Source organism: Amycolatopsis sp. WAC 04182 (assembly GCF_003947465.1).
In the GTDB taxonomy this organism is placed as follows: Bacteria; Actinomycetota; Actinomycetes; order Mycobacteriales; family Pseudonocardiaceae; genus Amycolatopsis.
The window spans coordinates 506444-620067 of the sequence record NZ_QHJJ01000005.1; the positions used below are offsets into that span (position 1 = coordinate 506444).

At 69.1% G+C, this 113624-nt stretch carries 109 protein-coding genes (2 of these 109 running past the window's edge); 70 read left to right on the forward strand and 39 right to left on the reverse strand.

The annotated features are described in order from the left end of the window. Positions 1 to 789, reverse strand: the 5' portion of a protein-coding gene (locus tag DMH01_RS28480) for an aminoglycoside phosphotransferase family protein (RefSeq protein WP_125680256.1). It extends 123 nt beyond the left edge of the window; 789 of the gene's 912 nt are visible here — the first part of the coding sequence; it begins with the start codon at positions 787 to 789; its stop codon lies off the left edge, out of view. Between the two features lie 88 nt (positions 790 to 877). On the opposite strand from DMH01_RS28480, the gene DMH01_RS28485 reads away from it, so the two are divergent. Next, on the forward strand, positions 878 to 1711 hold the full coding sequence (locus DMH01_RS28485) for a slipin family protein (protein WP_125680257.1): 834 nt from the start codon (positions 878 to 880) through the stop codon (positions 1709 to 1711). Positions 1712 to 1899: 188 nt separating this feature from the next. On the opposite strand, the gene DMH01_RS28490 is transcribed toward DMH01_RS28485, so the two are convergent. After that, entirely contained in the window at positions 1900 to 2547 is a 648-nt protein-coding gene (locus DMH01_RS28490; RefSeq protein WP_125680258.1) for a DUF4190 domain-containing protein, read from the reverse strand. 49 nt (positions 2548 to 2596) lie between these two features. Then, the gene (locus tag DMH01_RS28495) at positions 2597 to 2971 is read right to left on the reverse strand and encodes a DUF4190 domain-containing protein (RefSeq protein ID WP_125680259.1); all 375 of its coding nucleotides are present in this window, start codon (positions 2969 to 2971) and stop codon (positions 2597 to 2599) included. Positions 2972 to 3175: 204 nt separating this feature from the next. Here DMH01_RS28495 and DMH01_RS28500 point away from each other — a divergent pair, with 204 nt between their 5' ends. The 7 genes from DMH01_RS28500 to DMH01_RS28530 all read left to right on the forward strand — a co-directional run bounded on the left by DMH01_RS28500 (position 3176) and on the right by DMH01_RS28530 (position 10552). Next, on the forward strand, positions 3176 to 4372 hold the full coding sequence (locus DMH01_RS28500; protein WP_034313327.1) for an acyl-CoA dehydrogenase family protein: 1197 nt from the start codon (positions 3176 to 3178) through the stop codon (positions 4370 to 4372). A 146-nt stretch (positions 4373 to 4518) separates the two neighbouring features. Continuing rightward, entirely contained in the window at positions 4519 to 5034 is a 516-nt protein-coding gene (locus tag DMH01_RS28505) for a general stress protein (protein WP_125680260.1), read from the forward strand. A gap of 224 nt (positions 5035 to 5258) precedes the next feature. After that, on the forward strand, positions 5259 to 6581 hold the full coding sequence (locus DMH01_RS28510; RefSeq protein ID WP_125680261.1) for an ABC transporter substrate-binding protein: 1323 nt from the start codon (positions 5259 to 5261) through the stop codon (positions 6579 to 6581). Continuing rightward, positions 6578 to 7528, forward strand: coding sequence for a carbohydrate ABC transporter permease (locus DMH01_RS28515; RefSeq protein ID WP_125680262.1), 951 nt, complete (start codon positions 6578 to 6580; stop codon positions 7526 to 7528). The genes DMH01_RS28510 and DMH01_RS28515 overlap by 4 nt, the downstream gene beginning before the upstream one ends. Continuing rightward, positions 7528 to 8370 carry a carbohydrate ABC transporter permease gene (locus DMH01_RS28520; RefSeq protein ID WP_034313318.1) on the forward strand — a complete coding sequence of 281 codons (843 nt, stop codon included), beginning with the start codon at positions 7528 to 7530 and terminating at the stop codon, positions 8368 to 8370. Before DMH01_RS28515 ends, DMH01_RS28520 begins: the two co-directional genes overlap by 1 nt. A 3-nt stretch (positions 8371 to 8373) precedes the next feature. Continuing rightward, the gene (locus DMH01_RS28525) at positions 8374 to 9552 is read left to right on the forward strand and encodes an ABC transporter ATP-binding protein (RefSeq protein WP_125680263.1); all 1179 of its coding nucleotides are present in this window, start codon (positions 8374 to 8376) and stop codon (positions 9550 to 9552) included. A 238-nt stretch (positions 9553 to 9790) separates the two neighbouring features. Continuing rightward, positions 9791 to 10552: an NPP1 family protein gene (locus DMH01_RS28530; protein WP_125680264.1), complete on the forward strand. Its 762-nt coding sequence runs from the start codon at positions 9791 to 9793 to the stop codon at positions 10550 to 10552. Positions 10553 to 10556: 4 nt separating this feature from the next. On the opposite strand, the gene DMH01_RS28535 is transcribed toward DMH01_RS28530, so the two are convergent. Continuing rightward, positions 10557 to 10757 (reverse strand): PspC domain-containing protein, encoded by a 201-nt coding sequence (locus tag DMH01_RS28535; RefSeq protein ID WP_034313416.1) that lies wholly within the window; start codon positions 10755 to 10757, stop codon positions 10557 to 10559. Positions 10758 to 10956: 199 nt separating this feature from the next. Between DMH01_RS28535 and DMH01_RS28540 the strand changes: the two genes are divergently transcribed. Next, complete coding sequence (locus tag DMH01_RS28540; protein ID WP_125680266.1) at positions 10957 to 11880, forward strand: hypothetical protein; 924 nt, start codon at positions 10957 to 10959, stop codon at positions 11878 to 11880. Positions 11881 to 12128: 248 nt separating this feature from the next. Here the strand turns inward: DMH01_RS28540 and DMH01_RS28545 are convergent, their stop codons facing one another. After that, positions 12129 to 12806 (reverse strand): TetR/AcrR family transcriptional regulator, encoded by a 678-nt coding sequence (locus DMH01_RS28545; RefSeq protein ID WP_125680267.1) that lies wholly within the window; start codon positions 12804 to 12806, stop codon positions 12129 to 12131. A 122-nt stretch (positions 12807 to 12928) separates the two neighbouring features. Here DMH01_RS28545 and DMH01_RS28550 point away from each other — a divergent pair, with 122 nt between their 5' ends. Then, positions 12929 to 14446, forward strand: a complete 1518-nt coding sequence (locus DMH01_RS28550) for an MFS transporter (protein ID WP_125680268.1) — start codon at positions 12929 to 12931, stop codon at positions 14444 to 14446. Positions 14447 to 14518: 72 nt separating this feature from the next. Here the strand turns inward: DMH01_RS28550 and DMH01_RS28555 are convergent, their stop codons facing one another. The 3 genes from DMH01_RS28555 to corA all read right to left on the reverse strand — a co-directional run bounded on the left by DMH01_RS28555 (position 14519) and on the right by corA (position 17268). Further along, the gene (locus DMH01_RS28555) at positions 14519 to 15358 is read right to left on the reverse strand and encodes a ParB N-terminal domain-containing protein (protein ID WP_125680269.1); all 840 of its coding nucleotides are present in this window, start codon (positions 15356 to 15358) and stop codon (positions 14519 to 14521) included. After that, entirely contained in the window at positions 15355 to 16002 is a 648-nt protein-coding gene (locus DMH01_RS28560) for a metallophosphoesterase (RefSeq protein WP_125680270.1), read from the reverse strand. The genes DMH01_RS28555 and DMH01_RS28560 overlap by 4 nt, the downstream gene beginning before the upstream one ends. Before the next feature lie 177 nt (positions 16003 to 16179). Then, positions 16180 to 17268 (reverse strand): magnesium/cobalt transporter CorA, encoded by a 1089-nt coding sequence (gene corA / locus DMH01_RS28565; RefSeq protein ID WP_125680271.1) that lies wholly within the window; start codon positions 17266 to 17268, stop codon positions 16180 to 16182. Positions 17269 to 17517: 249 nt separating this feature from the next. Between corA and DMH01_RS28570 the strand changes: the two genes are divergently transcribed. Together DMH01_RS28570 and DMH01_RS28575 are read left to right on the forward strand one after the other, a co-directional pair. Beyond that, the gene (locus DMH01_RS28570) at positions 17518 to 18096 is read left to right on the forward strand and encodes a MaoC family dehydratase (protein WP_016331476.1); all 579 of its coding nucleotides are present in this window, start codon (positions 17518 to 17520) and stop codon (positions 18094 to 18096) included. A 33-nt stretch (positions 18097 to 18129) separates the two neighbouring features. Further along, the gene (locus DMH01_RS28575) at positions 18130 to 19233 is read left to right on the forward strand and encodes a DUF2332 domain-containing protein (protein ID WP_199745660.1); all 1104 of its coding nucleotides are present in this window, start codon (positions 18130 to 18132) and stop codon (positions 19231 to 19233) included. Positions 19234 to 19356: 123 nt separating this feature from the next. Here DMH01_RS28575 and DMH01_RS28580 read toward each other — a convergent pair whose 3' ends face one another. Then, the gene (locus tag DMH01_RS28580) at positions 19357 to 19785 is read right to left on the reverse strand and encodes an NUDIX hydrolase (protein WP_125680272.1); all 429 of its coding nucleotides are present in this window, start codon (positions 19783 to 19785) and stop codon (positions 19357 to 19359) included. A gap of 186 nt (positions 19786 to 19971) precedes the next feature. Here DMH01_RS28580 and DMH01_RS28585 point away from each other — a divergent pair, with 186 nt between their 5' ends. From DMH01_RS28585 to DMH01_RS28615, 7 genes are all read left to right on the forward strand, one after another. Continuing rightward, positions 19972 to 20133: a hypothetical protein gene (locus tag DMH01_RS28585; RefSeq protein ID WP_005167589.1), complete on the forward strand. Its 162-nt coding sequence runs from the start codon at positions 19972 to 19974 to the stop codon at positions 20131 to 20133. A 24-nt stretch (positions 20134 to 20157) separates the two neighbouring features. Then, positions 20158 to 20718: a PH domain-containing protein gene (locus DMH01_RS28590; RefSeq protein WP_034313292.1), complete on the forward strand. Its 561-nt coding sequence runs from the start codon at positions 20158 to 20160 to the stop codon at positions 20716 to 20718. Between the two features lie 51 nt (positions 20719 to 20769). After that, positions 20770 to 21633: a PHP domain-containing protein gene (locus tag DMH01_RS28595; protein ID WP_125680273.1), complete on the forward strand. Its 864-nt coding sequence runs from the start codon at positions 20770 to 20772 to the stop codon at positions 21631 to 21633. Further along, positions 21630 to 22259, forward strand: a complete 630-nt coding sequence (locus DMH01_RS28600) for a MarC family protein (RefSeq protein WP_016331481.1) — start codon at positions 21630 to 21632, stop codon at positions 22257 to 22259. The genes DMH01_RS28595 and DMH01_RS28600 overlap by 4 nt, the downstream gene beginning before the upstream one ends. A gap of 446 nt (positions 22260 to 22705) precedes the next feature. Next, a complete protein-coding gene (locus DMH01_RS28605) occupies positions 22706 to 23566 on the forward strand; it encodes a PD-(D/E)XK nuclease family protein (RefSeq protein WP_125680274.1) in 861 nt (286 codons plus the stop codon). Positions 23567 to 23600: 34 nt separating this feature from the next. After that, positions 23601 to 23939 carry a hypothetical protein gene (locus tag DMH01_RS28610; protein WP_125680275.1) on the forward strand — a complete coding sequence of 113 codons (339 nt, stop codon included), beginning with the start codon at positions 23601 to 23603 and terminating at the stop codon, positions 23937 to 23939. Positions 23940 to 24054: 115 nt separating this feature from the next. After that, positions 24055 to 24762 carry a hypothetical protein gene (locus DMH01_RS28615; RefSeq protein WP_125680276.1) on the forward strand — a complete coding sequence of 236 codons (708 nt, stop codon included), beginning with the start codon at positions 24055 to 24057 and terminating at the stop codon, positions 24760 to 24762. A gap of 40 nt (positions 24763 to 24802) precedes the next feature. Here the strand turns inward: DMH01_RS28615 and DMH01_RS28620 are convergent, their stop codons facing one another. Both DMH01_RS28620 and DMH01_RS28625 read right to left on the reverse strand, forming a co-directional pair. After that, complete coding sequence (locus DMH01_RS28620; RefSeq protein WP_125680277.1) at positions 24803 to 26197, reverse strand: hypothetical protein; 1395 nt, start codon at positions 26195 to 26197, stop codon at positions 24803 to 24805. A gap of 35 nt (positions 26198 to 26232) precedes the next feature. Beyond that, positions 26233 to 27819, reverse strand: a complete 1587-nt coding sequence (locus DMH01_RS28625) for a DEAD/DEAH box helicase (RefSeq protein WP_125680440.1) — start codon at positions 27817 to 27819, stop codon at positions 26233 to 26235. Between the two features lie 463 nt (positions 27820 to 28282). Here DMH01_RS28625 and DMH01_RS28630 point away from each other — a divergent pair, with 463 nt between their 5' ends. The 3 genes from DMH01_RS28630 to DMH01_RS28640 all read left to right on the forward strand — a co-directional run bounded on the left by DMH01_RS28630 (position 28283) and on the right by DMH01_RS28640 (position 30622). Continuing rightward, on the forward strand, positions 28283 to 28936 hold the full coding sequence (locus DMH01_RS28630) for a ferritin-like fold-containing protein (protein ID WP_034313407.1): 654 nt from the start codon (positions 28283 to 28285) through the stop codon (positions 28934 to 28936). 60 nt (positions 28937 to 28996) lie between these two features. Continuing rightward, positions 28997 to 29227, forward strand: a complete 231-nt coding sequence (locus tag DMH01_RS28635; RefSeq protein WP_005167610.1) for a DUF3107 domain-containing protein — start codon at positions 28997 to 28999, stop codon at positions 29225 to 29227. A gap of 114 nt (positions 29228 to 29341) precedes the next feature. After that, a complete protein-coding gene (locus DMH01_RS28640) occupies positions 29342 to 30622 on the forward strand; it encodes a heparan-alpha-glucosaminide N-acetyltransferase domain-containing protein (protein ID WP_125680278.1) in 1281 nt (426 codons plus the stop codon). Between the two features lie 112 nt (positions 30623 to 30734). Here DMH01_RS28640 and DMH01_RS28645 read toward each other — a convergent pair whose 3' ends face one another. Both DMH01_RS28645 and DMH01_RS28650 read right to left on the reverse strand, forming a co-directional pair. Next, the gene (locus DMH01_RS28645; RefSeq protein ID WP_125680279.1) at positions 30735 to 31061 is read right to left on the reverse strand and encodes a DUF4873 domain-containing protein; all 327 of its coding nucleotides are present in this window, start codon (positions 31059 to 31061) and stop codon (positions 30735 to 30737) included. Further along, positions 31058 to 31825 (reverse strand): TetR/AcrR family transcriptional regulator, encoded by a 768-nt coding sequence (locus DMH01_RS28650; protein ID WP_125680280.1) that lies wholly within the window; start codon positions 31823 to 31825, stop codon positions 31058 to 31060. Before DMH01_RS28650 ends, DMH01_RS28645 begins: the two co-directional genes overlap by 4 nt. Positions 31826 to 31875: 50 nt before the next feature. Here DMH01_RS28650 and DMH01_RS28655 point away from each other — a divergent pair, with 50 nt between their 5' ends. Next, positions 31876 to 32784: a diiron oxygenase gene (locus DMH01_RS28655; protein ID WP_199745661.1), complete on the forward strand. Its 909-nt coding sequence runs from the start codon at positions 31876 to 31878 to the stop codon at positions 32782 to 32784. After that, positions 32781 to 33704 (forward strand): alpha/beta fold hydrolase, encoded by a 924-nt coding sequence (locus DMH01_RS28660; protein WP_125680282.1) that lies wholly within the window; start codon positions 32781 to 32783, stop codon positions 33702 to 33704. The genes DMH01_RS28655 and DMH01_RS28660 overlap by 4 nt, the downstream gene beginning before the upstream one ends. Before the next feature lie 208 nt (positions 33705 to 33912). On the opposite strand, the gene DMH01_RS28665 is transcribed toward DMH01_RS28660, so the two are convergent. Then, the gene (locus DMH01_RS28665) at positions 33913 to 34449 is read right to left on the reverse strand and encodes a carboxymuconolactone decarboxylase family protein (RefSeq protein WP_125680283.1); all 537 of its coding nucleotides are present in this window, start codon (positions 34447 to 34449) and stop codon (positions 33913 to 33915) included. 157 nt (positions 34450 to 34606) lie between these two features. On the opposite strand from DMH01_RS28665, the gene DMH01_RS28670 reads away from it, so the two are divergent. Next, positions 34607 to 35647 (forward strand): amidohydrolase family protein, encoded by a 1041-nt coding sequence (locus DMH01_RS28670; protein ID WP_125680284.1) that lies wholly within the window; start codon positions 34607 to 34609, stop codon positions 35645 to 35647. 35 nt (positions 35648 to 35682) lie between these two features. Continuing rightward, complete coding sequence (locus tag DMH01_RS28675) at positions 35683 to 37104, forward strand: amidohydrolase family protein (protein WP_125680285.1); 1422 nt, start codon at positions 35683 to 35685, stop codon at positions 37102 to 37104. A gap of 71 nt (positions 37105 to 37175) precedes the next feature. Here the strand turns inward: DMH01_RS28675 and DMH01_RS28680 are convergent, their stop codons facing one another. After that, on the reverse strand, positions 37176 to 37799 hold the full coding sequence (locus tag DMH01_RS28680; protein ID WP_125680286.1) for a TetR/AcrR family transcriptional regulator: 624 nt from the start codon (positions 37797 to 37799) through the stop codon (positions 37176 to 37178). A gap of 281 nt (positions 37800 to 38080) precedes the next feature. On the opposite strand from DMH01_RS28680, the gene DMH01_RS28685 reads away from it, so the two are divergent. From DMH01_RS28685 to moeZ, 3 genes are all read left to right on the forward strand, one after another. Then, a complete protein-coding gene (locus DMH01_RS28685) occupies positions 38081 to 38938 on the forward strand; it encodes an alpha/beta fold hydrolase (RefSeq protein WP_199745662.1) in 858 nt (285 codons plus the stop codon). A gap of 81 nt (positions 38939 to 39019) precedes the next feature. After that, entirely contained in the window at positions 39020 to 40195 is a 1176-nt protein-coding gene (locus DMH01_RS28690; protein WP_125680287.1) for a DUF3152 domain-containing protein, read from the forward strand. Between the two features lie 119 nt (positions 40196 to 40314). Further along, a complete protein-coding gene (moeZ, locus tag DMH01_RS28695) occupies positions 40315 to 41493 on the forward strand; it encodes an adenylyltransferase/sulfurtransferase MoeZ (RefSeq protein ID WP_034313402.1) in 1179 nt (392 codons plus the stop codon). Between the two features lie 544 nt (positions 41494 to 42037). Here moeZ and DMH01_RS28700 read toward each other — a convergent pair. Beyond that, positions 42038 to 43006, reverse strand: a complete 969-nt coding sequence (locus DMH01_RS28700) for a hypothetical protein (RefSeq protein WP_125680288.1) — start codon at positions 43004 to 43006, stop codon at positions 42038 to 42040. 105 nt (positions 43007 to 43111) lie between these two features. Here DMH01_RS28700 and DMH01_RS28705 point away from each other — a divergent pair, with 105 nt between their 5' ends. Further along, positions 43112 to 43909 carry a TIGR02569 family protein gene (locus DMH01_RS28705; protein ID WP_125680289.1) on the forward strand — a complete coding sequence of 266 codons (798 nt, stop codon included), beginning with the start codon at positions 43112 to 43114 and terminating at the stop codon, positions 43907 to 43909. Here the strand turns inward: DMH01_RS28705 and DMH01_RS28710 are convergent, their stop codons facing one another. From DMH01_RS28710 to DMH01_RS28720, 3 genes are read right to left on the reverse strand one after another with little or no spacing between them, the layout of a single operon-like run. Beyond that, complete coding sequence (locus tag DMH01_RS28710; protein ID WP_125680290.1) at positions 43910 to 46153, reverse strand: ABC transporter permease; 2244 nt, start codon at positions 46151 to 46153, stop codon at positions 43910 to 43912. Continuing rightward, positions 46150 to 46830 carry an ABC transporter ATP-binding protein gene (locus DMH01_RS28715; RefSeq protein WP_125680291.1) on the reverse strand — a complete coding sequence of 227 codons (681 nt, stop codon included), beginning with the start codon at positions 46828 to 46830 and terminating at the stop codon, positions 46150 to 46152. Before DMH01_RS28715 ends, DMH01_RS28710 begins: the two co-directional genes overlap by 4 nt. Positions 46831 to 46845: 15 nt before the next feature. Then, entirely contained in the window at positions 46846 to 47370 is a 525-nt protein-coding gene (locus tag DMH01_RS28720) for a PadR family transcriptional regulator (protein WP_125680292.1), read from the reverse strand. Between the two features lie 180 nt (positions 47371 to 47550). Here DMH01_RS28720 and DMH01_RS28725 point away from each other — a divergent pair, with 180 nt between their 5' ends. Genes DMH01_RS28725 through DMH01_RS28750 form a run of 6 tightly spaced genes read left to right on the forward strand, consistent with a single transcriptional unit; the run spans position 47551 to position 56383 of the window. Next, the gene (locus tag DMH01_RS28725; RefSeq protein ID WP_233621695.1) at positions 47551 to 49620 is read left to right on the forward strand and encodes a molybdopterin oxidoreductase family protein; all 2070 of its coding nucleotides are present in this window, start codon (positions 47551 to 47553) and stop codon (positions 49618 to 49620) included. Continuing rightward, complete coding sequence (locus tag DMH01_RS28730) at positions 49617 to 51044, forward strand: FAD-dependent oxidoreductase (RefSeq protein ID WP_125680293.1); 1428 nt, start codon at positions 49617 to 49619, stop codon at positions 51042 to 51044. Before DMH01_RS28725 ends, DMH01_RS28730 begins: the two co-directional genes overlap by 4 nt. Before the next feature lie 29 nt (positions 51045 to 51073). After that, the gene (locus tag DMH01_RS28735; RefSeq protein WP_125680294.1) at positions 51074 to 52432 is read left to right on the forward strand and encodes a NarK/NasA family nitrate transporter; all 1359 of its coding nucleotides are present in this window, start codon (positions 51074 to 51076) and stop codon (positions 52430 to 52432) included. Then, positions 52432 to 54936 carry a nitrite reductase large subunit NirB gene (gene nirB / locus DMH01_RS28740; RefSeq protein ID WP_125680295.1) on the forward strand — a complete coding sequence of 835 codons (2505 nt, stop codon included), beginning with the start codon at positions 52432 to 52434 and terminating at the stop codon, positions 54934 to 54936. Before DMH01_RS28735 ends, nirB begins: the two co-directional genes overlap by 1 nt. Further along, positions 54933 to 55280, forward strand: a complete 348-nt coding sequence (nirD, locus tag DMH01_RS28745) for a nitrite reductase small subunit NirD (RefSeq protein WP_125680296.1) — start codon at positions 54933 to 54935, stop codon at positions 55278 to 55280. Before nirB ends, nirD begins: the two co-directional genes overlap by 4 nt. Then, positions 55277 to 56383, forward strand: a complete 1107-nt coding sequence (locus tag DMH01_RS28750) for a uroporphyrinogen-III synthase (protein ID WP_125680297.1) — start codon at positions 55277 to 55279, stop codon at positions 56381 to 56383. The genes nirD and DMH01_RS28750 overlap by 4 nt, the downstream gene beginning before the upstream one ends. 82 nt (positions 56384 to 56465) lie before the next feature. On the opposite strand, the gene DMH01_RS28755 is transcribed toward DMH01_RS28750, so the two are convergent. Next, positions 56466 to 57584, reverse strand: coding sequence for a DNA glycosylase AlkZ-like family protein (locus DMH01_RS28755; protein WP_125680298.1), 1119 nt, complete (start codon positions 57582 to 57584; stop codon positions 56466 to 56468). A gap of 9 nt (positions 57585 to 57593) precedes the next feature. Beyond that, on the reverse strand, positions 57594 to 57989 hold the full coding sequence (locus DMH01_RS28760) for a DUF3224 domain-containing protein (protein ID WP_125680299.1): 396 nt from the start codon (positions 57987 to 57989) through the stop codon (positions 57594 to 57596). A 60-nt stretch (positions 57990 to 58049) separates the two neighbouring features. Between DMH01_RS28760 and DMH01_RS28765 the strand changes: the two genes are divergently transcribed. From DMH01_RS28765 to DMH01_RS28775, 3 genes are read left to right on the forward strand one after another with little or no spacing between them, the layout of a single operon-like run. After that, on the forward strand, positions 58050 to 59018 hold the full coding sequence (locus tag DMH01_RS28765; RefSeq protein ID WP_125680300.1) for a YafY family protein: 969 nt from the start codon (positions 58050 to 58052) through the stop codon (positions 59016 to 59018). Next, positions 59011 to 59820 carry a uroporphyrinogen-III synthase gene (locus DMH01_RS28770; RefSeq protein WP_125680301.1) on the forward strand — a complete coding sequence of 270 codons (810 nt, stop codon included), beginning with the start codon at positions 59011 to 59013 and terminating at the stop codon, positions 59818 to 59820. The genes DMH01_RS28765 and DMH01_RS28770 overlap by 8 nt, the downstream gene beginning before the upstream one ends. A 54-nt stretch (positions 59821 to 59874) precedes the next feature. Next, entirely contained in the window at positions 59875 to 61164 is a 1290-nt protein-coding gene (locus DMH01_RS28775) for a sensor histidine kinase (RefSeq protein ID WP_125680302.1), read from the forward strand. 336 nt (positions 61165 to 61500) lie between these two features. Here DMH01_RS28775 and DMH01_RS28780 read toward each other — a convergent pair whose 3' ends face one another. Next, the gene (locus tag DMH01_RS28780; protein WP_125680303.1) at positions 61501 to 62331 is read right to left on the reverse strand and encodes a siderophore-interacting protein; all 831 of its coding nucleotides are present in this window, start codon (positions 62329 to 62331) and stop codon (positions 61501 to 61503) included. 14 nt (positions 62332 to 62345) lie between these two features. Next, entirely contained in the window at positions 62346 to 62669 is a 324-nt protein-coding gene (locus tag DMH01_RS28785) for an MGMT family protein (RefSeq protein ID WP_125680304.1), read from the reverse strand. Positions 62670 to 62723: 54 nt separating this feature from the next. On the opposite strand from DMH01_RS28785, the gene DMH01_RS28790 reads away from it, so the two are divergent. Then, positions 62724 to 65939, forward strand: coding sequence for an ATP-dependent DNA helicase (locus tag DMH01_RS28790; protein ID WP_199745663.1), 3216 nt, complete (start codon positions 62724 to 62726; stop codon positions 65937 to 65939). Next, a complete protein-coding gene (locus DMH01_RS28795; protein ID WP_125680305.1) occupies positions 65936 to 69193 on the forward strand; it encodes an ATP-dependent DNA helicase in 3258 nt (1085 codons plus the stop codon). Before DMH01_RS28790 ends, DMH01_RS28795 begins: the two co-directional genes overlap by 4 nt. Here the strand turns inward: DMH01_RS28795 and DMH01_RS28800 are convergent. Continuing rightward, positions 69190 to 69576, reverse strand: coding sequence for a hypothetical protein (locus DMH01_RS28800; protein WP_125680306.1), 387 nt, complete (start codon positions 69574 to 69576; stop codon positions 69190 to 69192). The two genes, DMH01_RS28795 and DMH01_RS28800, sit on opposite strands and share 4 nt — an antisense overlap. Positions 69577 to 69664: 88 nt before the next feature. On the opposite strand from DMH01_RS28800, the gene DMH01_RS28805 reads away from it, so the two are divergent. Both DMH01_RS28805 and DMH01_RS28810 read left to right on the forward strand, forming a co-directional pair. After that, on the forward strand, positions 69665 to 70741 hold the full coding sequence (locus DMH01_RS28805; RefSeq protein WP_125680307.1) for a TrkA family potassium uptake protein: 1077 nt from the start codon (positions 69665 to 69667) through the stop codon (positions 70739 to 70741). A gap of 126 nt (positions 70742 to 70867) precedes the next feature. Beyond that, the gene (locus tag DMH01_RS28810) at positions 70868 to 71275 is read left to right on the forward strand and encodes a hypothetical protein (protein WP_125680444.1); all 408 of its coding nucleotides are present in this window, start codon (positions 70868 to 70870) and stop codon (positions 71273 to 71275) included. Positions 71276 to 71425: 150 nt separating this feature from the next. On the opposite strand, the gene DMH01_RS28815 is transcribed toward DMH01_RS28810, so the two are convergent. Next, a complete protein-coding gene (locus tag DMH01_RS28815) occupies positions 71426 to 72511 on the reverse strand; it encodes a neutral zinc metallopeptidase (protein ID WP_370323559.1) in 1086 nt (361 codons plus the stop codon). 217 nt (positions 72512 to 72728) lie between these two features. Between DMH01_RS28815 and DMH01_RS28820 the strand changes: the two genes are divergently transcribed. The 6 genes from DMH01_RS28820 (at position 72729) to DMH01_RS28845 (ending at position 78898) form a co-directional block, all read left to right on the forward strand. Further along, positions 72729 to 73883 (forward strand): hypothetical protein, encoded by a 1155-nt coding sequence (locus DMH01_RS28820; protein WP_125680308.1) that lies wholly within the window; start codon positions 72729 to 72731, stop codon positions 73881 to 73883. Then, a complete protein-coding gene (locus DMH01_RS28825; RefSeq protein ID WP_125680309.1) occupies positions 73877 to 74518 on the forward strand; it encodes a DUF4129 domain-containing protein in 642 nt (213 codons plus the stop codon). The genes DMH01_RS28820 and DMH01_RS28825 overlap by 7 nt, the downstream gene beginning before the upstream one ends. Further along, a complete protein-coding gene (locus tag DMH01_RS28830) occupies positions 74515 to 75639 on the forward strand; it encodes a DUF4350 domain-containing protein (protein ID WP_125680310.1) in 1125 nt (374 codons plus the stop codon). Before DMH01_RS28825 ends, DMH01_RS28830 begins: the two co-directional genes overlap by 4 nt. 17 nt (positions 75640 to 75656) lie before the next feature. After that, positions 75657 to 76616 carry a MoxR family ATPase gene (locus DMH01_RS28835; RefSeq protein ID WP_125680446.1) on the forward strand — a complete coding sequence of 320 codons (960 nt, stop codon included), beginning with the start codon at positions 75657 to 75659 and terminating at the stop codon, positions 76614 to 76616. After that, on the forward strand, positions 76616 to 77902 hold the full coding sequence (locus DMH01_RS28840) for a DUF58 domain-containing protein (protein ID WP_125680311.1): 1287 nt from the start codon (positions 76616 to 76618) through the stop codon (positions 77900 to 77902). The genes DMH01_RS28835 and DMH01_RS28840 overlap by 1 nt, the downstream gene beginning before the upstream one ends. Positions 77903 to 78115: 213 nt before the next feature. Continuing rightward, the gene (locus DMH01_RS28845; protein WP_125680312.1) at positions 78116 to 78898 is read left to right on the forward strand and encodes an RICIN domain-containing protein; all 783 of its coding nucleotides are present in this window, start codon (positions 78116 to 78118) and stop codon (positions 78896 to 78898) included. Between the two features lie 75 nt (positions 78899 to 78973). Here the strand turns inward: DMH01_RS28845 and DMH01_RS28850 are convergent, their stop codons facing one another. Together DMH01_RS28850 and DMH01_RS28855 are read right to left on the reverse strand one after the other, a co-directional pair. Continuing rightward, positions 78974 to 80047: a hypothetical protein gene (locus DMH01_RS28850; protein ID WP_125680313.1), complete on the reverse strand. Its 1074-nt coding sequence runs from the start codon at positions 80045 to 80047 to the stop codon at positions 78974 to 78976. A gap of 17 nt (positions 80048 to 80064) precedes the next feature. Next, positions 80065 to 81072, reverse strand: a complete 1008-nt coding sequence (locus DMH01_RS28855) for a stage II sporulation protein M (protein ID WP_125680314.1) — start codon at positions 81070 to 81072, stop codon at positions 80065 to 80067. 61 nt (positions 81073 to 81133) lie between these two features. Here DMH01_RS28855 and DMH01_RS28860 point away from each other — a divergent pair, with 61 nt between their 5' ends. Beyond that, positions 81134 to 82018: an RDD family protein gene (locus tag DMH01_RS28860; protein WP_125680315.1), complete on the forward strand. Its 885-nt coding sequence runs from the start codon at positions 81134 to 81136 to the stop codon at positions 82016 to 82018. Between the two features lie 29 nt (positions 82019 to 82047). Here the strand turns inward: DMH01_RS28860 and DMH01_RS28865 are convergent, their stop codons facing one another. Next, the gene (locus tag DMH01_RS28865) at positions 82048 to 83310 is read right to left on the reverse strand and encodes a neutral zinc metallopeptidase (RefSeq protein ID WP_125680447.1); all 1263 of its coding nucleotides are present in this window, start codon (positions 83308 to 83310) and stop codon (positions 82048 to 82050) included. 228 nt (positions 83311 to 83538) lie between these two features. Between DMH01_RS28865 and DMH01_RS28870 the strand changes: the two genes are divergently transcribed. The 6 genes from DMH01_RS28870 (at position 83539) to DMH01_RS28895 (ending at position 91019) form a co-directional block, all read left to right on the forward strand. Beyond that, positions 83539 to 85308 (forward strand): DUF2207 domain-containing protein, encoded by a 1770-nt coding sequence (locus tag DMH01_RS28870; RefSeq protein ID WP_199745676.1) that lies wholly within the window; start codon positions 83539 to 83541, stop codon positions 85306 to 85308. Position 85309: 1 nt separating this feature from the next. Continuing rightward, positions 85310 to 86905, forward strand: a complete 1596-nt coding sequence (locus tag DMH01_RS28875) for a DUF2207 domain-containing protein (RefSeq protein ID WP_125680316.1) — start codon at positions 85310 to 85312, stop codon at positions 86903 to 86905. Between the two features lie 21 nt (positions 86906 to 86926). Beyond that, positions 86927 to 88231, forward strand: coding sequence for a pitrilysin family protein (locus tag DMH01_RS28880; RefSeq protein WP_125680317.1), 1305 nt, complete (start codon positions 86927 to 86929; stop codon positions 88229 to 88231). Beyond that, the gene (locus tag DMH01_RS28885) at positions 88228 to 89604 is read left to right on the forward strand and encodes a pitrilysin family protein (protein ID WP_125680318.1); all 1377 of its coding nucleotides are present in this window, start codon (positions 88228 to 88230) and stop codon (positions 89602 to 89604) included. The genes DMH01_RS28880 and DMH01_RS28885 overlap by 4 nt, the downstream gene beginning before the upstream one ends. Next, entirely contained in the window at positions 89604 to 90623 is a 1020-nt protein-coding gene (gene nudC / locus DMH01_RS28890; protein ID WP_125680319.1) for an NAD(+) diphosphatase, read from the forward strand. Before DMH01_RS28885 ends, nudC begins: the two co-directional genes overlap by 1 nt. A 150-nt stretch (positions 90624 to 90773) precedes the next feature. After that, positions 90774 to 91019 carry a hypothetical protein gene (locus DMH01_RS28895; protein WP_125680320.1) on the forward strand — a complete coding sequence of 82 codons (246 nt, stop codon included), beginning with the start codon at positions 90774 to 90776 and terminating at the stop codon, positions 91017 to 91019. A gap of 182 nt (positions 91020 to 91201) precedes the next feature. Here the strand turns inward: DMH01_RS28895 and DMH01_RS28900 are convergent, their stop codons facing one another. Both DMH01_RS28900 and DMH01_RS28905 read right to left on the reverse strand, forming a co-directional pair. Beyond that, positions 91202 to 91564 carry a hypothetical protein gene (locus tag DMH01_RS28900; protein ID WP_125680321.1) on the reverse strand — a complete coding sequence of 121 codons (363 nt, stop codon included), beginning with the start codon at positions 91562 to 91564 and terminating at the stop codon, positions 91202 to 91204. Then, entirely contained in the window at positions 91561 to 91944 is a 384-nt protein-coding gene (locus DMH01_RS28905) for a TetR/AcrR family transcriptional regulator (protein ID WP_125680322.1), read from the reverse strand. The genes DMH01_RS28900 and DMH01_RS28905 overlap by 4 nt, the downstream gene beginning before the upstream one ends. A 283-nt stretch (positions 91945 to 92227) precedes the next feature. On the opposite strand from DMH01_RS28905, the gene DMH01_RS28910 reads away from it, so the two are divergent. Genes DMH01_RS28910 through DMH01_RS28935 form a run of 6 tightly spaced genes read left to right on the forward strand, consistent with a single transcriptional unit; the run spans position 92228 to position 99006 of the window. Next, positions 92228 to 93478 carry an ROK family transcriptional regulator gene (locus DMH01_RS28910; protein ID WP_125680449.1) on the forward strand — a complete coding sequence of 417 codons (1251 nt, stop codon included), beginning with the start codon at positions 92228 to 92230 and terminating at the stop codon, positions 93476 to 93478. 10 nt (positions 93479 to 93488) lie between these two features. Further along, positions 93489 to 94871, forward strand: coding sequence for an extracellular solute-binding protein (locus tag DMH01_RS28915; protein ID WP_125680323.1), 1383 nt, complete (start codon positions 93489 to 93491; stop codon positions 94869 to 94871). A 4-nt stretch (positions 94872 to 94875) separates the two neighbouring features. After that, on the forward strand, positions 94876 to 95865 hold the full coding sequence (locus DMH01_RS28920) for a carbohydrate ABC transporter permease (protein WP_199745664.1): 990 nt from the start codon (positions 94876 to 94878) through the stop codon (positions 95863 to 95865). Continuing rightward, positions 95862 to 96755, forward strand: coding sequence for a carbohydrate ABC transporter permease (locus DMH01_RS28925; protein WP_125680324.1), 894 nt, complete (start codon positions 95862 to 95864; stop codon positions 96753 to 96755). The genes DMH01_RS28920 and DMH01_RS28925 overlap by 4 nt, the downstream gene beginning before the upstream one ends. Beyond that, positions 96752 to 98017 carry a 6-phospho-beta-glucosidase gene (locus DMH01_RS28930; RefSeq protein WP_125680325.1) on the forward strand — a complete coding sequence of 422 codons (1266 nt, stop codon included), beginning with the start codon at positions 96752 to 96754 and terminating at the stop codon, positions 98015 to 98017. Before DMH01_RS28925 ends, DMH01_RS28930 begins: the two co-directional genes overlap by 4 nt. Beyond that, positions 98002 to 99006: an N-acetylglucosamine kinase gene (locus DMH01_RS28935; protein WP_199745665.1), complete on the forward strand. Its 1005-nt coding sequence runs from the start codon at positions 98002 to 98004 to the stop codon at positions 99004 to 99006. Before DMH01_RS28930 ends, DMH01_RS28935 begins: the two co-directional genes overlap by 16 nt. A 4-nt stretch (positions 99007 to 99010) precedes the next feature. Here the strand turns inward: DMH01_RS28935 and DMH01_RS28940 are convergent, their stop codons facing one another. Next, positions 99011 to 100456, reverse strand: a complete 1446-nt coding sequence (locus DMH01_RS28940) for an MFS transporter (protein WP_233621698.1) — start codon at positions 100454 to 100456, stop codon at positions 99011 to 99013. A gap of 159 nt (positions 100457 to 100615) precedes the next feature. Here DMH01_RS28940 and DMH01_RS28945 point away from each other — a divergent pair, with 159 nt between their 5' ends. Beyond that, positions 100616 to 100948, forward strand: coding sequence for a helix-turn-helix transcriptional regulator (locus tag DMH01_RS28945; RefSeq protein ID WP_125680327.1), 333 nt, complete (start codon positions 100616 to 100618; stop codon positions 100946 to 100948). A gap of 76 nt (positions 100949 to 101024) precedes the next feature. Here DMH01_RS28945 and DMH01_RS28950 read toward each other — a convergent pair whose 3' ends face one another. The 4 genes from DMH01_RS28950 to DMH01_RS28965 form a co-directional block, all read right to left on the reverse strand. Beyond that, complete coding sequence (locus DMH01_RS28950) at positions 101025 to 101540, reverse strand: SRPBCC family protein (protein WP_125680328.1); 516 nt, start codon at positions 101538 to 101540, stop codon at positions 101025 to 101027. Beyond that, a complete protein-coding gene (locus tag DMH01_RS28955) occupies positions 101537 to 101878 on the reverse strand; it encodes a helix-turn-helix transcriptional regulator (RefSeq protein WP_125680329.1) in 342 nt (113 codons plus the stop codon). The genes DMH01_RS28950 and DMH01_RS28955 overlap by 4 nt, the downstream gene beginning before the upstream one ends. A 114-nt stretch (positions 101879 to 101992) precedes the next feature. Next, positions 101993 to 103360, reverse strand: a complete 1368-nt coding sequence (locus DMH01_RS28960) for a gluconate:H+ symporter (protein ID WP_125680330.1) — start codon at positions 103358 to 103360, stop codon at positions 101993 to 101995. Further along, entirely contained in the window at positions 103360 to 103851 is a 492-nt protein-coding gene (locus DMH01_RS28965; RefSeq protein WP_125680331.1) for a gluconokinase, read from the reverse strand. The genes DMH01_RS28960 and DMH01_RS28965 overlap by 1 nt, the downstream gene beginning before the upstream one ends. A gap of 103 nt (positions 103852 to 103954) precedes the next feature. Here DMH01_RS28965 and DMH01_RS28970 point away from each other — a divergent pair, with 103 nt between their 5' ends. Continuing rightward, positions 103955 to 104650 carry a FadR/GntR family transcriptional regulator gene (locus DMH01_RS28970; RefSeq protein WP_125680332.1) on the forward strand — a complete coding sequence of 232 codons (696 nt, stop codon included), beginning with the start codon at positions 103955 to 103957 and terminating at the stop codon, positions 104648 to 104650. A gap of 38 nt (positions 104651 to 104688) precedes the next feature. Further along, entirely contained in the window at positions 104689 to 105645 is a 957-nt protein-coding gene (locus DMH01_RS28975) for a CobD/CbiB family cobalamin biosynthesis protein (RefSeq protein ID WP_199745666.1), read from the forward strand. 329 nt (positions 105646 to 105974) lie between these two features. Here DMH01_RS28975 and DMH01_RS28980 read toward each other — a convergent pair whose 3' ends face one another. The 3 genes from DMH01_RS28980 to DMH01_RS28990 are packed head-to-tail and all read right to left on the reverse strand — an operon-like array spanning position 105975 to position 107956. Beyond that, complete coding sequence (locus DMH01_RS28980) at positions 105975 to 106595, reverse strand: FMN-binding negative transcriptional regulator (RefSeq protein WP_125680333.1); 621 nt, start codon at positions 106593 to 106595, stop codon at positions 105975 to 105977. A gap of 54 nt (positions 106596 to 106649) precedes the next feature. Beyond that, a complete protein-coding gene (locus DMH01_RS28985) occupies positions 106650 to 107471 on the reverse strand; it encodes an SURF1 family protein (RefSeq protein WP_125680334.1) in 822 nt (273 codons plus the stop codon). 23 nt (positions 107472 to 107494) lie between these two features. Further along, on the reverse strand, positions 107495 to 107956 hold the full coding sequence (locus DMH01_RS28990; RefSeq protein ID WP_125680335.1) for a low molecular weight protein-tyrosine-phosphatase: 462 nt from the start codon (positions 107954 to 107956) through the stop codon (positions 107495 to 107497). A gap of 130 nt (positions 107957 to 108086) precedes the next feature. Between DMH01_RS28990 and DMH01_RS28995 the strand changes: the two genes are divergently transcribed. Continuing rightward, complete coding sequence (locus tag DMH01_RS28995) at positions 108087 to 108407, forward strand: hypothetical protein (protein ID WP_125680336.1); 321 nt, start codon at positions 108087 to 108089, stop codon at positions 108405 to 108407. A 175-nt stretch (positions 108408 to 108582) separates the two neighbouring features. Here DMH01_RS28995 and DMH01_RS29000 read toward each other — a convergent pair whose 3' ends face one another. Next, a complete protein-coding gene (locus DMH01_RS29000) occupies positions 108583 to 109137 on the reverse strand; it encodes a chorismate mutase (protein ID WP_125680337.1) in 555 nt (184 codons plus the stop codon). Between the two features lie 31 nt (positions 109138 to 109168). On the opposite strand from DMH01_RS29000, the gene DMH01_RS29005 reads away from it, so the two are divergent. The 4 genes from DMH01_RS29005 to DMH01_RS29020 form a co-directional block, all read left to right on the forward strand. Further along, positions 109169 to 109990, forward strand: coding sequence for a Nif3-like dinuclear metal center hexameric protein (locus DMH01_RS29005; protein ID WP_125680338.1), 822 nt, complete (start codon positions 109169 to 109171; stop codon positions 109988 to 109990). A gap of 16 nt (positions 109991 to 110006) precedes the next feature. Further along, positions 110007 to 110744 (forward strand): zinc ribbon domain-containing protein, encoded by a 738-nt coding sequence (locus DMH01_RS29010; RefSeq protein ID WP_034313141.1) that lies wholly within the window; start codon positions 110007 to 110009, stop codon positions 110742 to 110744. Continuing rightward, positions 110741 to 111862, forward strand: coding sequence for a bifunctional RNase H/acid phosphatase (locus DMH01_RS29015; RefSeq protein ID WP_199745667.1), 1122 nt, complete (start codon positions 110741 to 110743; stop codon positions 111860 to 111862). Before DMH01_RS29010 ends, DMH01_RS29015 begins: the two co-directional genes overlap by 4 nt. 112 nt (positions 111863 to 111974) lie before the next feature. Next, positions 111975 to 113624 carry the 5' portion of a hypothetical protein gene (locus DMH01_RS29020; protein WP_125680339.1) on the forward strand. It continues 87 nt past the right edge of the window, so the window shows 1650 of its 1737 coding nt (coding positions 1-1650); it begins with the start codon at positions 111975 to 111977; its stop codon lies beyond the right edge, outside the window.

Here is a 113624-nt window from a genome sequence, read left to right on the forward strand (position 1 = left end):
GACCAGCGTCCATGCCCGCGCGCGTTCGGCGTCCAGCCCGGCGGCCGCGGTGAACCACGCGATCTTTTCGTCCATTGTGGACTCGTTCGCCCGGTTCCAGAGAATCGAGATAGCGCCGAACTCGAGGTCACCCGAAAGCGGCTTCGGGTCGATCACCAGCCACGGTTCGCGCTCCCCGGCGAGGACGTTTTCGAAGTGCAGGTCCTCGTTCACCATCAGCTCACCGGCCTCCGGCCCGAGGTTCACGCAGATTTCCACGGCGGCGTCGATGTACTTGCGCTCGAACGGTTCGCCGAGCTCGCTCCAGGTCTCCGGGAGTTCGGCGACCAGCTCCGCGGCTTCCTCGCGAAGGGATCGCCGCAGCGTTTCGGGAGCGGGGACGGCCAGCCGCCGCGCCAGCGCGCCGACGGTCTCGACGGCCTCTCGGATCGGCTCCGTTTCCAGCGACCGGCCGGCGTCGAGCCGCTCCAGGAGCAGCACGCCGTCTTCGGGCACGTTGTCGTACATCAGAACCGCGCCCTGACCGGCCCAAGTGGACAGTGCGAGCGGTTCGTCGTCGGATTCCTCGTGCGGCCAGCCGAGTTTGAGGATCGCGGGGGAGCCGTCCGCGCGGCGCACGGGCTGCGCGACGCCGACGAAGCCGTGCATGGCCTCGCCGTCGTAGTCGAGCTGCCATTTGGCGGTGTACTTCTCGGCGAGGAACGGGAGGGAATCGAGCCACTCGGCTGCTCCGGGGCCGAGATCGGCGGCACGGTCGAGGAACTTGGGCGGGATCTTGAAACCGGTCACGGACCCACCTTGGCAGGCCTGTCCACCGTGTTTCCCTCGTGACCCGCCGGGCGTACCGTGAACAGCGAGAACAACCCCGGGAGCAGCCATGGTGGTGGAGATTCTCAGTGCGGTCGTCGTCGCGGGCGGTGCGTGGCTCGCGGCCAGCCTTCGCGTGGTGAAACAGTACGAACGCGGCCTCGTGTTCCGGTTCGGGCGGGTGCGCCCGGCGATCCGGCAGCCGGGGCTCGCGCTGCTGGTGCCGTTCGCGGACAGACTGCAGAAGGTCAACATGCAGATCGTCACGATGCCGATCCCCGCGCAGGACGGCATCACCCGCGACAACGTCACCGTGCGGGTGGACGCGGTCGTGTACTTCAAGGTGATCGACCCGGTGCTGGCCGCGGTCAACGTGCAGGACTACCGCTCGGCCGTCGGCCAGGTCGCGCAGACCTCGCTGCGGTCGATCATCGGCAAGAGCGACCTGGACGACCTGCTGTCGAACCGCGAACGGCTGAACGAGGGCCTGGAGCTGATGATCGACAGCCCGGCCTTGGACTGGGGCATCCACATCGACCGCGTCGAGATCAAGGACGTCGCGCTGCCGGAGTCGATGAAACGCTCGATGTCGCGCCAGGCCGAAGCCGAACGCGAACGGCGGGCGCGGGTCATTTCAGCCGACGGGGAGTTGCAGGCGTCGTACAAGCTTTCGCAGGCGGCCGCGACCATGGCCGACACTCCGGCGGCGTTGCAGTTGCGGCTGCTGGAGACCGTCGTGCAGGTCTCGGCGGAGAAGAACTCGACGCTGGTCTTGCCGTTCCCGGTGGAACTGCTGCGTTTCCTCGACGCGAACACGCCGAAGCGGGAAGCACCTTCGTCGGAGGCCAACGGTCAGGTGGCGCCGGCGCCCAGAGAACCGGGGGACGTGGGGCAGGTCTCGTGAGTGGTCGGTACCGGTTGTCCTCCGGCTCTGCCTGAGTACATGAAGGCCCCCTTCCTTGCGCCAGGCGCAAGGAAGGGGGCCTTCATGTACCTCGGCATGGTGATGAAGGTCGAGCTACCTCGGCTGAGCCGAGGAAACCTTCACGGACTCGGCTGGGGGGATCAACCGCAGCCGAGTCAGTAAAGGCTCTAATCGAGCTCGCCGTTCACGCCGAGCATGATCATCGTGCCGCCGAAACCGACGTACAGCGCGATCACGACGTAGGCGATGATCACCGCCGCGAGCGCCATGCCACGTCCACCCGCCTCACCGCGGTTCGCCTTCGCCAGCCCGATGTGTCCCAGGATCAGCCCGACGATCACCGTCACACAGGAGCAGATCCCGATGAGCGAGCACACCAGCCCGGCGATCGCCATCCCGTTGTCCTGCGATCGCGGGGGAGCTACCGCCGCGTACGGGTTGTACGGCTGCGGCGCCGGATACGCGGCGGGCAACGGCACGGGCGTGTACACCGGCGGGGCCAGCGGCTCCGGAGTCGCGTAGGGCGGCGGAACGGGCTCGGCGGTCAGCGGATCGATGGCCTGCCCGTACGTCTCGACCGGAACCGGGACGGAAGCCGGATCGGGGTCCGGAGCAGAAGCCGAAGGCGCCTCGAACGGAGCGGGCGGCTCGAACGGCGGAGGCGGGGTGAAGGGTGCCGGCGGTTGGAACTGCTGCGGTTCCACCGGGTTCGCCACGGTCTCGGACGCCGAAGACACCACAGTCGGGTCGGAGAAGGTGTTCGAGTCGGTGTAGGACGACGTCGACGGTGTGTCCTGCGAGTCGGAACTGCTCATCCGGTTGGCCCCCTGGTTCGTGCGGGACACCACCGTATCCGGGGACGGGTCACGAGACGTTCGCGGCTCCGATCGCGAGCACGACGAAAATGAACCACAGGATGACCGGGATCAGCCAGAGCGCGGTGACCACGTAGCCGATGATCATGCCCGCCTGCGCCATGCCCTGGCCGCCCGCTTCGCCGCGTTTGGCCTTCGAGAGCGCGATGTGCCCGAAGATGATCCCCAGGATCGCCGGGAAGCACATGAGCAGCCCGATCAGCGAGCACACCAGCGACGCCACCGCCATGCCCTGGTCCGGCGGCCGCACGTAGGTCTGCTGGACGTAGTACTGCTGAGGCGGCGGCTGATACGGCTGGAGACCGTAGGGCTGCTGGAACTGCCCGGACGGCTGCTGCCCGTACGGGTCATGCGGATTCGTCATGCTGGTCCCCTCGTAGACGAGGACCGTATCGCTACCGGAAAGCGCCGTGTTTCGCGGCGATGTTCAGTGCGACGGGGAACGCGATGGCCCTTGCCACGGATGGCGTACGCGTGACTGCGCTCATAGCGGGGTCCCCGGTCAGGCGTCATACTCACCGGTAACCCAGCGCCGGGAGCCCGGCGCGCGCGAATTTAGGGAGCAGCGATGGCTCGCCTCGCCCAGACCGCCGGTTTGACCGACGTGCAGTCCGAAATCCTGGCCACGGTCCGCCAGTTCGTGGACAAGGAGGTCATCCCGCGCGCGCAGGAGCTCGAGCATTCCGACACCTATCCCACCGACATCGTCGAGGGGATGAAGGAGATGGGCCTGTTCGGGCTCACCATCCCGGAGGAGTACGGCGGCCTCGGCGAATCGCTGCTGACCTACGCGCTCGTGGTCGAGGAGATCGCACGCGGCTGGATGAGCGTCTCCGGCGTCATCAACACGCACTTCATCGTCGCGCACATGATCAAGCAGCACGGGACGCCGGAGCAGAAGCAGCACTTCCTGCCGCGGATGGCGACCGGTGAGGTCCGCGGCTCGTTCTCGATGTCCGAGCCCGACCTCGGCTCCGACGTCGCCGCGATCAAGACCCGCGCCCGCAAGACCGACGACGGTTACGTCATCGACGGTTCGAAGATGTGGCTGACCAACGGCGGCAGCTCCAACCTGATCGCGCTGCTCGTCAAGACCGACGAAGGCGCCGAGAAGGCCCACCAGAACCTGACCACGTTCCTGGTCGAGAAGCCCGAGGGCTTCGGCGAGGTCGCTCCCGGCCTCACCATCCCCGGCAAGATCGACAAGATGGGTTACAAGGGCGTCGACACCACCGAAGCCGTGTTCGACGGCTACAAGATCGGTGCCGACAAGGTTCTCGGCGAAGCGCCGGGCAAGGGCTTCGCGTACATGATGGACGGTGTCGAGGTCGGCCGCGTCAACGTCGCCGCCCGCGCCTGCGGTATCGCGATCCGCGCGTTCGAACTCGCCGTCGAGTACGCCCAGCAGCGCAAGACCTTCGGCAAGGCCATCGCCGAGCACCAGGCGGTCGCGTTCAAACTCGCCGAGATGGCCACCAAGGTCGAGGCCGCGCACCTGATGATGGTCAACGCCGCCCGCCTCAAGGACTCCGGCGAGCGCAACGACGTCGAAGCGGGCATGGCCAAGCTGATCGCCAGCGAGTACTGCGCCGAGGTCACCCAGGACTCCTTCCGCATCCACGGCGGCTACGGCTACTCCAAGGAGTACGAGATCGAACGCCTCATGCGCGAGGCACCGTTCCTGCTCATCGGCGAAGGCACCAGCGAGATCCAGAAGACCATCATCAGCCGCGGCCTGCTCCGCGAGTACAAGTCCCGCTCCTGACGGGCGCTGAAGGACGCTTTCACCGCATCGGATGCGGTGAAAGCTCCCCTCACCACGTCCTACGCGAGGAAGGCGTCCTTCAGCTCACGTTCGCGCCTTTCGCCCGTCCTTGAGAAGATGGACCAGGACGGGCGAGAGGTGATTACGTGAGTGCTCCCTTTGGCGGAAGCGGCCGGGCCGCGGGCGGGCTGCCCAGGCTGCCGACACCGCCTTCCGGCTGGCCGATCGGTTCCTACGCGACGTACGGCGAAGCCCAGCAAGCCGTCGGTTTCCTCGCGGAGAAGGAGTTCGGGGTCTCCGACGTGACCATCGTCGGCGTCGACCTGATGCTCGTCGAGCGCGTCGTCGGCAGGCTGAGCTGGGGCCGGGTGCTGGGCACGGGCGCGGTGTCCGGCGCGTGGTTCGGCCTGATCATCGGGTTGCTGCTGGGCATGTTCAACAACCAGGGTTTCGCCTGGCAGCCCATGATCGGCGGGCTCGTGCTCGGCATTCTGGCGTGGACGGTCTTCGCGGCGATCAGCTACAGCATGTCCCGCCGCGACTTCTCCTCCGCGAGCCAGCTGGTCGCCGGCCGCTACGACGTGCTCTGCCAGCCCCGTTCGGCCGAGCGCGGTCGCGAACTCCTCGCCCAGCTCGCGTTGGGCGGCCGGCCCGCCCGGTGACATTCGGCGGTACTCGTTCACCTGTTCGTCGTGCGGTCCGCTGAATCGTTACCGATACTGCTTGCGGGCGGTGATCGCCCGGAATAGGTTGCACAACACCAGTCGGGCGGTCGCGTACTCCAGCGTGTCCGCCCGAGCACTAGCACGTCGGGGTGCTGGCGCGCGGCGTCTTCAACGCGTCCTAGTGCCGCCGTTCCCCAGGCGTGCGCGGGTGAGGAGGCCTCATGGGGAAGAGGATGAGCGCGAGCCGGAGGGGCCGCTCACCAGGCCGCACCGGCTCGCTACTCGGCGCGGTAGCGCTGACGGCCGGCTTGCTGGCGGGTTGCGGTTCGGATGCCGGACTGAAGATCAACGTCTACTACGCGCCCGAAGACAATTTCCAGTCCGTTGTGGACGATTGCACCAAGGCCTCGGGCGGGCGCTACGAGGTCGTCTACAACAAACTCCCGCGACCGGCCGACGGCCAGCGGGAACAGATGGTCCGGCGCCTGGCCGCCGGGGACGATTCACTCGACGTACTGGGGCTGGACGTCACCTGGGTCTCGGAATTCGCCGAGGCGGGCTGGGTCGACGAATGGACGGGTGAAGCCAAGGCCGAGGCGACCGCGGGTGTCCTGCCGGGGCCGCTCGAAACCGCCACGTGGAACGGAAAGCTCTACGCGGCGACCAAGAACACCAACGTCCAGTTGCTCTGGTACGACGACCGGCTGACCCCGACGCCGCCGAAGACCTGGGACGAGATGATCCAGCAGGCCCAGGCGCTCAAGGCGCAGGGCAAGCCGGCGAACGTCGTGTTCACCGGCGCGCAGTACGAAGGCCTGGTCGTCATCTACAACACGCTCGTCGAGTCGGCGGGCGGCAAGATCCTCTCCGACGACGGCAAGTCGGTCGTGATGGACGAGGGCGCGATCAAGGCGCTGGAGATGCTCAAGAAGGTCACCACGGCCGGGATCACCGACCCGTCGCTGACCAACTCCAAAGAGGACGAGGTCCGCCAGGCCTTCCAGCGCGGGAACGCCGCCTTCGAGCTGAACTGGCCGTTCGTCTACGCCTCCTATGCCAAGGAGAAGAAGGACGAGCTGAAGCACTTCAAGTGGACCACCTATCCGGAATTCGAAGCGGGCAAACCCGCCAAGACCACGATCGGTGGCTACAACCTGGCGGTCAGTTCGACCTCGAAGCACAAGGCCGAGGCCTACGAGGTCGCGCTGTGCCTGCGCAGCGCGAAGAACCAGAAGTTCTCCGCGCTCAAGGACGGTGTCCCGCCGACGATCGAGTCGCTCTACACGGACACGCTGCCGCTCGACGCGACGGCGCCGCAGAGCGACGACAACCCGAGCATGGACACGAAGTACCCGATGCGGGAGACGATTCTGGAGGCCCTCAAGGACGCCGCGGTGCGTCCGCTGACCCCGGCGTACCAGAACGCGTCGACCGTGTTGTCGAAGGTGCTTTCCCCGCCTTCTGAAATCGATCCGCGGAAGACGGCGGAGAAGCTGAAGGAACAGCTCGCCGACGCGCTCCAGTCGAAGGGAGTGATCCCGTGACCGTGCAGGAAACCGCCGGCTCGGCGACCGCGAGCAAACCGGGTAAGAAGACCAAACCCGTTCTCAGTGAAGGAAAGAAGGCCGAGCGCAGACTCGGGCTCTGGCTGTGCGCCCCGGCGGCGATCGTGATGATCGCGGTCACCGGGTACCCGATCATCTACTCGATCTGGCTCTCCCTGCAGCGCTACGACCTCAGGTTCCCGGCGCAGCAGGAGTTCGTCGGTCTCGACAACTACATCGCGGTGCTGTCCAACGGATATTGGTGGACGGCGTTCGGGACGACGATGGGGTTGACCATCGTTTCGGTGGTGATCGAGTTCGTCCTGGGCATGGGACTGGCGCTGATCATGCACCGGACGCTCGTCGGACGGGGCCTCGTGCGGACGGTCGCCCTGATCCCGTACGGCATCGTGACGGTGGTCGCGGCGTTCTCCTGGTACTACGCCTGGACGCCGGACACGGGCTACCTGGCCAACCTGTTCTTCCCGGACAGCGCGCCGCTGACCGAGTACTGGCCTTCGCTGGCGATCATCGTGCTGGCCGAGGTCTGGAAGACGACGCCGTTCATGGCGCTGCTGCTGATGGCGGGGCTGGCGCTGGTGCCGGACGACCTGCTGAAGGCCGCTGCGATGGACGGCGCGACGGCGTGGCAGCGGTTCACGAAGGTGATGCTGCCGGTGATGAAGCCGGCGATCCTGGTGGCGCTGCTGTTCCGCACCCTGGACGCGTTCCGCATCTTCGACAACATCTTCGTGCTCACCAACGGCGCGCAAGATACGTCTTCGGTGTCGATGCAGACCTACAACAACCTGGTCAAGGGGTTGAACCTCGGGATCGGGTCGACGATGGCGGTGCTGATCTTCATCACGGTGGCGATCATCGCGTTCATCTTCATCAAGGTGTTCGGCACGGCCGCACCCGGCAGTGACAATGGGGGTAAGCGCTGATGGCGATCGGTGGAGCGGTCACTCCCGGCCGCAAGTTCAAGTGGGGCCTCGTCGACATCCTCGTCCTGGTGTTCGCGCTGTTCCCGGTGCTCTGGGTGGTCTCGCTTTCGTTCAAGACCAAGGAGACCCTGGACGACGGGAACTTCATCCCGTCGGAATGGACGTGGCAGAACTACGCGGACATCTTCGAGACCACGGAGTTCATCAGGGCACTGGTGAACTCGATCGGGATCGCGATCATCGCGACGGTGATCGCGGTCGTCCTAGGCACGATGGCGGCGTACGCGATCGCGCGGCTGGACTTCCCCGGCAAGCAGGTGCTGGTCGGGATGTCGCTGCTGATCGCGATGTTCCCGCAGGTGTCGCTGGTGACGCCGCTGTTCAACATCGAACGTGAGCTGGGCCTGTTCGACACCTGGCCGGGGCTGATCCTGCCCTACATCACGTTCGCGCTGCCACTGTCGATCTACACGCTGTCCGCGTTCTTCCGGGAAATCCCGTGGGAGCTGGAAAAGGCGGCGAAGATGGACGGCGCGACCCCGGCGCAGGCGTTCCGCAAGGTGATCGCGCCCCTGGCGGCACCGGGGGTGTTCACCACCGCGATCCTGGTGTTCATCTTCTGCTGGAACGACTTCCTGTTCGCGATCTCGCTGACCTCGACCGAGGCCTCGCGCACGGTCCCGGCGGCGCTGTCGTTCTTCACCGGGTCGTCGCAGTTCGAAGACCCGACCGGGACGATCTCCGCGGCCGCCGTGGTGATCACCGTCCCGATCATCCTGTTCGTGTTGTTCTTCCAGCGTCGCATCGTGGCGGGGCTGACGTCCGGTGCGGTGAAGGGCTGACCCATGGCTGAAATCGTTCTCGAAAAAGTGTCCAAGAAGTACCCCGACGGCGCCCTCGCGGTGTCCGAAGTGGACATCACGATCGCCGACGGTGAGTTCATCATCCTGGTCGGCCCGTCCGGCTGCGGGAAGTCCACGACCCTGAACATGGTCGCGGGGCTGGAGGACATCTCCTCCGGCGAACTGCGCATCGACGGCCGGCGCGTCAACGAGAAGGCGCCGAAGGACCGCGACATCGCGATGGTGTTCCAGTCCTACGCGCTGTACCCGCACATGAGCGTGCGGGAGAACATGGCGTTCCCGTTGCGGCTGGCGAAGGTCGACGACCGGACGGTGCGGGCGAAGGTCGAGGAGGCGGCGCAGATCCTCGATCTGACCGGGCACCTGGACCGCAAACCGGCGAACCTGTCCGGTGGCCAGCGGCAGCGCGTCGCGATGGGGCGCGCGATCGTCCGCAACCCCAAGGCGTTCCTGATGGACGAGCCACTGTCCAATCTGGACGCGAAGCTCCGCGGCCAGATGCGGACATCGGTGTCGAAGATCCAGAAACAGCTGGGCACGACGACGCTCTACGTCACGCACGACCAGACCGAGGCCATGACCCTCGGCGACCGGGTCGTCGTGCTGCGGGCGGGCTATGTGCAGCAGATCGGGTCGCCGCAGTTCCTGTACGACAACCCGGCGAACCTGTTCGTGGCCGGGTTCATCGGCAGCCCGTCGATGAACTTCGTGCCCGCGACACTGGAGAACGGGACCGCCCGCAGCGCGCTGGGCGACATCCCGCTCACCGACCGGGTGCGGCAACTGGTGGAAGCCGCCAACGCGCCGCGTGAGGTCATCGTCGGTATCCGGCCGGAGCACTTCGAGGACGCCGCGCTGGTGGACGCCGCCGCCCGCCAGGGCGCGACGTTCACCGCCCACGTCGACGTCCTCGAGTCGATGGGCTCCGAGAAGTTCGCGCACTTCTCGGTCGAGGGTGAGGCCGCGTCGTCGTCCGACCTCGCGGATCTCGCCGCCGACAGCGGTTCCTCGGACGTCCCCGGCTCCGAGTCGCAGATCGTGGCCCGCCTCTCGGCGGCCTCGTCGGCGGCGGAGAACCAGGACGTCGAGCTGTGGTTCGACGCGGACAAGATCAAGCTGTTCGACGGTGCCAGCGGCAAGAACCTGACCTACACCGACTAGCTCCCACTTCGCGCGTGAAGGCCCCCTTCCCTCGGCTCAGCCGAGGGAAGGGGGCCTTCACGCGAGTTCGCCCTCCAGACACGCGAGTTACGCCTTCAATCACGCGTGTGCGACGTTGGAGCACGGTCACGGTTGTCCACTTCGGACTTCGTGAATTCCCCACCTTCGGCGGTGTACGCCTCGCGGGGCGATCGGGGATCCTCAGCCCCGCATCGGTACCTAGAGAAGGGCGCCTGCCTTGCCGAAGAAGCTGACACGCCGTCTCCTGCAGGGCCTGGTCGGGGCGGTCCTCATCACCACGCTCGCGCCGGCCGTCGCCTGGGCCGAACCACCGCAGGCCCTGCCCTCGAACGCGACCGACGCCGACAGCACCTGGCAGCCCGCGTTCGACTACGACACCGACGGCTGCTATCCGACGCCCGCGATCTCACCGACCGGCGCGATCGCCACCGGGCTCAAGAACTCCGGCGCCCTCAACGGTCAGTGCCGCGACCGGTCGGACCTCGACAACACCAACTCCTACGCGCGGTCGAAGTGCAACAACGGCTGGTGCGCCCACCTCTACGACCTGTACTTCGAGAAGGACCAAGCCGTGCCGGGTATCGACTGCTGCGGGCACCGGCACGACATCGAGCACGTCGTCGTCTGGGTCAACGAGGGCCAAGCCCGGTACGTCTCGACGTCAGCGCACGGCAACTACTCCACTTACGACCGCTCCAAGGTCTCCTGGGAGGGGACCCACCCGAAGATCGTCTATCACAAGGACGGCGCGAGCACCCACTGCTTCCGCATCGCGAGCGCGACCGAGCCGCCGGAGAACCACTACAACGCCTGGCAGTACCCGGACCTCGTCAGCTGGGACAGGTTCCCGCCCGGTATCCGTGACACGCTCGTCCGCGCCGATTTCGGCAGCGCGAGCCTGGCGATCAAGGACGGCGCCTTCGAACACAATCTGGGGAAGGCCAAACCGGCGGGCATCCCCTTCGATCCCAACGCCTGAGGACTCAGTACTCACTCTCGGGCAGGGCGAGCCACAGCACGAGGTAGACGATGAACTGCGGGCCGGGCAGCAGGCAGGACAGCACGGCGAGCAGGCGGACCTTGCCCGGCGTGGTGCCGAAGCGTTTGGCGAGACCGGCGCAGACGCCGCCGATCATGCGGCCCTGGCGCGGTCGGGTCAGGCGGGCGGCTACGGGGTTCGTCACGGGTCTTCCCTCTCGGTCGTCACGGTGTGTGAAACCCATTCTCGTCTCGTGACGGCCCTTCCGCATCCCACCGCGGAACGAAACGCACCCCTAAGGGCGTGAAATCGCGGTAAGGCATTCACCTGGGAAAACGTGGCGGACCCTGTGTTCTTCGCCCGTAGGGGCTGGTGTTCCGCGATCTTTTGACGATACTGCTCCGGTGCCCTCGAAGAGACTCAGCGCAGCACTCTGCGGCCTGTTCCTCACCGCGGCCTGTTCCACCCCGGAACCGGCGGTGGCGCCGTCGACCACGGCGGGTGAGGAGGCCCTGACCGCTTCCGCGGCGCTCGGGGAATACTCGTCGCTGGATTACTGCAGCCTCGTCGACCAGCGGAAAGTGATCGGCGGCGGAAACGCGGTCAAACCGCCGTTGAGCTCTTTCGAGTTCTGCCGCCTCGAATTCGTCGAGGGCGCCAATCGCTACACCGTGACCACCGGCCCGATCACTTCCGGCCAGGATCCGAACAATCAACCGTACGAATACGCCGGTCCGCTGCCGGAAGGCGTCAGCATCCAGCGGTCGACGTTCAACGAGGACACCGCCTGCACCCGGCTGCTCACCTTCGCCGACGGGATCAGGCTGTCCATCTCGGTGACCTCCGACGACACGGCGCCCGCCGATCAGGTCGACCGCTGCCGCATCGCCGACGCGACGGTCGACGGCGCGGCCGGGGTGATCGGCGCGCGCAAGGTCGGGCGGCTGAACCTCGACCAGCGTTCGTGGGGACGGGTCGCCCCGTGCGCGTCGCTCGACCAGCACGAACTCGACGCCGCCGCCGGCCCGGAGACCAAACCGGCCCCGGCGCTGTCCGGGCACAGCTGCATCCGCGGCAAGGTCAGTTTCGCGCTGTCGGTGGGCGGGGACACTACGCCGGGCGCGACGGAGGCGCTGGGCGGGCGGCAGGTCCAGGTCACCACGTCCGGCGCGTTCTGCCAGGTGACCACGCACCGGCCGATTCCGGGCACCCCCGACCGGGTCGAGCAGGCGATGCTCTCGGTGGTGGGGGTCGACGGGGCGCCCGAGGACGCCACCTGCGCGGCGGCGCGGGAGGTCGCCGTCGCGGTGTTCCCGAAGCTCCCCTGACCCATTTCGTCCTCTGGATGCGGTCCTTGCACGCGCAACAACCGCATCCAGAGGACGAAATGCGTGGCCCTCGCCTCCAGGCCGCGTGTGCGAAGGCGGAACTCACGTGCTTGGGGACGGAACTCACGTGCTCGAAGGCGTAACTCGCGTGACTGAAGGCGCGAATCAGGCGAGTTGCGCCTTCAATCACGCGAGTTGCGCCTCCGGGCACACGCGAAGGCGCCGCATTCAGAGGACTGAACGCGGGGTCAGCGCAGCCTGGGCAGGCGGAAGGAGCACATCGCCTCGTCGAGCGCCTCGAAGTCCAGAGGCGGATGCGGGAGCGGGGTGGCACGGCCGGGTTCGGCGCGCAGGCCGTCCAGCAGCATCGCGAGGCACCGGCGCCACAGTTCCGGCTGGATACCGTGCGTGAATTCGATGACGGAGCCGATCATCTGGTGCAGGAGCGGGATGTCCGTCGGCACGAAGTCGGCGCGGAGGACACCCGCCGCCTGAGCCCGCTCGACGAGCTGTGTGATCAACGGCACCATGCGGGATTTCGCCTCGGCGACGCGCTCCTGGCCGAAGACGTTCGACAGCATGACTTCACGTAACCCGCGGTCACCGGCGTGCAGTTCGGCCGCGCGCCAGGTGAAGCCCGCGAATCCCTCCCAGGGATCTTCGGCGCGAAGCGCTTCTTCGGCGAACTCGCGGATCGTCTCGAACTGGTCGACGAACATGGCTTCGACCAGGTGTTCCTTGCTCGGGAAGCGACGATAGACGGTGCCGACGCCGACACCCGCGTGATGCGCGACGTCGTCGAGGGTCGCTTCGAGCCCGCGCTCGCCGAAGACGGTGTGCGCCGCCGCGATGATGCGCTGCCGATTGAGTTCAGCGTCGCGCCGCAACGGCCGCGCCGGTGCGGCGGGAGCGAGTTCCCGAGCCATTCGTCCAGCTTAACAAACGAAGTAGAGGACACTTCTCCACTTCTTGTGTACCTTGGGCGCGGAAAGGGGAGATACCTACTCCACATAGCTTCTTCGTCACTATCGGTGAGGAAACCGCCCGTATGTCTGACTCATCCACCGCTGTCGCCACGCCGCCGGGGGACGCGGCCGCGCAGCACACCAACCCGCACCACGCCAGGAGATGGCTGATCCTGGTGATGATCGGCCTCGCCCAGCTGATGGTCGTCCTCGACGCCACCGTCGTGAACATCGCGCTGCCGTCTGCGCAGCAGGACCTCGGCTTCTCGAACGACGCCCGCCAATGGGTCGTCACCGCCTACGCCCTCGCTTTCGGCAGCCTGCTCCTGCTGGGCGGGCGGCTCGCGGACCTCTTCGGCCGCAAACGCGCGTTCCTCGTCGGGCTCGCCGGTTTCGCCATCGTGTCCGCGATCGGCGGAGCCGCCACCAGTATCGAAATGCTGCTCGTCGCCCGTGCCGCACAGGGTGTCTTCGGCGCGCTTCTCGCGCCGGCCGCCCTTTCGCTGCTGACCACGACCTTCACCGACCCGAAGGAACGCGGCAAGGCGTTCGGCGTCTTCGGCGCGATCGGCGGTGGCGGCGCGGCGATCGGCCTGCTGCTCGGCGGCGTGCTGACCGAGTACCTCGACTGGCGCTGGTCGATGTACGTCAACATCATCTTCGCGGTGATCGCGTTCGCCGGTTCGGCCGTGCTGCTGAAGAACTCCGAAACCGACGGCCCGCGCCCGAAGCTCGACATCCCGGGCACGATCACCGCGTCGGCCGGTCTCTTCGCGCTCGTCTACGGTTTCGCGAACGCCGAACGCGACTCGTGGTCCTCGGTCTCGGTTTGGGGTTTCCTCGCCGCCGGTGTCGTGCTGCTGACCGCGTTCGTCGTGATCCAGCAGCGTGCCGAACACCCGCTCCTGCCGCTGCGCGTGCTGCTCGACCGCGACCGCGGTGGCTCGTATCTCGCGATGTTCCTGCTCGCCATCGGAATGTTCTCGATCTTCCTGTTCCTCACCTTCTACATCCAGCTGAACCTCGGGTTCACGCCGGTGCAGAGCGGGGTCGCGTTCCTGCCGATGGTGGCCACCCTGATGGCGAGCGCGACGTCGGCGACGGCCGTGCTGCTGCCGAAGTTCGGCGCGAAACCGTTGGTGTCACTGGGAATGCTGATCGCCGGCGCGGGGCTGTTCTGGCTCTCGGCCATCGACACCAGCAGCACGTACGCCGGCGGGGTGCTGTTCCCGCTGATGATCATGGGCGTCGGTATCGGCCTCGCCATGGCGCCCGCGATGAGCGTCGCGACCTTCGGCGTCGACACGCACGACGCGGGTGTCGCGTCGGCGGCGGTCAACACCGCGCAGCAGGTCGGCGGCTCGATCGGGACCGCGCTGCTGAGCACGTTGGCGGGTAATGCCGCGACGTCGTTCGCCGCTGGGAAGGCGCCTTCGCCGCAGCTGGCGGCCGAAGCGGCAGTGCACAGTTACACGACCGCTTTCGTGTGGGGCGGGTGGATCTTCGTCATCGGTGCGGTGATCTGCGGGCTGCTGCTGCGGTCGGGTGCCCCGGCGAAGGCTCCCGAGGGCGCTGACGCTCCGGTCGCCGTGCACATGTAGGGGAGCGCTATGAAAGGCCCCTTCATTGCAAAATTTGCAATGAAGGGGCCTTTCATAGCACGGGGAAGGGCGTCAGCGGGACTGTGACCGCACTGCCTCGAAGACCTCGTCGTCCCACCGATGCGTCCGGATCAGCCGGTACCGTTCGCACGCCACCCACAGATACGCCTCGGCGTCGGTCCGGTCGCCGATCAGGTCCGCCTGCCGCAGCATCGCCACCACCGGCACGAACTCCTCGTCGAACCACCGCTGCGCCAGCGTCGCGCGGTCCGAGTACGCGCCTTCGTCCTGCATCAGCCGGAAACCCCAGGCCTCGACGTGCTCACCGAGCCGCGCGTAGTCCCACGGATCCGTGAACACCACCGAAGCCCGCGCGTGCCCCGAAAGCGGGACGCGTTCCAGGAACAGCCGCCGGTAGTCCTTCACGATCAGATCGCCGCGGTACCGGATCCCGCTCGGGTCCAGTTTGGTCCGCACCTCGGTGACCATCGCCTCTATTGTGGACAGTCGCATCGCGTGCGCCACCGAAACGCGGTGGTGCCCGTCGATGATGAAGTGCAGCTCGCCGACGCGGTACACCTCGATCGGCGGGATCGACTCGCCGCGCCTGGTCGCGAGCGCCAGCCGTTCCCAGCGTTCGCGGACCCGACCGGACGTCGGGCGGAAGCGCCGGTCGAAGTCGCGGCCGCGGTCGACGCTGCCGACGATCGAATCGAGCCGGATCACCCGCGCCCCGATCTTCCGTTCGCCGAGATAGCCGAGCGCGTCGACCACCTCGTGGAACGGCAACATGATGTTGACGTCGTCGGGTTCGCGGCGCAGCCAGTTCGCCAGCCGTGACAGCACCTGACGTCGTCGCGCGCGGAGGAAGTCGTGCTCCGCGTCCGCGCGGGGAAAGCCCGTGTCCTTCATGAGAACTCCATGATCCGGTGCCCGACCACGTTACGGACCGTGGTCCCGCCGACCACGCGGTCCGGCACGGGTTCACCGTGCGGGTGGATATGCCCGTGCAGCAACCACTTCGGGCGCAACAACTCGATCGTGCGATGGAGACAGTCGAAGCCGCGGTGCGGCGGGTCCTCGCGGTCGCCACAATGCCGCGGCGGCGCGTGCGTGAGCAGGACGTCAATATCCCGGCCGTCCCGCCGGCGGCGGAACCGGGCCCGGCGCACCAGCCGCCGGGCACGCCGCGCTTGTTGCCGTTGCGTCCACTGGTTCGGGCCGTCGTTGTAGCGCACCGAACCGCCGAGCCCGGCGAACCGGAGCCCGCCGACGTCGACGATCCGGCCGTCCGCGTTCACCCCGCCCGCCGGCCCGGGCCACACGGCGGGGAAACCGTCCTTCATGGACAGTCCGCCGTAGCGCGTGTAACCGGACAGGTCGGGGTCGTGGTTGCCGGGGACGAAAACGCACGGCACGTCGAGTGCGCTCGCCAGGAACTCGAGATAGTCGTACGGCAGGTCGCCGGCACCGATCACGAGGTCGGCCGGGTGGTTGCGGACGGCGGACGTCCACAACCGCTCTTCGACCTCGTCCGCGACGACCAGCGCTTTCATGCGCTCCAGCGTAATGCCGGACGCGCTACTTCGGGCCGTGCGCGAACGCGGGGTCCTTGGCGATGATCGCGATCACGATGCCGAGCCAGACGACGCAGAACGCCAGCGCCCAGAACTTGAGGTTGGTCAGGATCCTTGGCATGGGGGACTCCAGGTACTACCGAAAGCGGGAAGAGGTCAGAGCCAGCGGTTCTTCCTGAATATTCGGTAGAGCAGGATGCAGACGCCGAAGATCACCGTCATCGCCACCGGGTAGCCGAAGCGCCAATGCAGCTCCGGCATGTAGTCGAAGTTCATCCCGTAGATGCCGGCCAGCGCCGTGGGGACCGCGATGATCGCCGCCCACGCGGTGATCTTGCGCATGTCGGTGTTCTGCTGGAGCGTGATCTTCGCCAGTGTCGCGTCGACCAGGGTGGTCAGCAGTTCGTCGAAGTTCGCGACCCGCTCCGCCACGGTCGTCAAGTGGTCGGAGACGTCGCGGAAGTACGAGCGGACCTCGTCCGGGATCAGCCGCGTGTACCCCTCGGCGAGGCGCTGCAGCGGAGTGCCCAGCGGCATGACCGCGCGGCGCAGCTCCAGCACCTCGCGCTTCATGAAGTAGATCTGCTCGGCGCTCACCTTGGACCGCGGCGCGAAGACGTGCGTCTCCATCTCGTCGATGTCCGACTCGATCGCGGTGGTGACGTCGAGGTAGTGGTCGACGACGTGGTCCGCGATCGCGTGCAGCACGGCGGACGGCCCGAGGTCGAGCCGCTCCGGGTCCTGGTCGAGTTCGCGGCGCAGCCGGGCGAGCCCCGAGTGGTTCCCGTGCCGCACGGTGATCACGAAGTCGCGGCCGAGGAACGCCATCAGCTCGCCGGTCTCGACGATCTCGTTCGCCGTCGCGGGCGACTCGTGCTCGACGTACCGGACGGTCTTCAGCACCATGAACAGCGTGTCGTCGTAGCGCTCCAGCTTGGGCCGCTGGTGCGCTTCCAGCGCGTCCTCGACGGCCAGCTCGTGCAGGCCGAAGGTGTCCGCGATGCCCTGGATCTGGACCGCGTCGGGCTCGTGCAGGCCGATCCAGACGAACCCGGCGTGCCGCTTGCGCACCTCTTTGATGGCCTCGGCGTGCGTCCAGCGGCCGGGCAGGCGCTTGCCCTCCACGTACACCGCGCAATCGACGACGTACGCCGAAAGGGGGACGGGCAGCGGGCGTGCGGGGACGCTCTTGGCGCGGCCGTTGCTCCGGCCGCGAAGGCCGCCGAGCGAGGGAATGGCAGGCATGGGGTCTCCTGGGCAGACGTCGTGCGTTGATGCGCGAAGACGACGGGCCAAGCGGTCGGGGGGCCGCTCGGCTAGGCCAGCGTTCCCGGTTTCGTCAGCCCTGCCAGGTGGGGATCCGGCGAGACGTGAAGGCGGAAACGCTGCGACTACTAGGAAGCGGACTATCGCCACTGGACATCGGGTTCCTCACCTCCTTGGCTCGGCGGACGGTTACGCAGTGGTGTGGGTCGCGTTGACGACCCGACACCAATGGTCGAGGGTACTCCTCAACACGAAGGCCTGTCGTTCCAGGCTCACGCCGCGTTACTCGTGCAGGAGGAATGGGTGCAGTTCGGTCGCTATTACGAAGAGTTCGAGGTCGGTGCGGTCTACAAGCACTGGCCGGGCAAAACGGTCACCGAGTACGACGACCACCTGTTCTGCCTCATCACCATGAACCACCATCCGCTGCACCTCGACGCGCACTACGCCGAGGAGACCACCGACTTCGGCAAGAACGTCGTGGTCGGCAACTACATCTACTCGCTGCTGCTGGGGATGTCGGTGCCCGACGTGTCCGGCAAGGCGATCGCGAACCTCGAGGTCGAGTCGCTGAAGCACGTGAAGCCGACCTTCCACGGTGACACGATCTACGGCGAGACCGAGGTGCTGGACAAGACGCCGTCGAAGTCGAAGGACGACCGCGGTGTCGTCTACGTCGAGACCCGCGGCTACAAGCAGGACGGCACGATCGTGTGTGTCTTCCGTCGCAAGGTGATGGTGCCGAAGCGGTCTTACGGGGACACCCGGGGTGGTGAACAGCCCGGCCGTCCCGTCCCGCACGAATAATGGGTGTCACGAACGGGAAGAGGGAGCGCGTCGATGCCCATCGGGCTGGATGAGATCAAGAGCCGTCTGCGGAAGTTCGCGACGGTCGAGGCGGCCGGTGTTTCGCCGCTGTACGAGCACCTGGCGGCGAAGGCGTCCGAGGACGACGACGTCGCCGGTCTCCTGACCGACGCCCGCGGCGGGGAAGCGCGCGGAACGCTCCTCATGGCGACGGCGCACCGGCTCATCCAGGCCGACCCCATCCACCCGCTCTCGCGGTACTACCCGTCCGTCGGCGGTTTCGACGGCGTGGACTCGGAGACGTGGCCGCTGTTCCGCTCGTTCCTGCTGGAACGGGCGGACAAGGCCCGCGCGATCATCTCCTCGCGGTACACGCAGACCAACGAGGTCCGCCGTGCCGCGCTGCTCTATCCGGCGATGACGACGGCGGCGAAGGAGGCGGGCGGCAAGATCGCGCTGCTCGAGGTCGGCTGCAGCGCGGGCCTGCTGCTCGGCCTGGACAAATACGCCTACCGCTACCAGTGCGACGGCGGCGAACAGCTCACCGCCGGGCCCGCGAAGACCGCGGTCGGCCTGCACTGCGCGCTGGACCTCGCGCCCGGCGCCGTCACGCCGAAGGTGCCGAAGAAGCTGACGATCACCGCCCGCGCCGGCCTCGACCGCGCGCCGGTGGACCTGGCCGACGAGGACGAACTGGCCTGGCTCGAAGCCTGCGTCTGGGCCGACCAGCCGGATCGGATCCGGCTCCTGCGCACGGCCGCGGCGGCGCAGGGCAAGCAGCGGCCGGAGCTGATCGCGGGCGACGCCGTCGACGATCTGGCGTCGGCGGCCGCCACGCTGCCCGCCGACGTGCCTCTCGTGGTGCTGACCAGCCATGTGCTGGCGTACCTGGGGGAGCGCCGGGCGGACTTCATCGAAGCGCTCCGGAAACTCGCCGCGGACCGGCCGGTGTGGTGGGTCAGCGAGGAGTTCTACGCCGCCGCGCTGGAATTCCTGGTGCCCGGCAGGACCGATCTCGCCGAACCCGTGGACCAGGCCGTGCTCGGGCTCGTCCGCTGGGACGCCGGTGTGCCGGACGTGCGGGCGCTGGCCAGGACGGCCCCGCACGGGCAGCGGATGACCTGGCTGCCGGTCTGAGCCCACGCTCCCAGGTTTACCCATTCGGCCCGTCGAGATGTCGGCAATGCATCGGGAAGGCTGATTTTCACCTCTCGCGCTGCTTTATCTCCGCGTCTTTTGCCGCATCGGGCACAGCGCGTGTCAAGACGGCGGGATCTCCCCGGTCGGCAGCACTCCCCAATCGCGGAGAGTGACGAACAGGAGTTCGGCCAAGTGGCCGTCTTCGTCGAGTTCGATCAAGGTTCCGGCGTCGATCCACCGGGCGTCGGTGGCGTCGTCCCCGGCACGGAGAGTGCCGCCGGCGACCGCGCAGGCGTAGTCGTGGATGTCGTACGGGCCGCGGCGGACATTGCCGACGAGTGTGCCCGGTATCACGTCGAGCCCGGTCTCTTCGCGCATCTCGCGAATAACGGCCGCTTCGTCCGTTTCGTCTGGTTCGACACGCCCTCCGGGGACCGACCAGAGTCCACGTCCGGGTTCATTCGCGCGCCGGATCAGCAGAATCCGCCCCAGCTCGTCGTGGACGATGCCGCCTACGCAGCGGACGGTGTTGTCCGAAACGGTGTTCATTCCCGAATGGTAGACGCGGGCTTCCTGACAATGGCTGTCCTGTACACGGAGAGTAGCCGTACGGTACACTTCACCTCGCCGGCTGACCCAAGCGCGGGACTTCCCTCCCGCGCCGGTGGAAGGTGCGGTACAAAATGAATGGTCAGTATCCGCAGTCAGTCACCGTAAGAGACAGGATTGATCGCTGTGAACGCGAAAAAGCTCCTCACTTTCGCAGGAATCGCGTTGGTGCTGTTCTTCGTGATCGCGCAGCCAGGTCAGGCCGCGGGCCTCGTGGGAAACATCATCGGCTTCCTGCGTGACTCGGCCGAATCGGTGATCACCTTCGTCAGCAACGTCTTCAGCTAGCGGGGGAGCGGATACTCTATCGGTATGTTCGCCCCACGCGATCCAGACGAGTATCTCCTCGACACCGAGCGGCGGGTCATCAGGATCCGCCGGCACTGGGCTGTACTGCTGTGGGAAACCTTCGAGACGGCCGCGTTGCTGGCCGTCTGCGTCCTGGTCTCCTACCTGTTGCCGCCCGCCGCGTGGGTCATCCAGAACATCCTCTGGTATGCCGCGTTGCTCATCATCCTGCGCTTCGCGTACGTGGTGATGGAGTGGTGGGTCGAGCGCCTGGTGGTCACGGACAAGCGGTTCGTGATGACCACGGGTGTCTTCACCACGAAAGTGCTGATGATGCCGATCACCAAGGTCACCGACCTCACCTACGAGCGTTCGGCGTGGGGCCGGATGATGGGGTACGGGACCATGGTGGTCGAGTCCGCCGGCCAGATCCAGGCGCTGAACCGCATCGACTACCTGCCGAAGCCGGAAGAGTTCTACGACACGATTTCCGAGCTGGTCTTCGGCGACAAGCAAAAGCAGGCGGAGCGCTTTTCGATGATCAAGGCGCAGCGTGCGGCGCGCGGCAAGAAGAAGGTCGGTTAGCGCAGGTCCCGGAGTCGCTGTGACCTGGCGCATCGTCGATACTGAGCGGCGATGCGCATCGACCTGCACGCCCACTCCACCGCCTCCGACGGCACCGACAGCCCTGCCGGGCTGGTCGCCGCCGCCGCGAAGGCGGGCCTCGACGTAGTCGCGATCACCGATCACGACACCACGGCCGGCTGGGCCCCGGCCGCCGAGGCACTCCCGCCGGGACTGACCCTGGTCCCCGGCGCCGAGCTGTCCACGATCTCCGTCGATCCGGTGACCGGGCGGCAGATCAGCGTCCACCTGCTCGCGTACCTCTTCGACCCGGCATCGCCGTCGATCGTCGCCGAGCAGACGCGGCTCCGGTCGGAGCGGCGGTGGCGGCTGCGGGTGATGGCCGAGCGGATGGCCGCCGACGGTCTCCCCGTCGATCCCGACGAGGTCATGTCGCTGCTGCCGGAGGACGGTTCGGCCGGGCGGCCGCATCTCGCGCAGGCCCTGGTGCGGGCGGGCGTCGTCTCGTCGGTGAACGAGGCCTTCGGGAGCTATCTCGGCAACGGCAGCGGGTACTTCGTGGCGAGGCAGGACACGCTCGTGGAGGACGCGATCGACATGATCGCGGAGGCGGGCGGCGTCACCGTCATCGCGCACCCCTTCGCCTACACGCGCGGCGCGACCATCACCGTCGACGTCCTCGCCGGGCTGGCCGGGCGCGGGCTCACCGGCGTCGAGGTCGACCACCCGAACCACGACGAGGAGACCCGCGTCCAGTTGCACGGGCTGGCCGGGGAGCTGGGCCTCGTGCGCACCGGTTCGAGCGACTACCACGGCACGAACAAGACCATCGATCTCGGCGACGAGACCACCGACCCGCTCGCGCTCGAAGAACTCGTCGCGCGGTCGACCGGCTACCAGGTCGTGACGCGGTGACGATCACGGACTTCTTCGACGCGCGCCTGTTCATGAGCGCGACGATCACGCTGATCGTCATCATGGACCCGCCCGGCACGGTGCCGGTGTTCCTGAGCCTGACCGGCCGCAAATCGGTGGCCTTCCGCGCCAAGGCCGCGCGGCAGGCGGTGCTGGTCTCCCTGCTGGTGATCTCGCTGTTCGCCGTTGCGGGACAAGCGATCCTGTCGTACCTCGGCATCGGGATCCCGGCGCTGCAGGGGGCGGGCGGGCTGTTGCTGCTGCTCATCGCGCTGCAACTGCTGACCGGCAAGACCGGCGGCGAGGCCGAGGCGGCGGGCGACGACGTCAACGTCGCCCTCGTGCCGCTCGGGACACCGCTGCTCGCCGGCCCGGGCGCGATCGCCGCGACCATCGTCTTCGTGCGGCAGGCCGATGGGCACGTCGGCGCGTACGTGGCTCTCGCGCTTTCGATCGTGACGGTGCACTTCGTGCTGTACCTGTGCATGCGGTACTCGGGCGTGGTCATCCGGCTGATCAAGGAAAGCGGGATCACGCTGCTGGCGAAGATCGCCGGTCTGCTGCTGGCCGCCATCGCGGTCGAGCTGGTGGCGAACTCGGTGAAGGGTTTCATCTCGGGCACGTGACCGGGCTGGGCCCCAAGTACATGAAGGCCCCCTTCCTTGCGCCTAGGTACAGGAAGGGGGCCTTCATGTACTTGGGCTGGGCGCGGGCGGTAGCAAAGGTCCCTTGCTCTCGGACTCGGAGTCCCGGTTCGTTCGGTGTCCCCAATGTGGCATTGGAGACGCTCAGCGTCTCCAATGCCACATTGGGGACACCGGGACCGAGTGCTGGACCACACCCCCTACCGCGTTCGCCGTACCCTCAGGAAAGTGCGGTGAGCTGCAACAATCGACTTTGCCGGGCCTGCCCCTTTGGGGGTAGCGAAGGAGGCCTTCACGGACTCTGGGTCCCTCAAGGGGGCGTTCACGGACCGCGGAACCGGCGGTAGCAAAGGTCCCTTGCTCCCTTCCTGGGGATCCCCTCGAAAAGTGTCGGTGGGGGTGCGTAGCGTTGCGCGCGGGGTGATCCGATGGAGCAGATTGGTTTCGACTTCGGCGTCGAAGCGCCGCGCAAGCTGACGAAGGTCTCGCCCGCGCGCCTCGCGACGTTCGAAGATTGCCCGCGCCGTTATCGCATGTCGTATCTGGACCGGCCGTCCCCGGTACGCACCGGCGCGTGGGCGCACAGCACGCTGGGTGCGGTGGTGCACAACGCTTTGCGGGCGTTGTTCGACCTGCCGGTGATCAAGCGCGTGCCGCAGCGGGCCATGGCGCTCGTCGCCGAACACTGGAAGGACGCCGGGTTCGAGGACGCCGACCAGGCCGCCCGGTACCGCGCCAGGGCCAAGGCCTGGGTCGCGGAGTACGTCGAGCACAACGACGTCAGCGTCGATCCCGTCGGGCTGGAGCGCTGGGTTTCGGCGCCGGTCACGCTCGAACCGGGCAGCGGGCCCAGCCTCATCATCGAGGGCCGCGCCGACCGGATCGACCAGCGCGGCCGGGAACTGGTGATCATCGACTACAAGACCGGCCGCCGCGCGCCCGACGAGTACGAGGCGCGCTCGTCGCAGGCCTTGGCGCTGTACGCGGTCGCGGCCGCCAGGACGCTGCGGACGCCGTGCTACCAGGTCGAGCTGCACCACGTGCCCACCGGGACCATCGCGGCCGCCGAGCACACCGAAGAAAGCCTGAAACGGCATCTCCAACGCGCCGACGAGACCGCCGGGGACCTGCGGCTGGCAGCGGATACCCTGGACGCCGGCGGCGACGAGGACGTGTTGTTCCCGGCGCGCCCCGGCCGTCGTTGCTCATGGTGCGACTTCCGGCCCAGTTGCGCGGCAGGCCAGGAGGCCGGGCCCGCGGCTCAGCCGTGGGAGTTGCTGGCGCCCTAGAATCCCGGAACCCGACGATTGGACAGGCGAGGACGTGTCGTCACCGGACACCGAAGAGCTCGCGATCATTCCGCGGCCCGCGGACGAGCCCACGAAGCCCGAAAGCGGCCGGTTCTGGCGCGGGCTGACCGGATCGCTCGCGGCCGGGATGGCCGTGCTGGCGGTGTGCGTCGTAGCGATCGCCACGCTCTGCCTGTTCACCGGTGCGCCGGGGCCCGGGCTCCTGATGCTGATCGGCCATCCGGTCGCGGCGGTCGTCGCCTTGCTGGCACAACGGGTCGCCGATTCGCGTAATGGCCGTGTCGCGGGCTACGCGGGTCTTCTGGTCGTGGTGAGCGTGGCGGCCGCGCTGAGCCTGTTCTGGTGGAGCTGACACGGCAGGAAGGTGCCATTGACCCGAAAAGGGTCCCGTCCCTGCGAAACTGTGGCTCACTGGGCATGTCGTAGATGAACACGCTGCCCTGCAGCGAGGACGAAGGGCACTGTCGATGACCTACCCACCCCAGCCAGGACAGCCCGACCACGGCCAAGGCGGGCAGCAGCAGTACCCGGGACAGCCCGACCAAAGCGGGCAGCAGTACCCAGGACAGCAGCAATACCCAGGGCAACAGCAATACCCGGGACAGCAGCAGTACCCGCAGGGCGGTTACGACCAGAGCGGCGCGTACCCGCAGCAGCAGTACCCCGGCTACGGCCAGCAGCAGTACCCCGGGCAGAACCAGCAGTACCCACAGGGCTTCGGTGGGCCGCCCGCGCCCCCGAAGAACAACAAGACCGGCCTGATCGTGGCCATCGCCGCCGCTGCCGTCGTCGTGGTGACGCTGGGTATCACGGGGTTCGTCGCTCCCGGGTTCTTCCTCAGCGACGACAAGGCCGAAAAGGCGGCGGGCCCGGAAGGGACCGCGCAGGCGATCATCGACGGCATCAACGCCCACGACCGGGCCGCGTTGACGGCGCTCAAGTGCGGGAACGCCGAAAAGGACATCGACCAGATCATCGACCGGGTCAGCGAAGCTTCGGACGCCTCGATGGGCGCGGTCACGAAGGTCTCCGAGACCAAGTACACGGTCGCCGTCACGCTGACCGTCGCGGGTCGGCCGGGCACCGCCACCGGCACGCTAGCCAGCGAAGGCGGCAAGTGGTGCTGGAAGGAAGTCAGCCGTCTGCGTACTTCCCGGGCTTCGACGACGCGATGACGGCCAGCGGGAGCAAGGGACCTTTGCTACCGCCTGCCGGTCACTTGAGGGCGACGAGGGTGGGGCCGCGCTGCTCCAGCAGCACCGGCCCGACCGAGGAAAGCACCACCGGGCCGGTGTAGCCGCGCCTGTCGACGCCGACGGTGCGGATCGTGGCGCCGGTCGTCTCGTCGAGCACGGCGAGCCCGCCCTGGATCGGCACGACCAGCTGGTCCCCGAAGGTCACCCCGGGGCCGGTCGAGTTGTTCAGCGTCCAGCGCGGCGTGAGGTCGTCCCGTGAGAACGCCATGGTCTTCGAGCCGGTGAACCAGTAGACGCCCTGCGCGGTCCACGACGTCGTCATGACGCCGCCCACCGGATCCGGCGTGATGTCCGCTTCGGGCACATCGAGCGGGTACGCCGACTTCTGCAGGCCGTCGCCGCCGTAGATGACGAGCAGTTTCTGTTCGGGCAGCACGATCAGCGCGAGATCGCCGGACATCGCGACGACCTTCGCGTTCTTGCCGGCGAGCACGGTGCTGTAATCGACCTTCGGGTCGTCGGCTTCGTCGTTGGTCGCGCGGTAGACGGTGAAGCGGTCGGCCGGGTCGCCGGGGCAGCGCTCGATCACGCCGATCTTGCCCGCCGCGGCGGCCACCGTGCCGTAGGTGCAGCCGGTCCTCGGCTGCTTGTTCGGGTTCACGATGGCGGGGACCTGGCCGTACTCCATGCTCTTGACCAGGTCGTCGCGCCAGGTGTTCAGCAGTTTCTTGCCGGTCGTGGTGACGTGCGATCCGTCGACGACCAGCCTGGTCCCGAGTTCGGCGTCGCCGTTGCGCTGCGCCGTGCGGCGGCCGGTGCCCGCGTCGAGCTGGGTGACCTCGCTGCAGCCGGTGTCCTTGCGGTACACCGCGTCGACCTTGATCCCGGCGAGCGCGACGGTGCACAGTTCGAGGTCGCGCGAGTAACGCCACCGGACCTCGCCGGTGTACGGGTCCCGGCCGAGTACCTCGCCCTTGTCCGCGGTGACGACGCTGTTGGCTTCGCCGATCGGGACGGGGGTCGACGAACTCGGTGCCTGCCACAGTTCGCTCAGGGAGCCGGGAACCTGGGACGGCGCGGGCGGAAGGCCCGGCGGCAGAGTGGCGGCGACCTGCGCGACGGTCGCCGCGTTGTCGCTGGTCACGCCGATGACGACGCCGGTGATCGCGACGACCACCACGATCGCCGCGGCGATCACGCGATCCCGCGTGCGGTTCCACGGTGAGCGCCGGGCGCGTTTCCCGCCCAGCGGCGGCTCGGTGGCCACCGGCTGGGCGGGATCGGCGTCCAGCACGTCTTCCGTGCCGATCGCGGTTTCGGCCGTCTCCGGCTCACTGCCGTCCGGCTGCCCGGGATCGGCGGGCACGGGCCGCGCCGGTTCGTCGTCCGGCGCGGCGTCCCAGCGTTCGCTCACGTGCCCCTAGCTCCCCATGTCCGCAGTATGAAAGCTCAGTCTGCCGACGCAGGTGTATCAGAAGTCGCCGAGGGACGGCGACGGCGGCGTCGGCGAGCCGGACGCTCGGCGCTGTCGCCTGCCTCCTTCTCGACCGCCGGGCCGCTGACCTCCGGGCTCGGCTTCGCGGCACCGCGGCTACGGCGACGGGTCCGCGTGCGGCCCTCCGAAGCGGCTTCGCTCTGGCTTTCGGCGCTGTCCGCGGCAGCGTCGGCGGCCTCGATCTTGGCGGCCGCGTCGGCGCCGCCACGGGTCCGCTTGCGCGGCGCGCGGTTGCGCTTACGGGGCGCTTCTTCTTCCTTCGCCGGACCCTGGCCACGGCCGCGGCGCTTGCCGCCCAGGTCTTCTTCGACCTCGGCCGAAAGACCGGCGCGGGTCCGCTTCGACAGCGGGAGACGCCCGGTGGTGCCCTCGGGGATGCCCAGGTCGCTGAACAGGTGCTTCGACGACGAGTACGTCTCGGCGGGCTCGGGCATGTCGAGCCCGAGGATGTCCGAGATCATCTTCCAGCGCGGCTCCTCGTCCCAGTCGACGAGGGTGATCGCGACACCGGTGCGCCCGGCGCGGCCGGTGCGGCCGATCCGGTGGACGTAGGTCTTCTCGTCCTCCGGCGTCTGGTAGTTGATCACGTGCGTGACGTCGTCGATGTCGATACCGCGGGCGGCGACATCGGTGGCGACCAGCACATCGACCTTGCCGGCGCGGAACGCGCGCAGCGCCTGCTCGCGGGCGCCCTGGCCGAGGTCACCGTGCACGGCGGCGGCCGCGAAGCCACGCTCGACGAGCTCGTCGGCGACCTTCTGCGCGGTGCGCTTGGTGCGGGTGAAGATCATCGTCAGGCCACGGCCTTCGGCCTGCAGCGCGCGGGCGATCAGCTCGGGCTTGTCCATCGAGTGCGCCCGGTAGACGAACTGGGTGGTGCGCTCGTGGATGGCGCCGGCGTCGTTCTCCTCGGCGCGGATATGCGTCGGCTGGGTGAGGAACGTGCGGGCCAGGGTGATGATCGGGCCCGGCATGGTCGCCGAGAACAGCATCGTCTGGCGCTTGTCCGGGACCATCCGCAGGATGCGCTCGATGTCGGGCAGGAAGCCGAGGTCGAGCATCTCGTCGGCCTCGTCCAGCACCAGACCGCGGACCTTGCCCAGCACCAGGTGCTTCTGCTCGGCCAGATCCAGCAGGCGGCCAGGGGTGCCGATGACGACGTCGACGCCGTTGCGGAGCGCCGCGATCTGCGGCTCGTAGGGGCGGCCACCGTAGATGGCCAGCGTGCGGATGCCGAGGTGCTTGCCCGCGCCCTTGAGGTCGTTCGCGACCTGGATGCACAGCTCACGGGTCGGCACGACGACCAGCACCTGCGGGGTGCCGTCGCCGGGGACCTCGACGCGGTGCAGCAGCGGGACACCGAAGCCCAGCGTCTTGCCCATGCCCGTGCGGGCCTGGCCGATCAGGTCGTCGCCCGCCATGGCCAGCGGCAGCGTCAGGGCCTGGATGGCGAAGGTGCGCTCGATCCCGGCTTCGCTGAGGGCCTTCACGATCTCCGGCTTGACGCCGAAGGAGGCGAAGGTGGGGGATTCGGCCTCCACCGGCGCGCCCGCCTGCAGCGGGTGCGACGTGTCCAACGCCGCCGGGCCTGTCTCGCTGTGCTCCAGCGCGACGGCCTCCGGGACGCCGGTGGTGGTGTTCTCTTCGGTTGTGGTTTCGTTCGTGGTCAGGGTGCTCGCCTCTCTCGTGACCAGCGCGCACTGCCCTGGTCACCGATCGACACTCGACCACGAAAATTCGCTCGTGCTCCGCGCTACTGGCGCTGGAGCGGCCCTTCGTGGGAATGCCGCAGGATGGCGTGCACGCACATCATTCTTGTGCTGACCGGGGCCACACCGGCTGTCCTTCAGCCGCAGCGGCGTCCCGATCCGGGACGGAAGATCCGTCGTATCCGGCGGCCAGTCTACCTGATCTGCGGTTTTTCGATAGCCCCAGGCGCGCCGACGAAGGTGGGATCGGTCTCTTCACCACCCCGGAGGTGTGTTCGGCGATACCCTTTCCGCCGTGACGGAGGCAAAGCAGATCAGTGAGGGCGTAGTCGATTTGCTCGGCGTACTCGCCTATGGGGAATTGTCCGCATTCGATCGCATGGCCGAGGACGCGCGCACCGCGCCGACGCTGTCCGGCCGGGCCGCGCTGGCGTCCATGGCGGCCGCCGAGATCGGGCACTACGACCTGCTCACCAAGCACCTCGCGGGGCACGGCGTCGCGATCGAGGACGCGATGCGGCCGTTCGTCGGGCACATCGACGCCTGGCACGCCTCCACGGCGCCGCGCTCCTGGCTCGAGTCACTGGTGAAGGCCTACGTCGGCGACGGGCTCGCCGCCGACCTCTACCGCGAGATGGCCAGCTGGCTCGACCCCGAGACCAAGGATCTGGTGCTCACCGTGCTCGCCGACACGGGGCATTCCGCGTTCGCCGAGCGCGAAGTCGCGGCCGGGATCGAGGCCGACCCGAAGGCCCGGGACAAGCTCGCGCTGTGGGGTCGCCGCCTGCTGGGCGAGGCGTTGACGCAGGCCCAGTACGTCGTCGCCGAGCGGGACGGGCTCGCCGAGCTGATCGTCGAGGGCTCGGGCGACCTTTCGGGAATCGCCGCGCTCTTCCGCCGGTTGCAGCAGGGGCACACCAAGCGCATGCAGGTGCTGGGCCTCGGCTGAGGTCACTTCGGCTAGCCTTGGCGCACCAGTAAATTTCGAACTTTCAAGCGGAGGTCCCACGTGGAGGTCAAGATCGGCATCAAGGACACGCCGCGGGAGCTCGTGGTGTCCAGCAGCCAGTCGCCCGACGAGGTCGAGGAACTGGTCGCGAACGCCTTGAGGGCCGGCGACGGGATCTTCCGCCTCGACGACGAAAAGGGCCGTAAGTACATCGTGCCCACCGACCGGATCGCCTACGTCGAGATCGCGCCGTCGGATGTTCGCAAGGTCGGCTTCGCTGTTGGTGGCTAACCCGATCGGGTTGTAGTCGGATGTCACAGTGGCGTCACTGCCGCGTCTCAGCCAGCTCTCAGATTTGATCGTCACGCTAAGGCGGGGACGGCAGGGGGCTAGCCGAGAAATGAGGTGGACGGCGTCACTGTGATGGACCGCGCGCTGGTCGACGGCGCGCGCACTGTTCCCGAACAAGGCAAACGGGTCGCTGGGCGGCTGACCGGTATCGACGTCGCCCGCGGCCTGGCCGTACTCGGCATGTACGCGGTGCATGTCGGCCCCGATCCGGCCAAAGGCGGCGTCGGGGTGCTGTTCAAACCGTTCGAAGGCCATTCCGCGGCGTTGTTCGCGGTGCTGGCCGGAGTCTCGATCGCGCTGATGTCCGGCGGACGCCGTCCCAAACAGGGCCGCGACCGGACCCGCGTCGCACTCAAACTGGCGACCCGCGCCCCGCTCCTGGTGGCACTGGGGCTGTGGCTGACCAGCCTCGAGACCGGCTACATGGTGATCCTGGCCTACTACGGGGCCTGCTTCCTCTTCGCGATCCCGTGGCTGCGCGCGGGCGCGAAGGCGCTCTCGATCGCGGCGGTCGTCGTCGCCGTGGCGGGCCCGCTGCTCTCGCATCTGATCAGGGCACAACTGCTTCCCCGCGACCTGCTCTTCTTCGCGCCGGACCTGACCGCGGACGACGTCACGTCGACCGGGCTGCTGAAGGCCGCGACCGTCCTCGTCCTGACCGGCACCTTCCCCGCGTTGACGCTGATGGCGTACGTGTTCGCCGGGATGGCGATCGGGCGGATGGACCTGACCTCGCGCAGCGTGTGCCGGCGGCTGTTCTTCGGCGGATCCGCGCTCGCGGTGGGCGGGTATGTCGTTTCCTGGATCGCGACCGGGCCGCTCGGCGGCATGCAGGCCGTCCACCGCTCGCTGGAACCGGCCGCCGCGCAGATGGGGATGACGCCGCCGGAATTCCTCCGGCTCCACCAGACCTGGATCCACGGCACGCCGCCGACCACCAGCTGGGCCTGGGAACTCCTGCCGACGGGGACCTCGTACACGCCGTTCGACCTGCTGATCTCGATCGGGATCGCGGCGGCGGTGATCGGCGGCTGCCAGTTGCTGATGCCGAAGTTCGATCGCGTGTTGCGGCCGCTTTCGGATCTGGGCGGGCGGGTGCTCAGCGCGTACGTGCTGCATTTCGTGGCGATCGCGCTGCTGTGGGACGAAAGCGACGGCGACTCGATCTTCAGCGTGCTGCACTTCGTCGAGTTCTCGGTGGTCGCGCTGACCGCCGCGGTGCTGTGGCGGAAGTTCGTCGGGCGCGGGCCGCTGGAATGGGCGATGAACAAGCTGTCGAGCTGGCCGAAGTACCTGGTGCCGCGTGCTCGGGTGCCCGCTCAACGGCAGGGCTGACCTGCGGAGTGGTAGCAAAGGTCCCTTGCTCTCCGCGCTCTCGGGAAGTACATGAAGGCCCCCTTCCTTGCGCTAGACGCAAGGAAGGGGGCCTTCATGTACTTCCGCCTGGTCAGGCGTTGAGTTCGTTCAGTTCTTCCAGCGAGGTCGGCACGTGGAAGGGCGGCGTGCTGGTGCCCATGATGCGGTAGCGGTCCCACGGGTCCGGGTCGGAGAGTTCGCCCTTCGCGCTGTACTCGCCCGCGCGGATCTCGACGGCGGTCTTCTTGCCGCCGGCGGCCGCGGACACCTGCTCGTTGGTGGCGACCCGGCCGTACCAGCGGTAATACCCGTCGATGGGCTGGAAGTAGCCCCTCAGTTCGACCGTGGTCGCGATCTCGGTCCCGTCGATCACGAGGACCGCTTCGCCGGCGTAACCGTCTTCGTCGTGCTCGCTCATTTCGCCTCCGATTCCTTCCGCATCTGGACGACCTTGTTCTCTTCGAGCGGCAGGTTCGGGTCGATGACGATGCCCTGCTGCCGGGAGAGGCCGTCGATCGCGGCCCAGATGATCTGCGTCAGGTACTCGACGACGCTGTCGCGGCCCATCGAACGCCGGTCCAGCCACCATTCGCCGGTGCTCTGCACCATGCCGACGATGCCGTGCGCCCACGGTTCGGCGGCGCCGGAGTCCATGTTGAACATCCGCATGTAGTCGCCGAGCAGCGCGGTCAGCGCGGTGGCGATCAGTTCCTTGTCCTCGGCGACGACGTCGGCCTTGACGACCACCTTCTCCTGAAGGCCGCCGCGCGCGAGCAGGCGGTACAGGTTGGGGTGCTCCTCGATGACGCTGAAGAACGCGTCGAGCGCCATCCGGATCCGGGGGACCGGGGCGAGTTCGGAGTTGATGGCCGGGATCAGCCGCTGGAAGAGGATCTCCGTGCCGCGCTGCCCGAGCGCGACGTACAGATCCGCCTTGTCGTCGAAATGCCTGTACAGCACGGGTTTCGTGACGCCCGCTTCGGCGGCGACGTCTTCCATGCCGAGGTCCGGCCCGTGGGTGTCGAGCGCGCGCAGGGCGGCCTCGACGAACTCCGCGCGGCGCGCGATCCGGTGCTTGCGCCAGCGGTCGCGACGGGCGTCACCCGTGTCGGCCTCACCCGCTGTGGGGTGCTTGCTCGACTGCTTGCTGTTGCGCTTGACACGTTCGATCACCCAAGTCATGCTACCAGAGGTAACTGTTACCACGAGTTACAGATAGGGGTGTGTCGGCAATGACGCGGGCGCTGAAAGAAACAGACCGGGAGAAGACGGCCGAGCGGCTGCTCAAGTCCTCCGCGAACAAGTTCTACGATCCCGACGTCGACATCGACTGGAACGCCCCGCTCGTCGACGGGAAGCGCTTCATTCCGGCCCACCGTTCTTCGCTCTACGGCACCGAGTTGTGGGACTCGCTGTCCGAAGAGCAGCGCATCGAACTCGGCAAGCACGAAGTCGCGAGTGTCGCCACGACGGGCCTGTGGTTCGAAATCCTCCTGATGCAGATGCTGCTCAAGGAGGTCTACGAAGAGGACCCGACCAGCTCGCACGCCCAGTACGCGTTGACCGAGATCGCGGACGAATGCCGTCACTCGACGATGTTCGCGCGGATGGCCTCGCGGATCGGCTGCCCGAACTACGGGCCGGTGCCATGGTTGCGGCGCCTGGCGAAACTGATGCCGACGATCAGCTACGGCCCCGCGCGCTACGGCGCGATCCTCGTCGCCGAAGAAGTCCTCGACCGGCTTCAGCGCGAGCAGATGAACGACCCGGACATCCAGCCGCTGGTGCGCATGGTCAACCGGATCCACGTGCTGGAGGAAGCCCGGCACGTCACCTTCGCCCGCGAAGAGGTGACTCGCGGAATGGCGAAACTGTCGAAGAAGGAGATCCTCTACCAGCAGTTCATCATCGCGCTCATTTCGTACTTCGTGACGCGGGCCTTCATCAACCCGAACGTCTACAAGGCCGTCGGCATCCGTCCGCGAGACGGCGTCGAGGCCGCGCTGAACAACCCCAACTGGCGCGAAAGCATCCAATGGGCCGGCGAGAAGATCATGCCGTTCCTGCAGGAATCCGGTCTGGTCGGCAAGCCGGGCATGTACTTCTGGCGCAAGTCCTTCCTGCTGCCGGGGAAGCGATGAAGAGCGTCAAGCAGCGCGACGCCGTCTCGTGGGACCCGTCGCGGGAACACCGGTTCGTGACGGGCGACGGCACCGCACTGCACGTCGAGACGAGCGGCCCCGCCGACTCCGAACTCACGCTGGTGCTCGTGCACGGCTGGACCCAGGACCACCGGACCTGGGACGGCGTGGCGTCGCGGCTCGGCGACTCCGTCCGGATCCTGCGCTACGACCTGCGCGGCCACGGCGGTTCCGCGCCGGCGAAACCGGGGACGGCCACGATCGCCACCCTCGCCGACGACCTCGCCGAGCTGATCGAAGACCGCGTCCCGAACGGACCGCTCGTGCTCGCCGGGCACTCCATGGGCGGTATGACGATCATGGAACTTTCCCGCAGGCATCCCGATCTCGTGGCCCGGCGCGTCGCAGGGGTCGCGTTCGTCGCCACCTCGTCCGGTGAGATGGACCGGATCACCCTCGGCCTGCCGGGGATCGCGGGCAGCGGCGCGGCGAGGTTCGAACGGAGGCTCGCGAAGCTGCTCGCGAAGAACCGCCGTGACGCCTTGCCGTTGCCGCTGTCGGTGGTGCGGCCGGGTGCCCGGCTGCTCGTCTTCGGGCGCCGGCCCACGCGGGCCGATGTGGACTCGGTCGCCGAACAGCTGCTGTGCGCGCATCCGGCGAGCGTCGCTGGTTTCCAGGACGCGATCTCGCGGCACGACTGCCGGGTCACGCTGGCCGCGCTGCAGGGCAAACCGGTGGTCGTGCTCGCGGGGGAGCGGGACCGGCTCTGCCCGCCGCCGCACGCCAAGGTCATCGCCGACGAGCTGCCGGAGGCGGAGTTCGTGCGCTATCCGGGCGCCGGGCACATGCTGCCGCAGGAACGGGCGCAAGAGGTTTCGGACCGCATCGCCGCCCTCGTCCGCCGCGCCGCGAGGGTCTGAGAAAAAGGGAGCAAGGGACCTTTGCTACCGCTTCTCTCGACATTGAGACAAGTGGTAGCAAAGGTCCCTTGCTCCCTTTTCGCAGGTCAGCGGCTCGGGCGGCGCGCTGGAGCATGTCGCGAAAGCCACTTTCGGGACATCAGACGTCGCGAAAGTGGCTTTCGCGACGTGTGGGGCGGCCCGGCGGTAGCAAAGGTCCCTTGCTCTCTCAGAGGTTCGTGTAGCCGTGCTCCAGGAGGCGGACTCCGGTCTCCCGGTAGGCGTCCTGGTCGTCGACGGCGACGGTGGCCAGCCCGTCGACGTAGCGGTTGAACATGCAGAACGCGGCGGCGATCAGGACCGTGTCGTGGATTTCGACGTCCGTCGCGCCCTCCGCGCGGGCCATTTCGATGAGATCCTCGCCCACGGCTTTCCCGCTTTCGCGGACGGCGAGCGCGACGTGCAGGAGCGCCTTCACCTTCGCCGAGATGGGGGCGCCGTCGACGTCCTTCCAAGCCGCTTCGACGACCGGCATGCCGCCTTCGAGTGCTTCGGCGGCGACGGCGGCGTGACTGCGTGAGCAGAACGTGCAGTCGTTACCGCGCGAGACGACCGCGCCGATCAGTTCGCGTTCGCCCACGCTGAGACTGCTCGGGCCGCGAAGCAGGACCTCGGCGAGTTGCCCGAGCGGCGCGGCCGTCTCCGGCCGGTAGGCGAACAAAGCCGTGATGCCGGGCAGGTTCTCATCGAGCGCGATGTGGGGCATGGCTTACTCCTCGCGGATCGGTGACGCGGTCGTTCGATTCATAGCCGAAATCCGGCCCGGTCCGGTGCCTTTGGAGCGAACTGAGCACGAGCAAAGGTCTTCTCACGAGGCCGCCGTCCGTGGTTGAGTCGGGTCGACCACTCACGAGGGGGACACCGTGACCGTCAGAGTCCGGGGCCGCGCGTTGCCCGATGGCGAGTACGTCGATCTCTACGCCGACGGCGACCGCTGGACGTCCGATCCGGTTCCGGGCGCGGAGCTGGTGGCCGAGGGTTGGCTCCTGCCGGGGCTCGTCGACGCCCACACCCATCCCGGAGCCGAAGAACCCGGCGATCCGATGGACGAGGAAATCCTGCGGGCCGACTTGAACCGGCATGTCGACGCCGGGGTCACGATGATCCGTTCGCCGGGGCTGCCCGGTGAGCCACCCGAGTGGTTCGGTGCCGAGCCAGGACTGCCCCGCGCGGTGCACGCCGGTCCGTGGATCGCCCAGCACGGCGAGTTCTTCGACGGCTGGGGTCGCCGCGCCACGCACGCGGAGCTTCCCGCGCTCGCCGCGGAGCAGGCGAAACGCACGGGCTGGGCCAAGATCATCGCCGACTGGGAGACCGGGGACGACGCCGTGCCGTCCGACGTCCTGACCGCGGCCGTCCAGGCGGTGCACGCGGTGGGCGGGCGGCTCGCGGTGCACTCCCAGCACGCCGCCGGCGGTGAAGCCGCGGTGGCCGCCGGAGTCGATTCCGTCGAGCACGGAATGTGGCTCGACCCCGGCTACCTGCCGGACATGGCGGCCCGCGGCACCGCGCTCACGCCGACGCTTTCGGTGTTCCAGGCGGCGCTGGGGAGGATGCGGAACCGGGAGGACACCCCGCGGAAACGCTGGTTCGTCAGCGGGGCGGAGGCGCATCCCGCGCTGATCGTGGCGGCGGCCGAGGCGGGCGTGAAGATCCTCGCCGGTACGGATTCCCGGCCGCACGGTGGAGTCGGCGACGAAATCCGCGCGCTGGCGGAGGCGGGGCTCCGACCGCACGACGCCCTCGCCGCGGGCTCTTGGGCCGCGCGTGAGTATCTGGGGTTGCCCGGGCTGGTGCCGGGAGCGCCCGCGGATGCCGTCGTCTACGCGGAGGATCCGCGTCAAGACCTCGGACAGCTGGAGCACCCCGTCGCGGTCGTTTTGCGAGGCGTCCGCGTCAGGTGAGCTAACGTGATCTCATCGACTGGGGAGTTGAAACGATGAAGCAACGTGGATCAATTCTGTCCGTCTTCACCCTCACCATCGCCGCGGTTCTCGGCGCGGCCCTGCTCACGAACCTCGGCGGCGAAACCACCGAAGCCGGCGGCGACGCCGAATTCTCCGGCGCCGGCCGCGTCGTCATCCGGGACGCGTCGATGGTGCTCACGATGGATCCAGGCCTCGGCGAAGGGCCGCTCGGCGCCCTCGCCGACGCCGATGTCGTGCTGGAAGGCACCAAGATCAAGCAGGTCGGCAAGGACCTCGACGCGGGTTCCGCGAAAGTCGTCGACGGCCGCGGCAAGATCGTGCTGCCGGGATTCGTCGACCTGCACAACCACCTGTGGCAGTCGCTCATCCGCGGCTGCGCGGCCGACAGGGAACTCATCGGCTGGCTCGGCAAATGCGTCATCCCGTTGTACCGCGCGCCCGTGACCGACGCGGACGCGTACGCGGGCACGAAACTCGCCGCGGCCGACATCGTCTCGACCGGCATCACCACGGTCACCGACTGGTCGCACGCGTTCAACACCGACTTCGCCCAAGGCGGTCTCCGCGCGCTCGGCGAGTCGAAGCTGCGGTTCCTCTACTCCTACAACGGCACCACCGATCCTGCCCTGCAGAACGAGATCCGCCGTGTGAAGCGCGAGGTCATCGACCCGAACCCGTTGGCACGCCTGCAAATCGGCACACATCCGTCGACGGGGAACTTCCCGAGCGTCGAGGCCTCGGAGAAGCTCGCGCGCGAACTCGGTGTCTCGCTGAACGTGCACCTGCTCGAATCGAAAGCCGATCTGACGGCGGGGCAGATGGACGCGCTCCGGCGGGCGAACGCGCTGCATCCCGGGCTGGTGGCGAACCACGTCATCCAGACCACCGACGCCGACCTCGACGAGCTCGCGGCCGCCGGAGTCAGCGTGGCGCACAACCCGCTCTCGAACATGCGGCTCGCGTCCGGGGTGATCCGGTTGCCGGAGATGAAGAAGCGGAACATGAAGGTCGGGCTCGGCCTCGACGGCGGCACCAACGACACGAGCGACATGTTCAACGTGATGCGCGCGGCCGTCGGTCTCCAGCGGGCGACGACGACGGATCCGGCGGTCTACCCGACCACGGCGGACGTCCTGCGCATGGCGACCCTCGGCGGCGCCGAAGCGCTCGGGATGGACAAGGAGATCGGGTCGCTGACGCCGGGCAAGCGGGCGGATCTCCAGCTGGTCGACGCCCAGGCGGTCAACTTCGCGCCGAAGGTGGACTGGGTGAATCAGCTGGTCTTCAACAGCCAGCCCGCGAACGTCTCGTGGGTGTTCGTCGACGGCCGCGCCCTCAAGCGCGACGGACGCGTTGTCGGCATCGACACCGCGAAGGTCGTCGCCGACGCCCAGCTTGCCGCCGACCGCCTGAAGAAGCTCCTGCCCCAGTGACCCCACGCAATTCGTCCTCTGAATGCGGTAGTTGCACGCGCAAGGACCGCATTCAGAGGACGAAACGCGGGTCAGTGCTGTAGCGGGAAGCCACCGCCGATACCCCGCCAGGCGAGATTGGCGGTGAGGGCGACGGCCTCTTCGCGGCTCATCGACTTGTGGTGCGCCAGCCAGAACCGCGCGCTGACCTGCGAGAGGCCCACGAGGCCGACGGCGAGCAGCCGGGCCTTGTCCTCGTCGAGGCCCGCGTCGGCGGTGATGGTCTCGGTGATCGCGTCGACGCTGGCCGACGTCGCCCGGTCCACCGCCTCCTGCACGGCGGGCTCGCCGCGCAGGTCGGACTCGAAGACCATGCGGAACGCGCCGGCGTCGTTGTTGACGAAGTCGAAGAACGCGCCGACGGTCGCCGGCACACGCTGCTTGTTGTCCGTCGTGGAGTCGAGCGCGTCCTTGACCCGCCGCACCAGTTCGTCGACGTGGCTCTCCAGCAGCGCGATGTAGAGGTCGAGCTTGCCGGGGAAGTGCTGATAGAGGACCGGCTTGCTGACTCCGGCCTCTTCGGCGATCTCGTCCATCGCGGCGGCGTGGTATCCGTTCGCGGCGAACACCCGCTGCGCGGCGGCCAGCAGCTGGGCGCGGCGTTCCGTTCTGGGCAGGCGTACACCTCGGGCCTGCAGTCGCGCCATGTCTGTCATCGTTCCTCCAGTTCGAGGCACTCGTCTCCGCCGAGAACGCAGAGCGCAGTCGAGCGGGGCTCCACGGGCGGGGTCACCACCGCGTGAAGTGAGGTCGAGATTACTCGCCGGTACAGCCGGACCGCCAAGGGTCAGGCATCCTTGATGCTGTGTCTTCTCCAGTTTCCCGTGCCGCCGGGGGCCGCCCGCCGCTGACCCACGTGCCGCTGTCGCGCAGGTCGTTGCCGTCATTGGAGCCCGCGCCGCCCCCTTGGCCCGGGGAAACAATAGGTGTCGCCGGGGTGAAATTGCACATCCGCCGGACACCGGGCGGCCCGGAGACGGCCGTCTACGTCCACGGGCTCGGCGGTTCGTCCACGAACTGGACCGACCTCGCCGCGCTGCTGGCACCCCAAGCGGGAGGCACGTCGGTCGATTTGCCGGGCTTCGGCTATTCGGAGCCGGCCGACGGGTTCGACTTCAGTCTCGACTCGCACGCCGAGATCGTCGCGAGTCACATCGAGAGCCTCGACGCGGGGCCGGTGCACTTGTTCGGCAACTCGATGGGCGGCGCGGTCGCGCTGCTCGTCGCGGCCCGCCGTCCGGAGCTGGTGAAGACGCTGACGCTGATCTCGCCCGCGATGCCGGATCTCCGGCCCAGCATGAGACGGCTGTCCGACCCGCGGATGGCGTTCGCGTACCTGCCGCTGATCGGTCCGCGGGTGCGGCGGCAGCTGGCCGCGCTCGGCCCGCGGGAACGCGCCATGCAGGTCATCAAGCTGTGCTTCGCCGACCCGAGCCGCTTCGCCGCAAGCAGGCTGGACGAGCTCGAAGAGGAGCACAGCGCTCGCGCCGCCTTCGAGTGGGCCGCGCCCGCGCTGGCTCGCAGCACCTTCGGCATCTTCCGCACGTGGTCCGCCCGTGGGCCCGCGTCGCTGTGGGCGGTCGCGCCTGCCGTCGACGCGCCGACGCTCGTCGTGTGGGGGCAGCACGACCGGGTGATCTCCGTCCGGCGCGCCGAGCGCACCGCTCGGCTGATTCCGCACGCCCGGTTGCTGGTTCTGCCCCGAACCGGCCACGTGGCGCAGATGGAACGCCCGAATGTCGTAGCGAAGGCCGTTTTAGGCATGTGGGAATCGGTCGAATCGGGCACCTGGTAGCCCATTCGGGTGGGCGGGACACGCCCCGCGAACCGCCGGTCGCTCACAACATCACAGTTCGGTTATGGCACCCTGGTGCGCGTGGACCGGGTAAAGCAAGGCGCGCAGGGCGAAGGTCGGCGGTCTCAGTACTCCGCCTCCGCCCGTCGTCCGTCGCGCCCCCAGCCCCGGACCACCGACGCGCCGCGCACCGGGCAGTACCGGCCGACGCCGCCGCCGTCGCAGCGGCTCGACGAGGACCGCTACCGTCCCGGCGGCCGCCGGACCAGCGCCCAGCCACTCAGCGCCTCCTGGAAGCCGCACGAGCCCGGCGCCGCGAAGACCGCCAAGCGCAAGGGCAAGGGCGGCATCGGCCAGTTCGCCAAGACCTACGGCTGGCGCGTGTACGCGCTGCCGATCCTCGTGGTGATCACCGCGCTGGTCGTGTTCAACACCGCCACCGGCCCGCCGGAGCCGATCGCCACGGACGGGGCGAGTCTCGCTTCGGCCGATGGATCCGACGGTTCGGCCGGCAACGGAGGCGAGCCGGGCGCCGGTGTGGACGGGGGCGGCGACGTCCTCCCGGAGAACCCGGCCAAACCGGTCGACCTCAAGATCCCGACCGCGGATCTCCCCAAGGGCGGCGACTTCACCGAGTCCGGCCAGGGCACCTATCACGTGGTGCCGGGCAAGGGGGAGAAGGTCGGGACGGGCCAGCTGTTCACCTACACCGTCGAGGTCGAGGACGGCATCGATCCGTCGAGCTACATGGGGGACGACAGCTTCGCCAGGTCGGTCGAGGAGACGCTGTCCAATCCCCAGAGCTGGACGTGGGACGGGAAGAAGGCGCTCCAGCGCGTCGACGCGAGCTTCCCGAACCCCAGCTTCCGGGTGAGTCTCACCACACCGAACACGACGCACCGCGCGGACGTCTGCATGTTCCAGATCACCTATGAGACCTCGTGCTACCGGTCGAGCTTCGACAAGCGCGTGGTGATCAACCTTGCCCGCTGGGTGCGCGGAGCGATGGCGTTCCAGGGCGACATGGTCTCGTACCGTCAGTACGCCATCAACCACGAGGTCGGGCACGCCCTGGGCGGAAAGCACGTGGGCTGCAAGGAGAACGGCGCGATCGCCCCGGTCATGATGCAGCAGACCTTCGGCGTCTCCAACGACTTCGTCGCGCAGCTGAACGATCTGCCGGGCGGGGACCGGGGCAAGGTGCCCGCCGACGGCAAGGTCTGCAAGCCGGGTTCCTGGCCGAACCCGCAACCCTAGTCTCCGTCGTCTCACTTGCTGGAACCTTCCCAGGTGCTGGGACAGGGGAAGGCGTTCGGGTCTTTCCGTGTTGTAGATACTGGGATGCGACCCGCGATCCACGCGAGATGGAGGACCCGATGTCAGGCACGCTGCCGCCGCTCGTCGAGCCGGCCGCCGAGCTCACCAAGGAAGAGGTGGCCCGGTACAGCCGTCACCTGATCATCCCGGACGTCGGGATGACCGGGCAGAAGCGGCTGAAGAACGCCAAGGTGCTGGTCATCGGTGCCGGCGGCCTCGGCAGCCCGGCGCTGCTGTACCTCGCCGCGGCCGGGGTCGGCACGCTCGGCATCGTCGACTTCGACGAGGTCGACGAATCGAACCTGCACCGCCAGGTCATCCACGGCCAGTCCGACATCGGCAAGCTGAAGGCGGCGTCCGCGCAGGAGTCGCTCGCCGAGATCAACCCGTTCGTCAAGGTGCACCTGCACACCGACCGGCTCGAGTCGTCCAACGCGCTGGAGCTGTTCGAGCAGTACGACCTGATCCTCGACGGCACCGACAACTTCGCGACGCGCTATCTGGTCAACGACGCCGCCGTGCTCACCGGCAAGCCCTACGTGTGGGGCTCGATCTACCGGTTCGAGGGCCAGGCGAGCGTGTTCTGGGAGGACGCGCCGAACGGCAAGGGCCTCAACTACCGCGACCTCTACCCCGAGCCGCCGCCGCCCGGCATGGTCCCGTCGTGCGCCGAGGGCGGCGTGCTGGGCGTGCTGTGCGCGTCCATCGGTTCGATCATGGTGAACGAGGCGATCAAGCTGATCACCGGCATCGGTGAGCCGCTGCTGGGCAGGCTCGTCAGCTACGACGCGCTGGAGATGAAGTACCGCGAGGTCAAGATCCGCAAGGATCCGGAGACCCCGAAGATCACCGAGCTCATCGACTACGAAGCGTTCTGCGGTGTCGTGTCCGACGAAGCCGCTTCGGCCGCTTCGGGCCACACGATCACTCCGGCGGAGCTCAAGGCCAAGTTCGACAACGGCGACAACTTCGCCCTCATCGACGTCCGCGAGCCGCACGAGTACGAGATCGTGAACATCAAGGGCGCGACGCTGATCCCGAAGGACAAGATCCTCTCGGGCGAGGCGCTGGCGGAACTGCCGCAGGACAAGCCGATCGTGCTGCACTGCAAGTCGGGTGCGCGTTCGGCGGAGGCGCTCGCGGCGCTGCACAAGGCCGGGTTCAAGGACGCGACCCACCTCGGCGGCGGCGTGCTGGCCTGGGCTCGGCAGATCGATCAGAGCCTGCCGACTTACTGAGGTTTCGCGGAAGCGCGTGAAGGCCCCCTTCCCTCGGCTCAGCCGAGGGAAGGGGGCCTTCACGCGCGAAGTGGGAGCAAGGGACCTTTGCTGTCGTTAGTTAGTGCGCTAACGAACGCTAGCAAAGGTCCCTTGCTCTCTTTTGGGCGCGGCGGGGTCGTGAAGGCCACCTTGCCTGCCCTTCGGGAGCGGGGCTCGGCAAAGGCTGGATCTCCGAACGGGACAGTTGGCAGAGGGCCTGTACGGACGGTGTCCACGAAGGACGCCAGATGGCAGGTAAATGTCCGTTTGATGCTTATCTGTACGGTTTTGTGGCAGGGTCGTGAGTGATAAGGGCGGTTCTAACCCTCCATATCACTCACGACCCCTTTGTAAAACGCCCGAATCGGGCGCAGCCGCCCCGATAATGTCCTCTGTGGACAGTCGGGAAGTGGCTGGAGACGATGTGAAGGTAGGGAAGGAGGCCTTCGCGGACTCTGGGTCCCTCAAGGGGCCTTCACGGAACGCAGGTACCTAAGGCGGTAGCAAAGGTCCCTTGCTCCCCTCAGTAGCCGACGGACCGGCCCACGAAGATCGCCCGCACGAACTCGGCGAACTCCGCGACGACGTCCGTCCGGTTCCCGGCGGCCGCCTTCGGCACGGCGGCGATGATCTCGGCGTCGGTCAGCGGATGGGTCTTCCCGGCCAGTTCGCGGAGCTCCTCGGGTTTCCAGTTGTGGTTCCCCGCGAGGTGCACCGACAGCGCGCCGCGTCGCTGGATGAACTCGATGCGGTCCGCGTTCCGCCGGATGAACTCGCCTTCGCCGACTTGAGCGCACGTCGCGTTCTCGAGGCGCCAAGCGGTCTTCACCGACGTCTCGCAGCTCTCGACGGCGTCGGTCGCGAAGGTCCAGACGGGCGAGACCCACAGCTGAGGCGCGTACTCGACGATCAGCGCGCCGGAGTCTTCGGTCGTCTTCGTCGGGAGTCGCTGAGGGCCGAGGTCCGCCGCGAGTGTGCGATCACGCGGGACGCCGGTCGCGGCGAGGCGCCGTGCGGGGGTATCCGGAGGCAGCGACGCGGGGACGGCGATCCCGCCCGCGATCAGCGCGACCAGGAGGACACCTGCGCCGATCCGCGCGCGGAGGTCACGCGTGAACAGCCCGGCGACGAGCAGCACGGGCACTCCGAGGAACGGCACCGCGAACCACGGGTCGAACGCCTCCGCCACTTCCAGCACGAAGATCGCGCCGAAAACACCGCAGATCCCGGTCGCGAAGGCCCATGCCAGCCGCGGCCAAGGTTTCGCGACGGACGGAAAGGCCTCCGGTGCCGCGAAACCGATGAGGTAGACCACGCCGATCGCCACGAGCGGCACCGGCGACGCGATCCAGGGAACGTGCAGGAACGCGGCGAGCGGGAGCAACAGGCCCACGGTGAGTGCCCCGAGCGTGCCGAGCAGCCACAGCGAGCCGAGCGCGAGCGCGGCGAGTTGCCCGTCGGTGAGGCGGCGCTGCGCCGTTCGGGGGATCACGGTCGAAGAATGGCAGGTCAGAAGCGATCCTGTCTTGAGTATCGCTACTCAAGACCAGCGCGTCTTCTCGTTCGTGGCGCGGAAGACGGGGTAACGTGCCCAGCCGTGCGTGCCACCCTTGAAAGCCCTCCGGAACACGTCTGTTCGGCGTTCGGCGGACGTACCGGTGACGCGGAACCGCTGCCGGGAACGACCGCCTGGCGCTACAACGATCTCGTGCTCAAACCCGTCGTCGACAAGTCGCGGACCCTGTGGACGGCCCGGGCGCTGGAAGCCGTCGACGAGCCGGGGCTGCGGGTCGCGAAGCCCGTCCGGTCCAGCGACGGCCGATGGATCGTCGGCGGCTGGTCGGCGAACCGGTTCGTCTCCGGCACGGCGGAGCACCGGTACGACGAGGTCGTGCACGCGGCGGTCAAACTGCACCGCGCGACGGCCGGGTTGCCGCGGCCGGATTTCCTGGGACGGCGCACCGATATCGAGGCGCTGGCCGACAAACTCGCTTGGGGCGAGGCGGAAATGCCCCTCGACGAGAACAAGGGCGGCCGCTGGTTCGAGGTGCTGGCCGGTTCGCGAAGACCGGTCAAACTGCCGGACCAGGTCGTCCACGGGGAGCTTCTCGCCGGCGTGCTCTTCGACGGCGACGCGGCCCCCGGCATCGTCGATTTCGTGCCGTACTACCGGCCGGGTGAATGGGGCGCCGCGATCGTCGCGGTCGACGCGCTGGCCTGGGGCGGCGCCACCATCGATCTCCTCGAACGCTGGGCGCATCTGCCCCAATGGCCCCAGCTTCTCCTGCGGGCGGTGCTCTTCCGGCTCGCCGCCAACGCCCTCGACCCGCGGTCGACCCGGGCGGCGCACGACGGACTCCGTGCCGCCGCCCGGGACGTGAGCGCCGTGCTGTAGTCACTCGGTGCGCAGGTTCTCCGTCCTCGCCGCCGCGCGCACGGACGGCACCGTCGACGCCGTCACCAGCAGCACCATCGCGATTGCCGCCGCGGCGAGCATTCCGACCGCGGACCAGTCGACGTACAACCCGTCCCAGAACAGCCGCCTGCCCAGCGCGGCGACGGCGATCCCGGTCACCGTCGCGATCACGATGCCCACCAACAGCGGAATCCCGTTCTGCCACAACAGGGACCGGACGATCACCCGCACCGGCACGCCGGTGGCGGACAGTGCCCCGAGCGCCCGGCGCCGTTCCCGGACCTGTTCCTGGGCGAGCACCAGCAGGCTCACCCCGGCCAGCAGCAGGATCGACAACGCGCCGCCGAACAGGATGGTCCGCACGTCGTCGTACATCCGCGCCTCGTCGGAGACCCGCTTTTCGTTGAAGGACGCCACGGCGACCTGCCCGCTGTACGGCGCCACCGAGTTCCGCACCAGTTCGACGAAGTCCGGATCCCCGGTCGTGCCACGCAGGCTCACCGTGACCGGCGCGACGGCCAGGTCGACACCCGTCATCGCGGCAGGCGTCGCGAGCACGTGCGGCTGGAGCTGCTCGGCGAGCCCCGGCGGCTTCAGGCCGAGCGGGCGGGGCGTGGCCGGAACGGTCCAGGCCCGCTCTTTCTTGTCGTTGTCGGTGAGCTTCACCGACTGTCCTTTGTGGAGAGAGGTGGGGTCGGCGAACACGTCACCGTCGCGGCAACCGGTCGCGGTGGTGACCGCTTCGATCGTGGCGCAGTCGGCGACGGCGAGCGAGGCGAGCGCGCCGTCCGCGCGGTGCGCGTCGACGAGCATCGAACGCATGGTCTGGAAATCCGCCGCGCCGGGAACCGCGCGGACCGCGGTGATCGCCTGATCGGCCACCGAGCCGTCGGCATGGACGGTGATCCGGTCATCGGTCCTCTCCTGGTAAACGGCCGCCGGCGTCGACTGGCCCGCCAACAGGCTCTGCAGTGCGATCACCCCGGCGATCACCACGCAGAGACCCGCGACCACCCGGGCCGGGGTCCCGCTGTCGTTCCTCAGGCGGCGGATCGCGAGCTGGAACGACGGCGGCCCGCCCTTGATCCGGGCGACGACGCGCTCCAGCAGCCACGGCAGCACCGCGGGTATCCCGAGCATCAGCAGCACGGCACCGGCGATCAGCGCCATGCGGCCGAGTTCGCTCGCGACGCTGAAATCCGGGGCTATCAAAGCGATTCCGACGACGATCGGCAGCAGCCGCCACCACAGACGCCGCTTCGGCGGCACGGTTTCGCGGACGACTCCGAGCGGTTCGACGATCGTGTGCCGCTGGGCCGCCCAAGCCGCCGCCACGGTCAGGGTGGGGATCACGAGCACGATCAGCGCCACCAGCGGCCACGGCGGCGTCAGGTCCGCCGGGTACACCCCGAACCGGAACACCTGGAAGTCCGCCACCACGCCGCGGAAGAGCAGGAACGCCGCGGCACCGACGATCAAGCCCGTCACGGCGCCCACGAGGGATTCCGCCGCGGTGATCCGGTGCAGCTGCTTGAGGGACGAGCCCGCCAGCCGCAGCGCGGCGAGCCGCCGGTCGCGGGCCGCGCCGCCGAGCCGGGAGATCGTTCCGACGAAGATGAACACCGGCGTGAGCAGGACGAACAGGCCGACCAGCAACAGCGAGAGGATTCCCCGTTCGAACGGCTTTTCGTAGCCGGGACTGGAACCGAACGCGTAGGTCGGAACGCCGTTCCGCGGATTGTCCGTGCCGGCGTAGACGACGAGATCATTCGGATTGAGCACGGCTGCCGCATCGATGATCCCGACCGGCTTGCCGGGCAGACGGGGCCGCAGCAGGCCGCTGGTGTCGGCCGCGACGAGTTCGTCGAGCTTCGGTGAAAGGAAGACCTCGCCCGGCGCGGGCACCCGGTTTACGCCCGGCGGGATCGGCGAGTTCGGCCCCGTGGCTTGAAGATGGACGAGCGAGATCGCCTGACCGCGGAAGTCGGTCGTCGTCGCGTGGTGGTTCAGCGGTGCGACACCCGGGATCGGTTCGTACCGTGGGGAAGCGGCGTACGCCCGCTGGTCGCGGTTCTCCTTGACGGTGCCCGCGGAGGCGCCGATCAGGAGGACCGCGACCGCGAGCCCGATGCCCATCGTGCTCAGGACGAGCCTGACGATCGAGCCCCGGCCGCCCCCGACGGCCAGCCGGAACCCCAACATCAGGTCTTCGCGCCCGGTCATCGGGTGACCACCGGTTCGCGTGTCCGGCCGTCTCGCACGATGACCTCCCGGTCGGAGTAGGCGGCCACCCGCGCTTCGTGGGTGACCAGGACGACGGCGGCGTCGGTCTGCTTCGCCGTTTCGGACAGCAAACGCATGACCAGCTCTCCGCTGAGCGTGTCGAGCGCGCCGGTCGGTTCGTCGGCGAAGATCACCGACGGCTCGGTGACCAGCGCCCTGGCCATGGCGACCCGCTGGCTCTGCCCGCCCGAAACCTGGCCGGGTGTGCTGTCGCCGGCGTCACCGACCGCCAGCCGGTCGAGCCAGGTCCGCGCGATCCGCTCGGCGGGACGGCGCTTCAGCCCGCCAAGGCGCAACGGCAGCGCGACGTTCTCCAGGCAGGTCAACTCGGGCACGAGCTGCCCGAACTGGAAGACGAAGCCGAATTCGGTGCGCCGCAAGGCGCTGCGTTCGGTGTCGGACATGCTCGCGAGATCGCGCCCGCGGAACAGCACCTGACCCGCGTCGGGACGCACGATTCCGGACAGGCAGTGCAGCAGTGTCGACTTCCCGGAGCCGGAGGGGCCCATGATCGCGACGATCTCGCCGGCTTCGAGCGTCAGCCCGGCCCCGTCGAGCGCCTGGTTCGGGCCGAAGGCCTTGTGCAGGCCGAGCCCGTGTAACAACGGTGTTTCCACTGTGTGGTCCCCAGATCAGCGCGCCAGCTGGCGCGCGAGGTCGTCGAGGCGGGCGGCGGTGAGTTCCAGCCATCGCAGATCCGCTTCCAGGTGGAAGAGCGCGTGGTCGCAGATCAGCTGGTCGGCGAGGTCGCCGTCGGTCTTGCGGGCGGTGAGCTCGCGCATGGCGCGCAGGTGGGAGCTCCGCTGGGCGTCGAGCAGATCCTGGGCGCCGCGGCCGGACAGCAGCGCGAGCACGACCTTGGTGTAGAGCGTGTTCTGCAGGTAGACCGAGGGACTTTCCGGGCTCTTCAGCCATTCCTCGACGTTGGTGACGCCTGCCTCGGTGATCGCGTACCGCTTCCGGTCCGGGCCGCCGCCCGCCTCGACGCCGTTCTCCTCGACCAGGCCGTTCTTCAGGAGCCGGTTCAGCGTCGAGTAGACCTGCCCGTAGTGCAGCGGACGGTCCTGCCGGAACTGCTTGTCATACAGCTGTTTGAGGTCGTAGCCGTGTTTCGGACCGGCTTCGAGCAGGCCGAGCAACGTGTTCCCGATGGACATGCGGGCGACTATACACAGCGTGTATACGCACGGTCTATACACGCGGTGCATAGTTCGCGGGGTCTCACGGTGTGACGTCCGCCGGCGGCGGGCAATGTCAAACGCCTGAAACATTCAGGAGTTTTCAGGTAACACGGCCTACCTACCTTCAAGCGCTATCGACGCCTGGAGGAGGTGCCCGTGCCGCTCGCCGCCCCCACCGTGACCGCGGTGGACACGCACTGCCCGTACTGCGCCCTGCAGTGCGGGATGAGCCTCGACGGCGCCCGGGTCGCCCCGCGCGACTTCCCGGTCAACGCCGGCGGCCTGTGCCAGAAGGGCTGGACGTCGGGGGAGCTCCTCACCTCGCCTTCCCGCTTGACGACGCCGCTGATCAGGGTCGACGGCGAACTCCGGCCCGCGTCCTGGCCACAGGCCCTCGACCTCGTCGCCGAGCGGCTCACCGAGATCCGCGCGGTCAAGGGGGCCGACTCGGTCGCCGTCTTCGGCGGCGGCGGACTGACCAACGAGAAGGCGTATCTGCTGGGGAAGTTCGCCCGGGTCGCGCTGGGCACCTCGCAGATCGACTACAACGGCCGGTTCTGCATGTCGTCGGCGGCGGCCGCCGGGATCAAGGCGTTCGGCGCCGACCGCGGGATGCCGTTCCCGGTCACGGATCTCGCCGACGCCGACGCGGTGCTGCTCGTCGGCGCGAACCCGGCCGAGACGATGCCGCCGTTCACCCAGCACCTGCGGGGCGCCGACCTGATCGTCGTGGACCCGCGCCGCACGCCGACCGCCGAGCTGGCCGGGCTGCACCTGCAGCCCGCGCCGGGTACCGATCTCGCGCTCGCGCAAGGCATCCTGCACGCCGTCGTCGCCGACGGCCTGCTCGACAAGTCCTATGTGGTCTCGCGGACGAACGGCTTCGAAGAGCTGTGGCGTTCGGTCGCGGCCTGGTGGCCGGAGCGCGTCGAGCAGATCACCGGCGTGTCCGCCGCGGACCAGCGTCGTGTCGCCGCCAAACTCGCCGCGGCCCGCAACGCCTACGTCCTCACCGCGCGCGGCACCGAACAGCACGCCAACGGCACCGCGATGGTCAACGCCTGGATCAACCTCTCGCTCGCTCTCGGCCTGCCGGGCCGCCGAGGTTCCGGCTTCGGCTGCCTGACCGGGCAGGGCAACGGCCAAGGCGGACGCGAGCACGGGCAGAAGGCCGACCAGTTGCCCGGATACCGCAAGATCGACGATCCCGCGGCCCGCGAGTACGTCGCCGGAGTGTGGGGTGTGCCGCCGGAATCCCTGCCAGGGCCGGGCTGTTCGGCCGTCGAGCTGCTGGAGGCGCTCGGCACCGAAGACGGGCCGAGCGCGCTGATGGTGTTCGGCAGCAACCTCGTCGTTTCCTCGCCCGGTGCCGGGAGGATCCAGGACAAAGTGTCCTCTTTGGACTTCCTGGTGGTCTCGGACCTCGTCCTGTCGGAGACGGCGGCGATGGCCGACGTCGTCCTGCCGGTCACCCAATGGGCCGAGGAGGACGGCACGATGACCAACCTCGAAGGCCGGATCCTCCTGCGCCGCAAGGCGATCGACCCGCCGGCAGGAGCGAAGACCGATCTCTACGTGCTTTCCGAGCTCGCTCGCCGGTTCGGCCAGCCCGAAGGCCGGTTCCCGACGGACGCCGAGACGGTCTTCACCGAACTCCGTCAGGCGTCCAAGGGCGGTGTCGCCGACTACTCGGGCATCACCTACGACCGGCTCCGTGACGGCGAAGCCCTCTACTGGCCCGTCCCCGCGGAATCGCATCCCGGCACGCCGCGGATGTTCCTCGACCGCTTCGCCCACCCGGACGGCCGCGCGCGGTTCGTCCCGGTGGACCACGTCGGCCCGGCCGAGCTGCCCGACGCCGAATTCCCCTTGCAGGCCACCACGGGCCGGGTCCTGCAGCACTACCAGTCCGGGGCACAGACCCGGCTGGTCAAGGAGCTGAACGACGTCGTAGCGGAGGCCTTCGTGGAAGTTCATCCCGACACCGCCGCACGGGCGGGGCTGGCCGAGGGAGACCTCGCCGTCGTGCGCTCCCGGCGCGGCGAGACCGTCGCCCGGGTCCGCTGCGTGGCGTCGCTGCGCCCCGACCTGGTGTTCCTGCCGTTCCACTTTCCCGGTGAGGGCAGGGCGAACCTGCTGACCAACCCGGCGCTCGACCCGACGAGCCGGATGCCCGAGTTCAAGGTGTGCGCGGTCGCGCTCGCCCCGGCCGAGGCCGTCGCGTGAGCCCCCGGTCGGTGGTCATCGCCGGATACGGGATGGCGGGCGCGCGGCTCGCGGACGACATCCGCCGCCGCGATCCCGACGGTGAACGTGTCCGGCTCACCGTCGTCGGCGCCGAGACGCACACCGCCTACAACCGTGTGCTCCTGTCGTCGGTGGTCGCCGGCACCATGCGGCCCGAGGTCGTCCGGCTCCACGACGACGACTGGCCGTCCCGTACCGGGGCCGATCTGCGCCGCGGGGTCGCCGCGACCTCGATCGACCGCGCGGCGCGGCGCGTGCACCTCGACGACGGGTCCACTGTGGACTATGACGCGCTCGTGCTCGCCACCGGGGCGAACCCGTGGATGCCGCCGGTCGAAGGGCTCGAACCCGGCCCGGACGTCGTCGCGTTCCGCACCCTCGACGACTGCGCCCGTATCCTCGACGCCGCCAAACTGGGCGCCCCGGTCGCGGTGCTCGGCGGCGGGCTGCTCGGCCTGGAGGCCGCGCGGGGCCTCGCCGGACGCGGGAATCTCGTCACCGTCGTGCATCCGATGCCGCACATCATGGAACGCCAGCTCGACGCGGAATCCGCACGGGTGCTGACCAGGAAGCTCGAAGAACTCGGCGTCGCCTTCCGGCTCGGTGTCGGGGCCGCGCGTTACGTCAGTGGCGACGGGCTCAAACTCGACGACGGCACGCACGTCCCCGCCGATCTCATCGTCGTCTCCACCGGTGTCCGGCCCGAGACGAAACTGGCCGTGGACGCCGGGCTGACCGTCGAGGGCGGCATCGTCGTCGACGATCTGCTGCGCACCAGCGACGGCCGGATCCACGCGATCGGTGACTGCGCCAAGCATCCGGGCGCGTTCGGCGGGCTCGTGCAGCCCGCGTGGGAACAGGCCGCCGTCGTCGCGGATCTGGTCACCGGCACGAAATCCGCGTCACGCTATCGCGGGACCCAGGCGGTGACGCGGCTCAAGGCCCGCGGCATCGACCTCACCGCGCTCGGCGAGACGATGACCGGCGCGGACGACCCGACCGCCGAAGTGCTCACCTTCAGCGACCCGGCGGGCTGCCGCTACGGGAAGCTCGTCATCCGGGAAAACCGGGTGGCCGGCGCGATCCTGCTCGGCCTGCCCGACGCGGCCGCGACGATCACGCAACTCTACGACCGGGGAACTCCGGTACCCGAAGACCGGCTGGCGGTCCTTTTAGGACGATCACTGCCGCCCGGGGCGCCGTCGGCGGCGAGCCCGGCCGATCTGCCCGCGTCGGCGGTCATCTGCCGCTGCAACGCGGTGACCAAGGGGCGGCTCGTCGAAGCGTGGCGCGGCGGCGCCACCGACGTTCCTGCCCTCGCCGGGGCGACCCGCGCGACGACCGGCTGCGGCGGCTGCAAGGACGCCGTCGGCGGGGTCGCGAAATGGCTGGCCGCCCAGTGAACCCGAACGCATCCACCAAGGAGGACCTCATGCACGCTCGTGGAAAGCGCTGGATCGAGCACTGGGATCCGGAGAACGAGCAGTTCTGGGAGGCGACCGGGAAGAAGATCGCCCGGCGGAACCTCTGGTTCTCCATCCTGGCCGAGCACATCGGCTTCTCCGTCTGGACACTGTGGTCGGTCATGGTCCTGTTCATGGGGCCGCAGTACGGTTTCTCCGCCGCCGACAAGTTCCTGCTGGTCTCGACGCCGACGTTGATCGGCGCGCTGATGCGGCCGCTGTACACCTTCGCGGTGGCGCGGTTCGGCGGCCGGAACTGGACGATCGTCAGCGCGCTGCTGTTGCTGGCGCCGACGATCCTGGCGGCGATCGCGATGCAACCGGGCACGTCGCTCGGCACGTTCCTGCTGATCGCCGCGCTCGGCGGCGTCGGCGGCGGGAACTTCGCCTCGTCGATGACCAACATCAACGCGTTCTACCCCGAGAAGCACAAGGGCTGGGCGCTGGGGCTCAACGCGGGCGGCGGGAACCTCGGCGTGGCGGCGATCCAGCTGATCGGCCTGCTGGTCATCGGCACTGTCGGCGCGACCGCGCCCCGGGTGGTGCTGGCGATCTACATCCCGCTCATCGTGGTCGCGGCGGTCTGCGCGTACTTCTACATGGACAACCTCGCCTCGATGAAGGGCGACACCAAGGCGATGCGCGAAGTCGTCAAGGACCCGCACACCTGGGTGATGTCGTTCCTCTACGTCGGCACGTTCGGTTCGTTCATCGGATACAGCTTCGCCTTCGGCCTGGTGCTGCAGAACCAGTTCGGCCGCACGCCGCTGCAGGCGGCCGCGGTGACGTTCCTCGGCCCGCTGCTCGGTTCGTTCTCGCGTCCGACGGGCGGCTGGCTGGCCGACCGGATCGGCGGCGGCAAGATCACCTTCGTGACGTTCGTCGGCATGGCCGCGGCGACCGTGGTGCTGATCCTGGCGTCGACGTCGAACTCGCTGGCGTTGTTCACCGTCGCGTTCATCGTGTTGTTCGTGCTCACCGGCATCGGCAACGGCTCGACGTACAAGATGATCCCGGCGATCTTCCGTGCCAAGGCGAAGGTCGCGATCAGCGAGGGCGCGGACGAGACGCTGGAGATGCTCAAGGCCCGCAAGCTTTCCGGGGCCTTGATCGGGCTGGCCGGAGCGATCGGCGCGCTCGGCGGGCTCTTCATCAACCTGGCCTTCCGCCAGTCGTTCGCGGACACGAAGAGCGGGGTGCCGGCGTTCGTCGCCTTCCTCGTCTTCTACGGGCTGTGCTTCGCCGTCACGTGGGCGGTGTACCTGCGCAAGCAGCAGTCGGAGGTGACGAGCGTCCGGGGTCTGGCGCTCGCCGGAGCGGAGGTCTGATGCGGAAACTCGTCGTCGCGGGACATGGCATGGTCGCGCACCGGCTCGTGGAAGCGGTGCGCGCGGAGGACAAGACCGGCGAGTGGCAGATCGTGGTCCTCGCCGAGGAGGCGCGGCCCGCTTACGATCGCGTCGCCCTGACGTCCTATGTGGACACCTGGGATCCCGCGTCACTCGCTTTGGAAGGCGCGGACTACGCGGACGACCCGATGGTCGAACTGCGGCTCGGTGACGCGGTGGTCTCGGTGGACCGGGACCGCAAGGTCGTCGTCACCGAAGCCGGCTACGAGCAGCCGTATGACGCGCTCGTCCTCGCGACCGGTTCGCGGCCGTTCGTCCCACCGGTGCCGGGTCACGATCTTCCCGGCTGCTTCGTCTACCGGACGATCGAGGACCTCGACGCCATCCGGGAAGCCGCTCAGCGGCCCGGGCGCGGACGGCGTTCGGCGGTCGTCATCGGCGGCGGGTTGCTCGGTCTCGAAGCCGCGAAGGCGTTGCGGGACATGGGCCTTTCGCCGCACGTGGTCGAGATGGCGCCGCGCCTGATGCCGCTGCAGGTCGACGAGGGCGGCGGCGGTCTGCTCCGGCGGCTGATCACCGACCTCGACGTGACCGTCCACACGGGAACGTCGACCGACGCCATCGAGCCGGACGGCGAACGCTACCTCGCGAAGCTCGGCAACGGCACGGAACTCGACGTCGACCTGGTCGTGTTCTCCGCCGGTATCCGGCCGCGTGACGATCTGGCGCGGTCGTCCGGGCTGGAGGTCGGCGCGCGGGGCGGGATCCTGGTCGACGACACCTGCCGGACGTCCGACCCCGCCGTGTTCGCGATCGGGGAATGCGCGGCCGTCGACGGCAAGGTGTACGGCATCGTGGCGCCCGGGTACGCGATGGCGGAGATCGTGGCGGCGCGGCTGACCGGCGGCGAGGGCACGTTCCCCGAGCCGGACATGTCGACGAAGCTCAAGCTCATGGGTGTCGACGTCGCCAGCTTCGGCGACGCGCACGCGGCGACCGAGGGCGCGCTGGAGGTCGCGTTCAACGACGCCGTCGCCGGGACGTACAAGAAGCTCGTCGTGTCGGACGACTCGAAGACGTTGCTCGGCGGGGTGCTGGTCGGCGACGCGAGCGAGTTCAACACGCTGCGTGCCATGGTCGGCAGGCCGCTGCCCGCCGAACCCGGCGCGATCCTCGCCCCGGCCGGTGGCGGGGCGGCGGTCGGGGTCGACGCGTTGCCCGACGCCGCGCAGATCTGTTCCTGCAACGCGGTTTCCAAGGGCGCGATCACGCACGCGATCACCGAAGAGGGTTGCGATTCGGTCGCCAAGATCAAGGGCTGCACGCGGGCGGGCACGGCCTGCGGGTCGTGTGTCCCGCTGCTGGGCAAGCTGCTGACGGCTTGCGGTGTCGAGCAGTCGAAGGCGCTGTGCGAGCACTTCCCGCAGTCGCGCGCGGAGCTGTTCCAGATCCTCCAGGCCACGCGGATCACGACGTTCAGCGAGATGATCGACCGCTACGGCACCGGAACCGGCTGCGCGATCTGTAAGCCGGCGATCGCGTCCATCCTGGCCACGCTGGGCAACGGGCACATCCTCGCCGGCGAACAGGCGACCCTGCAGGACACCAACGACAAGTTCCTCGCGAACCTGCAGCGCAACGGGACCTACTCGGTCGTCCCGCGGATCCCCGGCGGCGAGATCACGCCGGAGAAGCTCATGGTCATCGCGCAGGTGGCGATGGATTTCGGGCTGTACACCAAGATCACCGGCGGACAGCGGATCGACCTGTTCGGCGCCACCGTCGACCAGCTCCCGCTGATCTGGCGGCGGCTCGTCGACGCCGGGTTCGAGTCGGGTCACGCGTACGGGAAGTCGTTGCGCACGGTGAAGTCGTGCGTCGGTTCGACGTGGTGCCGCTACGGCGTGCAGGACAGCGTCGGGCTCGCGATCGAGCTGGAACTGCGCTATCGCGGCCTTCGGTCTCCGCACAAGCTGAAGTCCGCCGTTTCGGGCTGTGCCCGGGAATGCGCCGAGGCGCGGAGCAAGGACTTCGGCATCATCGCCACCGACAAGGGCTGGAACCTCTACGTCGGCGGGAACGGCGGCGCGACCCCGCGGCACGCGGATCTGCTGGTGTCCGAAGTGGACACGGAGACGCTGATCCGGACGATCGACCGGTTCCTGATGTTCTACGTCCGCACGGCCGACCGCCTGCAGCGCACCGCGCCGTGGGTCGAGGAGATGGAGGGCGGCCTCGATCACCTGCGCGCGGTGATCGTCGACGACAAGCTCGGCATCTGCGAGGACCTCGACGCGGCGATGGCCAAACACGTCGGCGACTACGCCGACGAGTGGCGCGGCGTGCTGGAGGACCCGGAGAAACTGGCGAAGTTCAGCTCGTTCGTCAACGCGCCGGGCACGCCGGACCCGACGATCTCGTTCCGCACCGAACGCGACCAGAAGGTGCCCGTGCTGCTGGGCATCCCGGAGGTGAAACAGTGACGACCTCGATCGAGCGCACCTGGACCGCCGTCTGCGCGGCGGGAGCCGTCCCCGAATGGTCCGGCGTCGCCGCCCTGCTCGACGGCGGTGTGCAGGTGGCCATCTTCCGACTGCCCGGTGACCGGTGGTACGCACTGTCCAATGTGGATCCGGTGAGCGGTGCGGCGGTGCTTTCGCGAGGGATCGTCGGCGACGCGGGCGGCGTCCCCGTGGTGGCGTCGCCGGTGTACAAGGAACGGTTCGATCTGCGGACCGGTGACTGTCTCGACGCCGAAGGTGTCTCGGTCGCGGCCTATCGGGTGCGGGTCACCGAGAGTGTCGTGGAGGTGGAATTCTCACCGTGACAGAAGTCCTTCCCCTGGCGGGATTCGTCATCGGGATCACGGCGGCGCGGCGGGCTGACGAGCTCGGCGCGCTGTTCGTGCGCAAGGGTGCGACCGTGCGCTACGGCCCGGCGATCCGGATCGTGCCGCTCGCCGACGACACCGAACTGCGGTCGGCGACCATGCGCCTGCTGGAAGACCGGGTCGACGTCGTCGTCGCCACGACCGGGATCGGCTTCCGCGGCTGGGTCGAGGCGGCCGAAGGCTGGGGGCTGGGGGAGGAACTGCTCGACCGGCTCGGGAAGTCGGCGCTGCTGGCGCGGGGGCCGAAGGCCAAGGGCGCGATCCGCGCGGCCGGGCTGTCGGAGAACTACTCGCCCGCGTCGGAGAGCAACGCGGAGGTGCTGCGACATCTTCTCGATTCCGGTGTGGACGGTCAGCGGATCGCGGTGCAGCTGCACGGCGAGCCGCTTCCGTACTTTGTGGACAGTCTGCGCGCCGCGGGCGCCGAGGTGATCGAGGTGCCGGTGTACCGCTGGGTCGGCCCGGCCGACCCCGGCCCGCTGGACCGGCTGCTCGACTGCGTTCTCGACGGTTCGGTGGACGCGTTGCCGTTCACCAGCGCGCCGGCCGTCGCGTCCATGCTGGCGGTGGCCAAACGGACCGGGCGGTTGCCGGGAGTCGTGCGGGCACTGGAGAAGCGCGTCGTGGCGGCCTGTGTCGGGCCGATCACGGCGGCACCGCTGGCCGCGCTCGGGATCCCGACGGTCCAGCCGTCGCGGTCGCGGATCGGGGCGTTGGCGCGGACGGTGTCCGACGCGCTCGAAGCCCGTTCGCCGCGGCTGACCGCGGGCGGCCGCAGCATCGAACTGCGGGGTCAGGCGGCGCTGGTCGACGGGCAGTGGTGTGACATCGCGCCCGCGCCGATGGCCTTGCTGCGGGCGCTGGCGGAGTCGCCGGGGCGGGTGTTCTCCCGGCGGGAACTGATCTCCGCGTTGCCCGACGGCGGCGAGGAACACGCCGTCGAGACCGCCATCGGGCGCCTGCGGAGTTCATTGGGGTCACCGAAACTCGTCCAGACGGTGGTGAAACGCGGATACCGCCTGGCCGTCGACAGGGGCTGAAGGGGACTTTCACCGCATGCCATGCAGGGAAAGCGCCCTTCACCGCGTGACATGCGGTGAAAGCGTCCTTCAGCCCGCGCGTTCAGGACCAGGTGACGCGGTGGTCGGGGAACTCCCGGGCGGCGGCGACGCGGGCCGCCTCCGCTTCGGCGGCCTTCCGCACAGCCGGGCGGAGGGCGTCGAACGGGGTGACGGTGAAGTCGAGCCGTTTCTTCCCGCTCGCCTTGGCTCGCCACACCCCGGCGATCTCGCCGTCGGCCAGCAGGGCGCCGGGACTGCCGAGGATCTTCCAGACCTCCTTCTGCCGGGCCTTGTCCGGCACCAGCACGGCGCGGTCGCGCGCCTGGACGAACGGGTCCAGCGGCGGCAGGAGGCGGACCACGTCCGGCTCAGGCGGGTTTTCGACAAGCGAAACCCGGTCTTCCGGCAGGTAGGCCTTCTTACCGTCGACGCGGACCTCGGCCAAACCGTCCGGCCACATCGCGTCGACCCCGGTGCGGGTCGTCCCGACGTAGGCGGCGGCGTCGCCCGGCGTGGCGGGGCCGTTGATCCTCAGGTAGCCCTCGACCACTCGCGTGGCCGCTTTGACGTCCGGCGACGTCTTGAGGCGGCCGCGCCCTTCCAGCGGTGCCAACGTCGCCGGCGTCGCGCCGGGTTCCAGCCGGACCCCGGCGTGGATCGACGCGACCCGCATCAGCTGCTCGTAGATGTGCACGACGCCGCAGCCGCGGCAGGCGTACGACAAGCCGTCGGGGATCAGTTTCGTGACCGCGCCGCTCACCGTTCCCTTGGTCTGCGCACCGGTGACGACCTTCCGGATCGCTTTCGCCGCGGTGAACAGCGCGTCCGTCGCGGACATGCCCGCGTCCTCGACCTGCTTGCGCTGCCAGAGGATCCGGGCCATCGCGTCCTTCTCGTCGAGCGGCACGAGAGCGGCCCTGATCGTGTCCAGTTCCGCGCGCCGGTGGAAATGCGGCGCGCCACGATGGGTCCACGCGAGCACGAACCGATCGTCGTCCCAGACCGCGGGCGTGATCTCGCCGTCGATCCGGGCGGCGAGGCCCAACAAGGCGGTGTCCCGCACGGAATCCTGCAGCCCGAGGTCGAACACGGCCGCCGCGGCCGGATCCTTCTCTTCACGATGCAGTCCGTGGGCCGCGATCCGGTACGCCAGCACCTGCTCGCGATCGACCTCGAGCACTTGTCCTCCCTACAGCGAAAAAGCGAACGTGTACGACATCGTCGGCTCGCCGAGCGCGCCGGTCGTGGTGCCGCTGCCGGTGATCCCGGCGAGTTCACCCGTTCCGGAGCCCTCGACGACCGTGAACTTCGACGAGATGCCCTTCGCGTCGAATCCGGTGTCGTGCTTGATCACGAAGCTTCCCTTGCGCCCGTCCACGCTGCCGTCGATGCGTTCGAGACCGGGGGACGTGGTCCCGCCGCCGTCGAAGCCTTCACCCGCGTAGTACAGCAGGTAGTCGATGACCGCCTCGCCTTCGATCAGCCCGCTGTAGGCGAAGGTCGCGTGCGCGTGGGCCACGCGCGGCCCGCCCTCCGTGCCGCTGACGAGGGTTTCTTCCCAGTTCTTCATGGCGAACGTGTTCATGGGCTCACCCTGGCAGCCAAACCTGTCAGGATGTGTCAGGTTTTCGGGGATACTGAAATCATGCGCGCGAGCAGACTCCTGTCGGTCCTCCTCCTGCTGCAGAACCGCGGCCGGATGACGGCCGAGGAGCTGGCGGCCGAACTGGAGGTGTCGGTCCGGACGGTCTACCGCGACGTCGAGGCGCTGTCCGCGGCCGGCGTGCCGGTGTACGCCGATCGAGGACGCACGGGCGGATATCAGCTGGTCGACGGCTATCGCACGCGGCTGACCGGGCTGACCGAGGAGGAGGCGCAATCGCTTTCGCTGGCGGGCCTGCCGGGGGCGGCCAGTGAACTCGGGCTGGGCACGGTGCTCGCCGCCGCACAGCTCAAACTGCACGCGGCCATGCCCGCGGAGCTGCGTGCCGGGGCGAGCAAGATCTCCGAACGGTTCTACCTGGACGTGCCCGGCTGGCATCGCGGGATCGAAAGCCTGCCGCGACTGTCCGAACTGGCCGACGCGGTCTGGCACGCGCGGCGGATCAAGGTCCGGTACGAACGCTGGGGGCAGCGGAAGGTCGATCGCGTCCTCGATCCGCTCGGCCTGATCCTCAAGGCCGGGAACTGGTATCTCGCGGCACGGTGCGACGGGACCGACCGGACTTACCGGGTCTCCCGGATCGAAGAGCTCGAAGACCTCGGCGAGACCTTCGAGCGGCCGTCCGACTTCGACCTCGCGCGCTACTGGCAGGAATGGTCGGAGCAGTTCGAAAAGCGGATGTACTCGCGAGTGGCGGTGGTCCGGCTGAACGAGTTCGCCCGCATACTGGTGCCATTCTATCTCGGGGCCGTCGGAGCGAGGGCTTTGCGGGAAGCGGACGACGAGCCGGACGAAGACGGCTGGCTGACGATGGAACTGCCCGTGGAACCCGGAGAACCGGCGGTCGGTGAACTACTGCGGTTCGGCGGGAACCTCGAAGTGCTCGCACCGCCGGAGCTCCGCGAGCGGCTGGCGGAAGAGATCGGGAAGATGGGCGCGCGTTATGGCTGACCTGGACGGAATCACGATCGGGATCACCGCGGAGCGGCGGGCCGACGACTTCATCGGAGCGCTGACGCGGCACGGCGCCACCGTCCTGCACGCGCCCACCATCCGGATCGTCCCGCTGCCCGACGACACCGAACTACGGGCGGCGACGGACGCGGTGCTGGCCGGACCGGTCGAGTTCACCGCGGTCACCACCGGCGCCGGGTTCCGCGGCTGGCTTTCGGCGGCCGAAGGCTGGGGGCTGCGTGAACCGTTGCTGGAGCGGCTGGCGGCGTCACGGATCTTCGTGCGGGGACCGAAAGCGGCGGGCGCGGTGCGAGGCGAAGGGCTGCGTGAGGAATTCTCCGCGCCCGAGGAGAGCAACGCGGAACTGTTCGAAGGCTTGCGCGACGCCGGGGTCGGCGGCGCACGGGTCGCCGTCCAGTTGCACGGAACCCTGCTGCCCGAACTCACGGGGTCGCTGCGGGACGCGGGCGCGGACGTCGTCCAGGCACAGCCGTATCGCTGGCTTTCGCCCGCCGACGTCGCACCTGTGCACGAACTCGTCGAAAGCGTGCTTTCCGGACGCGTGCACGCGTTGGCCTTCACCTCCGCTCCGGCGGCCGCGAACCTGCTGACGCTGGCGGGGTCGCGCCGCGAGGAACTCCTTGCCGCACTGCGAGGTCCGGTGCTGTGCGCGTGCGTCGGACCGGTGACCGCGGCGCCGCTGGAAGCCGCCGGGGTCCCGACCGTGCAGCCCGAACGTCAGCGGCTCGGCGCGCTGGTCAAACTTCTCGTCGCGGAGCTGCGCATTCGGCCGTCTTGACGCGGGTAGTCCGCTTTGCCAGGCTCGACACATCGGACGCGGGGAGGGCGGCGGATGTCCGAGTCTCAATCGGTCACGTTCGTGCGCGCGATGTTGCGAAAGGGCTCTTCGGTCTTGGGCGCGAGCCCCGCCGACGAAGCACCCGACCCCGATTCCGTTCCTGATTGGCGCTATCGGGAAGACTCCGCGGACACGCTGCTGATGCGCGCGATCCGTTACTCCGCGCTCGGCCCGATCTTCTACCGCGTGGCCGCGTTTCCGAAGGTGTACATCGGTTTCCTGGTCTCGAACGGGTCGGCGGGGATCGTCCCGGTGCTGAGCGCGACGATCCTCGGGGTGCTGCTCAACGTCCTCGCGGTCTGGTGGGTGGTGCGGGGCCGCGGGATCCGGGCGAAGACGTCCGGGCGGCTGATGTACGCGGATCTCGCCGTGGGCGTGGTGCTCACGACGATCGTGGCCGCCGCGGCGCCCGCCGAGATCCAGCCGTTCGCCGTCGACGTCGCGTGGACGTGGATGGTCGGGACGGTGGCGCTGTGGACGCTGTCGTTCGGGCTGCCCGCCGCGCTCGTGCTGGTGATCGCGGCCGTGCCGTTCCGGGCCTTCCTGACCTGGATCGGCGGACTGCCGATCGACCATCCGCTCGCGATGAGCCGGTCGGTGGGGTGCATGGTCGCGCTCGTCGTGGCGATGGTGACCACGGCGGGGATCCTGATCCTGCTCGGCGTCGGGACGCGGTTCGCGCTGGGGATCGGGATGCGCCGGGGGCAGCGCGCCGAACGCCTGCGGACCCAGCGGGTCATGCACGACTCCGTGCTCCAGACTTTGGAAGCGATGGGACTGGAGGCGCCGGACGACGACTCGGCCGCCGCGGAACGGCTCGCGGAAATGCGCGCCACCGCTCGGGCGCAAGCCGCCGAACTGCGCCGCGAACTGACCGGGCCGGACGCGCCGTCGGCCCGCGGCCTCACCGCGGACCTCGCCGAGGTCGCCACCGAAATGGCGCGCGACGGCCTCCGCACCCAGCTCGTCGCCGCCGAGACCGAACAGGACTACCGCCTCTCGCACGCGCGCCGGACCGCCATCCGCGACGCCGTCCGCGAAGCACTCCGAAACACCGTGAAGCACGCTGGGACGAATCAGGTCGTGCTTCGCGTCGAGGAGAGCGAAGGCGGCATCGCGGTCATCGCGCGGGACCAGGGGGCCGGCTTCAGCATGCTGGACCGGCCGCCGGGCTTCGGGATCAGCCAGTCGATCATGGCGCGGCTGGCGGAGGTCGGTGGGCGGGGGACGATCGATTCGCATCCGGGGCGGGGGACGCGGGTGACGCTGTGGGTGCCGCACTGAGGGTTTCTGTCCGTGAAGGCCTCCTTGCCTACCTTCAGGGTAGGGAAGGAGGCCTTCACGGATTTCCGGGCGTGAGGGGGAGCAAGGGACCTTTGCTATCGATTGCTTAGCGTGGCTACGTAAGTGGTAGCAAAGGTCCCTTGCTCCCTTTTCGCAGGTCGGCGCGGTGACCGTGTGGATTTCGGGTCATCCAACGCACCAAAATCCACACAGTCGGCCAGCACTGTTACGCGGAGTGCGGGGTGTGTGGAAATAGGGACACTCAACGTCCCTATTTCCACACACCCCACCCGCGGTAGCAAAGGTCCCTTGCTCTCTTTCCGCAGGTCAGGAGCCTCAGTCCTCGTCGGGACCAGGCGTCTCCCCGGACTCCGCCTGCTGCATCGCTTCGCGGCCGGCAGCCTCTTCGCTCACCCCTTGCCGCCAGTACCCCGTGAAGCAGATCGCCCGCTTGTCGACCCCGCGCTCCCGCACGAGGTGCCGCCGCACCAGCTTCACCATGTTCGCTTCGCCGGAGATCCACGCGTACGGCGTCCCGCCCGGCAGTTCCGCCTTCTTCACGGCTTCGAGCACCGCGTCACCGACCGGACCGGGGCCCCGCACGACCCAGTGCAGTTCCACGGTGCCCTGCGTTTCGAAGACCTGCCGGTCTTCGCGATCACTGATCTCGACGTAGACCACCGCTCGCGTTCCGGCGGGGAGCGCTTCGACGATCGCGCCGATCGCCGGGATCGCGGTCTCGTCCCCGACCAGTAGCTGCCAGGTCGTGTCCGAAGGCACGTCGTAGAGCCCGTGCGGTCCCAGGAAGGCGACCCGGTCGCCTTCCGCAGCGCGCGAGGCCCACGCGGAGGCCGGGCCTTCGTCGCCGTGCAGCACGAAGTCGATGTCGACCTCCTGCACCGAGGGGCGCAGCGCGCGCACGGTGTAGGTGCGCATCGGCGGCCGGACGTCGTCGGGCATCGCGAGGTAGGTCCGGTACCAGGACAGCACTTCGTCGCCGCTCAGCGGAGCGGGCAGCACGGGCTCCGCCTGGCCGGGCTGCGGGAAGAACACCTTCAGGTACTGGTCGGGCGCGTGGTCCACCAGCGACGCCCCCGAGAAGGTCACCCTGCTCATATGCGGGGTCAGCCGCCGGACACCCGTCACCTTCGCCTCGATGTAGCTCATTAGGCGAGGCTAACCTAAAAGAGAGCGCCCGGACCAGCGTCGTCGTCGGGATCACGTCGCCACCGGTATTTTCGCAGGTCGACGCGCTGGCCGTCGGGCACGACGCCCTCGGCGCGCAGCCGCTGCAGTTGCTCGTCGAGCAGATGCGGAGCCGGTGTCCCGTCGGCTCGCAGAATGCGGTGCCAAGGCAGATCGTGGCCGTCCTCACCGAGGATCCGGCCGACCAGCCGCGGCGACGGGGCTCCCGAAACCGACGCTATATCCCCATAAGTCGCGACCGAGCCGGCGGGCACGCTCGCGATGACCTCGCGCACCCGCTCGTGCAGTTCGTCATCCATGGGACCACTTTGCCGTGCCGCTGCGAGGTTGTGTCGGCGGGGCGTGGTTCCATCGTGGGCGTGAACGGGCGGCGAACAGCGGCAGGAACCGACGCGCGGCTGGTCCGCACGCCGGTCACCGGCACGCCGTCCTTCCAGTGGGATTCCGGCGCCCGCCGCCTGCTGGCCGCCCCGGACGGGTTCCGCCGGGTCCTCGGCGGGCCGGGCACGGGCAAGACGGCGTTGCTGGCGTCGGCGGCGTCGCGGCGCATCGCGGAGGGCGCGAACCCGGAGAGCGTGCTCATCCTCACCACGTCCCGCAAGGCGGCCGAGGTCCTGCGCGCCGACATCACCCACCGGCTCACCACCGACCCGGAAGAGGATCCGCTGCCGCGCACGATCCGTGAGCCGCTCGTGCGCACGGTGCACTCGTACGCGTACGCGCTGTTGCGGATGGAGGCGCAGGCCGACGATCTCCCGCCGCCCCGCCTGCTGGCCGGAGCGGAGCAGGACGTCGTCGTCCGCGACCTGCTCGCCGGCGACCTCGAAGAGGGCGCGCTCGACTGGCCGGAGCAGTTGCGGCCCGCGCTGGGCGTGCCCGGGTTCGCCGAGGAACTGCGAGATCTCCTGCTCCGCGCCGCCGAACGCGGGCTCGGCCCGGAGGACCTGGTCGAACTCGGCAGGCGCCGTGGCCGCGAGGAGTGGATCGCGGCCGGGCGTTTCTGGAGCCAGTACGAAGAGGTCACGCTGTTGCAGGGCGCGGGCGGCAACGCGCTCGGCGTCGCGAGCGCGCCCGCGCTGGACGCCGCCGAGCTGGTCACTTCGGCGCTGCTCGCGCTGGAGGACGACCCGGAACTGCGCGAACGCGAGCAGCGCCGCGTCCGGCATCTCTTCGTCGACGACGCGCAGCATCTCGACCCGTTGCAGACCCAGCTCATCCGGCTCATCGGGCACGCGGCCGACGAGTTCGTCGTCGCGGGCGACCCCGATCAGTCCGTGTTCTCCTTCCGTGGCGCGGATCCCAGCCTGTTCGCCGACGCGGACGAGGACGGCGAGCGCACGGTCCTGCTGACCACCGCGCATCGGCTGGCCCCGGTGATCCGCACGGCCGTCACGAAACTCGGCTCCGTGTTGCCCGGTTCGTCTCCGCAGCGCAAACTCGTCGACGCGCCGGACGCCGAGGGCGGGGCCGTCCGGGTCCGCCTGATGCCGACCCCGGCCGCCGAGGCGAGCTGGATCGCCGATCAGCTCCGCCGTGCGCATCTCGTCGACGGCGTGCCGTGGTCGGAGATGGCGGTGCTCGTCCGCTCGCCCGCTCGTACTTTTCTTGTCCTGCAACGTGCTCTGCGGGCGGCCGGGGTGCCCATCGGTTCCGCCACCGAGGAATTGCCGCTCGCGAAGCAGCCCGCGGTTCGTCCTCTGCTGGCGATGCTGCGGCTCGCGGCGGATCCGGAACTGCTCGACGTCGACCTCGCCGAGATGCTGCTGTCCTCGCCCTTGGGGGGCGCGGATCCGCTCGCTCTGCGAAGGCTGCGTCGCGGCTTGCGCAGGCTGGAGCTCGCGGGCGGCGGACAGCGGTCGAGCGACGAACTGCTGGTGGAAGCCTTACGTACCAACGATGTCCTCACCGGTCTCGCCGATGCCGAGGCGCTGCCCATGCGCCGGATCGGTGGTCTGCTGCACGCCGCGCACCAAGCGGTCGTACGCGGGGACGGCGTCGAGCAGGTGCTGTGGGATCTCTGGCAGGCGAGTGGTTTGGAGGAGCGCCTGCTGCGTATGGTCGACCGTGGTGGTTCGCTCGGCTCGCAGGCGGATCGCGACCTCGACGCCATCGTCGCCCTCTTCGACGCGGCCGGTCGCTATGTCGACAGATTGCCGAAGGCGAGTGTCGCCTCGTTCGCGGATTACCTGTCCTCGCAGAACATCGCCGGCGACACGCTCGCGCCCGCCGCGATGAAGAGCGACGGCGTTTCGTTGCTCACGGCGCACGCGTCCGCCGGTCGCGAGTGGACGGTCGTGGCCATCGCCGGCGTCCAGGAGGGCAGCTGGCCGGATCTGCGGTTGCGCGGTTCCGTGCTCGGCGTCGAGCGACTGGTCGACCTCATGTCCGGCGTCGACGACGAAAAGGTGTCCGCCACCGCGCCGATCCTCGCCGAAGAGCGGCGGCTGTTCTATCTCGCCGCGAGCCGCGCGCGGAAGACGTTGCTGGTCAGCGCGGTCGCCGGGGAGGACGAGCAGCCCTCGCGGTTCATCGACGACCTGGAGGAGAACGGCGCGGACGACGGCGGCCTCGATTCGCGGATGAAGCCGGCGGGACGCTCGCTGGTGCTCGCCGAACTCGTCGGTGAACTGCGCGAGGTCGTCTGCGACGAATCGAGCGAGCCGGAAAGGCGGCAACGGGCGGCGCGTCAGCTCGCCAAACTGGCCGCCGCCGGGGTGCCGGGCGCGCATCCGGGCACCTGGTACGGCTTGCTGGAACCCTCCACCGGCGAACCGGTGCACGGGCCTGGCGACCTCATCCGCATCTCACCGTCCACTGTGGAGGTTCTGGTCAAATGCCCGCTGCGGTGGCTGATCGAACGCCACGGCGGCAGCGACCCGGCGCAACTCGCGGCTGTCACGGGAACGCTGGTGCACGGTCTCGCGCAGGCGGTCGCGGGCGGCAGCAGTGACGAGCAGATCCGCGCCGCCCTCGACGAAGCGTGGGTGCGGGTCGACGCGGGGGCGCCGTGGTTCTCGCGCCGCGAGCGGTCACGGGTCGAGCAGATGCTGCGGAACTTCATCACCTGGCTGGAATCCAGCCGTAAGGAGCTGATCGAAGCCGGGGTCGAGCAGGACATCGAAGTCGAGTTGCCCGTCGGCGACGACGACGTTCGCGTGCTCCTGCGCGGCCGTGTCGACCGTGTGGAGATGGACAAGGACGGCCGTCCGGTCGTCATCGACATCAAGACCGGCAAGGTCCCGATCTCCGCCACCGACGCCGAACAGCATCCGCAGCTCGCCGCGTACCAGCTCGCCGTGCTGCTCGGCGCGGTCGAGGGCGGTTCGAAACCCGGGGGCGCGCGGCTGGTCTACGTCGCGAAGTCCAACAACAAGACCGGATCCACCCAGCGTGAGCAGGCGCCGCTGGACGAGGACGGCGGCAAGCAGTGGCTGGAGCTGGTGCGCTCCGCGGCCGGCTCCGCCGCGGGACCGGAGTACGGCGTCACCGAGAACCCGGACTGTGATCGTTGCCCGGCAAGGGGTTGCTGCCCGCTGCGGCCCGAGGGCAGGCAGGTGACCGGCCCTTGATCTCCGAACTCCAGCGCCGCCAGGTCGAGCCGGGCGAGATCGCCCGCGCGCTCGGCCTGCACAGCCCGACCGACGAGCAGGCCGAGGTGATCGCCGCGCCGATCGAGCCGTCGCTGGTCGTCGCGGGCGCGGGCGCGGGCAAGACCGAGACGATGGCCGCGCGGGTGGTGTGGCTGGTGGCCAACAGTGTCGTCCCGCCGGAACGCGTGCTCGGTCTGACCTTCACCCGCAAGGCCGCCCGCCAGCTCGGTGAGCGGGTCCGCACCCGGCTGCGCCGCCTGGTCGGATCGGGGCTGCTCGACAAGATCGACCCGACCGGCGACCTGCGCACGACGGTGACCGCGGGCGAGCCGACGGTGCTGACCTATCACGCGTACGCCGGGCGGCTGCTGTCCGAACACGGCCTGCGGTTGCCCGTCCAGCCCGGGGTCCGGCTGCTTTCGGAGACGTCTTCGTGGCAGTTCTCGCATCGCGTCGTGTCCACTTGGGACAATGACTTGGACACGGATCGCGTGCCCTCCACGGTGACGGCGCAACTGCTGGCGCTGGCCGGGGAACTCGGCGAGCATCTGGTCGAGACCGAACGGCTCGCGGAGTACACGTCCTGGCTGTGCGAGGTCATCGAGAACGCGCCGCGCGCGAAGGGTCAGCGCGCGTCGTTGCCGCAAAAACTGGCCGAAGTCATGGCCGCGCAACGGTTCCGGCTCGCCCTTCTGCCACTGGTCGAGGCGTACCACGCGCGGAAGCGAGCGGAAGGCGCGCTCGACTTCGCCGACCAGATGTCGCTCGCGGCGCAGCTCGCCAGCAGCTATCCGGCGGTGGTCGCGGGGGAGCGCGAGCGCTACGGCGCCGTCCTGCTCGACGAGTACCAGGACACCGGGCACGCCCAGCGGATCCTGCTGCGGTCGCTGTTCGGCGGCGTCGAGCATCCGCCGATGCCGGTGACAGCGGTGGGTGACCCGGCGCAGGCCATCTACGGCTGGCGGGGCGCGAGCGCGGCGAACCTGCCCAGGTTCACCACGGACTTCCCCCGTGACAATGGGGAACGGCTCGTCCCGGCCTGGGATTTCGGGCTGCTGACCAGTTTCCGCAACCCACCCGAGGTGCTCGAACTCGCGAACGCGATCTCGGAACCGTTGCGGGAACGCGGACTCGGTGTCGCCCGGCTGCGCGCGCTGGAAGGCGCGGGTTCGGCCGATATCGCGGCCGCGCTGCTGCCGGACGTCCGCGCCGAACGCGAGTGGGTGGCCGACGCGGTGGCGAAGCGCTGGTTCGAAACCGTGGAGGAGACCGGAAAACCGCCGACGGCCGCGGTGCTGGTGCGCCGTCGCGCCGACATGGCGCCGATCGCGGCGGAAATGCGGGCACGCGGGCTGCCGGTGGAGGTCGTCGGTCTCGGCGGGCTCCTCGACGAACCCGAGGTCGCGGACCTGGTCAGCACGTTGCGCGTGCTCGCGGACCCGCTCGCGGGCAGCGCGGCGGCGCGGTTGCTCACCGGGGCGCGCTGGCGGATCGCGGCGGCCGACCTCGCGGCGTTGTGGCGACGAGCGGGTGAACTGTCCTCGCCGGTGCCGCCTTCCGGGAAGTCCGATGTGGACGAACCGGTGCTGGTGACCGAACGGGTCGAGCAGGCCGGGCTCGCCGACGCCATCGACGATCCCGGGACACCGGACCGGTATTCCCCTGAGGGCTACCGGCGGATCCGGAAGATCGGCGCCGAGCTTGCGGCGTTGCGACGGCGGCTGGACCAGTCGCTGCCCGAGCTGGTCGCCGACGTGGAGCGCACCATGCTGCTCGACGTCGAGTCGCTGGCCCGCCCAGGACCGGCCGGACGCGCGCATCTGGACGCTTTCGCCGACGTCGTCACGGATTTCGCCGAGACGTCGCCGACGGCCACTCTTTTGTCCTTTGTGGACTATCTGAACACGGCCGCGCACGCGGAGGACGGGCTCACCCCGGGCGAGGTGGAGGTCGTCCCGGATCGGGTCCAGGTGCTGACCGTGCATTCGGCCAAGGGGCTGGAATGGCGCATCGTCGCGATTCCGCATCTGGTCAAGGAGGTCTTTCCCGGGCGGCGGCGTTCGTCATCGTGGCTGCGGACGTCGACTTCGCTGCCCGCCGCGCTGCGCGGTGACTCCGAGGACTTGTCGGAGCTGCGGATTCCCGAAGGCGCCGACCGCAAGGAAGTGCAGGAAGCGCTGGAACTGCACGAAGAAGGCTTCATCGCGCGTGAAGCGGACGAGGAGCGTCGGCTCTGCTACGTCGCGCTGACCCGCTCCGAGCACACGATGCTGATCTCCGGTCATTGGTGGAACGAGAGCAGCGCGCGGCCGAAGGGGCCGTCGGAGTTCCTGCTCGAAATCGGCGAGGTGATGCGGGCGAACTCGGTCGGCCGGATCGAGCAGTGGGCCGAGGAACCGGAAACCGACGGCGAGAATCCGCTGGTCGCCGACTCGCGCCGGGCGCGGTGGCCGGTCGATCCGCTGTGGCCGCGGCGCGAAGGCGTCACCAACGGCGTCGATCTGGTGCTCGGTGCGATGGAAGAGGCCGAGCACGCCGAGGAAGAGGAAGAGGACGATCCGGACGGCTGGATCTCCGACACCAAGGTGCTGCTGGAGGAGCGCGCGCGGGCCCGGGATCGCGTGCAGCAGGTGGTCCTGCCGCCGCATCTCTCGGTGAGTCAGCTGGTGGAGCTGTCGGCCGATCCCGCCGCGCTGGCCAAACGGCTGCGGCGGCCGCTTCCCGTGCGCCCCAACACCTACGCGCGCCGTGGAACGGCGTTCCACGGCTGGCTGGAGCAGCGGTTCGGCGGCGAGCAGCTGCTGGAGATCCACGACCTGCCGGGTGCGGCGGACGTCGACGAGGCGCCCGATACCGAGCTGGAGGCGTTGCAGACCGCTTTCGAGAAGAGCGAGTGGGCGCACCGGGTGCCGCACGCCGTCGAGGTCCCGTTCTCGGCGGACGTCGTGGGCGTCACGGTGCGCGGGCGGATGGACGCCGTGTTCGCCGACGCGGACGGCGGCTGGACCGTCGTGGACTGGAAGACCGGCGCCGTGCCGGACAAGGACCGGCTCGAACCGCTGGCCGTGCAGCTGGCGGCGTACCGGCTGGCCTGGGCGGCGCTCAAGAAGGTGCCGGTGGAGAAGGTCCGGGCGGCGTTCCACTACGTGAAACACGACAAGACCGTCCGGCCGGCGGATCTGCTGGACGCCGAAGGCCTGCGGCAACTCCTGCGGAGCGTCCCGACGATCTAGGCGCGGTCGCGCACCTTCAGTGCCCAGGTCACCAGCGGGATCTGGAGCGGGACGCGGGCCCAGAACGCCGCCCGCCAGTGCTTCGGTGCCTTGCGGCGGTCGGCGTCGACGGCCATCTTCACGTTCCCCGGCAGGACCACGACGAACAGCAGCGCGGCCGCGAGCCCGCCGAGACGTCGCGTCTTCGGGTTGGCGACCGCCGCGGCGACGCCCAGCTCGGCCACTCCGGAGCCATAGGTCCATGCGCGCGGGGAGCCGGGAAGCTGCTTCGGGATGAGGGCGTCGAACGGCTTCGGCTGGACGAAGTGCAGCACACCGGCCGCGCCGAGCAGGCCGGCGAGGAAATACGCGGGCCGCTGAGACGGCTTGGAATCCGAAGACATGCCCCGAGCTTCGCATACCGCGCTGAACGTGAGGATCTTCGGCTATCCTCCCGACCGTGAGTGACGCGGACCAGGCCGGAGCCTGCGCATGAAGGTGCTCAAGCGTTTCCCGGTCAGGCTGAGCGACCGCCCGGACCATGAGCTCGTCGGTGTGATCCGGATGCCGGAACTGACGGTCAGCCCGCTGCGGTCGATCCTCAAGCGGATCATCGGCGCGGTCCTCGCCCTGCTGGCGACCGTCCTGATCGTCTACCTCGACCGGGACGGCTACCGCGACGCCAACGGCGACGGGCTCACCTTCCTCGACAGCCTCTATTACGCGACGGTGTCGCTGTCGACGACGGGGTACGGTGACATCGCACCCGCGACGCCGTCCGCGCGGCTGGTGAACGTCCTGGTGATCACCCCGCTGCGGGTGCTTTTCCTCATCGTCCTGGTCGGTACCACCCTCGAAGTGCTCACCGAGCGCTCCCGCCAGGCTTTCAAGATCCAAAAGTGGAGGACGAAGGTGCGTGACCACACGGTCGTCGTCGGATTCGGCACGAAGGGCCGGTCGGCGGTCAACGCGCTGCTCGGGGACGAGAACGTCGAACCCGACCACATCGTCGTCGTGGACACCGACCAGCAGGCCCTCGAAGCGGCCACGTCACTCGGCCTGGTGACCGTGCACGGCTCGGCCACCCGCGCCGACGTGCTGCGCGTCGCCGGGGTGCAGCGGGCCAAGGCCGTCGTCGTCGCTCCGAACCGGGACGACACCGCGGTGCTGGTCACGCTGACCGCCCGTGAGCTGGCGCCGAAGTCGCACATCGTGGCGTCGGTGCGGGAAGCGGAGAACGTCCACCTGCTGAAGCAGTCGGGCGCGAACCAGGTCGTGGTGTCGAGCGAGACCGCCGGACGCCTGCTCGGCATGGCGACGTCGACGCCGCTGGTGGTCGACATGGTCGAGGACCTGCTCACTCCCGAGTCCGGCCTCGCGATCGCCGAACGCCCGGTGGAGCCGTCCGAAGAGGGCGGTTCGCCGCGGCATCTGCCGGACATCGTGCTGGGTGTCGTCCGCGACGGCGTCCTGTACCGCGTGGACGCCCCGCAGGCCGACGCGATCGAGCCGGGGGACAAGCTGCTGTACATCCGGAAGGTGACCTCCGCGGAGACCATCGAGCGGTAGCGGGGGACCTTTGCTCTCGCCTCCCGGGGCTCCTGTGTTTTGCCGCGAGGTTCTGGGAGCATGGCGTTCGTGCGCAAGCGATCGGACCCCGCCAGAGGGCTCACCCCGGGGTGGAACTCCCTGGCCGTGGCGGCCGGTGCCGGCCTGCTGGTGATCTTCCTGGCCTGGTTCGCCGGGCCGGGCCTGTTCGGCATCACGAACGAGCCCCTGGGGACGAAAGTGCGGGCGGAGGTCGTCGAGCCCGCGCCCTGTACGGGCGGCGGCGCGACCGAGAAGGTCAAGTTCGAATTCGGCGGCAAGCCGATGGAGGGTTCGCTCAACGGCTGTGGTCACGGCAAGGGCGAGCGCCTCGAGGTCGTCGTCCCCGACGGCGCTTCGGGGGACTCGGTCCCGGTGCACGCGGCCGACGCGACGGCGGGAGCGAGCGACGCGCGGCGGCCGCTCGGGCTGGCGCTGCTGGTGTTCAGCTGCTTCGCCGGCGGGATGTACGTCTTCCTGGTGTTACGCGGGCCGCGGGTGCCGGCGGCGGCCTGAGCCCGCGCACACGCGTGATCGAAGGCGTAACTCGCGTGCTTGAACGCGTAACTCGCGTGATTGGAGGCGTAACTCGCGTGACCAGCCGGACCGGGCAAGCCGGAATCGCCGACGGCACCGCATCCGTCGGCGAACGGCACGCGCGAAGTGTCAGGAAACGGCGCTCGCCGGGGCCGAGAAGGTGTTGCAGTCGGCGATCCGGTTGTTGCTCGCACCCGCCCGCCACCAGGACGCGTAGTGCGCGTTCGTCCCGTGGTCCTGGCTGCGCGAGGTGTTGTCGCCCCGGGTCTCCTGGTCGTTCCAGGCCTTGTTGTACATGTCCCGGCTGACCGTGCCGCCCTGGTCGACGTGCGCGCCGAGGAACATCCCGGAGAAGCACTGTGCCTGGAGTTCCTTGCGCCGCGACATCTCCAGCCCGGTGGGGCTGTTCTGGCCCGCCTCGTAGATCTTCTGCCAGGCCGCGTCCATCAGGCCGGCGACCTCCTGCACGTGGTGCCCGTACTCGTGCGCGAAAAGGGCCAGGTAGACGCCGGGGTTGTTGCCGTACTGGTCGGTCTGAAGACCACGGAACGGCACGTAGAGGTTGTTCTCGCAGTAGTACGCCGCCGTCGCGATGCCGACCTGGATGGTGCCGCATTCGGTCTCGAAGCTGGCCCCGGTCGGGAAGTGCAGCGCGGGCGGGGTGAACGGCAGGTCGTAGGCGTCGAGGAACGGGCCCCAGGCGTTGTCGAGGCATTTGCCCGCCGCCGTGAAGAACGCTTCGGCGGCCTGCTGGCTGCTCTGCCACTGCGGCAGCGTGCAGACCCGGTTCCGCAGGCCGGCGTTGGGGTCCTGGAGGATCGGGTGGTCGCCGAGCTTGAGGATCTTCTGCGGCCCGCTCGACGAGGACGGCGCCCTGGACGGTGACGTCGGGAACGGGTTCGTCGAGGACGACGGCGACGAGGATCCGCTCGGCGGCAGTTCCGCGCGCGACGACGTGGCCGGGAGAGTGCTGTAGCCCGCGTTCGCTACGTGATCGGAGTCGTCACGATTGAGTGAAACGATCGCCACCAGGCCGAGGACCAGGACGGCGACCGCGCCGAGGCAGATCCCGATGATCGCGCCCACGGACCTGCGCGGCGGCGGAGGCGGGAAGTGGTGCGGCGCGCCGTGCCACTGGGCAGGGTGCTGGCCGTGCACCGGCGGTGGCTGGACGGCGCCGCGTGGCGGCCACTGGCCGTGGGGCGGTTGCGTCATCAAGTCGGTCCCGGGTGGTTCTAGGGGCGAACCGGGGGTACCCGGCCCGATGTTCAGCATAACGAGCTAACGGTGTCCCCACCCACAGCTCGGCTGCAGAGGGTATCCAGCGTGAGGCGAGCGGTCACCCATCAGTGTCGTCCCCCCAGCTCTGGCTGGGTGTCGGACCCTCTGGAAGAGTGGGCGCAAGCAACGTGAACGGGTAAGGGGCTGTCGCATGACGGAGACCGGCGGACCGTCCGGGCCTGAGGGCACTGAGACGCCGAAGCCGCAGGCGGGGGAACCGGCACAGTCGCAGGCGGGGGAGCCACCGCAGTCGCAAGCGGACACACCGACACCACCGCAGGGTGAAGTGCCGCCTTCGCCGGCGCCGGAGCAGCAGTGGCAGTCCCCGTCCGGGGCGACGCCACCGCCTCCACCGCTGCCGTCGTACCAGCCTCCTCAGCAGCAGCAGTACGCGAACTGGAAGGTCGGTCTCGGCAGGCCCGGTGTCATCCCGCTGCGCCCGCTGAACCTGACCGACATCCTCGACGGCGCGGTCACGGCCATGCGCAAGTACTGGCGGATGGTGTTCGGTGCCGCCGCGGTCACCGCCGTGCTCACCGCGGCGATCAACCTGGTCGGGCTGCTGATGGTCGACACCACCGCCGACCTCGAACGGATGCGCGATCTCGGCCCGGCGGCCACCGATCAGGAGCTGATGAACCAGCTGCTCGGCGTCCTCGGCGGGACGCTGGCGTCGTCGTCCATCAGCCTGGTCGCCACCTTGCTCGGGACGACGATCCTCACCGGATTCCTCACCGTGCTGATGGGCAAGGCCGTGCTGGGCAAGCCGGTCACGTTCAAGGAGGCGCTGCGTGAGGCGACGCCGCGGCTGCTGCCGCTGCTCGGCCTGACCGTGCTCTACACGCTGGCGATCATGGTCGCCGCGATCTTCTGCCTGCTGCCCGCGATCATCCCCTACACCTTCTGGGCGCTGGCCAGCCCGGCGTTCATCCTCGAACGCGGCACGGTGATGGAGGCGTTCCGCCGGTCGGTGAAGTTGGTGTCGGGGATGTTCTGGCGGGTTTTCGGCATCCTGTTGCTGGCCACCGTGATCTCGTCCTTCCTGGCGTCCATCATCACGATCCCGTTCAGCTTCAGCGCCTTCCTGTCGATCTTCGGCGATCTGGACCAGATGTACATCCCGTCGACCGGTGACCTGATCCTGCAGTCGGTGGGCACGGTGATCGCGCAGACGATCGTCGGCCCGTTCACCGCGCTGGTCACCGTGATCCTCTACATCGATCAGCGGATGCGCCGCGAGGGCATGGACATCGAGCTGGCCCGCGCGGCCGGGATCGCGACGCCGCCTCCGCCGCAGGCATGGTGACGCGTTTCCTCACCGAGGTCCCGGTCGACATCGACCGGGACACCGCCCGGCTGCGCGCCGCCGAGGAACTCTCGGGCGAGGCCTATCAGGCCGCGAGGCCGAGCTGGCTGTCCGAAGCGTTCAGCTGGGTGGTCGAAAAGCTGCTGGGCTTCCTCGAAACGGTCGACAGCGCGGTGCCCGGCGGGATCTTCGCCGTCCTGCTGCTGGTCGTCGTGCTGATCGTGGTGGTCGTGGTGATCCGGCTGAAGTCCGGTCCGCTGGCGACGTCGGCGAAGAGCGGGCGAGCCGTGTTCGCCGGGCAGCGCAAGGCGTCCGGCGAACATCGCCGGGCGGCCGAGGAGGCCGCGTCGCGGGGCGACTTCGACGACGCCGTCCGTGAGCGGTTCCGTGCCGTGGTGCGGTCGTTGGAAGAGCGGGCGCTGCTGGACGAGAAGTCCGGGCGGACCGCCGACGAGGCCGCCATCGAAGCCGGACGGCTGCTTCCCGACGTCGCCGTTCCCTTGCGCGCGGGCGCCCGGTTGTTCGACGACGTCCACTACGGCGGGATCCCCGCCACGGAGGCCGGGTACCGGTCACTGTCCGAATTGGACGAAAGCTGCCGTCGTGCCAGGCCCGTCGCCTTGGTGGCCGGATGACCTCGGTTTCGCCCGACGCCCGTCGGATCTGGCGCGGGGTGCGGCTCCCGCTCGCCGTCGTGCTCCTGATCGTGTTGACCGGGACGCTGCTCGTGCTCTTCCGCGGCGAGCAGACCACCGGCGCGCTCGAACCGGGTTCCTACGAGCCCACCGGCAGCCGCGCGCTGGCGACCTTGCTGGAACGGGAAGGCGTCAAGATCCCGATCGTGCGCACCGCCGCCGAGGCGAAGGGGGTCGCGAGGGGCGCGACGGTCTTGATCACCCAGCCCGAGTACGTGCCCAAGAGCGCCTTCACGGAGATCAGGCAGAACGCCGAGCACGTCGTGCTGGTGCAGCCGAGCCCTCGCACGGTCGAAGAAATCCTTCCCGGCGTGCGGGTGAACGGCCAGGCCGAGACCGAGACCCGCGAGCCCGACTGCGAGGCGAAGGATCCCGCCGCGGCGGGGAACGCGACGATGGGCGGCCTGAAGTATTCGGCCACGCAGCCGAGGGCGCAGGAATGCTACGGCGGCACGTATCTCGAAGTCCCGGGTCCACAAGGGACGGTGACCGTGCTCGGCACCCCCACCCCGCTGACCAACGACTGGCTGGCCGACGAGGGCAACGCGGCGCTGGCGATGCGGCTGCTCGGAAAGCACGAGCGGCTGGTCTGGTACCTGCCGACGGCCGCCGACCCGTCGCTGGAGACCGCGAAGAAGCCGCTCTCCGAGCTGATCCCGGCGGGCTGGTCGTACGCGGCGTTGCAGGCCGGCGTCGCGGTGGTGTTGCTGGCGCTGTGGCGTTCCCGGCGGCTGGGCCCGGTGGTGACCGAGCCGATCCCGGTCGTGGTCCGCGCGGCGGAGGCCACCGAGGGACGGGCGAGGTTGTATCGCAAGGCGAAAGCCGCCGCGCACGCCGGGGAAACCCTGCGGGAGGCGGCCCGCGCGCGGCTCCGGCCGTTGCTGGGGCTCACCCGCGACGCCGAACCGGCCGCACTGGTGGAGTCCGTCGTCGCGCGGACCGGCCGGGTACCTGCCGAGATCGGCGCGCTGTTGTACGGAGACCCGCCCGCCGATGACGCCGCGCTCGTGCGGCTGGCGGACGGACTCGATGTCGTGGAACGAGAGGTGGAGCGGTCTTGAGTACCGAACAGTCCGATTTGGACGCAGGGGCCGACGCGCGGGCGGCGCTGATCGCGCTGCGCACCGAGGTCGGAAAGGCCGTGGTGGGCAACGACGCGGCCGTCACCGGGCTCATCATCGCGTTGCTGTGCCGCGGACATGTGCTGCTCGAAGGCGTCCCGGGCGTGGCGAAGACCCTGCTGGTGCGGGCGTTGGCGGCCGCGCTGGACCTGGAGACGACCCGGGTGCAGTTCACGCCGGACCTCATGCCGGGCGACATCACCGGTTCGATCGTGTACGACGCGCACAGCGGCGAGTTCTCGTTCCGCGAGGGCCCCGTGTTCACGAACCTGTTGCTGGCCGACGAGATCAACCGCACCCCGCCGAAAACGCAGTCTTCGCTGTTGGAGGCGATGGAGGAGCGTCAGGTCTCCAGCGACGGCAAGACGCGGCCGCTGCCCGACCCGTTCATCGTCATCGCGACGCAGAACCCGGTCGAATACGAGGGCACGTACCCGCTGCCCGAGGCGCAGCTGGACCGGTTCCTGCTGAAGCTGACCATGCCGATGCCGTCCCGTGAGGACGAATTCGGCATTCTTTCCCGGCACGCACAGGGTTTCGACCCGCGCGACCTGTCCGCGGCGGGGGTCACCCCGGTCGCCGGGATCGCCCAGCTCGACGCCGCGCGGCGCGCGGTCGCCGGAGTCACCGTGCGCCCCGAAGTGCTCGCCTACATCGTCGACGTCTGCCGGGCGACGCGGTCGCTGCCGTCCGTGCGGCTCGGCGTCTCCCCGCGTGGCGCGACCGCGCTGCTCGCCGCGACCCGGGCGTGGGCGTGGCTCGCAGGCCGCGACTACGCCACCCCGGACGACGTCAAAGCCTTGGCGCGCCCGGCTTTGCGGCACCGTCTCGACCTGCGGCCCGAGGCCGAACTCGAAGGCGCGACCGCGGACGGCGTGCTGGACCGGGTCCTCGCGTCCGTGCCCGTTCCGCGCTGATGGCCGTCACCGGGCGGCTCGGGCTGCTGGCGCTCCTCGCGGCGCCGGTGGTCGGCTTCCTGCTGCCCTCGTGGGCCGGGATAGGGCTGGCCGCGGCGGTGTTGTTTCTGTTGGTGGTGCTGGATCTCCTGCTCGCCGGGAGTGTGCGCAGGCTGCATTTCGCGCGGTCCGGCGCGACGTCCGTGCGGCTGGGGGAGGAGTGCGAGGTCACGCTCACCGTGGCCAATCCCGGCGGCCGTCCGGTGCGCGCGCGGCTCCGGGACGCCTGGCCGCCCAGTGCCGGCGCGGACGACCGGCACCGGCTGACGGTGCCCCCGGGCGAACGCCGCGTCGTGACCACCCGGCTCCTGCCGACCCGGCGCGGTGACCGGATCGCGGCCAGGGTGACCGTCCGGTCGACCGGGCCGCTGGGGCTCGCCGCGCGGCAGGGTTCGCACGACGTGCCGTGGACCGTGCGGGTGCTGCCGCCGTTCCACAGCCGCAAGCATCTGCCCTCGCGGCTCGCGCGGTTGCAGCAGCTCGACGGCCGCAACGCGGTGCTGATCCGGGGCCAGGGCACGGAATTCGACTCCCTGCGCGAATACGTGATCGGCGACGACGTCCGGTCGATCGACTGGCGGGCCTCGGCGCGCGCGTCCGACGTCATGGTGCGGACCTGGCGTCCGGAACGCGACCGGCACGTGGTGCTGGTGCTCGACACCGGCCGCGTTTCGGCGGGCCGGGTCGGGGACGCGCCCCGGCTCGACGCGGCGATGGACGCGGCCCTGTTGCTGGCCGTGCTCGCCGCCAGGGCGGGTGACCGCGTCGACCTCCTCGCCTACGACCGGCAGGTCCACGCCGCGGTCCAGGGATCGGCGGAGTTGTTGCCCGCCTTGGTGAACGCGATGGCGCCGCTCGAATCGTCGCTGGTCGAGACCGACGCGCGGGGGATGGTCGCGGAGGTGCTGCGGCGGACCCGGCGGCGCGCGCTGGTCGTCCTGCTGACCGGGCTGGACGCGGCACCGCTGGAAGAAGGCCTGTTCCCGGTGCTGTCGAAGCTGACCTCGCGGCACCAGCTGATGATCGCTTCGGTGGCGGATCCGCGGGTCGCCGAGATGGCGGCGGGCCGTGGTGACGCGGAGGCCGTCTACGACGCTGCCGCGGCCGAGCGGGTGCTGGCCGAACGGCGCCAGGTCACCGCGCGGCTGGCGCGGCATGGGGTCGAGGTCGTCGACGCCGTGCCCGAGGATCTGCCGCCGCGGCTGGCGGACCGGTATCTCGCCTTGAAGGCGGCCGGACGCCTGTGATGCCGTCCAGGTGCGGTCCTGGGGTGTGTCGCGAAAGCCACTTTCGCGACGTCTGATGTCCCGAAAGTGGCTTTCGCGACATGAGCACCCGGGGTCGGCCTGAGGAGTGGGCGGGCGTCGGGCTGAACCCGATGGAGTGGTGCCGGTTGGCGGCGGGTGTCCCGGGCGGTTAGCTCGGAGGGAGATCCGGATCGACACGATTGGGGCACAGGCTTGCGCAGGTTCGTGCTGTTCTTCGCGGTGGTTTCGGTGCTGGTGTCCGGGGTGCCCGCTTCCGCGCAGCCCGCCGGGACACCGGTCTATCTCGCCGACGGCGGCGGCACCATCTCCCTGGCCGCGGCCGACGGCAAGCTCGCCCTCGCCGACGCGAAGGACGCCGGTGCGCAATGGGTGTACGACAAGGCCGCGCTGTCGTACAAGCATGTCGCGAGTGGACAGTGCCTGGCGGCGATCAGCCCCGTCGACGGGGTCGGCGTCAAACTCGTGGCGTGCGACGGCAAGGACCGTCATCAGCAATGGCGGCGCAACGCGGGGCTGCCCGGGCTGGTGCTGCTGGCGAACGTGGCGACCGCCCGGTGCCTGACCGCCGAGGCACCGGTCGTCGGTGCTCGGCTGTACCAGGAGGTGTGTTCGCTGCCCGGACTCTCCAACACCTGGGCGGCCGGTGTGCGGACGCTCGCGATCCTGTCGGGCAACGGACAGCGGCTGTCGACGAAGACGCCCGGTCAGCCGTTCGTGGTGCGTGTGGTCGGGGAGAACGGCCAGCCCGCCGCCGATGTGCCGGTGAACTTCTTCGTCCGCGCGGCACGGTCGAAGAACGTGCTGGTCTTCGAAGGTGGCGCCGAGACGGCGACCGCGAAGACCGGGACCGACGGTGCGGCGGCGAGCCCGAAGATCGTGCTGACCGAGCCCGGCGAGTTCGAGATCCGGTTCGCGGGCAGCGCGAGCCTGGAGGACGGGAACAGCATCACCTTCGAGGGCAGCTGCACCTGCTGAGCGGTGGCTCGAAGCGCGTGAAGGCCCCCTTCCCTCGGCTCAGCCGAGGGAAGGGGGCCTTCACGCGCTTTCGGCTTAGGCCACCAGGGCGAAACTCGAGTAGTACTCGCCAGAAGGATCCCGTGAGCCGCTCCGGTCGGGGCTGACCTCGGCGCCGACCCAGCCCTGGAACGCGCCCGCGTCGTCGATCACCTGCAGGAGCGGCCGCACGTGGCTGTTGCCGAGGTAGCAACCGTCGTAGGACAGGCATTCGCACCAGAACTCGTAGCTGTTGCGCCGTCCACCGAAGGCGTCGCTCAGGTAGTAGAACCGCCTGTCACCGGTATCGATGATCTTCTGCGCGCACGCCGCGTGGCCGGGGCCGGCGGGGCAGCACGAGGACGGGTCGCAGCCGGAGTCGTACTGCACGAACCCGAGGCACGAACCGTCGTCGCATTTGTTCCATCCCGGACCGACCCCGAGCGCGCCGCTGCTGCCCCTGGTCCAGTTGGTGATCGCGCGGCGGTTCACCCCCTGCCCTTCGAGCAGGTACGACCGCTGGGTCGCGCGGACCGAGCTCATCGGGGCCTTGCTGGTCTGCGCGAGGGAGGCGTTGCTGCCGTAGGCGATGCCGCTGGAGATCGAGTAGTCGTCGCTCACCAGTTGCATCCGGCCGAGGCCCGGCCGTGGTTCCGAAACCGCCCACTTCTCCGCGAGGTTCACGGTCGTCGTGGTGCCGTTGACGGTGCTCTTCGTCCAGGTGATGGCCACCTGCCCGGAGGTCTCGGCGTAGGTGCCGGTGAAGTGGCCGTTCGGTTCACCGGTGAAACCCGGCGCGGTCTTGATCGGGCAGTTGTTGCGGGGATTGGATCCCGGCGCCCAGTCGCCGCAGTAGTAGACGTCGCCGCTGGTGACCGGAACGGGGAAATCCGCCTGGTTCCAGGTCCAGAAATTGTGCGCGACCGTGTTGTCGGCCGGGTTGAACACGAGGTAGCCGAGGCGGAGGTAGTTGCGGTCGGCGTCGGTCCGGAATCCGGCGACGCTCACCACCCAGTTCTGTTTGCCCGACGGCGCGGACGCGGTCCTGGCCTGGGACGCGCCGACGAGGAGAGTCGACGCGAGAACGGACAGGACGACGATCACGAAGCCGCGTAACCGATTTCTCCCCATGAAAGGAGCTAACCAGGTCAGCCCGCTTCAGGTCGAGAATCTCCAGCGTATCGCCAGTCGACATCACCCACTTCGCCCGCTTTCGCGGCCTTGCGCCCGACGACGAACACGTAAAGTAAGAACGCGACCTCCGCGATTACCCCAATGCCGATACGCGCCCAGGTCGGCAGGCCCGACGGGGTCACGAACCCCTCGATCACCCCGGAGATCAACAGCACCACGGTCAGCCCCAGCGCCATCACCACGACCGAGCGGCCCTGCTCGCCGAGCGCCGCTGACCGGGACCGGCGTCCCGGGTCGATGACCGTCCAACCGAGCTTCAGTCCCGTCCCGGCGGCGACGAACACCGCGGTCAGCTCCAGCAGGCCGTGCGGCAGGATCAGGCCGAAGAACACGTCGAGCCGCCCGGCCGAGGACATCAGCGCGGCGCCGATCGCGAGGTTCAGCGAGTTGGCCCAGAGCGCGTAGATCACCGGGACACCCAGCACCACGCCGAGGAACAGGCAGGTCGCGGCCACCCACGCGTTGTTGGTCCAGACGCGCGCGGCGAAGGAGCCCGCGGGATCGGACGAGTAGTACGTCTCGTACTTCCCGCCCGGCGCGGTCAGGTCCCTGAACTCCTCGGGCGAGGCCAGCGACGCGAGCACCTGCGGGTCACCGGCGATCCACACCGCCGCGATCGCCATCACCGCGATCGACGCCGCCGCCGACGCCAGCCACCAGCGCCGGCTCAGGTACAGCGCCGCCGGGAACCGCTGGGTGAAGAAGAGGCCGATCTCGCGCCAGGCGGGACTGTGCGAACCGGTGACGGCCGAGCGGGCCTTCGCGACCAGACCGGACAGCTGCGCGACGAGCACGGGATCGGGCGCGACCGAGCGGATGATCGAAAGATGCGTCGCGACGCGTTGGTACAGCGTCACCAGCTCGTCGGCGTCCGGGCCGCTGAGCTTCCCGGCGCGGCCCACGAGGTCACGCAGCCGGTTCCATTCGGCCTGATGCGCGGCGACGAACACGTCCACGTCCAACTCGGAGCCCTCCCGGCGATCGTCCTTGGTCGCCCAGCCTATTCGTCACTACGCTTGCCAGGTGGAACAAGAGTCCGAACTCGTCACCGGCGAGGCCGTCGTCCTGGACGTCCGCGCGGCGAAACTGGCCAGCCGCGGGCTCGCCATGATGCTCGACGTCGTCCTCCAGCTCTTCGCCCTGTTCGTCGCGATGCTGGTGCTGAGCCAGGTCGCCGCGTTCGGTGACGAAGCGCTGGCGCTGACCCTGTTCCTGGTGACCGTCGTGCTGATCATGGTCGGCTACCCGGTGATCTTCGAGACACTGAGCCGCGGCCGCACCCTCGGGAAGATGGCGCTCGGCCTGCGGGTGGTCCGCACCGACGGCGGCCCCGTGCGGTTCCGGCACGCGCTGGTCCGCGGGCTCGCCGGGTTCTTCATCGACTTCTGGGCGCTGGGGATGCTCGGTGTCGTGGCGGTGGTCACGTCGCTGCTGTCGCCCAACGGCCGCCGCGTCGGCGACTATCTCGCCGGCACGCTCGTGATCCGGGAACGCATGCCCGCCGCCAGGACGCCGTACGTCGGGATGCCGCCGCAGCTGGCGTACTGGGCCTCGCAGCTGGACCTGACCCGGCTTTCGAACGACCTCGCGCTGGCCGTCCGGCAGTACCTGAGCCGGACGAGCGAGCTGCGTCCCGAAGCGGTCGAAGCGCTCGGGTACGGGCTCGCGCAGCAGGTCGCGGCCGCGATCGGGGCGCCGGTGCCGCCCGGGGTGCCGTCCTGGGCGTATCTGTCGGCCGTCCTGGCCGAGCGACGTCGGCGCGACCAGGCGAAGCTGCAACCGGCGGTCCAATACGGGGCCGCGCCGGGGTATCCGGCCGCGCCTGGGCAGGCCGCTCCCGCTCCGGTCGTCCAGCCGGAAGCTCCCTCGGCGCCGGTTCCGGACAACCCCTTCGCGCCGCCGGGCTGACCCCGGACCGGCGCAAACCGCGAGCGCAGTCAGGAAACGTCGGCCGACTTCGCCGACCAGGTGTTGCACTGGAACATCCGGTTCTTCTGCGCGCCGTGCTGCCACCACGAGACCGCGTGCGCGTCGGAGCCGTGGTCGCGCGGGCCGCCGTTGTGGTCGCCGCGGTCCTGGGTCTGCCAGGCGTCGCGATACATCGCCTGGTCGACCGAGCCGCCGCGGCCCACCGTCGAACCCAGGAACGTCCCGGACAGACACTGCGCCGAAAGCTCGTTGCGCCGCGACATCTCCAGTCCCGCCGCCGAGTCGGTGCCCGCTTCGTAGCGCGCGGTCCAATAAGCCTCCGAAATACCGGAAAGCGCTTGGATGTGATGCGCGTACTCATGGGCGAAGAGGGCCAGATAAACGCCCGGCCGGTTGCCGTACTGGGGGACCTGAAGGCCTTCGTACGGCATGTAAAGCGTCTCGTTCTGCGAGCAATAGAACGCCGCCACCGAACCGTTGCTGGCGTCGCCGCAGGGGCTCGACCAGTTCTTGCCGGACGGGTACTTCACCGTCGGGACCCGGAACGGCAGTTTCGTGTAGTTCATGACCTGCTGCCAGACGCTGTCCAGGCAGGGCCGCGCGCTGTCGAAGAAGGCCGATGCCGCGTTCGGGTTGTTCGCCCAGCGCGCGAGGTTGCACGGCTGGTTCGGCAGGCCGACTTGGGAATCGAGCCACAGCGGGTTGTCCGCCAGCTTGAGGTGCGGCCGCGGGCCGGACGGCGCGCGGCTGGCCGACGTCTCGCGGGTCGAGCCCGCCGAAGTCTCGCGTGAGGCGGTCGAATCGCGCGAACGGGTGCTCGTGGTCGACGTGTCGCTGGACGTGGTGGTCGTCGTGTCGTCCGAAGTGGAGGTCGTCGGATAGCTCGAATAGCCGACATCGGCGACGTGCTTCGAGCCGCTGTTGGCGAGGGTGACCACCATGAGCAGCCCGCCCATCAACGCCATCAAGGCCACGATCGCGACCGCCGCGATGACCCCGCCGTTCGACTTCTTGGCTTGATATCCCCCGTAGGGCGTGAACGCGGGCTGCGCGAAACGCGGACCGTACGGAAGCTGCGGCGGGCCGACGGCGCCGGGCCGGAACGGGACCGGCGCGCCGATCTGCGGCGGCGGCAGCGGAGCCGCGCCCGGCGGGGGCAGCGGCATGCCGCTGCTCGGCGGACCCGCCCGGAACGGCGGCGGGATCGGCGTCGGCCGCGAAATCGGCGGCCGACCGGGCGGGACGGGACCCGGCCGGTTCGGCGGGGGCATCGGCGGCCCACCGCGCGGCGGCAGCGGACGCGCTCCCGGCGGCGGGAGCGGACGGCCGCCCTGCGGCGGACGTGGCGGTGGAGTCGGCCGGCGCCGCGGATCAGGCGGGCCGGGCGGCTGGTGGTTCATCGAGTGGATCCCCCATGCGTTCGGCAACGCCGTTCGCCCAGGTGGCGGATTCGGCGTTTCGGCGGTCAGCATAGATCGGCTGCCCTAGAGTGTGTGGCTGTGTTGACGAAATGGGGGACGGCGGTCGTGGCCGTCGCGGCGAGCTCGGCCTTGATGGCCCCGCCGTCGGATACGAACGTTCCGGAGGCGCCCGCGGCGGGCCCTTCGCTGACGAACGCGCCGCAACTGCCGAAGCCGCCGCCGATCGGCGCGCGCGGTGAGCTCGGGCTGCTTCAGCCGCCGAGCGGAGCGGCCGCGAACGTCGCGGTGAAGGTGGAACGCGACGGTTCGCTGTCGATCACCGAGCAGGTGACCGTCCCGGGTGGACAGCACCTCGTCCGCCGCATTCCCTTGAAGGTTCCCGCCGGTGAAGAGCAGGACCGCGTGTACGTGGTCCGTGACGTCTCGGTCGAGGGCGCGGGCAAGGCGGAGCCGAACGGCGAGCAGCTGGTCGCCACCTTCGACGGCGGCGCGGCCACCCTCAAGTACAAAGTGGACGGCGCGGTCGCGGACGTCAACGGCGCGCAGCAGGTCCGCTGGCAGGTCGCGAGCGGCTGGGACGGCGAGCTGTCCCGGGTGTCCGCTTCGTTCAGCGCGCCGACGCGCGAAATGCCCACAGTGGACTGTTTCGCCGGGCCGCTCGGTTCGGACAGGCAGTGTTCGCTCGCCGAGACCGACCACAGCGGCGTCGTCCGTGTCGAGCAGGACAAACTCCCGGCGGGTGAACGGGTCGACATCGCCGTCCAGCTCCCGGCGGGCACGGTGCCCGCGAACGCGCGGTTCGAGCAGATCGCCACGGTCGGCGGCGCGTTCGCCCTCACCACCCTCGCCGGTATCGGTTTCGGTGCGCTGGCACTGCTCCTGATTCTCGGCGCGCTCGCCGTCTGGCTGCTGCGCCGCCGCGACCAGGGCGCGCTGACCGCGGGCACCGGACCGGTCGACGTCCTCGCGCGAGAAGGCGGCCGGGTCTCGTTCGCCTCGCCCGACGGTGTCCTGCCGGGGCAGGTCGGCACGGTCGTCGACGAGACGGTCGACGTCGTGGACGTCAGCGGCACGGTGGTCGACCTCGCGGTCCGCAACTACCTGTGGATCGCCGAGGTCCGCGGCGCGGGCACGGTCGACTGGCAGATCGCGCGCCGCAACGCGCCGGACGAGCACCTCGCCGCCTTCGAACGCGAGATCTACACCGCGATCCTGCCCGAGGGCACCGATTCCGTGCTGCTGTCGGAACTCCGCGGCCGCGGCACCGTCGATCTCCGTGTCGCGGGCGAGGCGATGTACGCCGACGTGGTGCGCAGGGGCTGGTTCTCGCGCCGCCCGGACAAGGGCAAGAGCAAACTCACCTGGGCGGGCATCGGCCTGATCGCGCTCGGCCTCGTGGGCACCGCCGTCCTGACGTTCACCGTCGGGCACGCGCTGCTCGGCGTCGCGGCCGTGCTCGCCGGGGTCGCCGCGCTGCTGGGCGCTTCGTGGGTGCCGCCGCGGACCTCGCGCGGCAGGCGACTGGTCGGCCAGGTGCGCGGGCTGCTCGAATACCTCCACACCGTCAAGGTCGCCGACGTTCCGATGGCGGACCGGGAAATGGTGTTCTCCCGGTCGCTGCCGTACGCCATCGTGCTCGGTGACGTCGAGCGCTGGCTCCGGACGTTCGAGGGGCTCGACCCGTCGGCGGACGGTTCGGCCGGGCTGTACTGGTTCGGCGGCCTCGAAGGTGATCGGGACCTGCGCCGCTTCGCCGCGCACCTGCCGTCGTTCCTGTCCGCTTTGGACGGTCTGCTCGCCGAATCCGGGCACCTGCGCTCGCTTCGCCCGGAACCGGTCCCCGCCTGACGTGAAGATCTGTTTGCTGGTCGGTCTCCTGCTGGTGCTCGGTGCGGCACCGGCGGGAGCACAAGGCGAACCGCAGCTGCCCTCGCTGCCGAACAGCGCGGAGATCTCGCTCAAGGTGGAACGCGACGGCGCACTCTCGGTGGTCGAGGCGGTGTCCGTGCCGAGCGAGGCGACGATGACCCGCCGGATCCCGCTTCGTACGGCCGCTCCGCACAACCGTGACCGGATCATCGGCGTCCGTGACGTCGTCATCGAGGGCGCGGGCAACGCCGAGCTGACCGAGGACGAGTTCACCGTCAAACTCAAGGGCGGGACCTCGGTCGTCCGGTACACAGTGGACGGTGCGGTCGCCGAAGCCGACGGCCTGACCCGGGTGAGCTGGCAGCTCGCGGGCGGCTGGGACGCCCGGCTCGAACTGGTGCGAGCGAGTTTCGCCGCGCCGTCCGTCCCGAACGCGGTCACCTGTCACACCGGGCCCGAGGGGTCTCGCGCGCGTTGCGGCACCGCCCAGATCGCGCATTCCGGGCTGACCAGGTTCAGCCAGCAGAATCTCGCGGCCGGGCAGCGGATGGAGATCTCGGTCGAGCTGCCGGGCGGGACCGTCCCGGCGAACGCGCGCCTGGAACCATCGAAGACCTTCGCCGGAGCGTTCGTGCTCACCGCTCCGGTCGGCTGGGCTTGGTTCGGCTTCGTGCTCGTGCTGATCGCGGCCGCGGTGGCGTTGATCCTGCTGCGGAGGCGGGACGAGCATCCTGGCGACGCGCTCCCGGTCCGGCTGCTCACCGGGAAGGACGACCAAGCCGCGTTCGCGTCACCCGACGGTGTGCTGCCCGGACAGGTCGGGACCGTGCTCACGGGTCGCGCCGACGCCGTCGACCTGGCCGCGACGGTCGTCGACCTCGCCGTCCGGAACTACCTTTGGGTGAGCGAGGAGCCCGGCGAGCTGACCGGCTGGCGGCTCGTCCGCCGCAACCCGCCGGACGACCAGCTGACCGCTTACGAACGCGCGGTCTTCGAAGCGCTGCTGCCCGGCGAACGCGAGTCCGTGCTGCTGTCGGAGATCCAGTCGGCGCGGATCGGGATCGAAACGGTGCGGGACGCGCTGGCCGACAGCGTGGTCGAACGCCGCTGGTACTCGCGGCTGCCCGGCAGGCTGACCCGTGTCGGCCTGCGGATCTGCTTCTACGGTCTGTTCCTCACCGTCCTGCTGGCCCTGACCGTCGGCTACGCCCAGCTCGGGCTGATCGTCATCGCCGCGGGAGCGGTGCTCGCCGTCGCCGCCCGGTGGCTGCCGGTGCGCACCGGCGCCGGTGTCGAGCTGCACCGCCGTCTGCTCGGTGTCCGTGACGCCCTGCTGGCGACCGAGGCGACGGCCGTCCCGAAGCTCGAACGCGAGGTGCTCCTTTCCCGGGCGCTGCCGTACGCGCTCGCTCTCGGCGAACAAGAACGGTGGGTCTCCGGATTCGCCGCGCTCAAGGGGCCGCCCAAGATCTACTGGTACGGCGAGGAAGTCCCCATCGCGCGGGTGAGCGACTTCACCGCGGCACTGGTGGGAACCTTCGCCGCGACCCGCCAGGGTCGTCGCCTGGAGGCCTGACTAGCCCGTAGGGTGGTGCGCATGGCCGATCCCGAGCTTGTCCGATTCACCCTCGACAACGGTCTGCGCGTGGTGCTCGCGCCCGACGCGACCGCTCCGGTGGTGGGTGTCAGCGTCCACTACGACGTGGGCTTCCGTTCCGAGCCCGAAGGGCGCACCGGTTTCGCGCACCTCTTCGAGCATTTGATGTTCCAGGGGAGCGAGAGCCTGGAGAAGCTCGCGCACTTCCGGTACGTCCAGTCGAGTGGTGGCAGCTTCAACGGCTCCACCCATCCGGACTACACGGACTACTTCGAGGTCCTCCCCGCCGCGGCACTCGAGCGCGCACTGTTCCTCGAAGCGGACAGGATGCGGGCGCCGAAGCTGACGCAGGAGAACCTCGCCAACCAGATCGACGTGGTCAAGGAGGAGATCCGCCTCAACGTGCTGAACCGGCCGTACGGCGGGTTCCCGTGGATCACCCTCCCGCCGGTGCTGTACTCCACGTTCCCCAACGCGCACAACGGTTACGGCGGTTTCGAGGATCTCGAGCAGGCCACCCTGGACGACTGCGCGGCCTTCTTCGACACCTACTACTCGCCCGCGAACGCGGTGCTGACCGTCGCCGGTGACTTCACCGTCGAGGAGGCCCGCGAGCTGATCGAGAAGCACTTCGGCGACGTGCCGCACCGGCCCGCGCCCGAGCGTCCCTCGTTCGCCGAGCCCGCCCCCGAGGGCGAGCTGCGCGGCGAGCAGGTGGACCCGCACGCCCCGCTGCCCGCGGTCGGCGTCGGCTACCGCATGCCGGATCCGATCAACGACCTCGACGGCTACCTGGCGAACCTCGTGCTCGCCGGCGTGCTGACCGACGGCGACGGCTCCCGCCTGCAGCAGCGCCTGGTGCACCGCGAGCCGCTGGTCGTCGACATCGGCGCGGGTGCCGGGCTGTTCGGGCCGTTCGAGGCCCGCGACCCGGACACGTTCACCATCACCGCGATCCACCCGCACGAGGTGAGCACCGACCAGGTCCTCGCCGCGCTGGACGAGGAACTGGAGAAGCTGGCGGCCACGCCGCCGGGAGACCAGGAGATCAAGAAGGTCACCGCGCGCTGGGCCGCGAGCCTGCACTCCGAGCACGACAAGCTGGTGTCCCGCACGCTGGCCCTCGGCTCGTTCGAGCTGCTGTACGGCGACGCGTCGCTGGTGTACCGGCTCGCCGAGAAGATCTCGGCGATCACCGGGGAGGCCGTTTCGGCGGCGGCGAGGGCGCTGCGGCCGGATTCGCGCGCCGTGCTCGTCGTCCGCCCGGGTAGTGGATCTTCAGACCAGGAAGGTACCGAGCAGTGAGCGCACCGCACCGCACCGCCGAGGAGATCGGCCGCACGGCCGCCGGGCCGCGTCCGGTCCCTTCGCTGGGGACACAGCGCGCCGCCGCCGATCTGTCCCATGTGGACACCACGCTGAGCAACGGGCTGCGGGTGCTCGCCGTCCGCAAGCCCACCGTGCCGCTGGTCGAGCTGCGCGTCTGGATCCCGTTCGCCGGTGAAGACAAGCTGCACCCGGCCACCGCCGAGGTGCTGGCCGAGACCCTGCTGACCGGCACCGCCCGCCGCGACCGCATCGAGATCGACGCGGACCTGGCGCTGATCGGCGGTGACCTCGCGTCCGGCGTCGACCCGGAGCGCCTGGTCATCACCGGTACCTCGCTGGCCGACGGCCTGCCGACGATGCTCGACGTCCTCGCCGACGCGCTCACCGGCGCGTCGTACGCGGACGCCGAGGTCGAGCGGGAACGCGAGCGGCTCATCGAGCGGATCGCCGTCTCCCGCACCCAGCCGAGGACGATCGCCCGCGAGGCGCTGCAGAAGCACCGCTACGGCGACCACCCGGCCGTGCGCGAGGTCCCACAGGCCGAAGATGTGGCCGTCGTGACGCCGGAACAGGTTCGCGCGCTGCACCGGGCTTCGGTGCTGCCGCGGGGATCCGTGCTGGTGATCGTCGGCGACATCGATCCCGAGACCGTCATCGGCGACCTGGAGAAGGCGTTCGGCGGCTGGGCTTCGGACCGTTCCGCCGTCCGCCTGCCCGTGCTGCCCGAGCTCACCGGCGGCAACGTCCTGCTGGTGCCGCGGGCCGGTGCCGTGCAGTCGCAGATCCGGCTGTCCGCGCAGAGCGTGTCGCGCACGGACCCGCGATACCCGGCGCTTCAGCTGGCGAACCTCGTGTACGGCGGGTACTTCTCGTCGCGGCTGGTCGAGAACATCCGTGAGGACAAGGGTTACACCTACAGCGCGCACTCCGGATTCGAGTTCACCGACCAGACCGCCGTGGTGAACATCGACGCGGACACCGCGACCGACGCGACCGCCGCCGCGCTCATGGAGACGCGGTACGAGCTGGCCAGGCTCGGTCTCGTGCCGCCGACCGCCGACGAGGTCGAATCGGTGCGGCAGTACGCGATCGGTTCGCTGGTCACGTCGGCGTCGTCGCAAGGAGGCCTGGCCGCGCAGCTGTCCGCGCTCGCCGCGACGGGGCTGGGCGTCGAGTGGCTCGCCGGGCATCCGGAGCGCCTCGCCGCGGTCACCGCCGAAGAAGTGGCGAACGCGGCGCTGGAGTTCTTCGCGCCCAAGCGGTTCACCGGGGTCGTCGTCGGCGACGCCGACGTCCTCGCGCCGAAGCTGACGGCGCTGGGCGACGTGACGGTCGGGGAGCCTTCCTGATGGAGACACCGTTCGGGTTGGGGGCGCTCCCGACGCTTTCGCGCTCCACCGCGGACCGTCAGGAATCCTTGCGCACCAACCCGGACAGGCTCGCCGAGCGCTGGCCGAACGCGCATATCGTGCTGCTCGACGAGCACGCGCGCACCCCGGTGGTGGAGGGTTCCGGCACGCTCGCGACCCGCAAATCGCAGGACTTCGGCACCGAGCCGCCCGCGGACGCGGTCTTCCTGGGGGAGTGGCAGGGCACCGACTACTGGTCGATGCCCGGCCGCCCCACGGGGGAGACCGAAACCGTCGAAATGGCGGGCAGCTGGGGCGTCGTCGAACAGGTCCAGCGCCGCGACGGCGAGATCTGGGTCGACCTGCGCGGCTACGGCGACCTGCTCGACGACACGTCGGCCGGGCTGTTCACCACCGCGCAGGCGCTGCAGGCCTGGCGGCGGCAGGCGAAGTTCTGCACGCGCTGCGGCAGCCCGACCGAGCTGATCCAGCTGGGCTGGGCCAGCAAGTGCACCGGCTGCGACCGCGAGGAGTACCCGCGCACCGACCCGGCGGTGATCTGCCTCGTGCACGACGACGCCGGCGTCAACGGTGAACACGTCCTGCTGGCGCGGCAGCCGATCTGGCCGCCGGACCGGTACTCGATCCTCGCCGGTTTCGTCGAGGCGGGGGAGTCGCTCGAAGGGTGCGTCGAGCGGGAGATCCGCGAAGAGGTCGGCGTCGAGGTGCGCGATGTGCGCTATCTCGGCAGCCAGCCGTGGCCGTTCCCGCGATCGATCATGCTCGGTTTCACCGCGCGGGCCGACATCTCTTCGACGATCGTGCCCGCGGAGGGCGAGATCGAAGAGGCGTTCTGGGTTTCGCGCGAGGAGGTGCGGGCCGCTTTCGCGAACAGTCAGCTGCGGAACGCGGGCGCCGTGCCGACGCCGATCGCCGGCGGTACGCGGCAGCTGGTGCTGCCGGGCAACTCGTCGATCGCGCGCGTGATGCTGGCGGCCTGGGCGGGCGTTCAGTCGTAACTCGCGTGCTTGAACGAGTTCCGTCTCCAATCACGCGAGTTACGCCTTTGATCACGCGAGTTCGGCGTTTGATCACGCGGTGATCCCAGTGTCCGATACTCTCCGGCCGTCCGGTTTTCAGGATTGTCGAGTCAGGACACTGGGGAAAACATGAAGAACACCTTGCGGCGGTTCGCCGTCGCCGGAGCCGCTGTGGCGGCCTTCGCCTCGATCAGCGCCGTGACCGCGGGAGCGGCGCAGGCCTCGGACTACGAGTACTTCGGTTCGTACAGCCAGGAGGACTGCGGAATCACCGGCCACCATGGCCAGATCGCCGGGGACTGGGACGGGTGGATGTGCTACCCCTCGCCCACGCTCCCCTGGGTGTACGACCTGTACGTGCAGCCCAACTTCTGATCCACCACCGCGTCGCCGAAGGGCCGCTCGGGAGGCCTCGAACCTCCTGAGCGGCCCTTCGTCGTCCGGCCCGTACCCGCCCGTCGAGCGGGTCTGCCGCGCGAGCATCCTCCGCGTCGGGGCGTGGGCGTCTCCGATGTGCCAGACGCAAGGAAGGGGCCTTCACGTACTCGAGCGGGTCGTCACGCGACCGCGATCGCGTTGTTGACGGCGGTGACGGTCCCGGCGGGATCGTCGACCGTGAGCACGAGCCGGTTGAAGTCCTCTGCCTCGTCGAGGGTGATGACGACCGTGCGCTCGAAGCCGGAGACGTTCCAGAACTGCCGGTCACCGTCGGCGTGAAAGGTGCCGCAGAGCTTCCCGGGTAGGTGGAGACCCGGCCCGCGCCAGCCCTTCGGCTCGTCACGCATCCCCGGATCGTGCGTCGCGCCGCGTACGTGGGCGAGCGGGAATTCGAGCCGCCGGGTCAATGACCAGATCTTGTCGATCCCCACCGGTTCGACCACCAGGCGATCTCCGGTGATGGTGACGCGGTTGTTGCTCATGTCGTTCCTCCGTTGTCGATGTCCGGCACTCCGGCGCGGGCCAGCAGCCGTCTTCCCAGCTCGTCCGGGGTCGTCCCGCCGTCCTCGATGACGGTCCGGACCCGCGCGCGCAACCGCTCGTCCTCGGGCGCGAGTTCGAGCAGAGCGACCAGCAGGACGTCGAGCCGTCCGGCGCTGTCGTGCCGGTCGGCGGCGACGTGCTCCAGCACCCGGGCGAACAGGCCGTGCTTGCTGCCGAACGCGCCGTACAGGCTTCCCCGGTGGACACCGGTCGCCTCGACGAGGTGATCGACCGAGGTCGCGTGGTATCCCCGCTGCCGGAAGACCGCCGTCGCGGCTTCGATCGCTGTCTTCTCGTCGAACTGGCGTGGTCGGGCCATGAGTTTGAGAATAGTCATTCAAGAATGAACGGTCAAGAACTCCGATGGCGGTTCCGCGTGCTTAGGTCCGAGTCGTTCATCCAGTCACGCGTGTCGTCCCATTGGCCGCGCCACTCTCCGCGCCGGCGCCTATACCCACTGTGCGGAACACGCCAAGCGTTACCTCCCCGTTTCCCTCCGCCGTTGACGGCTGTGGCTCGGCTCACTACAGTCCCCGGAAACCGTCTGTAAAGTTTCCTAACGAAGTCGGGAGCGAGCCCCAGTGCGAGCCGGTAGTCCGCGAATGCTGCGCGAGATCAACGATCGCGCGGCCATCGAGGTCCTCCTCAGTGACGGCCCTCTGACGCGTTCCGAGCTCGAAGTCGCCATCGGCCTGTCGAAACCCGCGACCGCGCAGCTGCTCACCCGCCTCGAGCAGGACGGCATCGTCGCCAAGGCGGGCGTCCGCGGCGGGGGCCGCGGCCCGAGGGCGCAGCTCTGGCAGGTCGACGGTGGCGTCGCCTACGTCGCGGCCGTGGACCTGACACCGCAGCAGGCCGACTTCGTGGTCGCCGACGTCGCGGGCACGGTGCTCGCCGAGTACCAGGTCCCGCTGCCGGTCCACGAGGGCGCGGACGTCGTCGGCACCTTCGGCGCGGCGCTCACCAGCGTCGCGAACAGCGCCGGCCTCGCCGCCACCGATCTCCGCCACGTCGTCATCGGTGCGCAGGGTGCCTTCGATCCCCGCACCGGCTTGCTCTCTTCGGCGCCCCACATCCCCGGCTGGCTCGGGTTCGACGTGCCGGGCAGGCTCAGCCGGGAGCTCGGGGTCGAGGTCACCATCGAGAACGACGTCAACCTCGTCGCGATCGTGGAGATGACGGTCGGCCAGGCCGTCGGCCTCGACGACTTCGTGATGATCTGGCTCAGCGACGGCGTCGGCGGCGCGGTGGTGGTCGGCCGCAGGCTCTTGCGCGGCGCGACCGGTGGTGGCGGCGAGATCGACTGGATGCGCGTTCCCGACCCGGTTTCCGTTGCCACACCGAAGGAAAAGCCTCGTGCCGGAGATCGTTTCGGTGATCTTGTCGCCTCTCCGGCCGTCGTCGAGCTCGCCGCCGCGCACGGCATCGAGGCCGAGACCGGCGCGGACGCCGTCGTCAAGGCGCGCGAAAGCCACAACGAAGCCTTCCTCGACGACCTCGCCCGCCGTGTCGCGGGCGGAGCGGCAGGCCTGATCGCGGTCGTCGACCCCGAACTCGTGCTCCTTTCCGGTGACACCAGCCGGGCCGGCGGCGACGAATTCGCCGCACTGGTCGCGAAAAGGCTGCACGAACTGGTCCTGCCCCGCACCCCCGTCGGGGTCGCTTCGGTGCAGGGCAACGCGGTCCGCGCGGGCGCGCTCCAATCGGCGCTCGCCACCGTTCGCCGGGACGTCTTCGGCGTCAACACCCCTTCGCTCCTCGGGCCGAGACGGTCCGGGGCGGGAGAGCCAAATCCGATCGTGGCGATCCCGGATTCACGAACAGAACCACCGTCTCCCGCCCCAACCAACTAGGAGGAGGGTCATGAGTTCCACGACCCAGGTTCGGAGAAGCGGCCGCCGTTGGCGCGGCTCGATAGTGCTCGGCGCGGTCACCGTCGCCGCACTGGTGTCCGCTTGTTCGGGCGCCGCAAGCGGCCCGAACGGTGGGGCGGGCGACGCGGCGGCCGCCCCCGCCGCGGACGCGAAGCTCACGCTGACCGTCTACAGCAAGTTCACCGACCGCGAGTACAACGTGGTCACCGCCGGGCTCAACAAGCTCAAGGCGAAGTTCCCGAACATCGAGATCAAGCACGAAGGCCAGCAGGACGACGACAAGATCACCCAGTCCATCCGCGGCGGCAACCCGCCGGACGTGGCGATCTCGTTCTTCACCGACAACCTCGGCGCGTGGTGCTCGACGGGCAGCTTCCAGGATCTCAAGCCTTACATCGACCGCGACAAGATCGACCTGACGCAGATCCCCGACGCGGTCCGCAGCTACACCGAGTTCCAGGGCAAGCGCTGCGCCATGCCGCTGCTCGCCGACGTCTACGGCTTCTACTACAACAAGGACATGTTCGCGGCGAAGGGCATCACGTCGCCGCCGAAGACGACCTCGGAACTGTTCGAGGCCACCAAGAAGCTGACCGAGTTCAACGCGGACGGCTCCATCAAGGTCGCCGGTTTCCTGCCGTCGATGCCGTTCTACGCCAACATGGCGCAGTACTGGGCCCCGAACTTCGGCGCCACCTACATCGGCCCCGACGGCCAGTCGCACCTCGCCGACAGCCCCGAGTGGAAGGCGATGTTCGACTTCCAGAAGCAGCTGGTGGACTTCTACGGCGGCCACGCCAAGGTCGAGCAGTTCAAGGCCGGTCTCGGCGAGGAGTACTCGGCGGACCACGGTTTCCAGCGCGGCAAGCTCGCGATGATGATCGACGGCGAGTACCGCACCGCGTTCATCAAGGACCAGGCGCCGCAGCTCAAGTTCGGCACGGCGGCCCCGCCGGTGCTCGACAGCAAGCCCGACCGTTACGGCGGCGCGTTCACCACGGGCACGATCATCGCGATCCCCAAGGGCGCCAAGAACCCCGGCGCGGCTTGGGAACTGATCAAGCAGGTCACCCTCGACACGTCGACGCTGGTCGAGCTGTCGAACGGCCTGAAGAACGTCCCGAGCACCAAGGCCGCGCTGACCGACCCGAAGCTCGAGGTCACGCCGGAGTTCAAGACGTTCCTCGACCTGTACAACGGCGGCAAGCTGACGCCGAACCCGTCGACGCCGATCGGCGACGCGCACCTCAAGGCGGTCAACGACTTCGCCGAGAAGTGGCAGGCGGGCAACGTCCCGGACATGGTCGCGGGTCTGAAGCAGGTCGACGCTCAGATCAACGACGAGCTGGCCCAGAAACGCGCCGGCGGCTGATCGCATGACTTCGACCCTGGATTCCAGGGCGGTCGCCTCCCCTTCCGCGTCCACCCGGACGCGGAAGGGGAACGCGGCGCGCCGCCGTCGCACCGTCTTCTCCTTCATCGCCCCGGCGATGCTGGGTTTCCTGATCTTCTTCGGCTACCCGCTGATCGCCACGGTGTACTACTCGTTCACCCGGTACGACCTGATCAACGCGCCGGAGTTCATCGGCTTCGACAACTACGCCCGGATGTTCACCAGCGAGCCGCTGGTCGGCACCGCCGCGTACAACACGTTGTGGCTGGTGATCGTCCTGACCGTCTGCCGCGTGGTGTTCGCGCTCGGCGTCGCCTCGGTCATCTCCCGGCTGAAGTCGGGCGTCGGCCTGGTCCGGACGCTGTGCTACCTGCCGTCGCTGGCCCCGCCTGCCGCGGCCACCCTGGCCTTCGTGTTCCTGTTCAACCCGGAATACGGCCCGGTCAACGCGTTCCTGGACTTCGTCGGCATCGACGGCGGGCTGTGGTTCAACGACCCGGCGATGTCGAAGCCGGCGCTGACCCTGCTGGTGATGTGGGGTTCGGGCGAGCTGATGATCATCATCCTGGCGGCGTTGCTCGATGTGCCGCAGGAGCAGTACGAGGCCGCCGAACTCGACGGCGCCGGGCCGGTCCGCCGGTTCTGGCATGTCACGCTGCCGTCGATCTCGCCGGTGCTGCTGTTCGGCATCGTCAACTCGATCATCTTCGCGTTGCAGTTCTTCACACAGGCGATCGTCGCGGGATCGGCCGCGGCGGGTGCGGCCGACGTCGCGGGCAACACGAAGTTCATCGGCGCACCACAGAACTCGACGCTGACCTACCCGGTTTGGCTGTACGTCCAGGGTTTCCGGTACTTCAACATGGGTTACGCGGCGGCGATGGCGGTTCTGCTGTTCGTCGTCTCGGCCGGGTTCACGTGGATTCTGGTGCGTCAGCTTCGCAAGTCCCAGCATCAGGAGGAGGGCGGATGACGACACTCGCGGAACCCCGGCACGCCGCCCCGGCGTCCGAACCGCCGAAGGTGCGGATGCGGCGCAAGTGGGACAAGAAACTGTACTGGATCGCGACGCACAGTGTGGGCATCGCGATGGGCGTGATCTTCATGTTGCCCATCCTGTTCGTGTTCCTCACCGCGGTGATGTCCAGCGATCAGGCGCTTTCGTCGAACTTCTGGCCGACGGAATGGCATTTCGAGAACTTCATCGAGGTGTTCGAAAAGGCGCCGCTGCTGCGGTACTTCGGCAACAGCATGCTGTATTCGACGCTGGCCACCGTCGGGGCGCTCGTCTCGGCGATTCCGGCGGCGTACGCGCTTTCGAAGCTGAAGTTCCGCGGGCAGAACCTGTTCTTCATGCTGACCGTCGCCGCGATGATGCTGCCTCCGCAGGTCACCGTCGTGCCGTTGTACGACCTGTGGGTGCGGCTCGGGTTCACCGGGACACTGATCCCGTTGATCGCGCCGTACTTCTTCTTCGACGCGTTCTCGATCTTCCTGCTGCGGCAGTTCTTCCTCACCATTCCGAAGGACTACCTCGAAGCGGCGAAGATCGACGGCTGCACCGAGTTCAAAGCGATGGTCAAGGTGCTGATCCCGATGGCGAAGCCGGGGATCGCGGCCACCGCGATGTTCTGCTTCCTGTTCACCTGGAACGACTATTTCGGTCCGCTGCTCTACACGGGTGAGACCAGGGACAGCTGGCCGCTTTCACTGGCGATCGCGTCGTTCCGCGGTATGCACCACGTGGAATGGAACCTCACCATGGCGGCCACCGCGCTGATCATGCTGCCGGTGATCGTGCTGTTCGTGTTCGCGCAGAAGTCCTTCGTCAAGGGCATCACATTCACAGGGGTCAAGGGATGAAACTGGCAGTCGTCGGTGGTGGGTCCACGTACACGCCCGAGCTGATCGACGGGATCGCCGGACGGCGGTCCACTTTGGACGTCGACGAGATCGTGCTGATCGATCCGGACGCGTACCGGGTGGAGGCGGTGGGGGACTTCAGCAATCGTTTGCTGAGCCACGCCGGGCATCCGGCGCGGGTCCGCACCACTTCGAGTCTCGAAGAGGGCGTCGACGGGGCGTCGGCGGTGCTGATCCAGCTGCGGGTCGGCGGACAGCGCGCGCGGCGCGGGGACGAGACGTTCCCGCACGCCTGTGGCTGTGTCGGGCAGGAGACCACGGGCGCGGGCGGCCTCGCGAAGGCGCTGCGGACCGTGCCGGTGGTGCTCGACATCGCCGACCGGGTAAGGAAGATCGCCGGTGACGACACCTGGATCGTGAACTTCACGAACCCGGTCGGCATCGTCACCCGCGCGCTGCTGAACGAGGGCCACCGTGCCGTCGGGCTGTGCAACGTCGCGATCCACCTCCAGCGCACGTTCGCGCATCTGCTCGGTGCCGGGGTCGACGAGGTCAAACTCGTCCACACCGGACTGAACCACCTGAGCTGGGAACGGAAGGTGCTCGTCAACGGCGAGGACCGCCTGCCCGAACTGCTGGCGGAGCACGCGGAATTCCTCGGCGAGCACGTCACCGCGCCGGTCGAATGGATGCGGCGGATGAACGTCGTGCCGTCGTACTACCTGAAGTACTACTACGGGCACGACGAGCAGGTCACGAAGCAGCGCACCGAGCGGCCGCGGGCGGACGTGGTCAGCGACGTCGAGGAGGAACTGCTCAAGGTGTACCTCGACCCGGAGGTGGTGACCAAACCGGAGCAGCTGGAGAAGCGGGGTGGTGCCTACTATTCCGAGGCCGCGGTGCAGCTCGTGCACGCGCTCACCTCGGGTGGCCCGGCGGAGGAGCACGTCGTCAACGTCCGCAACGCGGGCACTTTCGACTTCCTGCCCGACGACGCCGTCATCGAGGTTCCGTCCCTTGTGGACGGTAACGGGCCGCGTCCGATCGCGCAGCCGCCGGTGGAGCAGCGGTTCGCCGGGCTCATCGCCGGGGTGACCGCGTACGAGCACCTCGCGCTGGAGGCGGCGATCAAGGGCAGCCGCGATCGGGTGGCCGACGCGTTGCTCGCGCATCCGCTGGTCGGCCAGTACACCAAGGCCGATCAGCTCGCCGACACGCTGGTGCAGGTCAACCGTGAGTTCCTGCCGTGGGCGGGGGCATGACGGCCGGCTCACAGGACGTCGTCGTCGCGATCGACGGCGGCAACAGCAAGACCGACGTCCTGATCGTCTCCCGGGACGGACGGGTGCTCGGACAGTCGCGAGGGCCGGGCGCGTCCCCGCAGAACATCGGGGTCGACGGCAGCGTCCAGGCGCTGGAGAAGCTGGTCCTGGAAGCCCTTCGCGGGGCAGGGCTTCCCGACGAACGTCCTTTCGCGACACATACGTCGGCCTACCTCGCGGGGCTGGATTTCCCGCGGGAGGAAGCGATCCTGCACGCCGCACTGGCCGCTCGCGGCTGGAGCGACACGCTGATCGTCGGCAACGACACGCTCGCACTGCTGCGTGCGGGCAGCTCCGACGGGACCGGGGTGGCGGTGGTGTGCGGCGCTGGGATCAACGGCGCCGGCGTCAGCGCCGACGGCCGTGAGCATCGGTTTCCCGCGCTGGGCAAGATCTCCGGCGACTGGGGCGGCGGCTACCGGCTGGGCGAGGAAGCGCTGTGGTGGGCCGTCCGCGCTGAGGACGGCCGGGGACCGGGCACGGCCTTGCAAGCCGCCGTCACCGCGCACTTCAAGGCGTCTTCGGTGCTGGAAGTGGTGCAGCGCCTGCACTTCGAGGAGTTGCACTCCGACGCGATCCACGGCCTGTGCCCGCTGCTGTTCGCCGTCGCGGCGGGCGGCGACGAGGTGGCGCAGGACGTGGTCGACCGGTTCGTCGAAGAGGTCGCCTTGCTGGTGTCGGTCATCCTGCGGCGGCTGGAACTCACCGAGGAGGCCCCGGAGGTCATCCTCGGTGGGGGAGTGCTGACCGGCGTCGGCGAGCAGGTGATCGCGGAAATCGAGCGACGGTGCCTGAAGGTGGCGCCGCAGGCTTCGATCCAGGTGGTCGAAGTGGCCCCGGTGGTCGGCGCGGCGTTGTTCGCGCTGGACACCATCGGTGCCGAGGACTCGGCGAAGGTCGCGCTCAAAGCGGCCACGAAGCGGGTCTGACGCGTCACGACCCGCCAGTGCCGAGCCGGGCTCGGTCGTCTCGGACTGGGTCGCGCTGTTCCGCCGCGGTGGTCTCGCGGCGGTCCGGGCGGAGCAGCATCCGCCAGGACACGAGCGCGCCCAGTCCGTAGGACAGGCCGATGAGCAGGAAGGACACCGAGGCACCGGTGTACCAGCCCGGCGCCGCGTGCATGACGACACCCATCGCCGCCACGCCGACCAGTGAACCGATCTGGCGGTCGGCGTTCAGCACCGAACCGGAGACGTTGGCGTGTTCCGGACCGGCGGCGTCCACCAGGACCGCGGTCATCCCCGGCGAGATGATGCCGGCGCCGATGTTCGCCGCGCCGACGCCGAGCGCAAGCACCCAGTAGGGCGTTCCCTCCGACATCGAAACCAGGCTGAGCGTGGACACCGCGGCCAGGGTGAGGAAGACGGTCATCAGCAGACCGTTGCCGTACCGGCCGGAGATCCTGGAGAAGACGATGTTCGCGATGGGGAAGAAGATCGTCATCGGCAGCAGTTGCAGGCCCGCTTCGAAGGGATCGGCGCCCCGCGCGTTCTGGAAGAACAGGCCGAGCATGAAGATGCTGCCGAAAAGCGCGAAGTTGAACAGGAAGCCGATCAGGTTGGCTCCGGCGAAACGCTTGTCGCGGAACAGGTTCCACGGCATCAGGTGGGTGGTGGCGCGGCGTTCCCTGAGCGAGAGCAGCCCGATGGCCAGTACCGCGACCACTGCCGCGCCGAGCACCGGCGCCGAAGCCCAGCCCAGTTGCGGACCTTCGATGAGCCCGAAGCTGATCGAAGCCAGGACCACGATGCCGATCACGTGGCCCGGGATCGCGAGGCCCTGTGGCTTGCCCGCGACCGGGGCGATGTACCGGCGGGTCAGCAGCGTGCCGATGACGCCGATCGGCAGGTTGAGCAGGAAGATGCTGGGCCAGCCGAAGGCGCCCACCATCAGCCCGCCCAGCGTCGGACCGAGGCCTGACGAGGTCGCGACGATCGCCGACCACAGGCCCAGCATGCGAGTGCGCTGCTTCTTCTCCGGAAACGAATGCACCAGCAGGGACAGGGAGCTGGGCATGAACAGGGCGGCGCCGGCTCCCTGGACCAGGCGGGCGACGATCAGCGTCTCGGCGTTCGGGGCGAGCGCGCACGCGAGGGAGGCGAAGAAGAACACCGCCATCCCGACCTGGTAGACGACCCGCGCGCCGACCCGGTTGGCGAGGCCACCGGCGAGGAGCAGGAGCGAGGCGAAGGTCAGGATGTAGCCGTCGACGATCCAGGTGAGCTGGGTCAGCGTGCTGTCCAGGTCCGCCTGGATGGCGGCACCGGCGACGTTGACCACGGTCGTGTCCAACGAAGCCATGACGAACCCGGTGGCGAGTGCGGCGATCTTCACCCCACCGGGCGCCATTCGCCCTGGCGAGGTGGTGGACGTGGTCATCTGGCTCTCTCCCCCGCGTTCCGCGTCTCGACGCGTACGGATGGTCACCGGTCATCATCATGGAAGCGCACTAGGTTGATGACTGTCAAACTTTGACAGTCATCAACCTTTGACTGCGGTCGTAGTATTGCGGCAACGCCACGGAGGAGGACTCGCGCCATGCCCCAGATCACGGACGACCGGATCACCGATCATCCGGACGTCGAGGACGTGACCTTGCAAGGAGTCCTGGAGGCTCTGGTGGATCCGGTACGCCGCAGCATCGTCCGACAGTTGGCCGAAGCCGGGCGGGACATCCGATGCGGGATGTTCGACATCTCGGTGACCCGGTCCACTGGCACCCATCATTTCAAGGTGCTGCGTCACGCCGGGATCATCCGGCAGTACTACGAAGGCACCTCGCGGATGAACGCTTTGCGCCGGGACGACCTCGAATCCGTCTTTCCCGGTCTGATCGGCGCCATTCTCGCCGCGCCCGACGTCGTTCACTGACCGAAACCTCCCGAAAAGCCGAAGGGGCCCTTCACCGCTTGTGATGCGGTGAAGGGCCCCTTCGCGTCGGTGCCGGTCAGGAGGCGGCGGGGACGAGCGGCTCGTCCGTCTCCAGCAGCGTCTTGAGGTCCGACAGGATCCACGGCCAGCCGCCGCCGGGGTTTTCGTTCGGTCCGGCGTCGATGTTCTCCTGCGAGCCGTTGACCAGGGCGGCCATCGTCGGCGCGCCCGCGAGGTCGTGGGTGACGGTCAGCCGGGTGCCCGCGGTCTTCGTCTCTTCGATCTCGTAGGTGAGCGTGGTGTACGGCTCCCTCTCGAAGGCCGGGCTCATCAGCAGCTTCCAGGTGATGACCAGTTTGCGCGGCGGGCTCGCCTCCAGGACCTCGCCGTCGACCAGGTCGCCGGTGAACCCGGCCTCGACGTAATCCGACGTGGGATGCGTGGCGTGCTTGCCGCCCGGGCGCAGGTCGAAGTCGACGAGGCCGGTGTACCCGTACTTCCGCGACCACTCCGGCTTCGTGATCGCGTCCCAGATCTTCTCCGGGGTGGCCTTGATGTAGACGCGGTAGACCTGGATGTCGGTGTCGGTCATGACGGTTCCTCGTTTTCGAGTACTGGGGCTTCTAGTTCGGCTTTGAGGTCGAGCAGCGCGGTCACGTTGCGCTCGGTGAACTTGTCGATCCACCGGTCGTGGATCTGGCGGATCGGCACCGGGTTGAGAAAGTGCTTCTTCTCCCGGCCTTCCCTGCGTGTGACGACGAGACCGGCTTCTTCGAGCAGTTTCAGATGCTTCATCACGCCGAACCGGCTCATGTCCAGGCCGGACTCGAGTTCGGTCAGCGTGCGGCCGTCACGCGTGAACAGTTGGTCGAGCAGGAACCGGCGGGTCGGATCCGCCAGGGCCTTGAAAACCAGGTCGTCGTCGGGCACGTGAGCAGAATAGGTGACCAAAAGGTCACATGACAACCCGTGACTTCCCCGGAAGTACATGAAGGCCCCCTTCCTTGCGCCAGGCGCAAGGAAGGGGGCCTTCATGTACTTCGGCTACAGCAAGGCGCCGAGCGGCAGGATCAGCGCGATCGCGACCACCGAGATGACCGTCTCCATGATCGACCAGCTCTTCAGCGTCTGCCCGACCGAAAGCCCGAAGTACTCCTTGACCAGCCAGAACCCGGCGTCGTTGACGTGGGAGAAGAACAGCGAACCGGCGCCGATCGCGAGCACCAGCAGCGCGCTGTGCGACGGGTCCATGGTCGCGGCGAGCGGGGCCACGATGCCGGCGGCCGACACGGTCGCGACCGTCGCGGAGCCGGTCGCGAGCCGGATCGCGACCGCGACCAGCCAGCCGAGCAGCAGCGGCGACAGGTTCGCGCCGGTGGCGAGACTGGTGATGACGTTGCCGACCCCGGCGTCGACGAGGGTCTGCTTGAACCCGCCGCCCGCGCCGACGATGAGCAGGATGCCGGCGATCGGCGGCAGCGAGTCCGCCACCGTGGACGATAGCTTGTCCCGCGTGAAACCCGCGGACTTGCCCAGGGTGAGCATGCCGAGCAGGACCGCGGCGAGCAGCGCCACCAGCGGATCACCGATGAAGTCGAGCACGCGGCGGACGTGGTTCTCCTTCTCCAGCAGGATGTCCGCGAGCGCCTTGCCCATCATCAGCACGACGGGCAGCAGCACGGTGGACAGCGTCGCGAGGAAGCCGGGCCGCCGACCGTCCGAAGAGGACGATTCCGGGACGAGACGTTCCGGCGCGACAGCGTCCGGGACCATCTTCGCGGCCAGCCTGCCGAACAGCGGCCCGGCGATGATCACCGTCGGGATCGCGACGAGCAGGCCGAAGGCCAGGGTGAGGCCGACGTTGGCGTTCAGCGCGCCCGCCGCGGCGAGCGGTCCGGGGTGCGGCGGGACGAGACCGTGCAGCACCGAAAGCCCGGCGAGCGCGGGGATTCCCAGCAGCAGCAACGGTTTCCCGGTGCGCTTGGCGACCAGCAGGATCACCGGGATCAGCATGACCAGGCCGATTTCGAAGAACATCGGCAGCCCGATCAGCGCGGCGACCAGCGCCATCGCCCACGGCAGGGTGCGATCGCCCGCGCGGCGCAGGATGGTGTCGACGATCTGATCCGCGCCGCCGGAATCGGCGAGCAGTTTGCCGAGCATCGCGCCGAGCGCGATCAGCACGCCGACCGAGGCGACGGTGGAGCCGACGCCGGAACTGAAGCTCTTGATCAGCTTGTCCACCGGCATGCCCCCGACGAGCCCGAGCACGCCGGAGCCGAGGATCAGGGCCAGGAACGGATGCTGCTTCGCCTTGGTGATCAGGACGACGATCACGGCGATGGCGAGCACCGTCGCGCCGATGAGGCGGGTGTCGTGTCCGGTCCAGGCGGCGGCGAGAGTGGTGGTCATCAGTGGTCCTCGAAAGCGGAAAGGGCGGTGTCGACGATCTCTTCCGGCTTCTTCGCGATGTCGGCGACGAGGCCGAATTCGTCCGGCTGCAACGGTTCGAGGTCGGCGAGCTGGGAGTCCAGAAGGGACACCGGCATGAAATGGCCGGAGCGGGTCTTCATCCGGTCGGCGAGCAGGTCGCGGTCGCCGTGCAGGTGCAGGAACCAGACGTCGCCGCCGCTGCGCAGGATGTCGCGGTAGCGGTACTTGAGCGCGGAGGACGTCACGACGCCGCCGGAGGACTGGTGGTCGGAGATCCAGGCGGCGATGGCTTCGAGCCAGGGTCGCCGGTCTTCGTCGTTCAGCGGGTGGCCGGAGCTCATCTTGTCGATGTTCGCCTTCGGATGGAACGTGTCCGCTTCGGCGTAGTCGACGCCGAGGCGTTCGGCGAGTGCCGTGCCCACGGTCGTCTTGCCCGAGCCGGAAACGCCCATCACCACGATGACGGTCATCCGTACCTCCCACGTCGTTGTAGCCGGGACGAGTACAGCTCAAAAGTACTACTTAAGCAACATCAAGTACTACTTAATCGAGTCAGAACGTTACAGTCGCCTGGTGGGCAACGACAGGCATGCCGAAGTGCTCGACGCGCTCGGTTCCGCGATCGCGAACGGGGAGCTCCCGCCGGGCTCCGTCCTGCGCTCGGAGGAGCTCCAAGAGCGGTTCGGCGCGTCCCGCACGGTGGCCCGCGAGGTGGTGCGCGTCCTCGAAACGATGTGCCTGACCAGCAGCAAGCGCCGGGTCGGCGTGATCGTGCGCGAGCCGCGTGACTGGAACCATTACGACCCGAGACTGCTCCGCTGGCAACTCGACGGATCCGAGCGGAAGGCCGCGCTGCGAACCCTCACCGAACTGCGCTCCGGCGTCGAACCGTGCGCCGCCCGGTACGCCGCGCTGCGGGCGACACCGGAAGAAGGCGGCCGTCTCCGGGCCTTGGCGAAGAGGCTCGAGGAGACTGCGCACCAGCGGGATCTCGAGACCTTTCTGGGGCACGACGTCGCCTTCCACGATCTGCTGCTGTCCGCGTCGCGGAACCCGATGTTCGCGCAGCTTTCGGCGGTCGTCGCCGCGGTGCTCGCCGGGCGAACCGGGCACGGGCTGATGCCGGAGGAACCGCAACCCGAGGCCGTCGCCCTGCACGTCGAGGTCGCAGCGGCCGTCGACGCCGGTGACCCTGACCGGGCCGAACGCGCGATGCGGGACATCGTCATCCAGGCGCGTGACGAGATGGCCGTCCTTCTGGACGGATGATCTTCGAGTAACCTCTGCAGGTCTTCGAGGGATACTGCATGCAGGGGGCGACGGTGAGCGCGGCGCGCGCGATCGGCTTGGTGTTGGGGGTGGCCGCGGACGGGGTGATCGGGGACCCTCGGTCCCGGCGTCCGGTGACGGCGTTCGCCAAGGCGGCTTCCGCGGTGGACGCGAAGGTCCGGTCGAAGCATCCGGTGGCCGGAGTCCTGTGGACCGGCGGCCTCGCGGGCTCCGCCGTGCTGGCGGGCGTGCTCGCCGAACGCGCCGGACGGCGCAGCCCCGTCCTGGAGGCGACCACGACCGCGGTGACCACCTGGGCCGTCCTCGGCGCCGCCGGCCTGGCCGCGCACGGCACGTCGCTGGCGCGGGACCTCGAAGAAGGCGAACTCGAGACCGCGCGCGGCACACTGTCCACACTGGACCCCCGCGTCGCCGACGACCTCGGCGTCATCGGCCTCTCGCGCGCTTCGGTGGAGACGCTCGCCGAGAACACCGCCGACGTCGTCATCGCGCCGCTGGTGTGGGGAGCGCTGGCCGGTGTGCCCGGCCTGCTCGGTTCGCGCGCGATCAGCCTGCTGCGCGGCATCGGGCGCGGGCGCCCCGAGCGGTACCGATGGCTCGTCGCCCGGCTGGACGAAGTCGTCCATCTCGTGCCGACCAGGGTCGCCGCCGGGCTGACCGTGCTCGCGGCCCCCGTCGTCGGCGGCTCGGCCGGCGGCGCGTGGCGCGCCTGGCGACGAGACACCATCGCGCACCCGAGTCCGAACGCGGGCCGCGTCGAGGCCGCGTTCGCCGGGGCGCTCGAGATCCGGGTCGGCGGGCGGACGGTGTATCCGCACGGGGTCGAGGAACTGCCGGTGCTCGGCATCGGCCGCAACCCGGACGCCGGGCACGTGACGCGGGCCGTGGAACTCTCGCGGGTGGTCGGCTGGCTGGGCGCGCTCAGCTCGGTGGTGCTGGCGGGTCTCGTCGGGCTTCGGCGACGGCGGCGCTGACCTGTGTTTGGGGCGGCGGGGGAGCAAGGGACCTTTGCTATCGCCTGGTGCGCTGACCTGCGGAAAGGGAGCGGGGGACCTTTGCTATCGCGCTGTGACCGTGTGGATTTTGGGACGTCAGATGTCCTGAAATCCACACAGTGACCTGCGAGAAGAGAGCAAGGGACCTTTGCCGCCGTTTCCCAGGCGGTAGGGGTGTGTGGAAATAGAGACGTTGAGTGTCCCTATTTCCACACACCCCTTACTCCGCGTTGTGACCGTGTGGGTTCCGGTGCGCTGGGTGACCCGAAACCCACAGTGACCTGCGGAAAGAGAGCAAGGGACCTTTGCTACCGCTCCCGCCGCGCCAGCTGCGCCCGCGCCCGTGCATCCATCGGACCGTCGCGCCGCGCGAGCTCCGCGTCGATCCGTGACCGGTCGGCGGGCTGCTTGTTCCCGCCGAACTTGAACTTCGCCCGCACCCCGGTGACGGTCAGCTCGACGCCGCGGATGCCGGGAAGGACCCGCTTGTCCGGCGCCTCGGTGGCGCTCACCCCCAACCGGCCCGAACCGGGTTCGAAGTGCGCGAGCTGCCGGTCGAGCAGCGCGGCCTTCTCCTCGGCGTCGTCGACCAGCCGGACGTCGCATTCGAGCTGGACGGACGCGTAGTACGACGTCGGGACCCCGTGCGGCGGGTCGGCCGGGGTGTTCCAGCTGGAGTGGATGTAGGTGTGATCGTCGATCACCGACAGCAGCGCGCGCGGGTGTTCCTCCAGCAACGGCCAGACCGGGTTGGGGCGCGCGAGGTGCAGCAGGACCGTTCGGTCGCCGTCGTAGACGAAGTGCACGGGATTGACGATCGGCAGGTCACGGCCCGCGCCCCCGGCGATCAACTGGCCGAAGTCGTGTTCGGAGAGCCAGGCCTGCCATTCGGCGTCGTCGTGGGCGGCGTCCCACGGGTGAATCAGCATGATCGAAGGGGAACACGCGGAATGGACCTATAAAAGGGCCATTTTCACGTCAGATCAGGTGGCCACTTCGGATCGTTCGTCCTCGGCCAGCATCTCGGCGACACTCTTGCGGCGCTGCGGCCGGTCCGTGGCCAGCACGCCGCCCGGCTTCAGCTCGCGGACGGTGAAGTACAGCCAGCCCATCACCGCCATCGCCCCGAACGCGATCCACTGGAGCGCGTAGGAGAAGAACGGCCCGGCGTCGGTCTGCGGCAGCGGCAGCGCGCCGAGCACGCCGGGCTGGTTCACGTCGAGCTGGAAGTAGCCCGGCCGGATGTCCAGCTTCGCGGCCCGCGCGACGACCTGGGAATCGACGACGTAGCTCTGGAGCTTCCCGCCGGTCGACTCGTCGGCGAAGGCGTCGCGGTTCTTCCCGTCCTTCTCGTCGTGACGGGCCCGCGTGACGATGTCGACCGTTCCGGCGGGAGGCGGGGCGAAGGGGAGCGCGCGCGACTTGTCGTCGAGCCGGACGTACCCGCGGTCCACCAGGACGACCGTGCCCTCGACGGTCCGGAACGGTGTCAGGACCTCGAAGGCCGCTTCGCCCTGTACGGAGCGCAGGCGTGCCACGACCTCGCCCTCGGGAAGGTACGTTCCCTTCATCGCGACCAGGTGCCATTCGGTGCGCTGATCAGGGGCGGCTCCGTGGGGAAGCAGCTGGTCCAGCGACCGTGGCTGCCCGGAGAACGACTCGCGCAGCGCCGCGTTCTGGTGCTCGCGCTCGGTGTTGCGGGAGAACTGCCACGGCGCCAGCAGGGTGAAGCAGGTGATGGCGAAGGTGAACACCACCAACGTCAACGCCAGCCACCCGGGCTTCAGCAGGAACTTCAACCGCACCCCACCACGGTAAGCGGTCGGCCTCAGGCGTGTGCGCGCACCCAGTCGAGCAGGCCGGGAACGGCCCGCTCGATCATGCCGAGGACGTCCTCGAAACCGTCGTCCTCGCCGTAGTACGGGTCCGGGACCTCGGCGCCTTCGGGCGCGGACGGGTCGAACTCTCGCAGCAGCCGGACCTTCGCCGGGTCCGACACCTTGCGCCGAAGGAACGCCAGGTGACTCTCGTCCGCCGCGAGCAGCAGGTCGGCGGCCAGATGCCCGCGGTCGACCTCGGCCGCGACATGGCCGGTCGGGTAGCCGTGTTCGGCCAGCTTCGCGCGGGCCCGCTTGTCCGCGGCCTCGCCGACGTGCCAGCCGCCGGTTCCGGCGCTGGACACCTGAACGAGGTGATCGAGTCCCGCCTCCTCGGCCTTCGCGCGGAAGACGAGCTCGGCCATCGGGGAGCGGCAGATGTTGCCGGAGCAGACGAAGACGATGTGCAGCACCTGATCAGTGTGATGGCCGCCGGAGATCGACCGCTCACCGGCTCCGAACGGCTACCGGGCGCGCGAAGGTGGAAAGCCGGGACGAAGCGGGAGTAGACCTCCTGGAGAGAAACACGCAGGAAGGTCGCTTATGAGCGCACCAACACCCAGCGTCGAGTCCCCGGCCACCGGGCTTCGCTGGTATCGCATCACCGTCAAGCTTCCGCACCCCTACGAGGTCGGGCGGATCCTGTCGGAGCACCACTTCGTCCAGGCGAGATCGCCGAAAGAGGCGATGACCAGGATGCCGTTGCACCTCCGGTCGAGCGCTTCCGTCGCGCCGTACGAGGTCGTCCGGCCCGACGTGCCCGATCAGGCGACGAAGGCCTACCGGGCGATGTTGTGGACGGGCCGTGTGGTGCGCGCGGCCGGTCGCTGGGCGATCAACAAGGACGCGAAGGCGCTGGACTGAGCCGGGGGCGATAGCAAAGGTCCCTTGCTCTCTTTCCGCAGGTCAGCGGCTTCCGCGGGCGGGTCGAGGATGTCGCGAAAGCCACTTTCGGGACATCTGACGTCCTGAAAGTGGCTTTCGCGACACGGGGCGCGGCCGAAGTGGTAGCAAAGGTCCCTTGCTCCCTTTCCGCAGGTCAGGGCCTCGCGCAGGCAGACCGCACGGACTCCCCGAGCGCGACCGAGTGCAGCCGGTCCAGCCCGCGCCGCGCGTCGGTCTGCCGCACCGTGACCGCGAGCCGCGCGTCGCACGATCGCCGCGCTCGCGCGTCCCGCGTCTCCGCGAGTTCGGTGAGCAGGCCGGCGTTCAGCCGGTCGATCACCGGACGCACCTCGGTCCCCAGATCGGGTCGTCCGGGCGGCCGCGTGCCGGGCTGCTCGGTCCACCGCGCGTACAGGCCGCGCTGCACGACCTTGTTCGCCTCGATCTGGTCGCGGAAGAACCGCACCACACCGGCCGCGTCGAGGCCGAGACCGGGTGCCTTCGCGGCCACCGAGTCGAGGATCTGCTGTTCGCGCACCGGGTCGTCGATCGGTGACGGCGTGCCGAACTTCGCGGCCGCGACCTTGTCGGCGATCTGCACGCGTTGCGCGGCCAGGTCGGTCAGTTGCCAGAGTCCCGGAGACGCCGACGCCGGCGCGGGTAGCGCCACGAGAAGCAGCGAAGCGGCACACAGCACCCGAAGTCGCATGTCCGGAAACGCTACATGCGAAAATCCCCGGGTGCCCGCGCTAGCCGAAGTCATCGCCGCCTTGGAGCAGGCGTACCCGCCCGAACTCGCCGAATCGTGGGACGCCGTCGGACTCGTCTGCGGCGACCCGGCCGAGAACGTGGACAAGGTCCTGTTCTGTGTCGACCCGGTCGACGAGACCGTCGACGAGGCGATCGACGGCGGCGCGCAGCTGATCGTCGCGCACCATCCGCTGTTGCTGCGCGGCGTCCACGGCGTCCCGGCCGACAGCACCAAGGGGCGCCTCGTGCACCGCCTGATCCGCGCGGGCGTCGCGCTCTACTGCGCGCACACCAACGCCGATTCCGCGTCGCCCGGCGTTTCCGACGCGCTCGCCGACGCCATCGGCCTGACCGTCCTCGGCCCGCTCGACCCCCGCGAAGACGGCGTCACCGGCATCGGCCGCATCGGTGAACTGCCCGCCCCCGAACCGTTTTCCGTCTTCGTCGAACGCGTCGCGAACGCCTTGCCGCGCACCGAGCCCGGCGTCTACGGCGCCGGTGACCCGGACCGCCCGATCCGCCGCGTCGCCGTCTCCGGCGGGTCCGGCGACAGCTATCTCAAGCGGGCCACCGCCGCCGGTGTCGACGCGTACGTCACCGCCGATCTCCGGCATCATCCCGCCGGCGAGCACCTCGCCGAGATCGCCGAAGTCCCCGCCCTGGTCGGCGTCACACACTGGGCGAGCGAGTGGCCGTGGTGCGAGCAAGCCTCGGCCGTCGTCCGTACCGCGTTTGCGGGTAACGTCGACGTTCACGTCTCCACGAGGTGCACCGACCCGTGGACGCTACGGGCCACCCGAACCGAGCACTGACAATCCAAGGAGCACCGTGAAGGCCGACCCCGCCGTCCAGCGCCAGCTGCTCGAACTCGCGAAGGTGGACGCGGAACTCTCGCGTACCGCCCACCGTCGCCGCACCCTGCCGGAGATCGCCGAGATCGACGCGGGTGAGAAGACGGTGCGCGAACGACGTGACGCGCTGGTCTCGGTCCAGACCGCGGCGTCCGACCTCGACCGCGAGATCGCCCGCCAGGAGAAGGAGATCGAGTCGGTGCGCGCCCGCGGCGACCGCGACCGCAAGCTCCTCGAATCCGGTTCCGTCGCGGCGAAGCAGATGACCGACATCGAGCACGAGCTGAACAGCCTCAACCGGCGCCAGTCCGCCCTCGAGGACGACCTGCTCGAACTGATGGAGCGCCGCGAGGCGCTCGAGCTCGACGCCCAGCGCACCAGCGCCGAGGTCGCGAAGGCCGAGAACGAGGTCGCCGAAGCCGTCCGCCGCCGCGACGAGCACTTCACCGACCTCGACACCACGAAGGCGCGCCGCGACGAAGACCGCGCCAAGCTGCTGCCGCGGTTCCCGGAAGACCTGATGAAGCTCTACGAGCGGGTCCGGGCGCAGAAGGGCATCGGCGCGGCGCTGCTGCGGGCCCGCCGCTGCGGCGCCTGCCAGCTCGACATCGACCGCCGCGAGATCGCCGAGATCAAGGCGGCCCCCGAGGACAACGTCATCCAGTGCGAGAACTGCGGCGCCATCCTGGTGCGCACACTGGAGTCCGGCCTGTGACCGACCACGTGCTCGTCGAGGCCGACGGCGGTTCGCGGGGCAACCCCGGCCCCGCCGGATACGGCGCGGTCGTCAAGGACGCGGCCACCGGTGAGGTGCTCGCCGAGCGCAAGGCGTACGTCGGCATCGCGACCAACAACGTCGCCGAGTACTCCGGCCTGATCGCCGGGCTCGCCGCGGCCGCCGAGCTCGGAGCGTCCACAGTGGACGTCCGGATGGACTCGAAGCTCGTGGTGGAGCAGATGTCCGGGCGCTGGAAGGTCAAGCATCCCTCGATGCAGCCGTTGAACGCCGAGGCCAAGGAGCTGGCGGCGCGGTTCTCGCGGGTGCGCTACGAGTGGATCCCGCGTGCGGAGAACTCCCACGCGGACGGGCTCGCGAACGAGGCGATGGACGCCGGGCGTGAGGCCGAGAAGAAGCCGGAAGCGCCGAAGAAAACCGTGAAGCAGGACAGGGTCAGCCCGGTCGGCTGGACCGGCGCGACCGGGACACCGACCAAAATGCTCCTCGTCCGGCACGGCCAGACGGCGATGTCGGTCGAGAAGCGCTACTCCGGCCGCGGCGACGTGCCCCTCACCGAGCACGGCAAGCAGCAGGCGGCCGCCGCCGCGAAACGCCTCGGCGCGATGGAGGGCCTGATCGTCGACGGCGAGGCCGCGCCGATCATCGCCTCCCCGCTGATCCGCACCCAGCAGACCGCGCAAGCGATCGCGGACGCGCTCGGCGGCCGGGTCGAGACCCATCCCGGACTGATCGAGACCGATTTCGGCGACTGGGAAGGCCTCACCTTCACCGAGGCGATGGAGCGCGACCCCGAATTCCAGACCAGCTGGCTTTCCGACACCTCGATCGCGGCGCCGGGCGGCGAAAGCTTCGACGGTGTCCACCGCCGGGTCCGCAAGGCCCGCGACGAACTGATCGCGAAGTACGGCGGCCGCACGCTCGTGCTGGTCAGCCATGTCACGCCGATCAAGGCGCTGCTGCGGATGGGCCTGGACGCCGGGCCGTCGCTGCTGTTCCGCCTGCACCTGGACCTGGCCTCGCTGTCGATCGTCGAGTTCTACCCGGACGGCAACGCCTCGGTGCGGCTGGTGAACGACATCTCGCATCTCTCCTGATCAGGAGAGTGTGGCGCGGATCACGCCTGGATATGACGTGTCGCAGGCGGCCGATGGGGTATTGGCTACAGTTTCGGCGACGGCACGTGAGCGAAAAGGCAAAGACGGGGACATGACGGCGAGCGCACTCAGCGAAGCTTCCGAACAAGACGTGCCCGACCCGGCGGAGACGCCGGCCCGTCGTGGCCTGGCCGCCCGTGTCGCGCCGTACCTGGCGGTGCTCGCCGGTGTCGCGGCCGTCGCCTGGCACGCCACCTTCTACGGCCACTGGATCGTCGACGACGCGGCCATCACCTTCTCCTACGCGCGCAGCTTCGCCGACGGGCTCGGGCCGGTGCTGCAGCAAGGGCAGCCGTCGGTCGAGGGCTGGTCGAACTCGACGTGGCTGGTGGCGCTGGTGCTCGGCAAGCTCGTCGGCGTCTTCGACAGCGGCATGCTGTTCGGCCTTCCCGACTACGTCCTCTTCCCGAAGCTGCTGGGGCTCCTGTTCACCGCCGGGACGCTGGCCGCGTGCCACATCATGGCGAAGCAGATCTTCGCGCGCTTCGCCTGGGTGGCGACGCTGGTCGTCGGGCTGACGCTGGCCGCGATCCCGTCGTTCGTCATCTGGACGATCTCCGGCCTGGAGAACTCCCTGTTCGGGATGGCCGTCGCGTGGCTCGCCGCCCTGCTGTTCGTGGCCGTGCGCAAGGACACCGTGCTCACCGCGAAGGTCGCCGTCTGGTCCGGGGTGCTGGTCGCGTTCGCCGCGCTGACCCGCCCCGAAGGCCTGATCTACGGCGGCGCGTACCCGCTCGTCGTCCTGTTCCAGCTGCGGAAGCCGCTCCTGGGGCAGAGCGTCAAGCTGGTCGTGGTGTCGGTGGTCGCGTTCGCGATCCCGTTCGGGGCGTACCTCGCCTGGCGGATCGCGGAGTTCGGCAGGCTGCTGGCGAACCCGTCCATCGCGAAGGGGCAGGGCCTGCCCGGCCTTTCGGCGCTGAAGCAGCCGTTCGAGCTGGTCGGCTACGCCGGTGTCGCCGGGACGATCCTGCTGGCGCTGACCATCGGTTTCGCGCTGGTCCGGGCGGAATGGCGGCGCGCCCTGATCGCGCTGCTGGTGCCGCTGGCGCTGGGCATCATCGCGTACGGCGTGATGGTCCCGGACTGGATGGGCCAGCACCGGTTCGCGACCCCGATCTGGATCCTCGCCGTGCTGGCGGGAACGCTGGCCGCCGGTGAACTGCTGCGCCGCTCGCGGGCCGTGCTGCGGACCGTCGTGGTGCTCGTGCTGGTCGCGGCCGCGATCCCGTCCGGGATGGGCTTCGCGTCGGCGTCGAAGAAGTTCCAAGAGGTCCCGACGGTGCCCGCGTGCCTCATCGCCGACCGCTTCGGTCGCGGCTTCAACACGATGGCCGACATCCTCGGACTCCAGCAGGCGTCCCTGCTGCTGCCTGACCTCGGCGGCTCGTCGATGACCAGCCGCCTGCATCTGGTCGACATGGCCGGGCTGGTCGAGGCGGACGTCGCGGACTTCCTCAAGAACGGTGATCTGCCGGGACTGCGCGACTACGTGTTCGAGAAGGTCAAGCCGACCTTCATCCACTCGTGGGGCCCGTGGGCCGCGGGCAACGGCATCACCGTCGACCCGCGGATCGACCGCGACTACGAGCCGATCTTCGTGTACCCGGGCAGCGGACCGCGCAACGGGGACTTCGTGCGCAAGGACGCCATCACCAGCCCCGAGAAGCTGAAGGCCGTCCAGGACTACGCGGCGAAGACCATG

Bases quoted from the DNA above. Each gene is read 5' to 3' on its own strand.
- DMH01_RS28675 (WP_125680285.1), top strand. From the start codon at position 35,683: ATGAAGCAACGTGGATCAATTCTGTCCGTCTTCACCCTCACCATCGCC.
- DMH01_RS28490 (WP_125680258.1), bottom strand. From the start codon at position 2,547: ATGAGCAGTTCCGACTCGCAGGACACACCGTCGACGTCGTCCTACACC.
- DMH01_RS28710 (WP_125680290.1), bottom strand. From the start codon at position 46,153: ATGACCGGGCGCGAAGACCTGATGTTGGGGTTCCGGCTGGCCGTCGGG.
- DMH01_RS28995 (WP_125680336.1), top strand. From the start codon at position 108,087: ATGAGCGCACCAACACCCAGCGTCGAGTCCCCGGCCACCGGGCTTCGC.
- DMH01_RS28975 (WP_199745666.1), top strand. From the start codon at position 104,689: ATGCAGGGGGCGACGGTGAGCGCGGCGCGCGCGATCGGCTTGGTGTTG.
- DMH01_RS28660 (WP_125680282.1), top strand. From the start codon at position 32,781: ATGAAGAGCGTCAAGCAGCGCGACGCCGTCTCGTGGGACCCGTCGCGG.
- DMH01_RS28900 (WP_125680321.1), bottom strand. From the start codon at position 91,564: ATGAGCAACAACCGCGTCACCATCACCGGAGATCGCCTGGTGGTCGAA.
- DMH01_RS28780 (WP_125680303.1), bottom strand. From the start codon at position 62,331: ATGAGCTACATCGAGGCGAAGGTGACGGGTGTCCGGCGGCTGACCCCG.
- DMH01_RS29000 (WP_125680337.1), bottom strand. From the start codon at position 109,137: ATGCGACTTCGGGTGCTGTGTGCCGCTTCGCTGCTTCTCGTGGCGCTA.
- DMH01_RS28930 (WP_125680325.1), top strand. From the start codon at position 96,752: ATGAAACTGGCAGTCGTCGGTGGTGGGTCCACGTACACGCCCGAGCTG.
- DMH01_RS28815 (WP_370323559.1), bottom strand. From the start codon at position 72,511: ATGACGCAACCGCCCCACGGCCAGTGGCCGCCACGCGGCGCCGTCCAG.
- DMH01_RS28920 (WP_199745664.1), top strand. From the start codon at position 94,876: ATGACTTCGACCCTGGATTCCAGGGCGGTCGCCTCCCCTTCCGCGTCC.
- DMH01_RS28570 (WP_016331476.1), top strand. From the start codon at position 17,518: ATGGTCGAGGGTACTCCTCAACACGAAGGCCTGTCGTTCCAGGCTCAC.
- DMH01_RS28895 (WP_125680320.1), top strand. From the start codon at position 90,774: ATGAAGAACACCTTGCGGCGGTTCGCCGTCGCCGGAGCCGCTGTGGCG.
- moeZ (WP_034313402.1), top strand. From the start codon at position 40,315: ATGTCAGGCACGCTGCCGCCGCTCGTCGAGCCGGCCGCCGAGCTCACC.
- DMH01_RS28880 (WP_125680317.1), top strand. From the start codon at position 86,927: ATGGCCGATCCCGAGCTTGTCCGATTCACCCTCGACAACGGTCTGCGC.
- DMH01_RS28520 (WP_034313318.1), top strand. From the start codon at position 7,528: ATGGCGATCGGTGGAGCGGTCACTCCCGGCCGCAAGTTCAAGTGGGGC.
- DMH01_RS28820 (WP_125680308.1), top strand. From the start codon at position 72,729: ATGACGGAGACCGGCGGACCGTCCGGGCCTGAGGGCACTGAGACGCCG.
- DMH01_RS28545 (WP_125680267.1), bottom strand. From the start codon at position 12,806: ATGGCTCGGGAACTCGCTCCCGCCGCACCGGCGCGGCCGTTGCGGCGC.
- DMH01_RS28775 (WP_125680302.1), top strand. From the start codon at position 59,875: ATGTCCGAGTCTCAATCGGTCACGTTCGTGCGCGCGATGTTGCGAAAG.
- DMH01_RS28965 (WP_125680331.1), bottom strand. From the start codon at position 103,851: ATGACCGTCATCGTGGTGATGGGCGTTTCCGGCTCGGGCAAGACGACC.
- DMH01_RS28915 (WP_125680323.1), top strand. From the start codon at position 93,489: ATGAGTTCCACGACCCAGGTTCGGAGAAGCGGCCGCCGTTGGCGCGGC.
- nudC (WP_125680319.1), top strand. From the start codon at position 89,604: ATGGAGACACCGTTCGGGTTGGGGGCGCTCCCGACGCTTTCGCGCTCC.
- DMH01_RS28555 (WP_125680269.1), bottom strand. From the start codon at position 15,358: ATGAAGGACACGGGCTTTCCCCGCGCGGACGCGGAGCACGACTTCCTC.
- DMH01_RS28655 (WP_199745661.1), top strand. From the start codon at position 31,876: ATGACGCGGGCGCTGAAAGAAACAGACCGGGAGAAGACGGCCGAGCGG.
- DMH01_RS28680 (WP_125680286.1), bottom strand. From the start codon at position 37,799: ATGACAGACATGGCGCGACTGCAGGCCCGAGGTGTACGCCTGCCCAGA.
- DMH01_RS28825 (WP_125680309.1), top strand. From the start codon at position 73,877: ATGGTGACGCGTTTCCTCACCGAGGTCCCGGTCGACATCGACCGGGAC.
- DMH01_RS28905 (WP_125680322.1), bottom strand. From the start codon at position 91,944: ATGGCCCGACCACGCCAGTTCGACGAGAAGACAGCGATCGAAGCCGCG.
- corA (WP_125680271.1), bottom strand. From the start codon at position 17,268: ATGCCTGCCATTCCCTCGCTCGGCGGCCTTCGCGGCCGGAGCAACGGC.
- DMH01_RS28960 (WP_125680330.1), bottom strand. From the start codon at position 103,360: ATGACCACCACTCTCGCCGCCGCCTGGACCGGACACGACACCCGCCTC.
- DMH01_RS28720 (WP_125680292.1), bottom strand. From the start codon at position 47,370: ATGTCCATCGGGAACACGTTGCTCGGCCTGCTCGAAGCCGGTCCGAAA.
- DMH01_RS28940 (WP_233621698.1), bottom strand. From the start codon at position 100,456: ATGACCACGTCCACCACCTCGCCAGGGCGAATGGCGCCCGGTGGGGTG.
- DMH01_RS28580 (WP_125680272.1), bottom strand. From the start codon at position 19,785: ATGAACACCGTTTCGGACAACACCGTCCGCTGCGTAGGCGGCATCGTC.
- DMH01_RS28925 (WP_125680324.1), top strand. From the start codon at position 95,862: ATGACGACACTCGCGGAACCCCGGCACGCCGCCCCGGCGTCCGAACCG.
- DMH01_RS28615 (WP_125680276.1), top strand. From the start codon at position 24,055: ATGACCTACCCACCCCAGCCAGGACAGCCCGACCACGGCCAAGGCGGG.
- nirB (WP_125680295.1), top strand. From the start codon at position 52,432: ATGCGGAAACTCGTCGTCGCGGGACATGGCATGGTCGCGCACCGGCTC.
- DMH01_RS28500 (WP_034313327.1), top strand. From the start codon at position 3,176: ATGGCTCGCCTCGCCCAGACCGCCGGTTTGACCGACGTGCAGTCCGAA.
- DMH01_RS28760 (WP_125680299.1), bottom strand. From the start codon at position 57,989: ATGAACACGTTCGCCATGAAGAACTGGGAAGAAACCCTCGTCAGCGGC.
- DMH01_RS28840 (WP_125680311.1), top strand. From the start codon at position 76,616: ATGGCCGTCACCGGGCGGCTCGGGCTGCTGGCGCTCCTCGCGGCGCCG.
- DMH01_RS28650 (WP_125680280.1), bottom strand. From the start codon at position 31,825: ATGACTTGGGTGATCGAACGTGTCAAGCGCAACAGCAAGCAGTCGAGC.
- DMH01_RS28850 (WP_125680313.1), bottom strand. From the start codon at position 80,047: ATGGGGAGAAATCGGTTACGCGGCTTCGTGATCGTCGTCCTGTCCGTT.
- DMH01_RS28770 (WP_125680301.1), top strand. From the start codon at position 59,011: ATGGCTGACCTGGACGGAATCACGATCGGGATCACCGCGGAGCGGCGG.
- DMH01_RS28605 (WP_125680274.1), top strand. From the start codon at position 22,706: ATGGAGCAGATTGGTTTCGACTTCGGCGTCGAAGCGCCGCGCAAGCTG.
- DMH01_RS28560 (WP_125680270.1), bottom strand. From the start codon at position 16,002: ATGAAAGCGCTGGTCGTCGCGGACGAGGTCGAAGAGCGGTTGTGGACG.
- DMH01_RS28950 (WP_125680328.1), bottom strand. From the start codon at position 101,540: ATGACCGACACCGACATCCAGGTCTACCGCGTCTACATCAAGGCCACC.
- DMH01_RS28785 (WP_125680304.1), bottom strand. From the start codon at position 62,669: ATGGATGACGAACTGCACGAGCGGGTGCGCGAGGTCATCGCGAGCGTG.
- DMH01_RS28800 (WP_125680306.1), bottom strand. From the start codon at position 69,576: ATGTCTTCGGATTCCAAGCCGTCTCAGCGGCCCGCGTATTTCCTCGCC.
- DMH01_RS28980 (WP_125680333.1), bottom strand. From the start codon at position 106,595: ATGCTGATTCACCCGTGGGACGCCGCCCACGACGACGCCGAATGGCAG.
- DMH01_RS28495 (WP_125680259.1), bottom strand. From the start codon at position 2,971: ATGACGAATCCGCATGACCCGTACGGGCAGCAGCCGTCCGGGCAGTTC.
- DMH01_RS28595 (WP_125680273.1), top strand. From the start codon at position 20,770: ATGCGCATCGACCTGCACGCCCACTCCACCGCCTCCGACGGCACCGAC.
- DMH01_RS28525 (WP_125680263.1), top strand. From the start codon at position 8,374: ATGGCTGAAATCGTTCTCGAAAAAGTGTCCAAGAAGTACCCCGACGGC.
- DMH01_RS28575 (WP_199745660.1), top strand. From the start codon at position 18,130: ATGCCCATCGGGCTGGATGAGATCAAGAGCCGTCTGCGGAAGTTCGCG.
- DMH01_RS28910 (WP_125680449.1), top strand. From the start codon at position 92,228: ATGCTGCGCGAGATCAACGATCGCGCGGCCATCGAGGTCCTCCTCAGT.
- DMH01_RS28550 (WP_125680268.1), top strand. From the start codon at position 12,929: ATGTCTGACTCATCCACCGCTGTCGCCACGCCGCCGGGGGACGCGGCC.
- DMH01_RS28765 (WP_125680300.1), top strand. From the start codon at position 58,050: ATGCGCGCGAGCAGACTCCTGTCGGTCCTCCTCCTGCTGCAGAACCGC.
- DMH01_RS28645 (WP_125680279.1), bottom strand. From the start codon at position 31,061: ATGAGCGAGCACGACGAAGACGGTTACGCCGGCGAAGCGGTCCTCGTG.
- DMH01_RS28805 (WP_125680307.1), top strand. From the start codon at position 69,665: ATGAAGGTGCTCAAGCGTTTCCCGGTCAGGCTGAGCGACCGCCCGGAC.
- DMH01_RS28865 (WP_125680447.1), bottom strand. From the start codon at position 83,310: ATGCCCCCGCCGAACCGGCCGGGTCCCGTCCCGCCCGGTCGGCCGCCG.
- DMH01_RS28665 (WP_125680283.1), bottom strand. From the start codon at position 34,449: ATGCCCCACATCGCGCTCGATGAGAACCTGCCCGGCATCACGGCTTTG.
- DMH01_RS28510 (WP_125680261.1), top strand. From the start codon at position 5,259: ATGGGGAAGAGGATGAGCGCGAGCCGGAGGGGCCGCTCACCAGGCCGC.
- DMH01_RS28735 (WP_125680294.1), top strand. From the start codon at position 51,074: ATGCACGCTCGTGGAAAGCGCTGGATCGAGCACTGGGATCCGGAGAAC.
- DMH01_RS28945 (WP_125680327.1), top strand. From the start codon at position 100,616: ATGCCCCAGATCACGGACGACCGGATCACCGATCATCCGGACGTCGAG.
- DMH01_RS28830 (WP_125680310.1), top strand. From the start codon at position 74,515: ATGACCTCGGTTTCGCCCGACGCCCGTCGGATCTGGCGCGGGGTGCGG.
- DMH01_RS28590 (WP_034313292.1), top strand. From the start codon at position 20,158: ATGTTCGCCCCACGCGATCCAGACGAGTATCTCCTCGACACCGAGCGG.
- DMH01_RS28485 (WP_125680257.1), top strand. From the start codon at position 878: ATGGTGGTGGAGATTCTCAGTGCGGTCGTCGTCGCGGGCGGTGCGTGG.